Source organism: Brevundimonas sp. Br13 (assembly GCF_055391505.1).
Map to the genome: position 1 here is coordinate 1127501 of NZ_AP044008.1, position 110098 is coordinate 1237598.

109 protein-coding genes, 1 tRNA gene, 2 rRNA genes and 4 pseudogenes (2 of these 116 cut by a window edge) are annotated in these 110098 nt (G+C 68.1%); 65 read left to right on the plus strand and 51 right to left on the minus strand.

Annotated elements, in window-relative coordinates:
- From ACZ5M6_RS05565 to ACZ5M6_RS05605, 9 genes are all read left to right on the plus strand, one after another.
- A 23S ribosomal RNA gene (locus tag ACZ5M6_RS05565) occupies nt 1-2068 on the plus strand; it begins 718 nt to the left of the window's first position.
- Between the two features lie 87 nt (nt 2069-2155).
- Nucleotides 2156-2270, plus strand: a 5S ribosomal RNA gene (gene rrf / locus ACZ5M6_RS05570).
- A 69-nt stretch (nt 2271-2339) separates the two neighbouring features.
- Nucleotides 2340-2416 (plus strand) — tRNA-Met (locus ACZ5M6_RS05575).
- A gap of 939 nt (nt 2417-3355) precedes the next feature.
- Nucleotides 3356-4702, plus strand: coding sequence for an RHS repeat domain-containing protein (locus ACZ5M6_RS05580; protein ID WP_464159860.1), 1347 nt, complete (start codon nt 3356-3358; stop codon nt 4700-4702).
- Between the two features lie 53 nt (nt 4703-4755).
- Complete coding sequence (locus ACZ5M6_RS05585; protein ID WP_464159861.1) at nt 4756-5046, plus strand: hypothetical protein; 291 nt, start codon at nt 4756-4758, stop codon at nt 5044-5046.
- Between the two features lie 1012 nt (nt 5047-6058).
- A complete protein-coding gene (locus ACZ5M6_RS05590) occupies nt 6059-9631 on the plus strand; it encodes an RHS repeat domain-containing protein (protein ID WP_464159862.1) in 3573 nt (1190 codons plus the stop codon).
- Between the two features lie 371 nt (nt 9632-10002).
- Complete coding sequence (locus ACZ5M6_RS05595; protein WP_464159863.1) at nt 10003-10458, plus strand: hypothetical protein; 456 nt, start codon at nt 10003-10005, stop codon at nt 10456-10458.
- 1 nt (nt 10459) lies between these two features.
- Complete coding sequence (locus ACZ5M6_RS05600; protein WP_464159864.1) at nt 10460-11320, plus strand: hypothetical protein; 861 nt, start codon at nt 10460-10462, stop codon at nt 11318-11320.
- 744 nt (nt 11321-12064) lie between these two features.
- A complete protein-coding gene (locus ACZ5M6_RS05605) occupies nt 12065-12493 on the plus strand; it encodes an RHS repeat-associated core domain-containing protein (RefSeq protein ID WP_464159865.1) in 429 nt (142 codons plus the stop codon).
- A 317-nt stretch (nt 12494-12810) separates the two neighbouring features.
- Here ACZ5M6_RS05605 and ACZ5M6_RS05610 read toward each other — a convergent pair.
- A protein-coding gene (locus ACZ5M6_RS05610) for an IS3 family transposase (protein WP_464159735.1) occupies nt 12811-14000 on the minus strand; the annotation gives its coding sequence in 2 pieces (ribosomal slippage) (nt 12811-13742 and nt 13742-14000; 1191 coding nt in all).
- A gap of 658 nt (nt 14001-14658) precedes the next feature.
- Between ACZ5M6_RS05610 and ACZ5M6_RS05615 the strand changes: the two are divergent.
- Nucleotides 14659-15230 (plus strand): annotated as a pseudogene (locus ACZ5M6_RS05615) (integrase core domain-containing protein); the annotation flags it as partial.
- A 145-nt stretch (nt 15231-15375) separates the two neighbouring features.
- Here ACZ5M6_RS05615 and ACZ5M6_RS05620 read toward each other — a convergent pair.
- Nucleotides 15376-15615, minus strand: coding sequence for a hypothetical protein (locus tag ACZ5M6_RS05620; RefSeq protein ID WP_464159866.1), 240 nt, complete (start codon nt 15613-15615; stop codon nt 15376-15378).
- A 279-nt stretch (nt 15616-15894) separates the two neighbouring features.
- Here ACZ5M6_RS05620 and ACZ5M6_RS05625 point away from each other — a divergent pair, with 279 nt between their 5' ends.
- Nucleotides 15895-16209 carry an RHS repeat domain-containing protein gene (locus tag ACZ5M6_RS05625; protein ID WP_464159867.1) on the plus strand — a complete coding sequence of 105 codons (315 nt, stop codon included), beginning with the start codon at nt 15895-15897 and terminating at the stop codon, nt 16207-16209.
- A 12-nt stretch (nt 16210-16221) separates the two neighbouring features.
- A complete protein-coding gene (locus ACZ5M6_RS05630) occupies nt 16222-16554 on the plus strand; it encodes a hypothetical protein (RefSeq protein WP_348685111.1) in 333 nt (110 codons plus the stop codon).
- Nucleotides 16555-16906: 352 nt separating this feature from the next.
- On the opposite strand, the gene ACZ5M6_RS05635 is transcribed toward ACZ5M6_RS05630, so the two are convergent.
- Both ACZ5M6_RS05635 and ACZ5M6_RS05640 read right to left on the minus strand, forming a co-directional pair.
- Entirely contained in the window at nt 16907-17242 is a 336-nt protein-coding gene (locus ACZ5M6_RS05635; RefSeq protein WP_464159868.1) for an energy transducer TonB, read from the minus strand.
- 104 nt (nt 17243-17346) lie between these two features.
- Nucleotides 17347-18081, minus strand: coding sequence for a fatty acid desaturase (locus ACZ5M6_RS05640; protein ID WP_464159869.1), 735 nt, complete (start codon nt 18079-18081; stop codon nt 17347-17349).
- Nucleotides 18082-18161: 80 nt separating this feature from the next.
- Here ACZ5M6_RS05640 and crtY point away from each other — a divergent pair, with 80 nt between their 5' ends.
- The 3 genes from crtY to ACZ5M6_RS05655 are packed head-to-tail and all read left to right on the plus strand — an operon-like array spanning nt 18162 to nt 21750.
- Nucleotides 18162-19340 carry a lycopene beta-cyclase CrtY gene (crtY, locus tag ACZ5M6_RS05645; protein ID WP_464159870.1) on the plus strand — a complete coding sequence of 393 codons (1179 nt, stop codon included), beginning with the start codon at nt 18162-18164 and terminating at the stop codon, nt 19338-19340.
- Complete coding sequence (locus ACZ5M6_RS05650) at nt 19340-20821, plus strand: phytoene desaturase (protein WP_464159871.1); 1482 nt, start codon at nt 19340-19342, stop codon at nt 20819-20821. Before crtY ends, ACZ5M6_RS05650 begins: the two co-directional genes overlap by 1 nt.
- Entirely contained in the window at nt 20818-21750 is a 933-nt protein-coding gene (locus tag ACZ5M6_RS05655) for a phytoene/squalene synthase family protein (protein WP_464159872.1), read from the plus strand. The genes ACZ5M6_RS05650 and ACZ5M6_RS05655 overlap by 4 nt, the downstream gene beginning before the upstream one ends.
- 6 nt (nt 21751-21756) lie before the next feature.
- Here the strand turns inward: ACZ5M6_RS05655 and ACZ5M6_RS05660 are convergent, their stop codons facing one another.
- Genes ACZ5M6_RS05660 through ACZ5M6_RS05670 form a run of 3 tightly spaced genes read right to left on the minus strand, consistent with a single transcriptional unit; the run spans nt 21757 to nt 24624 of the window.
- A complete protein-coding gene (locus ACZ5M6_RS05660; RefSeq protein WP_464159873.1) occupies nt 21757-22824 on the minus strand; it encodes an ABC transporter permease in 1068 nt (355 codons plus the stop codon).
- Nucleotides 22821-23738 (minus strand): ABC transporter ATP-binding protein, encoded by a 918-nt coding sequence (locus ACZ5M6_RS05665; RefSeq protein WP_464159874.1) that lies wholly within the window; start codon nt 23736-23738, stop codon nt 22821-22823. The genes ACZ5M6_RS05660 and ACZ5M6_RS05665 overlap by 4 nt, the downstream gene beginning before the upstream one ends.
- The gene (locus tag ACZ5M6_RS05670) at nt 23728-24624 is read right to left on the minus strand and encodes a polyprenyl synthetase family protein (protein WP_054764842.1); all 897 of its coding nucleotides are present in this window, start codon (nt 24622-24624) and stop codon (nt 23728-23730) included. Before ACZ5M6_RS05670 ends, ACZ5M6_RS05665 begins: the two co-directional genes overlap by 11 nt.
- Before the next feature lie 139 nt (nt 24625-24763).
- Between ACZ5M6_RS05670 and fni the strand changes: the two genes are divergently transcribed.
- Nucleotides 24764-25816 carry a type 2 isopentenyl-diphosphate Delta-isomerase gene (fni, locus tag ACZ5M6_RS05675; protein ID WP_464159875.1) on the plus strand — a complete coding sequence of 351 codons (1053 nt, stop codon included), beginning with the start codon at nt 24764-24766 and terminating at the stop codon, nt 25814-25816.
- Here fni and ACZ5M6_RS05680 read toward each other — a convergent pair.
- Nucleotides 25783-26304 carry a sterol desaturase family protein gene (locus tag ACZ5M6_RS05680; protein ID WP_227976050.1) on the minus strand — a complete coding sequence of 174 codons (522 nt, stop codon included), beginning with the start codon at nt 26302-26304 and terminating at the stop codon, nt 25783-25785. The genes fni and ACZ5M6_RS05680 overlap by 34 nt on opposite strands.
- 38 nt (nt 26305-26342) lie before the next feature.
- Between ACZ5M6_RS05680 and ACZ5M6_RS05685 the strand changes: the two genes are divergently transcribed.
- Complete coding sequence (locus tag ACZ5M6_RS05685) at nt 26343-27116, plus strand: sterol desaturase family protein (RefSeq protein ID WP_464159876.1); 774 nt, start codon at nt 26343-26345, stop codon at nt 27114-27116.
- On the opposite strand, the gene ACZ5M6_RS05690 is transcribed toward ACZ5M6_RS05685, so the two are convergent.
- A complete protein-coding gene (locus ACZ5M6_RS05690; protein WP_054764846.1) occupies nt 27079-27432 on the minus strand; it encodes a response regulator in 354 nt (117 codons plus the stop codon). The genes ACZ5M6_RS05685 and ACZ5M6_RS05690 overlap by 38 nt on opposite strands.
- Nucleotides 27433-27477: 45 nt before the next feature.
- On the opposite strand from ACZ5M6_RS05690, the gene ACZ5M6_RS05695 reads away from it, so the two are divergent.
- From ACZ5M6_RS05695 to ACZ5M6_RS05705, 3 genes are read left to right on the plus strand one after another with little or no spacing between them, the layout of a single operon-like run.
- On the plus strand, nt 27478-29955 hold the full coding sequence (locus tag ACZ5M6_RS05695) for a CHASE3 domain-containing protein (protein ID WP_182714374.1): 2478 nt from the start codon (nt 27478-27480) through the stop codon (nt 29953-29955).
- Nucleotides 29952-30335 carry a response regulator gene (locus ACZ5M6_RS05700; RefSeq protein ID WP_054764848.1) on the plus strand — a complete coding sequence of 128 codons (384 nt, stop codon included), beginning with the start codon at nt 29952-29954 and terminating at the stop codon, nt 30333-30335. Before ACZ5M6_RS05695 ends, ACZ5M6_RS05700 begins: the two co-directional genes overlap by 4 nt.
- A 7-nt stretch (nt 30336-30342) precedes the next feature.
- A complete protein-coding gene (locus tag ACZ5M6_RS05705) occupies nt 30343-30627 on the plus strand; it encodes an Hpt domain-containing protein (protein ID WP_054764849.1) in 285 nt (94 codons plus the stop codon).
- 20 nt (nt 30628-30647) lie between these two features.
- Here ACZ5M6_RS05705 and ACZ5M6_RS05710 read toward each other — a convergent pair whose 3' ends face one another.
- Complete coding sequence (locus ACZ5M6_RS05710) at nt 30648-31400, minus strand: SDR family oxidoreductase (RefSeq protein WP_182714376.1); 753 nt, start codon at nt 31398-31400, stop codon at nt 30648-30650.
- 112 nt (nt 31401-31512) lie between these two features.
- On the opposite strand from ACZ5M6_RS05710, the gene ACZ5M6_RS05715 reads away from it, so the two are divergent.
- Nucleotides 31513-31914 (plus strand): winged helix-turn-helix transcriptional regulator, encoded by a 402-nt coding sequence (locus ACZ5M6_RS05715; RefSeq protein WP_224761268.1) that lies wholly within the window; start codon nt 31513-31515, stop codon nt 31912-31914.
- Between the two features lie 42 nt (nt 31915-31956).
- On the opposite strand, the gene ACZ5M6_RS05720 is transcribed toward ACZ5M6_RS05715, so the two are convergent.
- The 3 genes from ACZ5M6_RS05720 to ACZ5M6_RS05730 all read right to left on the minus strand — a co-directional run bounded on the left by ACZ5M6_RS05720 (nt 31957) and on the right by ACZ5M6_RS05730 (nt 33633).
- Nucleotides 31957-32130, minus strand: coding sequence for a hypothetical protein (locus ACZ5M6_RS05720; RefSeq protein WP_152949596.1), 174 nt, complete (start codon nt 32128-32130; stop codon nt 31957-31959).
- A gap of 61 nt (nt 32131-32191) precedes the next feature.
- Entirely contained in the window at nt 32192-33193 is a 1002-nt protein-coding gene (locus ACZ5M6_RS05725; RefSeq protein WP_054764852.1) for a GAF domain-containing protein, read from the minus strand.
- Between the two features lie 110 nt (nt 33194-33303).
- Nucleotides 33304-33633: a DUF1491 family protein gene (locus ACZ5M6_RS05730; RefSeq protein ID WP_183216754.1), complete on the minus strand. Its 330-nt coding sequence runs from the start codon at nt 33631-33633 to the stop codon at nt 33304-33306.
- Between the two features lie 55 nt (nt 33634-33688).
- On the opposite strand from ACZ5M6_RS05730, the gene ACZ5M6_RS05735 reads away from it, so the two are divergent.
- A complete protein-coding gene (locus ACZ5M6_RS05735; protein ID WP_464159877.1) occupies nt 33689-34594 on the plus strand; it encodes a hypothetical protein in 906 nt (301 codons plus the stop codon).
- A 13-nt stretch (nt 34595-34607) separates the two neighbouring features.
- On the opposite strand, the gene ACZ5M6_RS05740 is transcribed toward ACZ5M6_RS05735, so the two are convergent.
- On the minus strand, nt 34608-36320 hold the full coding sequence (locus ACZ5M6_RS05740; protein WP_464159878.1) for a sensor histidine kinase: 1713 nt from the start codon (nt 36318-36320) through the stop codon (nt 34608-34610).
- Between the two features lie 159 nt (nt 36321-36479).
- On the opposite strand from ACZ5M6_RS05740, the gene ACZ5M6_RS05745 reads away from it, so the two are divergent.
- From ACZ5M6_RS05745 to ACZ5M6_RS05755, 3 genes are all read left to right on the plus strand, one after another.
- The gene (locus ACZ5M6_RS05745; protein WP_464159879.1) at nt 36480-36917 is read left to right on the plus strand and encodes a SufE family protein; all 438 of its coding nucleotides are present in this window, start codon (nt 36480-36482) and stop codon (nt 36915-36917) included.
- A gap of 166 nt (nt 36918-37083) precedes the next feature.
- Nucleotides 37084-38037 (plus strand): glucosamine inositolphosphorylceramide transferase family protein, encoded by a 954-nt coding sequence (locus ACZ5M6_RS05750; RefSeq protein ID WP_464159880.1) that lies wholly within the window; start codon nt 37084-37086, stop codon nt 38035-38037.
- Nucleotides 38038-38039: 2 nt separating this feature from the next.
- Nucleotides 38040-39194, plus strand: coding sequence for a glycosyltransferase family 4 protein (locus ACZ5M6_RS05755; RefSeq protein WP_464159881.1), 1155 nt, complete (start codon nt 38040-38042; stop codon nt 39192-39194).
- A 13-nt stretch (nt 39195-39207) separates the two neighbouring features.
- Here the strand turns inward: ACZ5M6_RS05755 and ACZ5M6_RS05760 are convergent, their stop codons facing one another.
- Entirely contained in the window at nt 39208-39804 is a 597-nt protein-coding gene (locus tag ACZ5M6_RS05760; protein WP_082382613.1) for a methyltransferase domain-containing protein, read from the minus strand.
- Between the two features lie 76 nt (nt 39805-39880).
- The gene (locus ACZ5M6_RS05765) at nt 39881-41968 is read right to left on the minus strand and encodes a TonB-dependent siderophore receptor (RefSeq protein WP_464159882.1); all 2088 of its coding nucleotides are present in this window, start codon (nt 41966-41968) and stop codon (nt 39881-39883) included.
- 51 nt (nt 41969-42019) lie between these two features.
- Here ACZ5M6_RS05765 and ACZ5M6_RS05770 point away from each other — a divergent pair, with 51 nt between their 5' ends.
- Nucleotides 42020-43216, plus strand: coding sequence for an acetyltransferase domain-containing protein (locus ACZ5M6_RS05770; RefSeq protein ID WP_228186154.1), 1197 nt, complete (start codon nt 42020-42022; stop codon nt 43214-43216).
- Between the two features lie 2 nt (nt 43217-43218).
- On the opposite strand, the gene ACZ5M6_RS05775 is transcribed toward ACZ5M6_RS05770, so the two are convergent.
- Both ACZ5M6_RS05775 and ACZ5M6_RS05780 read right to left on the minus strand, forming a co-directional pair.
- Complete coding sequence (locus tag ACZ5M6_RS05775) at nt 43219-43941, minus strand: DUF6456 domain-containing protein (protein ID WP_464159883.1); 723 nt, start codon at nt 43939-43941, stop codon at nt 43219-43221.
- Nucleotides 43938-44294 carry a chromosomal replication initiator DnaA gene (locus ACZ5M6_RS05780; RefSeq protein ID WP_336970523.1) on the minus strand — a complete coding sequence of 119 codons (357 nt, stop codon included), beginning with the start codon at nt 44292-44294 and terminating at the stop codon, nt 43938-43940. Before ACZ5M6_RS05780 ends, ACZ5M6_RS05775 begins: the two co-directional genes overlap by 4 nt.
- A gap of 367 nt (nt 44295-44661) precedes the next feature.
- On the opposite strand from ACZ5M6_RS05780, the gene ctrA reads away from it, so the two are divergent.
- On the plus strand, nt 44662-45363 hold the full coding sequence (ctrA, locus tag ACZ5M6_RS05785; RefSeq protein ID WP_054764860.1) for a response regulator transcription factor CtrA: 702 nt from the start codon (nt 44662-44664) through the stop codon (nt 45361-45363).
- Between the two features lie 66 nt (nt 45364-45429).
- Here the strand turns inward: ctrA and ACZ5M6_RS05790 are convergent, their stop codons facing one another.
- The 5 genes from ACZ5M6_RS05790 to ACZ5M6_RS05810 all read right to left on the minus strand — a co-directional run bounded on the left by ACZ5M6_RS05790 (nt 45430) and on the right by ACZ5M6_RS05810 (nt 49789).
- Complete coding sequence (locus ACZ5M6_RS05790; RefSeq protein ID WP_464159884.1) at nt 45430-46806, minus strand: serine hydrolase; 1377 nt, start codon at nt 46804-46806, stop codon at nt 45430-45432.
- A 143-nt stretch (nt 46807-46949) separates the two neighbouring features.
- Nucleotides 46950-47333, minus strand: a complete 384-nt coding sequence (locus tag ACZ5M6_RS05795; RefSeq protein WP_007390098.1) for a helix-turn-helix domain-containing protein — start codon at nt 47331-47333, stop codon at nt 46950-46952.
- A gap of 17 nt (nt 47334-47350) precedes the next feature.
- Nucleotides 47351-47662, minus strand: a complete 312-nt coding sequence (locus ACZ5M6_RS05800; RefSeq protein ID WP_152949607.1) for a type II toxin-antitoxin system HigB family toxin — start codon at nt 47660-47662, stop codon at nt 47351-47353.
- A gap of 82 nt (nt 47663-47744) precedes the next feature.
- Nucleotides 47745-49091, minus strand: a complete 1347-nt coding sequence (locus tag ACZ5M6_RS05805) for an ATP-binding protein (RefSeq protein WP_464159885.1) — start codon at nt 49089-49091, stop codon at nt 47745-47747.
- Complete coding sequence (locus ACZ5M6_RS05810; protein WP_054764863.1) at nt 49079-49789, minus strand: response regulator; 711 nt, start codon at nt 49787-49789, stop codon at nt 49079-49081. Before ACZ5M6_RS05810 ends, ACZ5M6_RS05805 begins: the two co-directional genes overlap by 13 nt.
- A gap of 195 nt (nt 49790-49984) precedes the next feature.
- On the opposite strand from ACZ5M6_RS05810, the gene ACZ5M6_RS05815 reads away from it, so the two are divergent.
- Nucleotides 49985-50233 (plus strand): hypothetical protein, encoded by a 249-nt coding sequence (locus ACZ5M6_RS05815; RefSeq protein WP_183216767.1) that lies wholly within the window; start codon nt 49985-49987, stop codon nt 50231-50233.
- 55 nt (nt 50234-50288) lie between these two features.
- Here the strand turns inward: ACZ5M6_RS05815 and ACZ5M6_RS05820 are convergent, their stop codons facing one another.
- The 4 genes from ACZ5M6_RS05820 to ACZ5M6_RS05835 form a co-directional block, all read right to left on the minus strand.
- Nucleotides 50289-51326 (minus strand): endo-1,4-beta-xylanase, encoded by a 1038-nt coding sequence (locus tag ACZ5M6_RS05820; RefSeq protein ID WP_464159886.1) that lies wholly within the window; start codon nt 51324-51326, stop codon nt 50289-50291.
- A gap of 181 nt (nt 51327-51507) precedes the next feature.
- Complete coding sequence (locus ACZ5M6_RS05825; protein WP_054764866.1) at nt 51508-51918, minus strand: flagellar export protein FliJ; 411 nt, start codon at nt 51916-51918, stop codon at nt 51508-51510.
- Between the two features lie 4 nt (nt 51919-51922).
- Nucleotides 51923-53266, minus strand: coding sequence for a flagellar protein export ATPase FliI (fliI, locus tag ACZ5M6_RS05830; protein WP_464159887.1), 1344 nt, complete (start codon nt 53264-53266; stop codon nt 51923-51925).
- Between the two features lie 64 nt (nt 53267-53330).
- Nucleotides 53331-54233 carry a DMT family transporter gene (locus ACZ5M6_RS05835; protein ID WP_333896296.1) on the minus strand — a complete coding sequence of 301 codons (903 nt, stop codon included), beginning with the start codon at nt 54231-54233 and terminating at the stop codon, nt 53331-53333.
- A gap of 85 nt (nt 54234-54318) precedes the next feature.
- Here ACZ5M6_RS05835 and ACZ5M6_RS05840 point away from each other — a divergent pair, with 85 nt between their 5' ends.
- Nucleotides 54319-54798 (plus strand): Lrp/AsnC family transcriptional regulator, encoded by a 480-nt coding sequence (locus ACZ5M6_RS05840; RefSeq protein WP_182714391.1) that lies wholly within the window; start codon nt 54319-54321, stop codon nt 54796-54798.
- Here ACZ5M6_RS05840 and ACZ5M6_RS05845 read toward each other — a convergent pair.
- On the minus strand, nt 54795-56000 hold the full coding sequence (locus ACZ5M6_RS05845) for a carbohydrate porin (protein WP_464159888.1): 1206 nt from the start codon (nt 55998-56000) through the stop codon (nt 54795-54797). The two genes, ACZ5M6_RS05840 and ACZ5M6_RS05845, sit on opposite strands and share 4 nt — an antisense overlap.
- Before the next feature lie 153 nt (nt 56001-56153).
- Between ACZ5M6_RS05845 and ACZ5M6_RS05850 the strand changes: the two genes are divergently transcribed.
- Entirely contained in the window at nt 56154-58088 is a 1935-nt protein-coding gene (locus ACZ5M6_RS05850) for a methyl-accepting chemotaxis protein (protein WP_464159889.1), read from the plus strand.
- A gap of 6 nt (nt 58089-58094) precedes the next feature.
- Here ACZ5M6_RS05850 and ACZ5M6_RS05855 read toward each other — a convergent pair whose 3' ends face one another.
- The gene (locus ACZ5M6_RS05855; RefSeq protein WP_464159890.1) at nt 58095-59060 is read right to left on the minus strand and encodes an alpha/beta hydrolase family protein; all 966 of its coding nucleotides are present in this window, start codon (nt 59058-59060) and stop codon (nt 58095-58097) included.
- Nucleotides 59061-59221: 161 nt separating this feature from the next.
- On the opposite strand from ACZ5M6_RS05855, the gene ACZ5M6_RS05860 reads away from it, so the two are divergent.
- The 4 genes from ACZ5M6_RS05860 to ACZ5M6_RS05875 all read left to right on the plus strand — a co-directional run bounded on the left by ACZ5M6_RS05860 (nt 59222) and on the right by ACZ5M6_RS05875 (nt 62945).
- Entirely contained in the window at nt 59222-60037 is an 816-nt protein-coding gene (locus ACZ5M6_RS05860; protein ID WP_464159891.1) for a LytTR family DNA-binding domain-containing protein, read from the plus strand.
- Nucleotides 60038-60112: 75 nt separating this feature from the next.
- The gene (gene cysK / locus ACZ5M6_RS05865; protein WP_464159892.1) at nt 60113-61099 is read left to right on the plus strand and encodes a cysteine synthase A; all 987 of its coding nucleotides are present in this window, start codon (nt 60113-60115) and stop codon (nt 61097-61099) included.
- A gap of 47 nt (nt 61100-61146) precedes the next feature.
- Nucleotides 61147-62367 carry a DUF2336 domain-containing protein gene (locus ACZ5M6_RS05870; protein WP_464159893.1) on the plus strand — a complete coding sequence of 407 codons (1221 nt, stop codon included), beginning with the start codon at nt 61147-61149 and terminating at the stop codon, nt 62365-62367.
- A 149-nt stretch (nt 62368-62516) separates the two neighbouring features.
- Complete coding sequence (locus ACZ5M6_RS05875) at nt 62517-62945, plus strand: Ros/MucR family transcriptional regulator (RefSeq protein ID WP_054764874.1); 429 nt, start codon at nt 62517-62519, stop codon at nt 62943-62945.
- Nucleotides 62946-63056: 111 nt separating this feature from the next.
- On the opposite strand, the gene ACZ5M6_RS05880 is transcribed toward ACZ5M6_RS05875, so the two are convergent.
- The 7 genes from ACZ5M6_RS05880 to ACZ5M6_RS05910 form a co-directional block, all read right to left on the minus strand.
- Nucleotides 63057-64175, minus strand: coding sequence for a DUF2336 domain-containing protein (locus ACZ5M6_RS05880; protein ID WP_152949617.1), 1119 nt, complete (start codon nt 64173-64175; stop codon nt 63057-63059).
- Nucleotides 64172-65092, minus strand: a complete 921-nt coding sequence (locus tag ACZ5M6_RS05885) for a hypothetical protein (RefSeq protein WP_464159894.1) — start codon at nt 65090-65092, stop codon at nt 64172-64174. Before ACZ5M6_RS05885 ends, ACZ5M6_RS05880 begins: the two co-directional genes overlap by 4 nt.
- 35 nt (nt 65093-65127) lie before the next feature.
- Nucleotides 65128-65898, minus strand: a complete 771-nt coding sequence (locus ACZ5M6_RS05890) for an ABC transporter permease (protein WP_464159895.1) — start codon at nt 65896-65898, stop codon at nt 65128-65130.
- Entirely contained in the window at nt 65895-66665 is a 771-nt protein-coding gene (locus tag ACZ5M6_RS05895) for an ABC transporter ATP-binding protein (RefSeq protein ID WP_201464103.1), read from the minus strand. The genes ACZ5M6_RS05890 and ACZ5M6_RS05895 overlap by 4 nt, the downstream gene beginning before the upstream one ends.
- Complete coding sequence (locus tag ACZ5M6_RS05900; RefSeq protein WP_464159896.1) at nt 66658-67701, minus strand: ABC transporter substrate-binding protein; 1044 nt, start codon at nt 67699-67701, stop codon at nt 66658-66660. The genes ACZ5M6_RS05895 and ACZ5M6_RS05900 overlap by 8 nt, the downstream gene beginning before the upstream one ends.
- 629 nt (nt 67702-68330) lie before the next feature.
- Nucleotides 68331-69311, minus strand: a complete 981-nt coding sequence (locus ACZ5M6_RS05905; RefSeq protein ID WP_464159897.1) for a sensor histidine kinase — start codon at nt 69309-69311, stop codon at nt 68331-68333.
- A gap of 96 nt (nt 69312-69407) precedes the next feature.
- On the minus strand, nt 69408-70382 hold the full coding sequence (locus tag ACZ5M6_RS05910) for an alpha/beta hydrolase (protein WP_054766846.1): 975 nt from the start codon (nt 70380-70382) through the stop codon (nt 69408-69410).
- 90 nt (nt 70383-70472) lie between these two features.
- Between ACZ5M6_RS05910 and ACZ5M6_RS05915 the strand changes: the two genes are divergently transcribed.
- Nucleotides 70473-70655, plus strand: coding sequence for a hypothetical protein (locus ACZ5M6_RS05915; RefSeq protein ID WP_054764881.1), 183 nt, complete (start codon nt 70473-70475; stop codon nt 70653-70655).
- On the opposite strand, the gene ACZ5M6_RS05920 is transcribed toward ACZ5M6_RS05915, so the two are convergent.
- The 4 genes and pseudogenes from ACZ5M6_RS05920 to ACZ5M6_RS05935 form a co-directional block, all read right to left on the minus strand.
- Nucleotides 70652-71461 carry a hypothetical protein gene (locus ACZ5M6_RS05920; RefSeq protein WP_054764882.1) on the minus strand — a complete coding sequence of 270 codons (810 nt, stop codon included), beginning with the start codon at nt 71459-71461 and terminating at the stop codon, nt 70652-70654. The genes ACZ5M6_RS05915 and ACZ5M6_RS05920 overlap by 4 nt on opposite strands.
- Nucleotides 71458-71679 carry a hypothetical protein gene (locus ACZ5M6_RS05925; RefSeq protein ID WP_464159898.1) on the minus strand — a complete coding sequence of 74 codons (222 nt, stop codon included), beginning with the start codon at nt 71677-71679 and terminating at the stop codon, nt 71458-71460. The genes ACZ5M6_RS05920 and ACZ5M6_RS05925 overlap by 4 nt, the downstream gene beginning before the upstream one ends.
- Before the next feature lie 68 nt (nt 71680-71747).
- Nucleotides 71748-72692, minus strand: a pseudogene (locus ACZ5M6_RS05930) (ATP-binding cassette domain-containing protein); the annotation flags it as partial.
- Between the two features lie 117 nt (nt 72693-72809).
- Nucleotides 72810-73682 (minus strand): annotated as a pseudogene (locus ACZ5M6_RS05935) (ATP-binding cassette domain-containing protein); the annotation flags it as partial.
- A 150-nt stretch (nt 73683-73832) separates the two neighbouring features.
- Between ACZ5M6_RS05935 and ACZ5M6_RS05940 the strand changes: the two are divergent.
- From ACZ5M6_RS05940 to ACZ5M6_RS05955, 4 genes are all read left to right on the plus strand, one after another.
- A complete protein-coding gene (locus ACZ5M6_RS05940; protein ID WP_152949620.1) occupies nt 73833-74411 on the plus strand; it encodes a TetR/AcrR family transcriptional regulator in 579 nt (192 codons plus the stop codon).
- Nucleotides 74408-74746, plus strand: a complete 339-nt coding sequence (locus ACZ5M6_RS05945) for a DMT family transporter (RefSeq protein ID WP_054764885.1) — start codon at nt 74408-74410, stop codon at nt 74744-74746. Before ACZ5M6_RS05940 ends, ACZ5M6_RS05945 begins: the two co-directional genes overlap by 4 nt.
- A gap of 100 nt (nt 74747-74846) precedes the next feature.
- On the plus strand, nt 74847-75893 hold the full coding sequence (locus ACZ5M6_RS05950; protein ID WP_464159899.1) for a PDC sensor domain-containing protein: 1047 nt from the start codon (nt 74847-74849) through the stop codon (nt 75891-75893).
- 32 nt (nt 75894-75925) lie between these two features.
- The gene (locus ACZ5M6_RS05955; RefSeq protein ID WP_464159900.1) at nt 75926-76393 is read left to right on the plus strand and encodes a YcgN family cysteine cluster protein; all 468 of its coding nucleotides are present in this window, start codon (nt 75926-75928) and stop codon (nt 76391-76393) included.
- Nucleotides 76394-76439: 46 nt separating this feature from the next.
- Here ACZ5M6_RS05955 and ACZ5M6_RS05960 read toward each other — a convergent pair.
- The 3 genes and pseudogenes from ACZ5M6_RS05960 to ACZ5M6_RS05970 all read right to left on the minus strand — a co-directional run.
- Nucleotides 76440-76622 (minus strand): annotated as a pseudogene (locus ACZ5M6_RS05960) (hypothetical protein); the annotation flags it as partial.
- 100 nt (nt 76623-76722) lie between these two features.
- Nucleotides 76723-78978 (minus strand): TonB-dependent receptor, encoded by a 2256-nt coding sequence (locus ACZ5M6_RS05965; protein ID WP_464159901.1) that lies wholly within the window; start codon nt 78976-78978, stop codon nt 76723-76725.
- Between the two features lie 117 nt (nt 78979-79095).
- Nucleotides 79096-79497 carry an IS5 family transposase gene (locus ACZ5M6_RS05970; RefSeq protein ID WP_152949624.1) on the minus strand — a complete coding sequence of 134 codons (402 nt, stop codon included), beginning with the start codon at nt 79495-79497 and terminating at the stop codon, nt 79096-79098.
- 357 nt (nt 79498-79854) lie between these two features.
- Between ACZ5M6_RS05970 and ACZ5M6_RS05975 the strand changes: the two genes are divergently transcribed.
- Both ACZ5M6_RS05975 and ACZ5M6_RS05980 read left to right on the plus strand, forming a co-directional pair.
- Nucleotides 79855-80283 (plus strand): hypothetical protein, encoded by a 429-nt coding sequence (locus ACZ5M6_RS05975; RefSeq protein ID WP_464159902.1) that lies wholly within the window; start codon nt 79855-79857, stop codon nt 80281-80283.
- The gene (locus ACZ5M6_RS05980) at nt 80210-81424 is read left to right on the plus strand and encodes a DNA-packaging protein (protein WP_321208099.1); all 1215 of its coding nucleotides are present in this window, start codon (nt 80210-80212) and stop codon (nt 81422-81424) included. The genes ACZ5M6_RS05975 and ACZ5M6_RS05980 overlap by 74 nt, the downstream gene beginning before the upstream one ends.
- Before the next feature lie 106 nt (nt 81425-81530).
- Here the strand turns inward: ACZ5M6_RS05980 and ACZ5M6_RS05985 are convergent, their stop codons facing one another.
- Nucleotides 81531-81803, minus strand: a complete 273-nt coding sequence (locus ACZ5M6_RS05985; protein ID WP_182714585.1) for a type II toxin-antitoxin system Phd/YefM family antitoxin — start codon at nt 81801-81803, stop codon at nt 81531-81533.
- Between the two features lie 104 nt (nt 81804-81907).
- Between ACZ5M6_RS05985 and ACZ5M6_RS05990 the strand changes: the two genes are divergently transcribed.
- From ACZ5M6_RS05990 to ACZ5M6_RS06000, 3 genes are read left to right on the plus strand one after another with little or no spacing between them, the layout of a single operon-like run.
- Complete coding sequence (locus ACZ5M6_RS05990) at nt 81908-83062, plus strand: phage portal protein (protein WP_464160101.1); 1155 nt, start codon at nt 81908-81910, stop codon at nt 83060-83062.
- 49 nt (nt 83063-83111) lie between these two features.
- A complete protein-coding gene (locus ACZ5M6_RS05995; protein ID WP_464159903.1) occupies nt 83112-83351 on the plus strand; it encodes a hypothetical protein in 240 nt (79 codons plus the stop codon).
- Nucleotides 83352-83379: 28 nt separating this feature from the next.
- A complete protein-coding gene (locus ACZ5M6_RS06000) occupies nt 83380-83850 on the plus strand; it encodes an HK97 family phage prohead protease (protein ID WP_464160102.1) in 471 nt (156 codons plus the stop codon).
- A gap of 200 nt (nt 83851-84050) precedes the next feature.
- Here ACZ5M6_RS06000 and ACZ5M6_RS06005 read toward each other — a convergent pair whose 3' ends face one another.
- Nucleotides 84051-84428: a hypothetical protein gene (locus tag ACZ5M6_RS06005; RefSeq protein WP_054764894.1), complete on the minus strand. Its 378-nt coding sequence runs from the start codon at nt 84426-84428 to the stop codon at nt 84051-84053.
- 125 nt (nt 84429-84553) lie between these two features.
- On the opposite strand from ACZ5M6_RS06005, the gene ACZ5M6_RS06010 reads away from it, so the two are divergent.
- The 8 genes from ACZ5M6_RS06010 to ACZ5M6_RS06045 all read left to right on the plus strand — a co-directional run bounded on the left by ACZ5M6_RS06010 (nt 84554) and on the right by ACZ5M6_RS06045 (nt 88919).
- A complete protein-coding gene (locus ACZ5M6_RS06010) occupies nt 84554-85792 on the plus strand; it encodes a phage major capsid protein (RefSeq protein WP_464159904.1) in 1239 nt (412 codons plus the stop codon).
- A gap of 143 nt (nt 85793-85935) precedes the next feature.
- Complete coding sequence (locus ACZ5M6_RS06015; protein WP_464159905.1) at nt 85936-86199, plus strand: head-tail connector protein; 264 nt, start codon at nt 85936-85938, stop codon at nt 86197-86199.
- Nucleotides 86166-86492, plus strand: coding sequence for a phage head-tail adapter protein (locus tag ACZ5M6_RS06020; RefSeq protein WP_227976057.1), 327 nt, complete (start codon nt 86166-86168; stop codon nt 86490-86492). Before ACZ5M6_RS06015 ends, ACZ5M6_RS06020 begins: the two co-directional genes overlap by 34 nt.
- Nucleotides 86489-86899 (plus strand): DUF3168 domain-containing protein, encoded by a 411-nt coding sequence (locus tag ACZ5M6_RS06025; protein ID WP_464159906.1) that lies wholly within the window; start codon nt 86489-86491, stop codon nt 86897-86899. The genes ACZ5M6_RS06020 and ACZ5M6_RS06025 overlap by 4 nt, the downstream gene beginning before the upstream one ends.
- Nucleotides 86900-87013: 114 nt before the next feature.
- Nucleotides 87014-87424: a phage major tail protein, TP901-1 family gene (locus tag ACZ5M6_RS06030; protein WP_054764899.1), complete on the plus strand. Its 411-nt coding sequence runs from the start codon at nt 87014-87016 to the stop codon at nt 87422-87424.
- 487 nt (nt 87425-87911) lie between these two features.
- The gene (locus ACZ5M6_RS06035; RefSeq protein ID WP_054764900.1) at nt 87912-88202 is read left to right on the plus strand and encodes a GTA-gp10 family protein; all 291 of its coding nucleotides are present in this window, start codon (nt 87912-87914) and stop codon (nt 88200-88202) included.
- The gene (locus ACZ5M6_RS06040) at nt 88199-88384 is read left to right on the plus strand and encodes a phage tail assembly chaperone (protein ID WP_054764901.1); all 186 of its coding nucleotides are present in this window, start codon (nt 88199-88201) and stop codon (nt 88382-88384) included. The genes ACZ5M6_RS06035 and ACZ5M6_RS06040 overlap by 4 nt, the downstream gene beginning before the upstream one ends.
- Nucleotides 88374-88919, plus strand: a complete 546-nt coding sequence (locus tag ACZ5M6_RS06045; RefSeq protein WP_152949633.1) for a phage tail tape measure protein — start codon at nt 88374-88376, stop codon at nt 88917-88919. The genes ACZ5M6_RS06040 and ACZ5M6_RS06045 overlap by 11 nt, the downstream gene beginning before the upstream one ends.
- Before the next feature lie 95 nt (nt 88920-89014).
- Here the strand turns inward: ACZ5M6_RS06045 and ACZ5M6_RS06050 are convergent, their stop codons facing one another.
- Complete coding sequence (locus tag ACZ5M6_RS06050; protein WP_348685241.1) at nt 89015-89719, minus strand: DUF805 domain-containing protein; 705 nt, start codon at nt 89717-89719, stop codon at nt 89015-89017.
- Between the two features lie 97 nt (nt 89720-89816).
- Between ACZ5M6_RS06050 and ACZ5M6_RS06055 the strand changes: the two genes are divergently transcribed.
- The 8 genes from ACZ5M6_RS06055 to ACZ5M6_RS06090 all read left to right on the plus strand — a co-directional run bounded on the left by ACZ5M6_RS06055 (nt 89817) and on the right by ACZ5M6_RS06090 (nt 100016).
- Nucleotides 89817-90428: a phage distal tail protein, Rcc01695 family gene (locus tag ACZ5M6_RS06055; RefSeq protein WP_395942327.1), complete on the plus strand. Its 612-nt coding sequence runs from the start codon at nt 89817-89819 to the stop codon at nt 90426-90428.
- Nucleotides 90429-90537: 109 nt separating this feature from the next.
- Nucleotides 90538-91185: a baseplate hub domain-containing protein gene (locus ACZ5M6_RS06060; protein WP_464159907.1), complete on the plus strand. Its 648-nt coding sequence runs from the start codon at nt 90538-90540 to the stop codon at nt 91183-91185.
- On the plus strand, nt 91182-91622 hold the full coding sequence (locus tag ACZ5M6_RS06065; RefSeq protein ID WP_082382619.1) for an NlpC/P60 family protein: 441 nt from the start codon (nt 91182-91184) through the stop codon (nt 91620-91622). The genes ACZ5M6_RS06060 and ACZ5M6_RS06065 overlap by 4 nt, the downstream gene beginning before the upstream one ends.
- Entirely contained in the window at nt 91623-95411 is a 3789-nt protein-coding gene (locus ACZ5M6_RS06070; protein ID WP_464159908.1) for a baseplate multidomain protein megatron, read from the plus strand.
- Nucleotides 95412-95590: 179 nt separating this feature from the next.
- Nucleotides 95591-96511 (plus strand): DnaJ C-terminal domain-containing protein, encoded by a 921-nt coding sequence (locus tag ACZ5M6_RS06075; protein ID WP_464159909.1) that lies wholly within the window; start codon nt 95591-95593, stop codon nt 96509-96511.
- Between the two features lie 47 nt (nt 96512-96558).
- Complete coding sequence (locus ACZ5M6_RS06080) at nt 96559-97716, plus strand: phosphoserine transaminase (RefSeq protein ID WP_464159910.1); 1158 nt, start codon at nt 96559-96561, stop codon at nt 97714-97716.
- A gap of 133 nt (nt 97717-97849) precedes the next feature.
- Nucleotides 97850-99145 carry an adenylosuccinate synthase gene (locus tag ACZ5M6_RS06085; protein WP_464159911.1) on the plus strand — a complete coding sequence of 432 codons (1296 nt, stop codon included), beginning with the start codon at nt 97850-97852 and terminating at the stop codon, nt 99143-99145.
- Between the two features lie 61 nt (nt 99146-99206).
- Nucleotides 99207-100016 (plus strand): response regulator, encoded by an 810-nt coding sequence (locus tag ACZ5M6_RS06090; protein WP_191555237.1) that lies wholly within the window; start codon nt 99207-99209, stop codon nt 100014-100016.
- Between the two features lie 12 nt (nt 100017-100028).
- On the opposite strand, the gene rpoH is transcribed toward ACZ5M6_RS06090, so the two are convergent.
- Both rpoH and ACZ5M6_RS06100 read right to left on the minus strand, forming a co-directional pair.
- A complete protein-coding gene (gene rpoH / locus ACZ5M6_RS06095; RefSeq protein WP_082382620.1) occupies nt 100029-100916 on the minus strand; it encodes an RNA polymerase sigma factor RpoH in 888 nt (295 codons plus the stop codon).
- Between the two features lie 280 nt (nt 100917-101196).
- Nucleotides 101197-102207: an RluA family pseudouridine synthase gene (locus tag ACZ5M6_RS06100; protein ID WP_464159912.1), complete on the minus strand. Its 1011-nt coding sequence runs from the start codon at nt 102205-102207 to the stop codon at nt 101197-101199.
- Between the two features lie 101 nt (nt 102208-102308).
- Here ACZ5M6_RS06100 and ACZ5M6_RS06105 point away from each other — a divergent pair, with 101 nt between their 5' ends.
- The gene (locus ACZ5M6_RS06105; RefSeq protein ID WP_183216840.1) at nt 102309-102944 is read left to right on the plus strand and encodes a DUF2799 domain-containing protein; all 636 of its coding nucleotides are present in this window, start codon (nt 102309-102311) and stop codon (nt 102942-102944) included.
- Nucleotides 102945-102961: 17 nt separating this feature from the next.
- Here ACZ5M6_RS06105 and fba read toward each other — a convergent pair whose 3' ends face one another.
- The 3 genes from fba to gap form a co-directional block, all read right to left on the minus strand.
- A complete protein-coding gene (gene fba, locus ACZ5M6_RS06110) occupies nt 102962-104047 on the minus strand; it encodes a class II fructose-bisphosphate aldolase (RefSeq protein ID WP_054764913.1) in 1086 nt (361 codons plus the stop codon).
- A gap of 104 nt (nt 104048-104151) precedes the next feature.
- Nucleotides 104152-105348 carry a phosphoglycerate kinase gene (locus ACZ5M6_RS06115; RefSeq protein WP_333896825.1) on the minus strand — a complete coding sequence of 399 codons (1197 nt, stop codon included), beginning with the start codon at nt 105346-105348 and terminating at the stop codon, nt 104152-104154.
- Between the two features lie 177 nt (nt 105349-105525).
- Nucleotides 105526-106533, minus strand: coding sequence for a type I glyceraldehyde-3-phosphate dehydrogenase (gene gap, locus ACZ5M6_RS06120; RefSeq protein ID WP_054764915.1), 1008 nt, complete (start codon nt 106531-106533; stop codon nt 105526-105528).
- A gap of 252 nt (nt 106534-106785) precedes the next feature.
- Between gap and ACZ5M6_RS06125 the strand changes: the two genes are divergently transcribed.
- From ACZ5M6_RS06125 to ilvG, 4 genes are all read left to right on the plus strand, one after another.
- Entirely contained in the window at nt 106786-106938 is a 153-nt protein-coding gene (locus ACZ5M6_RS06125) for a hypothetical protein (RefSeq protein WP_464159913.1), read from the plus strand.
- 90 nt (nt 106939-107028) lie between these two features.
- Nucleotides 107029-108768 carry a dihydroxy-acid dehydratase gene (gene ilvD, locus ACZ5M6_RS06130; protein WP_464159914.1) on the plus strand — a complete coding sequence of 580 codons (1740 nt, stop codon included), beginning with the start codon at nt 107029-107031 and terminating at the stop codon, nt 108766-108768.
- A 6-nt stretch (nt 108769-108774) separates the two neighbouring features.
- Nucleotides 108775-109788, plus strand: a complete 1014-nt coding sequence (ilvC, locus tag ACZ5M6_RS06135; RefSeq protein WP_182714315.1) for a ketol-acid reductoisomerase — start codon at nt 108775-108777, stop codon at nt 109786-109788.
- Between the two features lie 18 nt (nt 109789-109806).
- A protein-coding gene (gene ilvG / locus ACZ5M6_RS06140; RefSeq protein ID WP_464159915.1) for an acetolactate synthase 2 catalytic subunit crosses the window boundary here: on the plus strand, nt 109807-110098 show its 5' portion. 1421 nt of this gene lie beyond the right edge of the window; 292 of the gene's 1713 nt are visible here — the first part of the coding sequence; the start codon lies at nt 109807-109809; the stop codon falls past the right edge of the window.

Sequence of the window (110098 nt, forward strand, 5' to 3'; positions counted from 1 at the left end):
GTGATCTATCCATGAGCAGGTTGAAGGTTGGGTAACACCAACTGGAGGACCGAACCGGTGAATGTTGAAAAATTCTCGGATGACTTGTGGATAGGGGTGAAAGGCCAATCAAACTTGGACATAGCTGGTTCTCCGCGAAATCTATTTAGGTAGAGCGTCCGACGAATTCCTTAGGGGGTAGAGCACTGGATGGTTGCGGGCTGCGCGAGCGGTACCAATACTAACCAAACTCCGAATACCTAAGAGAACTATCGGGCAGACACACGGCGGGTGCTAACGTCCGTCGTGAAAAGGGAAACAACCCTAACCATCATCTAAGGCCCCCAAGTACTGGCTAAGTGGGAAACGATGTGGGATTGCTTTGACAATCAGGAGGTTGGCTTAGAAGCAGCCATCCTTTAAAGAAAGCGTAACAGCTCACTGATCAAGCGATCCTGCGCGGAAAATGTAACGGGGCTCAAGCCAGTCGCCGAAGATATGGGTTTGCACTTTGTGCAAGCGGTAGCGGAGCGTTCCGTAAGCCGGTGAAGGTCAGGCGTGAGCCTGGCTGGAGGTATCGGAAGTGAGAATGCTGACATGAGTAACGATAAGAGTGTGAGAGACACTCTCGCCGAAAGACCAAGGGTTCCTGCGTAAAGCTAATCTGCGCAGGGTTAGTCGGCCCCTAAGGCGAGGCTGAAAAGCGTAGTCGATGGGAAGCAGGTAAATATTCCTGCACCAGCTGGAAGTGACGGATGGCATAACTCGTACCCACTTATTGGATTGTGTGTGCGGGGGCGTCGTCCCAGGAAATAACTCCAGCAGAGACCGTACCCGAAACCGACACAGGTGGTCAGGTAGAGCATACCAAGGCGTTTGAGAGAACTGTGCTGAAGGAACTCGGCAAATTGCACGCGTAACTTCGGAATAAGCGTGACTCACCCTGGGCAACCAGGACTGAGTGGCACAAGCCAGGGGGTAGCGACTGTTTAGCAAAAACACAGGGCTCTGCGAAGCAGCAATGCGACGTATAGGGTCTGACGCCTGCCCGGTGCCTGAAGGTTAAAGGGAGGAGTGAAAGCTCCGAACTGAAGCCCAGGTAAACGGCGGCCGTAACTATAACGGTCCTAAGGTAGCGAAATTCCTTGTCGGGTAAGTTCCGACCTGCACGAATGGCGTAACGACTTCCCCACTGTCTCCAGCACAGGCTCAGTGAAATTGAATTCCCCGTGAAGATGCGGGGTTCCCGCGGTCAGACGGAAAGACCCTATGAACCTTTACTATAGCTTCGCCTTGGCGTTAGCGACCGTATGTGTAGGATAGGTGGGAGACTATGAAACCGGGGCGCCAGCTCTGGTGGAGTCGTCCTTGAAATACCACCCTTACTGTCGTTGACGTCTAACCGAGGACCGTTATCCGGTCCCGGGACATGGCGTGGTGGGTAGTTTGACTGGGGCGGTCGCCTCCCAAAGTGTAACGGAGGCGCGCGATGGTGAGCTCAGAGCGGTCGGAAATCGCTCGTCGAGTGCAATGGCATAAGCTCGCCTGACTGCGAGACTGACAAGTCGAGCAGAGACGAAAGTCGGCCATAGTGATCCGGTGGTCCCGAGTGGAAGGGCCATCGCTCAACGGATAAAAGGTACTCTAGGGATAACAGGCTGATTTTGCCCAAGAGTCCATATCGACGGCAAAGTTTGGCACCTCGATGTCGGCTCATCACATCCTGGGGCTGGAGCAGGTCCCAAGGGTATGGCTGTTCGCCATTTAAAGTGGTACGTGAGCTGGGTTCAGAACGTCGTGAGACAGTTTGGTCCCTATCTGCCGTGGGTGTTCGAAGCTTGAGAGGATCTGTCCCTAGTACGAGAGGACCGGGATGGACATACCTCTGGTGTACCTGTCATGGCGCCAGCTGTGCAGCAGGGTAGCTAAGTATGGAATAGATAACCGCTGAAAGCATCTAAGCGGGAAACTAACCTCAAAACAAGGCTTCGCTGAGGATCGTGGAAGACTACCACGTTGATAGGCCAGGTGTGGAAGCGCGGCGACGCGTGAAGCTTACTGGTACTAATAATCCGATCGGTTTGATCGTTTCTCAGCAAAACTCATTCGATGATCATCAATCACCCGATGATCGTCACGACAATGTCTTCTCATCATCCGCTGTCCGCCTCGTTGACCTGGTGGCTATGTCGGAGGTTCCCCACCCGATCCCATTCCGAACTCGGTCGTTAAGCCCTCCAGAGCCAATGGTACTTCGTCTCAAGGCGCGGGAGAGTAGGTCGCCGCCGGGTCTACCAGGCGGACAGCCGATGATGAAAAATCCTTGTCGAACCCCTTCTTCCTCCACAAACCACCCCTGCCGCGGGATGGAGCAGCCCGGTAGCTCGTCAGGCTCATAACCTGAAGGTCGCAGGTTCAAATCCTGCTCCCGCACCCAATATCGTAGTATCATCGCCGTCCTGGCCTACCAGGGCGGCGATTTTGCCTTGAACCGTCAGCGAGAATCTCCCGCGTTCCGGCAGCGGCGTGACGACGACCGTCTCGATCAGCCGACGCACCAAATCCCGCGCCTCCATCACCGCTTCGCTGTCGCTGCGGTCCAGCACACGCTCCAGCGAGGCGACGACCGAGCGATAGTGATCGGCCATGCGAGGGTGCAGGGCGACCACAGGCGGCGAAGGCGCAGCGGACAGCCGGCCTTCCACTGCGGCTCCCACCTCGCCGGAAAGGGCTAGCATCGTCTCCTCAAACTGCGGAATTGGAGCCGCGGTGCGGATGATCTGATGCGGTTAAAGCGCTTCGAAGGTTAGTTCGTCATCGGGCTTGTCCAGCCAAGCCGCATCGCGATGGTAGAGGTGACCGGCGACGGCGCTTAGATGGAGGCCGCCGCGTCTTGCGATCGTGGCGAGGTACCAGAGGAGGTCGCCGAGCTCCTCGGCGACCTCCTCCGAATATGCGGCTGACGAGGCGTGGTCTCGCTGCTTCTTTTTCAGTGCGCTAGCGGAAGTGGTCGATCGCCAGCGGAATGTCGGCGGCCAGGGTCTCGCGCACCATGGCGAACCCCTGATTGAAGGTTCACCTCTCGTCGCGTGATTCTCACTGATCGGCGAGCTTTGTTATCCAAGGCTGTGACCATCTGTCTGCGTTCGCCAACTGACTTCGGCCTGTCCGAAAGCTGACGCTGTCAAAGACTGCGTAGAGTCACAACGCGAATTCGTAAGCGGTCGCCCTGTCTGGCGGTGGGGCCAGCAGTTCTGTTCAGTGCGTGGCTTTGCGGTTCCCCTCATCCCGCAACTTCTGCTCGTTCACCGGCGTCGTTTCCTGATTGCTAAGCTTCTCAATCTTCAGTAGGTGTTGATGCGTAGGGGGACGTTCAATGCGCTATGTGGCTCGGGGTGTCTTTGTCGCGTCCGCGATGGGGCTTTCGGCGGTCGTGCTCTGTCCGGCGGGCGCGCAGGCTCAGGTTTCGACGGCCTACACCTATGACGCCCTGGGCCGTCTGAAGACGGTGACCAATGCGGGCGGAGCGACGGTGACCTATGCGTATGACGCCGCCGGCAACAGAAGCCAGGTTGTAGTCGCGGGCGTTCAGACAGCGCCGTCCGCTTTCGATCTGGGCGCGCCGGTGACGGGGGCTGCGGCGGGCGCTTGGGTTCTCAGTGCGTCTCCGGTGCTGTCGGGGTTCACCGGGGCAGCGGCCATATCCGTGACCGGCGGCGAATACCGGATCGACGGCGGGTCCTGGCAGACGGCGGCGGCCACGGTCAGCGCCGGCCAGTCGGTTCAGGTGCGGGTGCAGGCGCCGACGACGGCCGGGGCCAGCCAGACGGCGACGCTGAACGTGGGAGGTGTCACGGCTGCCTTCCAGGTCACGACGGCAACTGCGGATACGACGCCTGACGCGATTTCACCGGCCGACCACAGTCTGACTGCCGATGTTGATGAGTCCTTCACGGCAGGGTCTTCATTCACGGTCTCTGGGATTACGGCGCCGATCACGCTGCGTTTTGGGTCTTCTCTCATCAGCACTTCGGGCAATGTGAGCTCGCGCCAAATGATCGTGGTGCGCACTACGGCCGCCGGCGTCAGGGAGGAGTGGTTCGTTGCGGCGCCCGCAGGCACATTGGATGTGACGGCGAACAATGGAGATCAGTTCACCATCAAGGGGTTTTTGGCCACGTCTTCCGGCAGGGCGTCGACCTCATGGCGTTGGACGGTGAGCAACCAGACTGCAGGCGGTGCTCAGCTGGGGACGGCGACGGTCACTCAAACTGTCGACAACGACAATAACTTCAATATGGCGGATACGACGCCTGACGCGATTTCACCGGCCGACCACAGTCTGACTGCCGATGTTGATGAGTCCTTCACGGCAGGGTCTTCATTCACGGTCTCTGGGATTACGGCGCCGATCACGCTGCGTTTTGGGTCTTCTCTCATCAGCACTTCGGGCAATGTGAGCTCGCGCCAAATGATCGTGGTGCGCACTACGGCCGCCGGCGTCAGGGAGGAGTGGTTCGTTGCGGCGCCCGCAGGCACATTGGATGTGACGGCGAACAATGGAGATCAGTTCACCATCAAGGGGTTTTTGGCCACGTCTTCCGGCAGGGCGTCGACCTCATGGCGTTGGACGGTGAGCAACCAGACTGCAGGCGGTGCTCAGCTGGGGACGGCGACGGTCACTCAAACTGTCGACAACGACAATAACTTCAAAGTTGATTAATTTGCAGTGCAAGCGTCACGCTGGCTCGAACCAATATTTCAGGGACTGCGATAGTGAACCGCGGTAAGCCTGTCACGGCGCGAGCATCGACTGAAGTCACCGTCAGCGGCGCCTCCGGTTCCTGGACGGCTGTGGTTGAACTGCAGAATCTCTCGGGGCGGACGCCTACCACCAGTGTCAGTGGAACGACGGCCTCTATACGGCTCACCTCGGCGCAAACGGAAACCACAAGCGGTCAGTTCCGCCTGAAGGTGGTCGATGCAAACAATACCGTCAGCTATTCGCCATGGGGCGAATTCACCTTGGAGATTCAAGGCGAAGGCGAACTCATTCTGAACCAATGAGCTCGATGATCCAACAAATGAGTACTAAGCAGGCGGACATCTCAACCAGGAAAACAGCCTGCCGGTCTAGATTTGTCGATGACATTCGTCGGCTTAGCTTTTTCCGATTTCAATGGATGGTTACGATCATAAGGTGGCGATCATCCGGAACCTTGACCATACAACAAGGCGGTAAGCTAGGCTTATCGAGGGTTGAGGATCTGCCACTCGCAGTGTGCCATGGACGGCTATCCCGCCATGCGTCGGGTCACGCAGAACGACAGCGGTCTCGTCATCTGGGACGTCAGGATAGCCGTCTGGCGCACCGGCGTCCGCCGACACGAATCTAGGGGGAAGATCGATGAAGAACACGCTCAAAGCCGCTCTGCTGGTCAGCAGCGCCCTGGTCGCGACGCCTGTCCTGGCGCAACAGCAGCCGACGCCGCCAGAGCATTACACCTTGGATCCACGAGGGGTGGATCTGGTGCAGGGAACGTTCAACTACGGCGTCGTTGACGTGGCCATTGGGCCGCGAGGACAGGGCGGCCTAGAGCACGGGCGTGTTTGGGTGAATGGGGGCTGGAGAGACACCCTGTCGGGCACGATTGCGGCTGGTGTATCGGGAACCTACATTGTGAGCCTCGGCGCGCAGTCGGAAGAATTTACGAAGTCCGGCTCTGATTTCATTCCCGCGTCTAACAACGGCGCAAGGCTGAGCCAAAATGGCTCCACATTTACCTACACAAGGAGTGACGGCGTCGTCGCAACCTATTCGACAAACTATAGTTCAAGCACATCGCCTTATAAGGCGAATAATGCCGTATTGTTGTCGGTCGCATATCCGAACGGAGAGAACGTGGAGTATCTCTGGAACGGCACGCCCTTTTGCCTCGGGTATCTCCGCGAGGATGAAAACGGAAACCCAGTAGGCTGCTTCGGTCTCACCCACGCGGTACGTTTGGAGGGCGTTCGAAACAATCGTGGGTACGCGATCGATTTCGTTTATGCATCGGACGCGCCGCCAATAGGCGCTATGGAGGCGTATGGACAGTGGTTGCGCCGGACAAGCGCGCGGGGGGTCAATCTGGCCATCGATCCCTGTACGACTTACCCGGGCGGGTGCGACGCCCTGACTCAGACTTGGCCGAGCGTCTCTTATCCAAACGCGAACGATTTTGGGGGGCGCATCACGACGGCAACCGACCAGTCGGGGCGAACCACCACCTACAGCTATGACAGTAATGCACGATTGAGCAGTGTGGTGTCGCCCGGCGCCGGCAATGTGGTCAGCGTCAGCTATGACACGTCCGGCAAGGTCAGTCAGGTCACCCAAGGCGGGGCGACCTGGACCTATGGCTTTGCGGACAGCGGATCGACGAGGACGACCAACGCCACGGGCCCACTGGGCCAGCAACTGACGGCGGTTTCGGACCTGACGATCGGTCGGGCGACCTCCGTGACCCAAAGAACTTCGCCCAGTTCGTCGGTGACCACCTCTTACAGCTACGACAGCCAGCGCCGTCTGCAGCGTGTGACCCAGCCGGAGGGGGACTATGCCGAACTGACCTATGACGGGCGCGGCAACGTCACCCAGACTCTTTACGTGCCCAAGGCGGGGTCGGGTCTGGGCAATCTGACCACGACGGCGACCTTCCCGGCGTCGTGTTCGAACCCGGTGACGTGCAACAAGCCGACTGCCACCACGGACACTCGAAACAATGTCACGAATTACGAGTGGAACGGAACGCACGGCGGACTGGAGAGCGTGACCCTGCCGGCGCCCACGCCGGGGGCGGTGCGGCCGCAGACGCGGATCGCCTATGCGGCCCAGACGGCCTACTTCAAGAATAGCAGCGGCGTGATCGTCGCCGCGCCGACCGCCGTCACCTTGCCTGTTTCCATCTCGCAGTGCGCGACCGGCGCCGCGCCGGCCTGCGTGGGGACGACGGACGAAGTGCGCCAGACGATCCAGTACGGGTCTTCGGGCGTGGCCAACAATCTGCTGCCCACCGTGGTGACGCAAGGCGATGGAGCGGGAGCCCTCACGGCCTCGACGTCGCTGACCTATACCGTCAACGGCGATGTGGCCTCGGCGGACGGGCCTTTGTCGGGATCGGACGACACGACCTATTACCGCTATGATGCGGCGCGTCAGAGGATCGGGGTTGTTGGACCGGATCCTGATGGGGCTTCAGGACCGCTGCTGCGCCGGGCGCAGCGGACGACCTATGATCCTCGCGGCTTGCCGACCTTGGTGGAGCAGGGCGTGGTCAACGGCTTGTCCGACGCGGACTGGAACGGTCTTAACGTGCTCGCCCGCACCAGCAACAGCTATGATCTGGACGGACGGCTTTTCACCCGCGAAACGCCGTCGAACGGCACGGCGCCCCTGACCCAGGTGGTTTTGAGCTATGACGCTGCCGGGCGACTGGATTGCCAGAAGACGGTGATGTCGCCCCAGTCTTCGATTTCTACGAACGCCTGCGCGATGGGACCGACGGGCGCCCATGGTCCGGATCGGATCACCAAATACGGCTATGACGCGGCGGGGCGTATGACCTCGACAGTGTCGGGCTATGGGTCGGGGACGGAGATCACCGAGAGCGCGACCTATACGGCCAACGGCAAGCCGCAGACGCTGACGGACGGGGCGGGCAATGTCTCGACCCTGGTCTATGACGGCTTCGACCGGCTGTCGCAGATGCGTTATCCGAACGCCTCGGGCGGCGGCTCCTCGACGACCGACTATGAAGAATACGGCTATGACGCCGGCTCGAACGTGATCAGCTACCGCAATCGGGGCGGGGAGGTGATCAGCGCCGGCTATGACGCCCTGAACCGTCAGGTGTCGATGGGCGGGTCGGCGATCGCGAATCGGACCGTGGCCTATGATCTGCTGAACCGGGTGACGGCGGTCAGCTACGCCGGCGGCGGGGCCGGCGCGACGCGGACCTGGGACGCCCTGGGCCGGATGACGTCCGAGACGCAGAACGGCGTGGGGACGGTGAGCTACGGCTATGACCTGGCCGGTCGTCGCACCGCGATGCAGTGGCCGGACGGTTTCTGGGTCGCCTATGACTACAACACCGCCGACGACCTGACCGCCGTCCGCGAGAACGGGGCGACCGACTGGGCCCTGGCGTCCTGGGCCTATGACAATCTGGGCCGGCCGATCGCCCAGAGCCGGGCGAACGGGGCGACCACGACCTGGGGCTATGATGCGGCGGGGCGTCTGTCGAGCCTGAGCCAGGACCTGGCGGGGACGGCGAAGGATCTGACGGTGAACCTGGGCTACAATCCGGCGGGCCAGATCGTCAGCCGGAGCCTGTCGAACAGCGCCTATGCCTATACGCCGGGGTCGGGGACGACGACCTACGCCAACAACGGCAAGAACCAGGTCACCGCCGTCAGCGGCAATGCCGTCAGCTATGATGGGCGTCAGAACATCACCGGCGTTCCGGGCCAGGGCGGCTATGGCTACAACGGCTCCAACGAACTGACCTCGGCGACGGTGGGCGGGACGACGACGGGCCTGTCCTATGATCCGGCCGGTCGGCTGTACCAGACCGGATCGACCCGCTTCCTCTATGACGGCGAGCAGGTGGTGGGGGAGTACGACACCTCGGGCGGCCTGCTGCGGCGCTACGTCCCCGGCCTGGGCCTGGACAGCATCGTCACGGCCTATGAGGGCTCAGGCTATGACCGGCGCTGGCTGCTGGCGGACGAACGGGGCTCGGTCGTCTCGATCACCGACGGCTCGGCCGGGGCCCTGGCGACCAACACCTATGACGAATACGGCGTGCCCGGTGCGGGCAACAGCGGCCGGTTCCAGTACACAGGCCAGATGTGGTTGCCGGAGGCGCAGCTCTACCACTACCGCGCCCGGGCCTATGCGCCCCAGCTGGGGCGGTTCATGCAGACCGATCCCATCGGGTATGGGGATGGGGCCAACCTCTATGCCTATGTGGGGGGCGATCCGGTGAATTTTACGGATCCGACGGGTCTGGACGAGCAATGTCGCGATGGCGGACCGGCCAATGGCTGCTTCGTGCCTGTGCCCGGTAGGAGATGCCCTGATAATGCGATATGCGATAGATACGCGATTGATGCCTTCGTAGACCGCTACAATTGGGTTGCCCTGTGGAGCGACAATATTTCGGGCCGCATGAGAGGAGAAGCTAGGGGAGAAATAGGCACGCTCTCTCTCCCGCAGCAGTGTGCGGGTGAAAGCAGATTAGCATACCGTGCGCGTATGGCCGGCTACTTAGGCGACGGGATGGCGGTGGGAGGGACGTTAACCGGCGCTGAGCCGGTGGCGGCTATCGGAGCTGCTATCAGCGTGGGAGCTGATGTTGTGAAGATAGGCGACGCTGTGTCTCGCGGAGACGGTATTACAGCGTTCGGCGATGTCGTTGGAATGGTAGCGGGGAGTATTCCAGGCGGCAAGTTTATGCGTAAGCTCGGTGCCCGTTTCGATTTTGGACGGCGGGCAAACGGGCAGTTCCGGCGCAACTGGCGAGGAAGGCAGGCTGCTCAGAACGAGGCAAGCAGTGCTATACAGTCATCAGCTGCTAGCAACGCTGTAAGCGCGGCAACTTGTGGGTGACACGTGCAAATATTATTTATAGTCTGTGTGCCATTATTTTTATTGATTTTAGACAGGATGGCAAAGAACAAATTTTCCTACCGAGGAGTTTCTGACCTTGATGTACATAATTCAAAGAGCAAGGGCCGATTTGTCTATTTTATTGTAAAAAACAACAAGTACGTGCGTTTTTTGGGTCTTTTTTTGGTTGGGGGCGGCATCATTATCGCAGCCCTGAGTTCGCCCGACGCGGAAATAGGAATCTTGCCAGCTGTTATTCTGGTAGCTGGAGGAGTCACATATGGCATTGGTGTTGCTTGGACGTACTTCTTTCTCAAGTAGCGTGGTCACGGCTAAGGGAACTTAGGGGCCGGGTGAGGCTGTCAAAGTAAGTGCTGAATTTCGGCTACAATCCGGCGGGCCAGATCGTCAGCCGGAGCCTGTCGAACAGCGCCTATGCCTATACGCCGGGGTCGGGGACGACGACCTACGCCAACAACGGCAAGAACCAGGTCACCGCCGTCAGCGGCAATGCCGTCAGCTATGACGGGCGTCAGAACATCACGGGCGTTCCGGGCCAGGGCGGCTATGGCTACAACGGCTCCAACGAACTGACCTCGGCGACGGTGGGCGGGACGACGACGGGCCTGTCCTATGATCCGGCCGGTCGGCTGTATCAGTCAGGGTCCACCCGCTTCCTCTATGACGGCGAGCAGGTGGTGGGGGAGTACAACACCTCGGGCGGCCTGCTGCGGCGCTACGTCCCCGGCCTGGGCCTGGACAGCATCGTCACGGCCGGCGCTTATGCGAAGTGTGTATGGCCGGTTTCCTATAATTTAGGTCGTTGACGTGAAAGAAGTCATAAAGCTCAGTATTCTTGAGGAGTATATGCCGCTGATTTTTCCAGAAATGAAACAAGATAGCAGTAGGTTTGCAAGACAGATATCTTTAGAACGTGGGGATCCAATTTTGGACAAAATTGCAAGAATGGATCGCCAAATTCATAATCGAACGGGGGCGAGGGTATTTTACGGATTTGATATAATACGAGAATATAGCAGTGATGAGCTAGGAAATGCGAGTTATTTTTATTTAAAAATAAAGCCGAGTAGCTACTTTGATCCGGTTGGGGAAGAGTGTGGCACGCACTACGAAGATCTTTTAGCTTGTAATGAATGCGGTGCTGGGGGGCAGCAGGTAGGCCCACTTTACTTGAAAACCAAGTTCATACCTAAACGAACGGATATTGCTGCCACCATCGCAGGGGAGATCGTCGTGTCAGGGCGATTGGCGAATCTTATGCAAAAACACGCCATAAGCGGCGTTGTATTGGCCCCTGTCTTTGAAATCGGCAGAGGCGGGGTGACCGAGACGGGTTGGTATCAGTGGCTTCCGTCTTCTCCATTCTTTGACATTGTAGCGCCGACGATGATCAGAGAATCTCTTTTTGATGAGGAAGTCACAAGTTGTCCCTGCGGAGACACGTTAGGGTCGAATTTGCTTTCGGAAATTTTCCTGATCAGGCCATTGCAAGGGGTGGCTGATGTAATGTGGTCCCGCCAGTACATTGGCCGACGCATAGGGTTTTTGAGGCCTCGTCAGGTTGCCGTTGTTGGTAAAAAGCTCATCAATTTGATGTCAACTCTTGAAGTTAAGGGTTTTGATGTTGAGGTTGCGCATGCGAAATCAAGTGATGGATTATGGTCATGATTAGCATTGCAGGGAAGGGGCCGGGGCGTGGTCTCATTATAAGAGAGATCGGGTAGGCCTGCCATTGCGTTGACAAGGAAGAATCAACGCATTGTTCAATTCTGTCCATGCGGATCTGACCGGGTTTGTGAACAGACGGGTGAACTGCGTGCTATAGGCGAAAAGCGATAGCGCCTCGGATATGGGATATATTCATTGCCGAATGGCTGGGATTTGGAAAACCCATGTGAACTTCTGCAGAGCTGCTGGGGTGGGCTGTCCGGACTTCAGGACGCTATTTCACGTGATGGTCGCCATGTGATCAGCGGAGAGAACGCTATCCACGCACGCGGCTTCTTCCTTGACCTGGCAGCTGTGCCGGAGACCTTCAACGGTTCCCGCTGATGGCTACTAGATTTGGGTGGCGGCGAGCGCCACGTCGAATGTGGAAGCGATGACACCGAAGACGATTACTTCGGCAAGCTCAAGACAGCGCGGAATGGGCACCGGGCCGCCCCTTCCCCTATGCTGTACGATACCAGCCCTTCATCGGAGAGAGGTGGATTCTGCTCTCTGACCAGGATGATGAGAGGATGCACCTTATCGCTCTTGATGACATGTTGCCATTACAACTCGCCAACGCCAAAGCTCTGATAAGAGGGCAGGCTCAGGATCCAATCGCCTTGGCCTGATCCTGGATCGTGTGAATGAAGGCGGCGCCGGCCGCCTTCAGGGCTTACCCGCTTTCTCTACGACGGCGAGCAGGTGGTGGGGGAGTACGACACCTCGGGCGGCCTGCTGCGGCGCTACGTCCCCGGCCTGGGCCTGGACAGCATCGTCACGGCCTATGAGGGCTCAGGCTATGACCGGCGCTGGCTGCTGGCGGACGAGCGGGGCTCGGTCGTCTCGATCACCGACGGCTCGGCCGGCGCCCTGGCGACCAACACCTATGACGAATACGGCGTGCCCGGTGCGGGCAACAGCGGCCGGTTCCAGTACACGGGCCAGATGTGGTTGCCGGAGGCGCAGCTCTACCACTACCGCGCCCGGGCCTATGCCCCCCAGCTGGGGCGGTTCATGCAGACCGATCCCATCGGGTATGGGGATGGGGCGAACCTATATGCCTATGTTGGGGAGGGGGGGCGACTAATAGGGTGGATCCATATGGTTTGGATCCTGACGATGTTGTGGTGATTTGTGATGCATCGTGCCGGTTACGGTTCGCTGAACGTCGGCGACAGATCGAGGAAGCGTTGGAACGACTGCGCAATGATGTGACGGAGCTTGGTGAGATCATTGTCGTAGGTCGTCGAAAGGCGGGCTCTCGTAGAGCTTCCCTCATCCCGTCTCGCGCCTACCAGAAGTGTTTTGGTGCAGCAGTTGGGGGGGCGGAACAATGTGGGGCAATATAGCTGCGTCAGCGTCGGTAGCGCTCTGGGTGCTCCTATCAGCGACAAAGGTAGGTCCGGGGTAGGAGGCGGAGGCCCAGCGGTTGACGTGACCCCCGTTTCTCATCCAGCCATAACGAGAGTCCTGGGTTGATCTGAGCTGGGGTTGGCGTGGTTGGCAAGAGGCCGGTCTGCGCAGCCATCAACCCGCGCAGCAGGCCGGCCGATGTGTCCGGTGAGCGCCTTTGCGTAGGCCTCGGGCGTCAGCCATCCCAGCTTCGAGTGCGGCCGGGTTTCATTGTAGTCGCGCCGCCAGGTTTCGAGCACGAGCCGGGCGTGCGGGAGGGACCGGAACAGCGTCTCGTTCAGCAGCTCGTCGCGCAGACGACCGTTGAAGCTCTCATTGAAGCCGTTCTGCTGCGGCTTGCCCGGCGCGATGTAGTGCCAGCCCACCCCCGTCTCGTCGGCCCAGGATAGGATCGCGTTCGAGGTCAGCTCGGTGCCGTTGTCGCTGACGATCGTCTCGGGACGACCCCGACGGACGATGATGGCATCCAGCTCGCGCACGACCCGCCGGCCCGACAGCGAGGTGTCGGCCACGAGCGCCAGGCACTCGCGGGTGCAGTTGTCGATCACCGTCAGGATGCGGAAGCGCCGCCCGTCAGTCATCTGGTCGGAGACGAAGTCCAACGACCAGCGCTGGTTGGCGACCAGCGGCTCATCCAGCGGCCGACGGGTGCCCATGGCGCGCTTGCGCCCGCCGCGCCGTCGGACCGTCAGCTTCTCCTCGCGATAGAGCCGCTGAACCCGCTTCCTGTTCACCACATGACCCTCGCGCCGGAGCATAACGTGCAGCCGGCGATAGCCGAACCGACGTCGCTCCTGGGCCAGGGTCCTCAGTCGATCTCGTAAAGCGCCATCGTCAGGGCGCGTCGCCCGATAGCGCACGCTGGTCCGATCCACGCCCAGCACCCGGCACGCCCGCCGCTCGCTCATCTCGTGGACCGACCGCAGGTGCGCCACAGCCTCTCGATGCGCAGCGGGCGTCACCACTTTTTTCCCAGCAGATCCTTCAGCGCGACGTTGTCCAGCATCGCGTCCGCCAGCATCCGCTTCAGCTTGGCGTTCTCGTCCTCCAGCGCCTTCAGACGCCGGGCCTCCGACACGTCCATGCCGCCGAACTTGGCCTTCCACTTGTAGAAGGTCGGCGAGCTTAGCCCGTGTGTCCTGCAAAGGTCCGCCACCGGAACACCGGCCTCCTGCTCGCGCAGGATCCCGATGATCTGCTCTTCCGTGAACCGTGATCGCTTCATTCCGTCCGTCCTTTCGAGGGGCGGATTCTAGCTATTCCTGGAGGAGCTTCAGGGGGTCACGTCACGGTCGACAAACCACAATGCTATCACGGTTCTTCGGAGGGCGGCGTGGTGCTCAAGAACGGGTCAGCGATTTTAGCGCTGGAGCGGCGAATAGAGTATCGCCCGGAAATACTTGGCCGCGTAACGCCGGTGCCGCGAACGGCCGTATCGCAAGCGCAGCGACGGCTCCAGCTTCGGGGGCGGGCGTCATATTCTCGAGCCAGCCGATAATCACTGCTGCACAAAATTGCGAGGCGACCGTTGGTAGATAGAAAAAATTGCGACGTGATCGAGGAGATATATGATCACCTCTCAGGAGACGAATATTCCGAGTCAGGAGATCATGGAGGTATTAGAATTTACCATGAGCTTGGAATTTCAGGTGTCGATTATATAGATTTTCTCGATTTGTTTCGCATAAAGTATTCTGTTGATATTTCCGGTTTAGATGCAAGACTTTTGTCTCCATCAGAAAGTCCATTCTCGAACATGTTTCGGAGAAAATATATGGAATTGACGATATCAGATTTCGCCAAATTGGCGGAATGTGGTTCTTGGAAGGGAAGTGTTTTAAGGAAGTTTGCTAGATATAAATAGAATGGCGTTTTATAGTTGCCTTCAGCTGCGCAACAAGACGCCGAAGCGGAAAGTCAAGGCCAAGCTGAGGGAAGACAGGCAGGCTGCGACACGAGCCAACACATATGGGCGATGGACTTCCTGCACGACCAGTTGTTCGACGGGCGCAAGATCCGCATCCTGGCGGTCATCGATCTGTTCAGTCGGTTCTCTCCGGCCCTGGATCCGCGCTTCTCGTAACGGGCCACGGACGTCGTTGGGACGCTGGATCAGGCAGCCGCGGTAACCGGCTATCTCCGAACGATCCGGGTCGACAACGGGCCCGAGTTCGTCTCGCGTGACCTGGATCTATGGGCGTTCCAGCATGGCGTCACCCTGGACTTCAGCCGGCTTGACAAGCCGACGGACAACGCATTCGCCGAGTCCTTCAACGGCAAGGTCCGGGCCGACTGCCTGAACACGGCCTGGTTCCTCTCCCTCGACGACGCCCGCCGAAAATGCGAGACTTGGCGTAGAGACTACAACGAAGAACGACCCCACAGCGCGATCGGCGACAAGTGTCCGATTGAGCTCATGAACGGCGCCGGGCCACATGGCCCGCCCGGCGCCTAAACACCGAGAGGTTCCGGCGACGCCCGGTCCAACATCGGGGTCAAGGTCAAATCATCAAAGGACTCTCGTTATCACTGGATGAGAAACGGGGGGCACGCCACATACAATCTCATTTCGAGTGGAACCAACTACAGACCTCATGGGACTAGGCCATAATGATTATAAGATTTTCTAGAAGGTCGATCTGGGCCGTATTTTCTTTTTCTTTGTTGGCTTCGACTGTTCCGTTCTTGATTGCGCCTGATTTTGTCGTAACAGATGTTTTTGAAATCAGCCCGTCGTCGGTGCCCGCAAAAATTTGGCCTGCTGCTGCCGTATCTTCTCCAATAATAGTCTTTTTAAGCTTGCGATTGCTCTGGCGATTTTTTGCCAAAAAAGGTGTCACGTTTCGTGTTGTTGAGCATTAGTCGGGGTTAAATATAAATACGTCTATATATGCCAGGCGAGTCTGTTTAGAGCGTGATGGGCGAATATTGAGAGGGGATATGGAGAACGGAAAGGTGAGAAGGCACTCATCTTATTTGATTGATAAGAATGATTGTGACGCCGCATTGCGTTGACTTAGATTCAATTTCCAGCGGCGTCAGCGACAAGGATGTTGACGGAACTGACACGTTGAGGCGAATTGACCTGCAGCGGTCAGATGGTCAAAGGAGCAGGGGGAATGAAGCCTCGAGATGGCAAGTACCTCAACCGGCTTGCGGGTTTTGCGACCGCAACTGCGGCATTGCTTCTCGTTTCGCCGTCGACGTCCTTCCCCCAGACTGCCGAACGTTTTGATTACGACGCCTTGGGCAGGCTGATCCGAGTGGAAACACCGACCTCCACAACCGTGTACAACTATGATGCGGCCGGAAACCGCACCGTCGTCAGCGTCACTAGGTCAAGCACGTCCTCGAACCCAAAGCGTCCGGTCGTGGTCGTGCCGTCGGGATCAGGCTTTATAGTCATTCCGCTCAACGCGAACACGCAAACCTGATGAGGCTCTGAGATGCCACGCCTTCTGTTCGTCCTAGTTGCTTCTCTTGCGCTGACGCCTCTGCCCGGGCAGGCGAGCGAGTCGGCCCTCGGCAAGCCCTACGGCCTGCTGATTCACGACCAAGGCGGCGCCTTCTTCTATCATGACGGCCCCAGAACCAACCGACCGTCATGCGCGACCCAGGACCGTTGGGTCATCAACGTCACGACGCCGGCCGGCCAAGCGATGTACGCCGCAGTGCTCACGGCGGTCGCAAGCGGGAGAAAGATTGCGGTGCACGGCAGCGGCGCCTGCTCGTTCTGGGGCGATACCGAAAGCGTGACTTCTCTCCAGGTGTTCGACTGAACCGGTCTGAACTGTGTTCGGGCGCGGGTGCTTTAGCGTGCTTGGAGCGCTTACGGGCGTAGCTGCAGATGGGGCGGATGGCGGTGTGCCCGTCAGCGGCCGAGCCCTATCGTGCTGAACCGAAGAGTCGCAGCCCAGAAATCCTGCCGCCGTGTAGACTCCGTGCCCTGATCAGCCTTTGTGTCTCATGATCAGGCGGGAACATCGATCACGCCGATCTTACGACCGTGGCCAGTACGTGCTCCCGCACCCAAGTTTTAAACCGTTAGATCAACGATCTAGCGGGTTTTTGCTGTCTGAACCTACAGGCCCGCGCCGCCCCAGCCCGGACCCCCACGATCAGCGTCGGCGCTCAAGGGGTGAACTGGATCGTGTGTTCGAAAGGCCGGTCGACGGGGCGGCCGCCGTCGCGCGAGGGGGGCGTCGCGGTTCCGTTCATCAGGGCCACAGCCGCCTCGCCGAATCCATAGCCCGGCCGGCTCTCCGACAGCACCACGCAATCCGAAACCCGGCCGTCGGCACGCCCAATGCATCGCAGTCGAACCCTGACGTCGTCCAAGACGGGCGCAGAGGATTGGGCCGCCGCCTTGATCCCGCCGGACGTCTTGGGCTGCGCCTTGGCCAGATCGGCGGCGGGCGCCGGCGTCGAACTGAGGGCGGCAAGAGCGAACAGCAGGGCGAGGGGCATGGGCGAGTTCCTTCTCACCTATAAGGCCCTGAACGCGGCCGTGTTCCCTTCGTCGATACAAAGGTCGCCGAACAGGTCTTGGCGGCCCGCGCCGCAGCCTTGGATCAAGACTCGCCGCGCCACAGACGCCACCAGGGCCGCCAGGGGGTGAGGTGGTGTTCGTGGTGGCGGCCGAAGTGGAAACAGGTGAGCAGGGAGAGCAGGGGGCCGTAGCCGCTGCTGCGGGCGTGGTGGGCGTCGGCGAAGGGCTGGTCGGTATGGCGGTGCGGCAGCCAGGTGCCGAAGGTGAAGAGCTGAAGCGCTGAAAGCAAAGCCGGCGCCGCCCAGAAGGCCAGGAGATTGGCCGGCCGTGCGCCCAGACCGAAGAGGGCGATCAGGACCAGGCCGGTCAGGACCGCCATTTCGCGCCAACCGAAATAGGTGCGAAAGAAGTTCAGGAACCAGGGAAGGAAGGCGCGGGGCGCCGGGGCGTGAAAGTCCGGGTCGTCGGCCGTGCCGGGCGCGGCGTGGTGGGCGTGGTGCGCCGTCTTCAGCCGATCGAAGCGGAAGCCCGCATAGAGCCCCAGGGTCAGCCGGCCGACTGCGGCGTTCAGCCGCGGCCGTCCCGGCGCCAGGGAGCCGTGCATGGCGTCATGGGCGACGATGAAAAGGCCGACCGACAACCAGGTCTGGACCGCCACGATCGCCGGGGCGATCACCAGGGTCAACGGCCCCCATCGGTGAAAATAGACGCCGTAGACATGCAGAACCGCCCATCCCGCCACGATCATTCCCGCCAGGGTCAGACCGATCCAGGTCTGGCGCGGGACGATGCGTGGCTCGGCGACGGCGGCGGTCATGGACTTCAATCTAGCCTATGCCGGCGTCGGAGGCATCCAGGCGGCTTGCCCGTCACGTCCGCCCGTGCCACCTGTCGCGGATGCAGGCCGCCGCCCCCGACAGTTCCGCGCCGGACCTTTTGCTGCTGGGGGGCGGTCTGGCCAACGGCCTTCTGGCCCTGCGCCTGTCCCAGGTCCGGCCCGAACTGGACGTGCGGATCGTGGAGGCGGCCGACCGGCTGGGCGGGGTTCACACCTGGTCCTTCTTCGAACCCGATCTGACGCCGAGGCAGCGGGCGTGGATCGCGCCGCTGATCGCCCATAGCTGGCCCGGCTATTCCGTGCGGTTTCCGGCGTTCGAACGGCGTCTGGCGACCGGATATTCCAGCGTGACGGCGGCGCGGTTCGCCCAAGCCGTGGACCGCGCCCTGCCGGGACGGATCCTGACGGGCGTCTCGGTGGCATCGGCCGGGCCGACCGAGGCGGTTCTGGCCGACGGTCGGCGGCTGACGGCCCGGGCGGTGATCGACGGGCGCGGCCCGACCGCCGCGCCGGACCTTGCCCTGGGGTTTCAGAAATTCGTCGGCCTGGAGGTGCGGCTGACCGCGCCCCACGGGCTGAAGGAACCGATCGTCATGGACGCCTGCGTCGATCAGGCGGGGGGCTATCGTTTCCTCTATGTCCTGCCGTTCGACGACCGGACCCTGCTGATCGAGGACACCCGCTACACCGACGGCGACGACCTGGATCACGACCTGTTCCGAACGGGCGTCAGGGACTACGCCGCGCAGCGGGGCTGGGTCATAGAGACGGTTCTGCGCGAGGAGGAGGGGGTGCTGCCGGTCGCCCTGGACGGCGACATCGCCGCCCATCTGAAGCGGCTGGGGCCGACGGCGCTGAGCGGCCTGCGCGCCGGTCTGTTTCATCCGACTACCGGCTATTCCCTGCCGGACGCGGTGCGGCTGGCGGATCATCTGGCGGAGCGTATCGAAGCGGCGCCGGACGGCCCGGCCCTGGCCCAGGTCATCCGTCGCCATGCGCGCGACGTATGGGCGCAAAGAGGCTTTTATCGGCTGCTGAACCGCATGCTGTTTCGGGCCGCGCGGCCGGATCAGAGGTACAGGGTGCTGGAGCGGTTTTACCGCCTGCCCCAGCCGCTGATCGAACGCTTCTATGCGGGGGAGACGACCTTGGGCGACAAGGCGCGGATCCTCAGCGGCAAACCCCCGGTGCCGATCGGCGCCGCCCTGACCTGTCTGGTCGAAAGAGGACGTGCGTAATGCGAGCAGCAGTGATCGGGTCGGGGTTCGGGGGGCTGTCGCTGGCCATCCGCCTGCAGACGGCGGGGATTCAGACCACGGTCTTCGAGGCGCGCGACCTGCCGGGCGGCCGGGCCTATGTCTATAAGGACAAGGGTTACACCTTCGACGCCGGTCCGACCGTCATCACCGATCCTTCGGCGCTGGAGGAGCTGTTCGAGGGCGCGGGGCGCAAGCTGTCGGACTATGTCGAACTGCTGCCGGTGGCGCCCTTCTATCGGCTGTGCTGGGAAGACGGCGACGTCTTCGACTACGTCAACGACCAGGACGAGCTGGACCGCCAGATCGTCGCCCGCAACCCGGCGGACAAGGAGGGGTATCGCAAATTCCTGGCCTATTCCCAGGACCTGCTGAAGGAAGGCTATCTGAAGCTGGGCGCCGTGCCCTTTCTGGACTTCGCCAGCATGGTCAAGGCGGCGCCGGAGTTGATGCGGCTCCAGGCCTGGCGGTCGGTCTATGACAAGGTCGCCGGCTATATTCAGGACGAGCATCTGCGCCAGGCCTTCAGCTTCCACTCCCTGCTGGTGGGCGGAAACCCCTTCGCGACCTCCTCCATCTACGCCCTGATCCATGCGCTGGAGCGGCGCTGGGGCGTCTGGTTCCCGCGCGGCGGCACCGGCGCCCTGATCCACGCCATGGTGCGCCTGTTTCAGGACCTGGGCGGCGAGATCCGGCTGAACAGTCCGGTCGAGCGGATCACCCTGGCGAACGGGCGCGCCGACGGAGTGGTGGTCGGCGGCCAGACCCTGGCCTTCGACATGGTGGCCTCCAACGCCGACGTGGTCCACACCTATCAACGCCTGCTGGGCCAGGAGCCGCGCGGCCGCAAGGAGGGGGCGCGTCTGGCCGCCAAGCGGCATTCCATGTCGCTGTTCGTCATCTATTTCGGCCTGAAGCGGGTCCACCCGGAGGTGCGCCACCACACGGTGCTGTTCGGCCCCCGCTACCGCGAGCTGATCGGCGAAATCTTCAAGGGGCCGGACCTGCCGGAGGACTTTTCCCTCTATCTGCACGCCCCGACCCGCACCGATCCGTCCCTGGCGCCCGAGGGATGCGACGCCTTCTATGTGCTGGCGCCGGTGCCGCACCTGGCCTCGGCCGACATCGACTGGGCGGTCGAGGGGCCGCGCTATCGCGACCGGGTCCTGGCCTATCTGGAGCAGCACTACATTCCCGGCCTGACCGCCGATCTGGACACCTGCCGCATCTTCACGCCCGTGGATTTCCGCGACCAGCTGAACGCCCACCAGGGCTCGGCCTTCTCGCTGGAGCCGATCCTGACCCAGAGCGCCTATTTCCGCGTCCATAATCGCGACGACCAGATCCCCAACCTCTATTTCGTCGGCGCCGGCACCCATCCGGGCGCGGGAGTGCCGGGGGTGGTGGGCTCGGCCAAGGCCACCGCCGGCCTGATGATCGAAGACGCGGGGCGGACCGCATGAGCGACGCCGTCCTGGACCACAGCCGCCAGTCGATGGAGCAGGGCTCCAAGAGCTTTGCCGCCGCCGCCCGGCTGTTTCCGGCGGCCATCCGGGACGACGCCTGGATGTTCTACGCCTGGTGCCGCCATTGCGACGACGAGATCGACGGCCAGGTTCTGGGCCATGGGGCGGTCGGCATCGACCCGGTCCTGGCGGGGCGCAAACTGGTCGAACTGCGTGAACGCACGGCCGCCGCCCTGGCCGGAGAGCCGCAGACGGACCCGGTCTTCACCGCCTTTCAGCGCGTCGCCGCCCGCCACGCCATTCCGGCAGAGGAGGCGATGGACCTGTTGCAGGGGTTCGAGATGGACGTGGAGGGCCGCCGCTACGACACCCTGGAGGACACGCTGGACTACGCCTATCACGTCGCCGGCGTGGTCGGGGTGATGATGGCCCGGATCATGGGGGTTCAGGACGCGCCGACCCTGCGCCGCGCCCAGGACCTGGGCCTGGCCTTTCAGCTGACCAACATCGCCCGAGACGTGGTGGAGGACGCCAAGGGCGGGCGGGTCTATCTGCCCGGCCAGTGGCTGGACGAGGCGGGCGTGCCGCGCGATCAGGTCGATCAGCCCCGGCATCGTCAGGCCGTCGCCCATACGGCCCAGCGGCTGGTGGCGGCGGCGGAGCCCTATTACGCCTCGGCGCGCTGGGGCTTGCGCGATCTCAATCCGCGCTCGGCCTGGGCCGTCGCCACGGCGCGGGGCGTCTATCGCGCCATCGGCCGCCACGTCTCGCGCTCGGGCGCCACGGCCTGGGACGGCCGGACCTCGGTCGACAAGGCGGGCAAGCTGGCCCTGGTGGGGCGCGGGGCCCTGATCACCCTGTGGTGCAAGACCCTGGACGCCTGGCGCGAACCGCCGCCGCGCCCGGCCCTGTGGACCCATATCTGACGACGCTCAGCGCCCGGCGCGTCTCTGCTCCATCATCACGGCCAGGGCGAGCCCGGCCAGACCCACGCCGCCCAGGGCGACCCAGCCGGTCAGGACCCCGGCGCTGAATTCGCCGCGCCAGATCAGGGCCTGATAGGTTTCGACGGCCCAGGCGTGGGGGGTGATCCAGCCCAGGGCGCGGAAGGCTTCGGGCATCAGGAAGCGCGGCGCCATCGACCCGCCCAGGGCCGCCAGCAGCAGGGCGACGAAGGTGGTCAGGGGCTGGGCCTGTTCGCGCGACCGGCAGGCCGCCGTCAGGGCCAGGGCCACCCCCGCCGCGCACAGGGCGACCAGGGCGGCGGTCAGGAGCGCCGCCGCCGCCTGCCAAAACGCAAGATCCGGCAGCCGAGGCCAGGCCGCCAGGAAAACGGCCGCCGACTGCATCAGGCCGACCGTCGTCAGCCAGATCGCCCGCCCCGCCAGTATGGGCGCCGTCCCGCCCCGCGCCAGGGCCAGCCGCGCCTGCAGGCCCGAGCGCCGCTCGTCCAACCCGCCCATGGCGCCGTGCATGGCGGCGAAGAAGACGAACATCACGCTGACCGCCCCGGCGTAATAGGCGGCCTGGACGTCGCCCTGCGGCCCGACCTGGCGGATCGAAACCGCGCGCGACGGGGGCGCGGGCCGACCGGCCAGGGCCGCCGCCGCCGGGACCAGCCGCGCCTGAAGCGCCGCCGCCGCCACGTCTCGGCCCGCGGCCGACACCACCGTCACCTGGGGCGCGCCTGCCTCGTCGCGGGCGATCAGAACGCCGGCGTCGGCGCGGCCGTCGATCACGGCCCGCTCCACCGCCTGGGCGTCGTCCAGACGGCGAAGGCGCGGCCCCAGATCCTGCGACAGGGCCTCGCCGACGGCGGCCGTGGCCGGGGTGCGCGCCGCATCGTGCAGGGCCACGCTGGCGTCGATGTCGCCACGCGCCCCCGCGCCGAAGACGGCGGCGAACAGCAGATAGACCAGGGGCGGCAAAACCAGGGTCAGGGCCATGCCCGACCGGTCCCGCCAGAAGCCGCGCGCCCAGGCGCCCGCCACCGCCATCATGACAAGGCGTCCGACAGATGGGCGACCAGGTCGTCCAGGCCGGGACGACGCACGGCCACCTCGCCCCCCTCGGCGTCCGCCTCGGGCGAAACCCTCTGGGCCGCGCCCAGGGCGTCCTCGCACAGCAGCCGCCATTCCAGCCCGTCCTTGGAGGGCGCCAGACCCGACTGGGCGAACCGGCTCGCGGCCAGGCGCGAGGCGGGCCGCGGCAGTTTGACGACCAGCAGCCGCGCCAGGCCGAAGGCCTGACGCAGCAGGGCCTTGGGCGGTCCTTCCGCCAGCAGCCGGCCCTGGGCCAGGACGCCGATCCGATCGGCCGTCTCGGAGACGAAGGCCTCGTCGTGGCTGATCAGCAGACAGCCCGCGCCCGCCTTGACCGTCTCGCGCAGGGCGGACGACAGGACGACGCGGGCGGCGGCGTCCACCCCTTCGGTCGGTTCGTCGGCGATCAGCAGGCGCGGGCGCCCGACCAGGGCGGCGCTGAGGTTGGCGCGCCGACGCCATCCGCCCGACAGGGAATGAACCGGCTGATCCGCCCTGGGGCCGCATCCGGTCAGGGCCAGGGCCCGCTCCACAGCCGCAGGGCGGTCGGGACGCGGAACCCCGCACAGGGCCGCGACCGTCGCGACGTTCTCGCGCGGCGTCAGGGCGGGAAAGAGGGCGCAGTCCTGAGGCGCCAGGCCGATGCGCCCGCGTTTCGGCGCGCCCTCGCCGGCCGTCGCCCGTCCGCACCGGACGGGGATCAGGCCGCAGGCCACCCGCGCCGCCGTGGACTTGCCCGCCCCGTTCGGACCCAGCAGGGCGTAAACCTCTCCGGCCGCGACAGTCAGGTTGAAATCGCGCAGCACCGGCCCTTCGCCGTAGCCCGCCTCGACGTCCTTCAGAACCAGCGCCGGCGCGACGCTAGCGTCCAAGTTCGGCCTGCCGGAAGAGATGAAGGACATAGGTCGTCAGGGGGCTGTCGTGCCCGACCGCCTCGGCCGCCCGGGCCAGGGACTGGCGCACCCCGGCGCGGACCCGGCCTTCGCCCCACAGGTCCACGAAGGTGGTCACGCCCTGATCCTGACCCACGTCCTTGCCCAGGGCCTCGCTCGTCGAACAGGCGTCCATCAGGTCGTCGCAAAGCTGGAAGGCGAAGCCGACCGCCTCGCCGAAGGCGGCGAGACGCGCCAGGTCGTCCGCATCGCCGCCGCCCATCCGGCCGCCGCCCCGCGCGGCCGCGACGAACAGGGCGCCGGTCTTCAGATCGTTGATCCGACGCAGGGCGACCACGTCGCGCTGAACGGGATCGTCGCGCAGATCGCGCATCTGGCCCTCGGCCAGGCCGTCGAAGCCGATCGCCTGCGTCAAATCGTCCAGGGCGCCCAGCCGCGCCTCCGACGGCGCCCGGCTTTGCAGAATCAGCCGGGTCGATTGGTTCAAAAGGGCCACGGCCGCCAGCACGGCCGCATCCTCGCCGTGGCGGCGGTGCAGGGTCGGCTGACCGCGCCGCAAGGCCGCATCATCCATACAGGGCAGGTCGTCCAGAACCAGGGAGGCGGCATGGGCCATTTCGACCGCGCAACCGAAATCCAGGGCGTCCTCGGCCCGCCCGCCGACGTGCGCGGCGGCCAACATGGCCACGACCGGCCTGACCCGCTTGCCCGGTCCCAGCAGGGCCTCGCGCGCGGCGAGGGCTAAAAGACCGTCCGATGAGGGCGCCGTCTCGGCCAGCCGGTCCTGCACCAGGCCACGCAGATTCTCGGGCGACTGAGGTTCGGGGTCCGACACGGGCTGGGGCCTTAAGCCGACGATCGCCATACGGGTCTCCTGATGTCCTTCGACAGTCGCGTTGCGACCCTGGGCTGACGCATTATGATCACATACGGCATCACGACTGCGTCGGATGCAACCCGCCAGAGCATGATCGTTTCGGAGGGAACCGCTAGGAGCGTTTGCGATGCCCACCCCCGACGACGCCCTGATCCGACGCAAGGACGAACACATCGACCACGTGCGGGCCGGACGGGGTCTCAGCGGCGCGTCCTCGGGACTGGAGGCGGTGCGTTTCGTCCATGACGCCTTGCCGGACCTGGCCCTGGACCAGATCGACCTGTCCGCCCGTTTCCTGGGGCGGCGGCTGAACCTGCCCTTCCTGATCAGTTCGATGACCGGCGGCCCGTCGCGGGCCGAGGCCATCAATGCGCGGCTGGCCGAGGCGGCCCAGGCCCTGGGCGTGGCCCTGGCGGTCGGCTCCCAGCGCGTCGCCCTGGAGACGGCCGGCGGGTCCGGCGGCTCGGGCTTGGGGCCGGATCTGCGCCGCCTGGCGCCCGACGCCCTGATCCTGGCCAATCTGGGCGCGGTGCAGTTCGCCCTGGGCTATGGGGTGGACGAGGCGCGCCGGGCCATGGAGATGATCGGCGCCGACGCCCTGATCCTGCATCTGAATCCGCTTCAGGAAGGCGTCCAGCCCGAGGGCGACCGCGACTGGCGCGGCGTGGCCCAGGGGATCGAGCGGATCGCCGCCGCCTTTCCGGGCCAGGTGGTGGTCAAGGAGACCGGCGCCGGCCTGTCGGCCGCCGTCGCCCGGCGCCTGGCCGACATGGGCGTCGCGGCCCTGGACGTGGCGGGGGCGGGCGGCACCAACTGGGGCCTGATCGAAGGGGCGCGGGCCACCGGCGGGCGGGCCGAGGCCTTGGCCGCCCCCTTCGCCGACTGGGGGGTGCCGACGGCCCGCAGCCTCCGCGACTGCGCCCAGGCCGCCCCGGACCTGAGGCTGATCGGCTCGGGCGGGATCAAGGACGGTCTGGATGCGGCCCGCGCCGTCCGTCTGGGGGCCGATCTGGTCGGCCAGGCCGCCGGGGTGCTGGAGGCGGCCCTGACCTCGACCCAGGCGGTGGTCGATCATTTCGAGCTGATGGCGGCCCAGCTGCGGCTCGCCTGTTTCTGCACGGGCTCCGCCGATCTGGCGGCCCTCGCTCAGGCGCCGCTGCTGGAAGAGCCCCGCTTCTGAGCCAGTTCGGCCTTCAGCGCCCGCGCCGACCGCACCCATAGAAAGCCGAAGGAGACGCAGCCTTCGCGCGTGCGCACGGCGTGATGCAGACGGTGCGCCTGGATGCGCCGCGTCCAGAAGCCGGACCGCCCCGAAAAGCCCGTCGGGAACCGCCGGTGCACCAGGCCGTCGTGGAAGAAGAAATAGACCATCCCATAGGCCGTGATCCCCAGCCCGACCGGCAGGGCCCAGGGCCACAGGTGCAGACCCACGGCCACCATGACGATGGCCGGGGCGGCGAAGACCACGGCGAACAGGTCGTTCTTCTCCAGGGGGTGATCGTGCGGCTCATGATGGCTGCGGTGCCAGGACCACAGGAAGCCGTGCATCACATAGCGGTGCATGATCCAGGCGAACGCCTCCATGCCCAAAAAGGCGGTCAGGAACAGCGCGATCCACGTCAGCCAGGCCATGGCCCCAGCATAGGCGGTTTGATCCGCCTTCGCCACGACTTGACCGCCGCGGGGATTTGACCGTCTGTGCCCCCATGTTGAGGGACCTGCTCATCACCACCCTGGCGCTGAGCCTGATCATCGGCCTGCGCTATCTGCTGGTCGGCGCGGCGGCCCATGGGCTGCTGTGGGCCGGGGCGGGCCGGGGACGGGCGCTGAACCTGCGGCCGCCGGCGATCAAGCGCATCCGCGCCGAGATCGTCGCCTCCCTGATCGCCTGCCCCATCTACGCCCTGCCGGCGGCCCTGGTGCTGGAGCTGTGGAAACGGGGCGGGACGGCGATCTACAGCGATCCCGACGCCTGGCCCCTGTGGTGGCTGCCGGTCAGTCTGATCGTCTATCTGCTGGCGCACGACGCCTTCTACTACTGGGTGCACAGGGCCCTGCATCACCCGCGCGTCTTCGGCTGGGCCCATGCCGAACACCACCGGTCGCGCGACCCCAGCGCCTTCGCCTCCTTCGCCTTCGACCCGGCCGAGGCTGCGGCCACCGCCTGGTTCCTGCCCGCCCTGGCCCTGATCGTGCCGATCCACTGGGGCGTGGCCCTGACCCTGCTGACGCTGATGTCGCTGACGGCCGTCCTGAACCATGCGGGGCGCGAGGTCTGGCCCGCCGCCTGGCTGGAGCGGGCGCCGCTTCGCTGGCTGATCACCGCCACCCACCACGACGCCCACCACAAGCGGTTCAACGGAAACTACGGCCTCTATTTCCAGTTCTGGGACCGCTGGGCCGGGACTGAGGTTTCGGCCGCCCCCTCGCGACCATCCCCGGTCATCCCTCCAGAGCGGCCCTCAGCGCCTCTTCGGTGATCGGCTTGGTCAGGGCGGCGTGGGCGCCCAGGCCGGTCGCCATCTGCAGTATGGACGACGAGGCCAGACGTCCCCCGCCGCTCATGGCGATGACCCGCAGGGAGTCCCTCAAATGCCGGGTGTCCATGATGAAGTTCAGCCCGTCGCGGTCCGGCATCAGAATGTCCACCAGCACGGCGTCGGGCGACCAGTCCTCGACGATCCGCAACCCTTCGTTGACCGTTGCTGCGGTCAGGACTTGGCAACCCAGCCGTTTCAGCATCTCCTCCAGATGAAGCAGAACCAGCGAATCGTCCTCGATCACGCAGACTTTCACGCCCAACCTCCAGATGCGATCAGGGGGAACTAACGGATGAATCCCATGTTGCGTCAACTCGGAAGACGGCGTTTCCGACTGGCCATCGCCTTGGCGGGCGCGGTCGTGACCCTGCTTCTGGCGGCCACTGGGGTGACGCTGCAACGAGAATTCTCCAGCGCGGACGCTCTGCGCGATGCGGTCGAGCAATCCTATGACACCCGGCTGCAGATTCAGTCCGTCTTCTCATTGGTTCAGGACGCTGAGACCGGCCAACGCGGCTATATCATCACCGGGGACGAGACCTTCCTTGAGCCTTATGATCGCGCCCTCGACCGGCTGGACGCTCAGATGAACAAGCTTGCGGGTCTTTCGGCTAAGGACCCGCCACAGGCCGAGAACCAGCGTCTTCTGTCGGAACGGGTCCGGCAGAAGCGGCTGGAGATGCAGCGGACCATCGCGCTGCGCGAATCCGGCCAGGCGTCCGCCGCCATCAGCCTCGTGATCAGCGGGCGAGGCAAGCTGACAATGGATGATATCCGCCAGATCGTGGATCGGATGACGCAGCGTGAGGCCGACCTGCTGTCGGCTCTGTCGGCCGACGCGCGCGAACGGACCCGGCATACCGAATTCCTGGTGGCCCTGATGTTCAAGGTTCTGGTCTTGACCGCCTTGGGGACCGCCTTCCTGGTCTGGCGCTATCTGGCCACCCGCAGCGCCCTGCTGGAGCGGCTGGAGGCCGCCGCCGCCCGCCACAGCGCCACCCTGGACAGCGCCTTCGACGCCATCGTGACCCTGAACCCCAGCGGCAGCATCGAGACGCTGAATCCGGCGGCGGAACGGCTGTTCGGCTGGTCGGCGCCGGAGGTCGAGCGCCGCGACGTCGGCCTTCTGGTCGATGATCTGGCCGAAAACGGAGAGGGCGCCTTTCTGGACCGGCTGGACGCCAGCCACGGCGATCTGGAGCAGGGGCTTCTGCTCGAACTGACCGGCAAGCGCCGGGACGGGACGCGCTTCCCGGTCGACGTCGCTCTTGCGGCCATGGACCTGCCGACGGGCCGCCATGTGGTGGCGGTGATCCGCGACGCCACCGAACGCCGCCGCATCGCCGAGATGAAGGACGCCTTCGTCTCGACCGTCAGCCACGAACTGCGCACCCCCCTGACCTCCATCGCCGGCTCCCTGGGCCTGGTCGCGGCCGGGGCGGGCGGACGCTTGCCGGAAAAGGCGGCCCGACTGATCGACATCGCCCACGCCAACAGCCGCCGTCTGGTGCGGCTGATCAACGACATCCTGGATGTGGAGAAGCTGGAGGCCGGGCAGCTGAAGATGACCCTGGCCCCGCTGGACCTGCGCGACGTCGCCGCCCGAGCGGTCGAGGGGATCCAGGGCTACGCCGATCAGCTGGGCGTGGGCGTCAGCCTGAACGACGGCCCGCCGGCGCCGGTGCGGGGCGACGGCGATCGGCTGATCCAGGTGGCGACCAATCTTCTGTCAAACGCGGTCAAGTTCTCGCCGTCCGGCGGCGAGGTCCGGGTGACGGTCAATCCCGAGACCCGGATCGCCCGGCTCAGCGTATCCGACCGCGGCCCCGGCATAGCCGACGAGTTCCGCTCGCGCATCTTCGGCAAGTTCGCCCAGGCGGATTCGACCGATGCGCGTGAAAAGGGCGGCACGGGCCTGGGCCTGGCCATCGCCAAGGAGATCGCCGAACGCCACGGCGGGCGGCTGTGGTTCGAATCCGCCGAGGGCGAGGGGGCGACCTTCCATCTGGACCTGCCGCTGGACCAGGCCGATGCGGCGCATGACGAGGAGGCGGTGCGGCTGCTGATCTGTGAAGACGATCCGGACGCCGCGCGCATCCTGGTCGAGATGCTGTCCTATGAAGGGTTCAAGGCCGATGTGGCCGACACGGCGCGCGAGGCGCTGACCCTGGCCCGCCGCGCGCCCTACGCCGCCGCCCTCATCGACCTTCAACTGCCCGACGCCGACGGGGTCAGCCTGATCCGGCAGCTGAAGGCCGATGAGGCGACGCGCGCCATGCCGGTGGTGGTCGTCTCCGGCGACGTGGCCCGGGGCCGGGTGCGCGGCCGCTCGCTGGAGGTGGCCGACTGGGTCGAAAAGCCGGTCGATCAGGACCGGCTGCGCCAGGCCGTCCGCGCCCTGTTCAGCGCCGACGACAAGCCGGTGGTTCTGCACGTCGACGACGACCGCGACATTCTGGAGGTGACGCGCCAGGCCCTGGATACGGTCGAGGTCGTGCCGGTCGAGAGCCTGGCCGCGGCGCGCGAGGCCCTGGCGCGGCGGCGACCGGACCTGGTGATTCTGGACCTGGGCCTGCCCGACGGCAACGGCCTGGACCTCTTGCCGCTGTTGACCGAGGAGGACGGCCGCACCATTCCCGTCATCATCTATTCGGCTCAGGACATGGACAGAGAGGCCGCCCCGGCCGTTCAGGCGGTCCTGATCAAGTCCCGCATGTCCCTGACCCAGCTGGCGCGGACCGTGCGCCGCCTGGCCCCCCGCGCCCGAGGTGTTGCATGACCGCTCTCCACATCCTGCACGTCGAGGATGACAAGGACATTCGCGACGTGACCGCCTTCGCCCTGACGCTGGACCCCCAGGTTACGGTGACCTCGGTGGCCTCGGGCGAGGCGGCCCTGGCCGCGCTGGACGGCGGGCTTCGTCCCGACGTCGTCCTGATGGATGTGATGATGCCCGTTCTGGACGGTCCCGCCGCCCTGGCGCGCATCCGCGAACGGGCGGGACATGAGACGACGCCGGTCATCTTCATGACCGCCCGGGCTCAGTCGAGCGAGATCAGCCGTTATCGCGCCCTGGGCGCCCTGGACGTCATCGTCAAACCCTTCGACCCCATGACCCTGGTGGAGGAGATTCGGACGATTCTGGCCCAGGCCGGGTGAGGGGGCCGTGACGGCGGACATGGCCGATCTGCGGACCCGGTTCCTAGACCGGTGCGTCGGCGATCTGGCGCGGATCGACCGTCACGTCGCGCTGGGCGCCTGGGACGCCGATGAATTGCGCCGCCTGGTCCACAGCCTCGCCGGCGCCGGCGCCGTCTTCGGCTTCCCAGCGATCAGCGAAGCGGCCGGCGACTGCGACGACGCCTTCGCCCAGGACCGCACGCCCGACCCCGCCCTGATCGAAACCTTGGCCCAGGCCATCCGCGACGCCCTGGCGCGGCGGCCGGGCTGAGCCGCCGCCGCGGCTGGGGTTCACCCCGCTCCGTTCAGGGCCTCGAACACGGCCTGATAGCCGTCAGCCTCGGCGAAGCGCAGCGGCTTGACCCGTTCGACCAGGATTTCGCCGCGCGGCGTTTCGCCCCGTTCGATCAGGTCCATCACCTCGGCGGTATAGTCGGCCAGGGGCATGGAGGCGGGGTTCTGGGCATGGCCGGGCATCAGGTCGGTGGCCACGCCGGGCGGCGCCAGCTCCAGCACTTCCACCGCCGTGTCGCGCAGCTGATGGCGCAGGGACTGGGTCCAGGAGTGGAGGGCCGCCTTGGTGGCGTTATAGGTCGGGGTGGCCGTCAGGGGGATGAAGGCCAGGCCGGAGGTGACGGTCATGACCGTGGCCCGGGGCTGGGCCGTCAGATGGGGCAGGAGGGCCGCCGTCAGCCGGATCGGTCCCAGGAGGTTGGTGGCGATGGTCGCCTCCACCGTCGCCAGGTCGAACGGTTCGGCCTTCAAATCCTCGGTCTTCATGATCCCGGCGTTCAATATGACCGCGTTCAGGGCGGGGTGGTCCTTGACCACCTGTTCGCCGAAGGCGGCGACGGCTGTGGGATCGGCGACGTCCAGCGTCGCCCAGGCCATGCCGGGATTGGCGGCGGCGGCGTCTTTCAGCACGTCCGCGCGGCGACCCGTGATGACGATCTGATTGCCGCGCGCATGCAGGGCCTCGGCCAGGGCGCGGCCGATGCCCGTGCCGCCGCCGGTGATCAGTATGGTGTTTCCGCTGATGTTCATGGGGCTCTCCTTCAGGGGATGCGTCAGTGCGGAAACTCAGTTATGACGGTCGCTCTCCACTGGAAAGTAGGCACCGAAACCCGCCATACTTACCCGCAGGAAAGAAATGGACATGACGGCCTATCCGCCCGCAAGAATTTCGCATCCTGAAACCGGCGAGGTCGCCGATCCGCGCGTCGAGGCCCTGGTCAATGAGGTGATCGGGCGTGTGGCGGACAAATGGACCATGCTGATCCTGGAGGTCCTGGCCGAACACGGCGAGACCCGGTTCACTCGCGTGGGCGAACTGGTGGGCGGCATCAGCCAGAAGATGCTGACCCAGACCCTGCGCCAGATGGAGCGCGACGGCCTGGTGGTGCGCACGGTCCATCCGGTCATCCCGCCCAAGGTCGAATACCGCCTGACCGACCTGGGCTTCACCCTGGCCGAGGCCTTCTGCGGCGTCTGGACCTGGGCCGAGGCCAATATCGACCGCATCGAAGCCGCGCGGGCGGCCTTCGACGCGAGGAAGTGAAGAGGGGCCGATCCGCCCGATGACGTCGCCGTCTGGGCCGGATCAGGCGGCGGCGTAATCGCGGAAGTCGGGCTGCACCGCTTTGACCCTGAGTTCGGCCAGCTCCTCCAGCCGCTTTTCATCGGCAGGCTCGACCTTCTGTCCGGCGACCTCCGCATAGGTCACCTTTGCGGACAGGATGCGATATTCCCGCTCGAGCGTTTCGTCGTCTTGCACTTTCGCCTCCTAGAGAGGGGCATGGGATCAGGTCTGACAATGGCCGATCCCAGCCCAATTTTCAATCGGCCGCTGCGGGTTTGCCGCGGGTGCGGCCGGGCGGCGCAGGGGCGTTCAGCCCGGCGAGCAGGGCCGCGATCCGAGCGATGTCGCGGACGACATCCACGTTCTGGAGCCCTGGACCGCTGCGATCAAACACGCCCGGCCGATTGCTTGTGGCCGTCACCACGCCCCAGACCTCGTTGTTGTGCCGGATCAGGATCGGGATGGACGCAACCGACCTGTAAAGTTCCTCACGCCGGGGATCGCGGTCCGGGACGGGATATTCGGAGAGGATGTAGTCTTGGGCCGTGTCGGGCAGGATGACCTCGCCGTCTGGATTGGCCTCGGCCTTGTGCCAGGCGGCGCCGGTGAAACCCTTGCCCTTTCGCCAACTGCGCCCCCCGGTCCGGGCAAGCTCGGGATCGGTCCACTCCGCCGCGATGCGCACCATCTGATCGCCTTCGCGTCGGAAGATGGAGACGGTGAAGACGTCGGCGGCCTTATAGTCGACGGCGCTGCGGATGGAGGTGATGGATCGCCTCAGCAGGGTCGCGGCGGTCGCCTTCTTCGCCGCCTCGTCCGAGGACAGAAGCCCGGCCTCGACGGCCTGCAGCATCTGTTCGATGGCTTGCAGCCGTTTCCGCCGTCGCTCGTCCAGGGCGGTGGCGCCGTCCTCGACCTTCCGACGGTCCGCCGCAATCTCCCGGCCCAGCTTGATCGCCTGCTCGGCCGCGTCCTCCGTCGATTTGAACTGGGCGCCGATCTCGATCTTCTTGAAATCCATGGCGCCTACCAGCGCCGCGCTGACGAAGGCCAGAATGACACCGGCGATCAGGGCGACCAGACCGGGCGTGCCGGTCGGATCCAGTCGCGACAGGGCCACGATCAAGGCGCCCAGGGCGCCGAGGCCGATCAGCCAAGGCCGATACCGCTCAAGATGCAGCACCCGGTCAGAATATTTGGTCAGGACGTCGCGGGCGTCGCCGCGAAGCTGCGTTTCAAACTTGTCGAAATCGTCCATCCGCATCCTCCCCGGCCGCGCCTGCACGCCATGGATCACCCTAGCCGGAAACAGGATGGGAGACGACTTTAAAGGGGGCTGGGAACAGGTCTCGGTTGCGCTTCCGCCCCCTACCCTTGCACCTTCTCCGTCAGGAAATGCCGGCCCTGGCGGTCTTCGATTTCGACGATCCACAGGTCGGGGTCGTATTGGCGCTGGCGGGCGATATAGGCGTCCAGTTCGGCCTCGCTGTCCGAGGTCACGGGCTGGATCCACAGCCGCTCGCCGTCGGGGCCGAAGGCTTCGGCATAGAGGCGGGCCGTGCGGGTCGAGGTGTCATAGGCCTTGACGATCACGGCGCCGGCGCGGGGGTCGCCCTTGTTCACCACGACGGCGTGGGCGCCTTCGATCTCGGCGCGGCGGATCAGGGCGCCGACCCACAGGTCGCTGGACAGAAGCAATTCGCTAACCCTGTAAGGAAACCAGACTCAAAGGCCCGGCCGCTAGGCTCGGCCCATGATCTTACGGCCTTATCCCCGGCGAACCCAAGTCCCTATCGGCGCGGCCCTGATCGGCGCGGCCGTGGTCGGGGCGGTGATCGCGGGCGATCCGGTCGCGGCCCAGGCCGCGTCTGGGGCGGCTTCGGGGGCGGCCGACCGCTTCTATGAGCGCAGCTTCGTCCTGGCCGCCAATGAGCGGTGCGGCCTGTTTCAGCCCCAGTTGACGGCGGCCCTGAACGCCTCGACCTGGCAGGCGCGGGGCGCGGCCCTGCGGGCCGGCGCCGATCCGCGTCAACTGTCCGAAACCGCCGCCCGCGCCCGCGCCCGGGCGGCCGCCGCCGCCTGCGATTCCGCCGACATGAAGACGGTCAGCGGTCGGGTGAAGACCGCCTTCGCCGGCTGGTCGCGCACGGCGCGAATGAACTTTCCCGGCGACCGGGCGGGCTGGAGCGCCGACCGCGCCGCCTACAGCCGGCCGACCTGGCGGCTGATGCAGGGAACCGCCGTCGGCGCCTCGCCGGTGCGGTTCGGCCTGGTCGGGGCGATGGATCGGGCGGATCAATTGACGGCGGTGGTCTCCTGGCAGGGGCGGTCGCGACCGACCGGGGTGCGGCTGGTCATGCGCGACACGACGGTGGCGCCCCGACCCTGGCTGGCGCGCGAACTACCGCCTGCGGCCCAGCGCCGGGTCTTCTGGGCCTCGGGCGTGACGACGGCCGATCCCGGCCTGCTGGTCCAGGGACGCACGGCGGGTCAGGCCTGGCGCTTCCCCCTGGCGGCGGCCGACGCCCTGTCCGGCCTGGATCCGCGAGAGGTCTTTACGGTGGAGTTCGTCTTCCGCGACGGCAGCGTGGCGCGCACGGTCTTCGAGGCGGGCGACTTCGCCGCCGGCCGCGCCTTCCTGGCCATGGGCCAAACCTAGGATCTGGATCGTCTCACGCCTCGACGGCGGCGCCCGGCGTTTCGTCGGCTTCGATGGCGGGCGACAGGGTTGCGACCGGCAGGCGCACCATGGCCGCCACGCCCTCGCCCAGGGTGCTGTCGATCGTCAGCCGACCGCCGTGCAGTTCCGCCAGGGACCTTACCAGCGACAGGCCGAGCCCCGTCCCTTGCGCCTTCTGATCGGCGCCGCCGGCCTGTTCGAACGGGCGGCCCAGCCTTTGCAGATCCTCGGGCGCGATCCCCACGCCGGTGTCGGACACCACCAGCTCCAGATAGGGGCCGATCCCGTCCAGCGTCAGGGTCACGGACCCGCCCGCCGGGGTGAATTTCACCGCATTGGACAACAGGTTCAGCGCCATCTGCTTCAGGGCGCGGGCGTCGGCCTCGACCTCCAGCGGATGGGGCGGCAGGACGGGGGCCAGATGCACCCCTTTTTCGTCGGCCTGGGGCCGGATCAGGGCCACGGCGGCCGAAACGGGATCGCGGGCGTCGAACAGGTCCAGGGCCAGTTCGTACCGCTCGGCCTCGATCTTGGACAGGTCCAGAACGTCGTTGATCAGGTCCAGCAGATGGCCGCCCGCCTGATGGATGGACTCGGCGTAGTCGGCGTATCGGTCGGGCAGGGGGCCGAACAGGCGCTGGCGCATGATGTCGGCGAAGCCGATCACGGCGTTCAGCGGGGTGCGCAGCTCATGGCTCATATTGGCCAGGAAGCGAGTCTTGCCCGCGCTCTGGGCCTCAGCCTCGACCCGGGCGCTTTCCAGCCCCAGCTCGCGGGCGAACTGGGCCGTGCCGTCGAAGGCCTGGGCGATCAGGCGCGGCGCCCCCGCCACCGCCCCCGTCTCGCCGTCGTACCGGCGCAGGATCAGCACCACCCGGCGGTCCAGGGCGATCCGGGGGCTGAACATCACCTCGGCCGGCTGGCCCTGGGCGGCGCGTTGCAGGGCGCCGGCGACGCCGGGGCGGTCGGGGGCGTGGACGGCGGCGATCAGCCCCTGGTCCATCAGGGCCGGGACCGAGACGGACGGCGGGGGCGCGCCCCAGGCGGCCAGGGCGCGGCCGGTCGGCTCCAGCAGCAGGGTCAGGCCCGGCTGGGCGTTCAGCACGGCCTGGACCAGGGCGCCGTCCTGTTCGGCGCGGGTCAGACGGGCCATGCGGCGGTGGCTCGACAGACGGGCCGCCCCGGCCAGGGCCAGAACCGCCAACAGGCCCGACGCCGCCGCCAGGACCGGCGGCTGGGCGGTCGATCCGATCAGCAGGGTCGAGATCAGGCCCGAGATCAGCGGCAGGGCCAGGCCCGCCGTGCCCAGCCGGATCAGCCGGTCTTCGCCGATCCTGGGATCGTCAAGCACCAGCCCGGCCGCCAGGGGCAGCAGCAGAAGCCCCGGCGTCGCCCCGGTGGCCCCGCCGGTCAGGCCCGCCGCCGCCACGGTCGCCAGAAGCCAGCCGCCCATCAGGCTGAACCTCAGACCCGCCGTGTCGCGCACCATCAGGGCCACGCCCGCCACGCCCGGCGCGGCCGTCAGCAGCAGGGCCGCCAGGACCGTGGGCTCCAGCCGGGCGAAGCTCTGGGCCGCCAGGGCCGTCAGGGCGACCGCCGCCGCCCACCCCGCGTGCCACAGGGCGGCCGGCGCCGCCGACGGCTGAGCCGCCGACTCCGCTGCGGTCGGGACCGCCAGCCCGGGTTGTGGAGGGTGATTATGCAAGCGCCGTCGCCATTATGGGTCGTCCCCAGACTAAACGGCGCGCCGAGTCGGCGCGAGGCCCCTCCCGTGTCAGGCGATCTGCAACCGCGCGTTCACCATGAATTTCGGGGGACAAACCGGCCGGTTGTCGTTAACGGCCGGGCGGCCTATCTGGCGGCCATGACCGATCGCACGCCGCCCGCCGACAGCCTGGACCAGACCCTGGCCGACCTCGCCGAGGATTTCGACCTCTTGGGCGACTGGGAGCAGCGGATCGAATACGTCATCGAACTGGGCAAGGGGCTGGCGCCCCTGGACGCGGCCGATCGGGTGGAGGCCAACAAGGTGCCGGGCTGCGCCGCCCAGGTCTGGCTGGCGGTTCATCCGGCCGAGGGGCGGCTGTGGTTCGACGCCGACAGCGACAGCGCCCTGTCCAAGGGCAATATCGCCCTTCTGCTGAAACTCTATTCGGGCCGGACCCCGGCCGAGATCCTGGCCTTCGACGCCAAGGCCGCCCTGGACCGGCTGGGCCTGCCCTCGGCCCTGACCCGCCAGCGCGCCAACGGCCTGAACAGCATGGTCGGCCGCATCCGCGAGGCGGCCCTGGAGACGGCCTGACGCTTGCTAAGGTCATAATGCGCCACGCTTTTAGAGTAATGTCGCTTAGTTGACACAAGCGCGGCTTAACGGCGTCATGGGCCGGCTTGCAATCAAGTCCGCCCGGCTGGTCGGTCACCCTCTTCCCCATCGGCCGTCGCGCGTCGGGCCAGGATTTCAGTTCCGAATGTTCGACATCTGGCGGTCCGGATATCTGAGGCGTCCCCTGACCGAGGTCATGGAACGGCCCCCTCGCCCCGACGAGATCGTCTGGCTGCCCGACCGCGGCCCCCACGCCTTTTACGCCGACCCCTTCGGCCTGGAACGCGACGGGGTTCTGACGGTCTTTGTCGAGGCCTTCGACTATCGGGTCCGGCGGGGCGACATCCACTACTGCCAATATGAAGCCGACGACCGGCTGGTGGGGCAGGGGGTGGCCTTGGCCGAGCCCTGGCACCTGTCCTATCCGACCCTGATCGAGGACGGGGGCGAGCTCTATATGCTGCCCGAAGCCTATAAGAGCGGCGGCCTGATCCTTTATCGCTGCCGGCGTTTTCCCGACGACTGGGAGGCGGTGGCGCGGCTGGGCGCGTCGCCGGCCATTGATGCGACGGTGGTGCGCCACGACGGCCGATGGTGGATGTTCCACGCCCTGCCGGGACCGGACGACCGGGCCATGCGCGAACTGCATCTGGCCTGGGCCGAGCGGCTGACCGGGCCCTGGACGCCTCACGCCGGTCGCCCGGTGATGAGCGGCTTTCAGACCTCGCGGCCGGGCGGCTCGGCCTTCGTCCATGACGGCGCCCTGCATCTGCCGGTCCAGGACTGCGCCCCCGCCTATGGGGCGGCGGTCAACCTCTTGCGGATCGACGTCCTGACGCCCCAGAACTTCGCCGCCACGGTGGTGCGGCGGTTCGAACCGGGCGATCTGGCGGCGGGCTTTTCCGACGGGCTGCACACCCTGTCGGGCGCGGGCGGCGTCAGTTTCCTCGACCTCAAGTCGGTGCGCCGCGACCGCGCCGAGCCCTGGCTGAAGACGCAGTACAAGCTGCGCCGCGCCCTGGGGCTGAACGGTTCGCGCCGGACCGGCGTGGACGTCTATCCGGCCCTCTTTTCTCCGCCCTCCGCGTCTCAGAGTTGACCATGCGTGTCGCCGTCGTCCTGCCGCGCGGTTGCGGCTTCCGCCCCGACCGGGCCAATTCGATGGAGACGGTGGTGCGGACCCTGGCGGCCCACGCCCGGTCCCAGTCGGCCGTGACCCTGATCTGCGACGCGGACCAGGCGACCGCCCCCGATCCCCGGCTTCTGACGGTGCCTCCCGGCCTGGGCGGGCGGGCGCGAAACCGGCGGATCAAGGCCCTGTTGGAGACCCTCCAGCCGGATGTGGTCGAATATCACCAGCAGCTGAAGTCGGCCTCGGACCTGGCCGCCGAGGGGCCGCCGGCGACCTATGTCCTTTACCGCCACACCCGGATCAAGCCGCCCCGCCATCCGCTGGACGCCTGGCGCTACGGACGTCGGCTGGCGCGGTTCGACCGGCTGGTCTTCGTCAGCGAGGCGGCGGGGCAGGAGTTCGCGGCCGACTATCCGGCCCTGGCCGACCGGGTCAGCGTGGTCTGCAATCCGATCGACGTCGGGGCCTGGCGCGCCGACCCGGCCGACAAGGAGAAGCTGATCCTCTTCTGCGGCCGGGCCATGGCGGACAAGGGGCTGGACCTGTTCTGCATCGCCCTGGCCCGAGCCCTGGACGCCCATCCCGACTGGCGCGGGGCCCTGATCCTGGGCGACTGGGAGCGGCACCAGGCCTGGGCCGACCCCTATCTGGGCCTGCTGGACCGGTTCGGCGACCGGGTCGAAATCCTGAAGTCGGCCCCGCTGGAGGCGGTGCGGGCGGTCACGCGGCGGGCGGCGATCGCGGCGACCCCGTCGCGGGTGCGCGAGGCCCTGGGCCTGACCGCTCTGGAGGCCCACGCCGCCGGCTGCGCCCTGGTCTCCTCCGGTCGCGGGGGGCTGCGCGAAGCCAGCGGCGACCACGCCCTCTATGTCGAGGTGGACGGACCCGACCCCCTCGCCGCCGCCCTGGAGCGGCTGATCACGGACCCGGAGACACGGCTGGCCCTGGCCCGGTCCGGCCAAACCTTCGTGGCCGAGGTCCACGCCCCCGAGGCGCGGGCGGCCCAGCTGGATCGGCTGCGCGAAGCCTGGACCGAACAGGCGCGCCGACGGCGGGCGGAGGCGCCGCCGCGCCCGCGCTTCAGCCTGCCGCGTCTGGGCCTGCCGCCGCTCGGCCGGGCTTGAGGGGAGGGGCCGCTCAGCCCTTTCGGATCAGACTGTCATAGACGTGGGTGACCGCCTCGAAGGTCACGCGGGGCGGCCGATCGCCCAGGGGCGCCGGTTCGAACGCCTGGTCGATCAGGCCCGCCCCCAGCGGATCCTCGACCTTGTCGGTGTTCCATCCCAGCAGCAGCCGCCCGCCGGGCCGCAGCACCGCCGCCAGGGCCGCCAGGGCCTGACGCTGCTGTTCGGGATGATCCACGCCGTAGCCCAGCACCCCGTTGCACACCACCGTATCGAAGGTCAGGTCGGCGAACAGGGCGTCGGCCTGACAGACGTCTCCGGTCCGGTGACGGCCCGCCCGGCCCCAGCGGGCGGCGCCGGGGTCGATGTCGGTGGTCCAGACCTCGCCCCCGCCCGCCTCCAGGGCGGCGTAGTCGTCCAGCGTATATTCACGGCACCCGACCCACAGGATGCGCCCGCCCAGGGCCGACAGGGCGGGCACGTAGCTTTCGGCCATCACCCGCCGGTCGGGCAGGGTCCGGATCCGCCGCGCCTTGGCTGAGCGCCTTGCGCCGCCCTGGACGTCGCCTTTGGCGCCCAGCCATGCTCTGATCCGCCGCCCAAGGCCCATCTCGGTCTCCCCATCCCTGTCCGGTGTTATCGGACCGCCGCTCGCGCGCCAACCGTTCGATGCGGCAAGGCGCAGGTCAAAGGGCGATCCGCAGCGAGGCCCGCACGCTGCGCGGCGCGCCGGGGAAGATCCACAGGGCGCTGTAGGAGCTGGCGGCGTAGCGTTCGTCGAGCAGATTATCGACCTCGACCCGCGCCGTGACCTGGGGCGTCAGGCCATAGTCCACCGCCGCCTTGGCCTTCCAATAGGCCGGCAGTTCGGGCGCGCCGAGCGCAAGGCCGCCGGCCCGGTCGCCGACATAGGCGGCGCCCGCCGTCATCGACCAGTCCGTGCCGTGCGGGGTGGGGAAACGGCCGACCACGAACAGGGAGCCCGAATGTTCGGGCACGTTCAGCACCCGGTCGGTGGGGAAGGCGTCGTCGTCGGCCTTGGCGTCGGTCCAGCCGTAGTTGGCCACCACCTGCCACGCCTCGCCCAGCCGGACCGACCCGTCCAGCTCGATTCCCCGCGAGGTCAGCTTGCCGACCGGCGCTAGATAGTTGGGGTCGACGGGATCGGTGGTCAGTATGTTCGCCTTTTCGATATCGAACAGGGTGGCCGCCAGGTCGATCCCCTGCCAGGCGCCGGACAGGCCGATCTCATAGCCCTTGCCCTCTTCCGGGGCGAAGCCGGACCCGGTCCGCCCCGTGCCCGAGTTCAGCACGAAGGACCGGCCATAGCTGGCGTGGGCGGTCAGGCCGTCGGTCAGGCGATAACGGGCGGCGAACCGGTAATCGAGCGGGCTGTCCTTGGTCTCGCCCACGGCGCCGGTGCGGTTGTTGCGGATGGTCTGGCTGTAGTCGTCCCAGCGAAGGCCCGCGACCAGGCTGAGGCGGTCGTTCACCTCCCACAGGTCCTGGGCGTACAGGGTGACGACGTCCCGCGTCTCCAGATTGTCGGTGAAGGGCAGGGGCGTCGGCGGGACGACCGACCCATAGACGGGGTTGAAGACCGAGATCGGATAGGGATTGGCCGCCGTCGGATTGATGCGCAGCCACTTCTCGCCATAGGTCAGCCGATAGGCTTTCACGCCGAGGCCCAGGGTGTGGACGCCCAGGCCGGTCTGGACCTCCCCGTTCAGCTCCAGCCGCGCCGACAGGTCCTCGACCGAGAAGTCCCGGCCCCGGCGCTGGCGCCACAGCGCATCGCCGACCAGGCGGGACTGGTCGCTGGACAGGCCCTTCAGCGAGCCGCCCCGCCAGGCGACCCCTCCGTTCAGGCTCCAGCCGTCGTTGAGGCGGTATTCGCCGGTGATCTGGTGCCGCGCGTTGCGGAACCGGGTCCGGCCGTCGCCGGGCTCGCCGTAGTAGTTGGATTCCGGCAGGGCCAGGGCGTCGCCGTCGATCGCGGGCATGCCCCGGTCGAACAGGGTCGAAAAGACGGTGAGCTCGCCCACATAGGTCAGGCGCAGATCCTTATTGGGCCGCCAGGTCAGGGAGGGGGCGACCGCCGTCCGGTCCAGGCCGACATGGTCGCGCCAACCGTTGCTGGTCTCGCCGGCCAGGACCAGCCGCCCAGCCAGGGTCTCGGAGATCGGGCCGGTCACGTCCAACTCCCCCCGCCTCAGGCCGAAGGAGCCGACCGTGCCGGTGAAGACGGCGTCGGGTGTGAAACGCGGGGTCTTGGAGACGATGTTGATCCGGCCGGCTGGGTCGATGTCCCCGAACAGGGCGCCGGCCGGCCCCTTCAGCACCTCGATCCGCTCGGCCGTGGCCGGGTCGCGCGGCGGCGCCATGCCCCGGTTCGCCAGGAAGCCGTCCACATAATATTCCGCCCCGCCGTCGGGCGTGCCCAGGAAGCCGCGGATGGCGAAATTGTCCATCACCCCGCCGCGATTGTTCTGCTGGCTGATCCCGCTGACCAGCTCCAGGGCGTCGGACAGGCGGGTGGCGCCCACGGCGCGCAGCAGGTCGCTTTCGATGGAACGGCTGGACGGCGACATCCGCTCCGTGATCGCCCCGACGCCCAGCGTATGGTCGTGCGGCGAACCCCGGCGGCCCAGGACCACGATCTCGCCCAGGGCGTGGGGCTCGGCCTGAGCCGCATCAACGGGGACCAGGACTGGGGTCGCGGCGGTTGCGGCGGCAATAAGACACAGGCCGGCGCAGCTCGAAAGGAGGGGCAAGGACGAACTCCGTTGAAACGTTATACTGTAGCGGCTATCCGTTCGCGCCTCATGCTGTCAACCGCCGCCCTTCCCGTTTCCGCCCTCGCCGTTCCGGCCGTCCGCCCGGCCGCGCGCATTCGTTCGATCGACGCCCTGCGCGGTCTGGTCATCCTGCTGATGCTGGTCGATCACACGCGCGAGTTCTTCTATTTCCACGCTCAGGTCCCGGACCCGATGAATGTCGAGGCGACCGATCCGGCCCTGTTCTTCACCCGTCTGTCGGCCCATCTGTGCGCCCCGATCTTCGTCGCTTTGACGGGCCTGGGCGCCTGGCTCTACGGAAACAAGACAGCCGAGGTCAGCGGAGGGTCCGCCGCCGGGGCGGCCTCGGCCTTTCTGCTGAAGCGGGGCCTGTTCCTGGTGGTGCTGGAGCTGACCCTGGTCAACTTCGCCTGGGGCTTCTCCCTGACGCCGCCGATCCTCTATCTCCAGGTGATCTGGGTCATCGGGCTGTCGATGATCGCCCTGGCGGGCCTGGCTCATCTACCGCGCCCCTGGCTGATCGCCGTCGGCCTGGTCCTGGCCCTGGGCCACAATCTCTTGGACCCGATCGCCTTCGCCGAAGGTCCGGCCCATGTGCTGTGGGCCGTGCTGCACGACCGCAGCCTGATGGACCTGCCCTGGGGCGGACAGGTTCGCACCTCCTATCCCCTGCTGCCGTGGATCGGGGTGGCGGCCCTGGGCTATGCGATCGGGCCGTGGTTCGTCGGGCCCCAGGGGGCGCGGCTGCGGCGTCTGGTCGTCACCGGCCTGGGCGCCCTGGCCCTGTTCGCCCTGCTCAGGTCTATCAATCTGTACGGCGACCCGACGCCCTGGAGCGTGCAGGACACGCCGCTGCGGACGGCGATGAGCGTGCTGAACGTCACCAAATATCCGCCCTCGGCCGACTTTCTGCTGCTGACCCTGGGCTTGGGGGCCCTGATCCTGGCGGGACTGGAGCGGGCCTCGGACCGTCTGATCGGTCTGTTGGCGGTCTTCGGGGGGGCGCCGCTGTTCTTCTATCTGATCCACCTCTACGGCCTGCATCTGCTGAATCTGGCGGCCCTGGCCCTGTTCGGTCCCAATCAAGGCCAAGGCTTCAGCGTGCCGGGCGTCGCCGCCCTGTGGGCCCTGGCCGCCGTGGTCGCCGTCCCCTGCTGGTTCGCCTGCCGCTGGTTCGCCCGGATCAAGCGGGCCAGCGACCGGCCCTGGATGAAATACCTCTGACCTCAGCCGATCCCGTAGTGGTCGGCCAGGGCGGCCAGCGCCTGTTTCAGCACCGTCTTGCCCTGGCGGCGGCGCAGGCCCAGGCCGGTCTCGGCCAGTTTCAGACTGTCGCCGTGGATGCAGATCCGCGTCAGCATCGGCCTCAGGCGCGGACCCACGGCCGACAGGGCCGCCTCCACCCGTCGTCCGGCCGACAGGGCGCGGTCGCCGGGTTCGACCCGCATCGTTCCGCCCGACCCGGCGCGGGGCAGGGCGTCCCAGCCCATGGTCAGGGCCGGGCCGGCGCCGGACTGTTCGACCTCCCGCCTCAGCCGTTCGCCGGCGGCGACCTCGGCGGGGCTCAGCCAGGGTCGGCCCGCCGCATCCTTGCGCCGCGCCAGCCAGGCGATCGGGCTTTCGCCCAGATTGGCGGCGTGGCGGACCATCCGCCCGTCCGCCCCGATCAACTCCCGCTCGCCCGCGATGAAGCCGGGGCGGCCGGGCGGCGGGTTTTCGGCCTTGCGGGGGGCCGCCTCCCCCCCGGCGCGCACGGTCCATCCGCCCTGCGGCCGCCGCCTCAGTCCCGGCCGTTCGATCAGGGCGCGGAACTCCGGCTCGCTCAGGGTCAGGCTGATCCGTCCCCGCCGGTCCGGCCCCAGACGCAGCGCATAGACCCCCTGTTCGGCGCCCAGCCAGGCGCCGGGCCGGGCCAGAAGACAGCGCGCCCGCTCCACCGTCCGGCTCATTGCACGGCCTCCCAGCGGGGCGCGCTGTAGATCGTGGTCAGACAGGCCTCCAACTGCGACAGCAGTTCGTCCACGGCCCGGCGGTCGCGCTCGTCCTCCACCCAGCGGCAGGCCGCCCCCACCGTGCTGCGGTTGACCCCGAAGACGTGGCCGACCCGCTCCAGCGTCCAGCCGAAGGCGATGTGGGCCAGATACATGGCCAGCCAGCGCGACCGGGCGTTGAGCGGATCGATCCGCCGACCGGCCGTCATCCGGTCCGGGCTGGCCCCGGTCCGCGCCGCCACCAGATGCAGGGCCAGCCCCGCCTTGCACCGGTCCGCCTCCCGAACCGGCGCCCTGTATGCCTCAACCATGCCTCACTCCCGTTCACGAACCTCGACGCCCCATCCTAGGCGGGCGCGGCGTCACGATAGGAATATCGTCCTACTCCGCGTCAGAATCGGACGTGGCGCCGGATCGGACTTGAGGTTGCGTCAGGGCGGATCCGCGTTCCGACCGGCTCTGCGCGGGGAGCCGCAGGCTGAGTCCGGTCCGCATCATGGTTAATTATTTTCGAATCATTGACTCGGGACTCTCGACGCCGATTCGCAAATCAGCTTAGGAACGACTCATAGCTCGCCGTTAACCCTTCTTAAGGTTTTCGGGTCTTAACCTGCGAACAAGGTTACCCGGTCGTGCGCCAGGGTGATTACCGCAAAGCTTTTGCCTGGAGGGGCACGAATGCGCGTCCTGTTGATTGAAGACGATCACGCCACCGCCCAGAGCATCGAGCTGATGCTGAAGTCGGAAGGCTTCAATGTCTATACGACCGACCTGGGCGAAGAAGGCATCGATCTGGGCAAGATCTATGACTACGACCTCATTCTGCTTGACCTGAACCTGCCGGACATGAGCGGCCTTGAGGTGCTGCGTCAGCTGCGCGTCGGCAAGATCAACACCCCGGTCATGATCCTGTCGGGCACGCATGAGATCGAAACCAAGGTCAAGACCTTCGGCGGCGGCGCCGACGACTATCTGACCAAGCCCTTCCACAAGGACGAGCTGATCGCGCGCACCCACGCCGTGGTCCGTCGCTCCAAGGGCCACGCCCAGGCCATCATCCACACCGGCGAGATCGCCGTGAACCTGGACGCCAAGACGGTGGAGGTGAACGGTCACCGCGTCCACCTGACCGGCAAGGAATATCAGATGCTGGAGCTGCTCTCGCTCCGCAAGGGCACGACCCTGACCAAGGAAATGTTCCTGAACCACCTGTACGGCGGCATGGACGAGCCCGAGCTGAAGATCATCGACGTCTTCATCTGCAAGCTGCGCAAGAAGCTGGCCACCGCCGCCGACGGCAAACACTATATCGAAACCGTCTGGGGCCGCGGCTACGTCCTGCGCGACCCGGCCGAGGCCGGAAACAGCGTCGCCGCCTGAACGGCCGCTCCGTGCTGATCCTGAAAACGCCCGCCGGTCCCTCCGGCGGGCGTTTTCTATTTGCGCCTACTGCCGCTTCGCCGGCATGTCGCGGCCGCCCTGGTGCAGGACCAGGTCGTCGACCCGGCCTTCGGCGTCGCGGGTGAAGGTGATCTGGGCGTCCACCTCGGTCAGGAAGAAGGCGTCGTCCCCTTGCGCCTTCAGCTCGAAGGCGGGCTGGCCGGTGGCCTGGACCTTCAGCCCGCCCTCTGCGGCGGTGATCGTCAGGGCGAAGGTCGGCGACAGGGAATAGACCCCGACATAGGCGGCCAGGGCCTCGGCCGGCAGGGTCACGACGCGGCGTTCCGAGGCCAGGGTCACGGTCCCGCCGCGCGCCAGGGTCATCAGGTCCGGCCCCAGCTTGTCGGGCGCCTGGCCGTTCAGATTGGCCAGGACGATGACGGCGATCCGGTCGTCCGGCGCATAGGCCATATAGGTGTTGAACCCCTCGATCGCCCCATTGTGCCAGACCAGCTTCCGGTCCGGCGTCGCGGCCAAACCCAGGGCGTAGCCGTTCCTGACCGGGGTGGTCAGGGCGGCCAGGGACTGGGGCTTCAGGACCCGGCCCCCGAACAGGGCCTGTTCCCATTTCAAGAGGTCGTGGGTGGTCGAGTACAGGGCGCCCGCGCCCAGGGGGATGCTCATGTCCACATAGTCGGCGTTGACTACGCCGGACGCCTCCTTCGTATAGCCCGAGGCGCGTCGAGGCAGGATGCGGTCGTGCCGGTCATAGCCGCTGTCGGCCATGCCGAGCGGGGTGAACAGCGCCTGTTGAATGAAGTCGGCGTAGGTCTGACCGCTGGCCGCTTCGATCACCGCGCTCAGCAGGATATAGCCCGAGTTGGAATAGGCGAAGCCTTCGCCCGGCGCGAAGTCCAGGGGCCGCCCGCTGAACCGGGCGATCAGCTGGGCCGTCGTGGCCGGCCGGGTCTTCAGCGCCTCATAGTCGGCAAAGGTGGTGAAGTTGGGCAGGCCGGCGGTGTGGCTCAAAAGCCGGCGCGGGGTGACGGCGTCCCAGGCGGCCGGGGCGTCGGGCAGCCAGGTCTTGATCGGGGCGTCCAGATCGACCTTGCCCTGTTCGCTCAACAGCAGGACGGCGACGGCCGTGAACTGTTTGCTCAGCGAGCCCAGGCGGAATTTGACGTCGCCGTCATTGGGGACGCCCCATTCTCGGTTCGCCAGACCATAGCCCCGGTCCAGCAGGATCTCCCCGTCGCGCGCGACCAGGACGGCGCCGGAAAAGGCGTCGGCCTCGCTGGAGGCCCGGACGATCTGGTCCATTCGGGCCACGTCCGGCGCCCGATCCTGGGCTTCGAGGGGGCCCGCCGCCAGGACGGGGGCCAGAGCCAGGGCCAGGACGGAGGCCGCGAGACGGCCGCGACGAAGGCGAAGGAAAAGGGGCACGGGCGTCTCCTGAAAAGGGCTTTAAGCCTTTAGAGGCTGCGAACCGGGCGTTCGGATGCAGCTGGGCGATCTGGTGGTGAGCAGGACCGATGTCGCTTCTAGTTGTGTTCCTGGCGTGGAGGACATGGGTGCCCTTGACCGTGTTAGGCGGCTAAGTCGCCGACAAGCGATCCGGCCGGAATCCGCCAAGCCCGGCTGATCTTTCGGATTTGATCGAGGTTGATCTCCCGCTTGCCGTTCAGCAGCTCGGAGGCGCGCGCCTTGGAGCCGAGGATCTCGGTCAGATCTGACTGCGTATAGTTGTTCGCCTGCATGACGAACTTCAGCACATCGACCGGCTCGGCCCGTGGGATTGGATAGTGCCGGCGCTCATAGTCCTCGATCAGCAGGACCAGGGCGTCGTAATGGGCGGCCGCCTCGGAGCCTTCAGCAGGTTCGTTCTCGAAATAGGGCCGCACCGCCTTCAGCGCCGCTTGGTATTCGGCCTCGTCAGCCAGGGTGCGGATCGTGCTCATGTCCATCGTCATCTTCGCTCTCTCCAATCCTATAGTTTCGCCACATCGATCTTGTCGTATTCGGCGTGAGTCCCGACGAAGAGGATGAAAATCCTCTTGGCCCGAAACCCCACCAGACCGACGATCCGGTATTTGTTGCCGCCCACGTCGAAGACGATCTTGCCGTCCACCACATAGTCGGCGCTGCTGAAGGTGGCCTTCAGCTCTGCGAAGTTGCTCCAGTCGGCGTCCGAGGCGGCGGTGTGCCACTCGATCATCGCCGCCTTCGCCGTGTCCTGGGGCTTGCCCTTCGGCTGGGCCTCCCAGAACTTCACCAGGGCTGATTTCGCGATCACGTTCATGGATTCGTATCGCATGTTTCCAATCTGGAAACAAGGAGAAGTTTCCAATATGGGAACTCAAGGGTTGGCCGACACCTGTCGATCAGCCCTGTTTTTCGTCCGGCGCGAAGGTCACCGTCGCCTCCATCCCCCCGTCCGCCGCATTGGCCAGGGTCAGGCGGCCGCCGGCGATCTCGGCCATGCGGCGGGCGATGGTCAGGCCCAGGCCCGAGCCGCCGCTGTCGCGCGACCGCGACGGGTCCAGCCGGTAGAAGGGCTCGAACAGGGCCTCCAGCCGGTCTTCGGGGACGCCCGGCCCGTGGTCGCGCACGATCAGCCGCACCGTCCCTGCCTGCGCTTCGCCCCTGACCGCCGCATCGCCGCCGTGGCGCACGGCGTTGTCGATCAGATTGGTCAGGCACCGCCTCAGAGCCAGGGGCCGGGTCGGCCGCACCGCCCCGCAGCCCTTAACGAAGACGACCGGCTGTCCCGCCTCGGCCGCATCCTCGCACAGGGCCGACAGCAGGGCGTCCAGATCGACCGGGACGACCGGCTCGATCCGGGTCTCCAGCCGCGCCAGGTCCAGCCCCTCGCGGACCAGATGCTGCATGGCCGCCAGATCCGCAATCAGCTGGGCGCGCAGGGTCTCGTCCGCCACCTTTTCGACCCGCAGCCTCAGCCGGGTCAGGGGCGTCTGAAGATCGTGGGCCACGGCGGCCAGGACGCGGGCCCGTTCGGCGATCAGGGCCTGAAGCCGGGTCTGCATGGCGTTCAGCGCCATGGCCGCCTGGCGCACCTCGCGCGTCCCCTCCACCGCCAGGGGCGGGCCGTCCAGGTCCCGGCCCAGGGCCTCGGCCCCGGCCGACAGCCGCGCCAGGGGCGCCGCCGCCCGGCGTGAGGCCAGCCAGGCCGTCGCCGCCACCGTCGCCAGGCCGACAGCCAGCAACAGTGCGCTGTCGCGCCCCAGGCTCCAGGGCCGCGGGGCGGGCGGCAGGCTGACCGCCACAGGGGCCACGGCCGTTCCGTCCTGGGGATCGAGGGTCAGGATGCGACAGCGAAGGGCCGCGTCCGCCTGGGCGCCGCAGGCGGCCTTGGCCGCCTCATAGGCCCGCACCTTGACCCCGGTCACGCCGCGTCGGGCCAGGGCCTGGGCCACCGCCTGGGTCAGGGCGGGGTCGGGCGGCCCGCGCCGCTGTCCCTCGGCCGGGGTCAGGGCCACGGCCACGGCGGCGGCCGGATCGTCGTCGGCCTGGGCCAGGTCGCCGATCCGCTCGGCCGTGGTGAAGTCATGGGCCTGTTTCAGCCAGTGATGACGGCCCAGCTGAAGCGCCAGAAAGGTCACCGCCGCCGCCGCCAGGGCGCCCACCAGCACCAGGGCGAACAGCCGGACCGTGGATCCGTCAACGGCGCCGCCCAGCCCCCGCCTCACGCCCCGGCCTAGGCGCGCCACGTCACCGGCCCCGACAACATATAGCCCAGGCTGCGCACCGTGCGGATCAGGACCGGGTTCTTGGCGTCGTCGCCCAGCTTCTGACGCAGGCGGCTGACCCTCAGATCGACCGCCCGGTCGTCGGCGTCGGCGACGGTGGACAGGGCGCGGATGCGCTCGCGCGACAGGGGCCGCCCGCCGTTTCGGACCAGGGCGTGCAGCAGGTCGAAATCGGCCCCGGACAAGGGCGCCACCCGCCCGTCCGGCGCCGTCAGGCTGCGGGCGGCGACGTCCAGGGACCAGCCGGCGAACTGGGCGCAGCGCCCCTGGACCGGCTCGGCCTCCGGGCGGGCGCGGCGCAGGACGGTGCGGATGCGGGCCACCAGCTCGCGCGGCTCGAACGGCTTGGCCATATAGTCGTCGGCCCCCATCTCCAGCCCCACGATCCGGTCGATCGGATCGCCCCGCGCCGTCAGCATGATGACCGGGGTCCGCGACGTCGCCCGGATGGCGCGGCACAGGCTTAGGCCGTCCTCGTCCGGCAGATTGAGGTCCAGCACCACCAGATCGACCGGCCCGGCCTCCAGCGCCGCCTTGGCCGCCCGGCCGTCGGCCGCCTTTAAGGTGCGAAAGCCGTGCTGCTCCAGATGATCGGCCAGAAGGGTGCGGATATCGCGGTCGTCGTCGACGACCAGAAGCACGGGCGGGGCGGCGGTCATGGGGCGGGTTCAGCGTGGCGGGTCGGTCGTCTCTGTCCGCCCGGCTGATGGCGAAAAGGCGGCCGACACAGTCGGACACAAATCTCCGCCCCGCCGACACGGGCCGACACCGAACCGCCCATCGCCCGCCGGAGCCGGCGTCGAGAAACGGGTCGTCCGAAACGAACGGACGTTCTCAACACAGAGAGACTTCAGATGAAATCCTTCCGCACCTCCGCCGTCCTGGGCGCCCTGGCCGTCGTCGCCCTGAGCAGCGGCGCCGCCTTCGCCGGAACCGTCCCCGCCTCGGCCCCCGCTTCGGCCGCCGCCGCTGGCCGCGCCCCGGCCGCGACCGCCTCGACCGCCCATTCGACGACCTCGGCCGCCCGTCCGCAGCGCCCGGCCCGCCACAGCCGTCATCAGCGCGCCGAGACCCCGGCTCAAACGGCCAAGAAGAAGTCCTGAGACCCTGATCCGACTTCGGGCGGTCTCCCGGCCGACCGCCCGAAGCCGGTCTTTTTCAGTCCGTGAACCCCTGGGCCAAGGCCGCCGCCATCGGCCCCGGTCGTCCCGCGCCGTCGAAGGGCAGGGGCCGGTCGCGCCCGTCGTCCTTGTCGCCCTGACGATACCAGCTGTCGGTGTCGCGCAGACCCCAGACGGTGAAGGCGAACCTCTGGGCCGCCGGCAGAGCTGTAAAGGCCTCCGCCAACTCCCGCACCCGCGCCGTCTGCAAGGTCGTGCGCTGACCCGCGCCGCGCAGGTCCAGCCGGTTCTCGGTCCGCAAGGTGCAGTCCAGCTCCGACACATGGATCGGCAGGCCGAACTGGGCCGCCTCGCGCATGAAGGCGCTGATCGCCCCCTCGGGGATGTCGATCCAAAGATGCGACTGCAGCCCCAGCCCCTGAAGCGGACACCCCGCCTTCAACAGCCGCTCGACCAGTTTCAGGAACTGGACGCCCTTGGCCGGCACGCTTTCCTGATTGTATTCGTTGAGGAACAGCACCGCGTCCGGATCGGCCGCCCGCGCCTGTTCGAAGGCGCGCAGAATATAGCCGTCGTGGCCGTATCGGGCGCTCCAGTGGCAGTCGCGCGGGCCCGAGCCGTCGTCCAGAATCGGCTCATTGACCACGTCCCAGCTGCGGACCTTGCCGCGATACCGGCCGGCCACGGCGGCGACATAGCCGTCGAAGGCCCGGTCGAAGGCCGCGCCGGACAGGCCCGCAAAGGCCTCGGCCCCTTGCGAATACCAGATCAGGGTGTGGCCGTGCAGGGCCATGCCGTTGCGGGCAGCGAAGGCGGCGATCCGGTCCGACCGGTCGAACCGGGGCCGGTCCAGCCCGTCGGCCAGGACATATTCCATCTTCATCTCCCACTCGGGCGTGAGTTGAGAGACCTGGGCGCGGGCCAGGGCGACCCAGTCGGGGTCGTCGATCTGCATCGCCTTGATCGCCGTGCCGAACGGGGCGGGGGCGACGGACTTCAGCGCGGGAAGGTTCGGCGGCGTCGGTTCGGCCGAGGTGCGGTCGCAGGCGGCCAGGGCCAGCGACGAGGCGATCACGGCGCGGCGAGAGAGACCAAACCCTCTCCCGCTTGCGGGAGAGGTGGCCCGGCGTTCGCGAAGCGAACCAGGATCGGAGAGGGAAGTGCTGCTCAACAGAAGACTTCCCCCATCGTCAGCCGTCTCGCTCCGCTCGACGAGCTGACACTTCCCCCGCAAGCGGGGGAAGGTCTGAGAGTCCTCAGACCGCACGCTTCCGCAGGCCCAGCTCGTCGAAGGCGGCGGTTTCGCGCTTGGCGATGGCGATCAGCTTGTTCAGCCGGGTGGTTTCGGCGACGTGTTCGAACTTCTTCAGCTCTTCGAAGGCGCCCGTCAGGGCGTCGCGGGCCCCGGCCTCTTCGGCGTCGATGACGCTCAGATCGCTTTCGGCGGCGGCGCGGCGGGCCTTCCAGCCGTTCAGATAGGCGGCCAGCATCATATTGGCGTCGGCGTCCAGGCGCGCGCGCTCGCGCTCCACCTCGACCTCGGCGTCCAGAACCGCCAGCCGCATCTCGGCCGTGGCCCGGCGCGCGCTGACCTCGGCCAGGCGCTTCTGGAGGGTTTCGACCTCATAGTTGGAGATGCGGATCAGGGATTGGGCCCAAGCGGTCATTTCGTCACTCTCTGATCATGCCTTGGTTCAGAATAGTCTCCAGCCGGGTAAAGGAATCGGAAAGACGGGTGACGTCGTCCTTGTCCTGGCTCAGAAACTCTTCCAGCGCGGGGTTCAGGGCGATGGCCCGGTCCACGATCGGGTCTGCGCCGGTGCGATAGGCGCCGATCTTGATCAGCTCCTCCATATTGCCATAGGCCGACAGACACTGGCGGGCGCGCTTGTTCAGCTCGCGCTCGGGCGGGGTCTGGCAGGCGGGCATGGTCCGGCTGACCGACTTCAGCACGTCGATGGCGGGGAAACGTCCACGCTCGGCGATCTTGCGGTCCATCACGATATGGCCGTCCAGAATGCCTCGAACCGCGTCGGCTATGGGCTCATCATGGTCGCCCCCGTCCACCAGGACGGTGAACAGGGCGGTGATGGGGGCTGCGGTCGTGCCGTCGGGCCGGATCGGCCCCGGCCCGGCCCGCTCCAAGAGCTTGGGCAGTTCGGTGAAGACGGTGGGGGTATAGCCCTTGGTCGTCGGCGGCTCGCCCGCCGCCAGGCCGATCTCGCGCTGGGCCATGGCGAAACGGGTGACGCTGTCCATCAGGCACAGGACCTCCAGGTCCTGGTCGCGCAGATATTCGGCGATGGCCATGGTCATATAGGCCGACTGGCGGCGTTTCAGGGCCGGCTCGTCACTGGTGGCGACCACGACGACGGCGCGTCTCAGCCCCTCTTCGCCCAGGGTCTCTTCAACGAACTCGCGCACTTCGCGGCCCCGTTCGCCGATCAGGCCGACCACGACCGCGTCGCAGCTGGCCTGTTTGGCCAGCATGGACAAAAGCACCGACTTGCCCACGCCGGAACCCGCGAAGATGCCCAGCCGCTGGCCCCGGCAGGTGGTGGTGAAGACGTCCATGGCCCGTACCCCCAGGTCCAGCCGCTCGCCCACCCGGCCGCGCGAATGGGCCGGGGGCGGGGGCGTGCGCAGGGGATAGGGCGCCGGTCCCTGGGGCAGGGGGCCCAGGCCGTCGATCGGATTGCCGAAGGCGTCGATGATCCGGCCCAGCCAGGCGGTGGTCGGGCGCACGCTGGCCGCCTGATCGACGATGCGGATCTCGGCGCCGGGCGCCACCCCCTCGACCGGGCCGAACGGCATCAACAGGGCCTTGGCGTCGCGGAACCCCACCACCTCGGCCGGCAGGGGCTCCAGCCCGCGCCGCCCGATCTCGGCCCGCGCCCCGACCGCCAGCCGCGACAGCCCGCCTCGCGACTCGATCAGCAGGCCCGACACCCCCGCGACCTTGCCGGTGACGACCAGGGGGTCGATCGCTTCGACGGCGGCGACGAGATTATGCAAGACGAACCCCAGAAACAGGCGTTAACCGTTTGCGCCATCATGGTTAACGGGGGGTGAAGGGGGGCTAAACCGGATCTCCTGCGACCGGCGTCTCCCGCGTCGTCGCAATGGCCCCGACCGAGGCGATGACGATGGCGGCGATGGCGATCCATTGCTGGCCGGTCAGATGTTCGTGCAGGACGATCAGCCCGGCCAGGGCGCCGATGGCGGGTTCGGCGCTGAGCACCACGCCGAAGGTGCGTTTGGGAATGCCGCGCAGGGCCACCATCTCCAGCGAATAGGGCAGGGCGCTGGAGAAGATCGCCACGGCCAGGCCGGCGACGACGATGGCCGGGTTGAACAGGGCCGCCCCGGCGTGGGCGAGGCCGAAGGGGACGACGACCATCGCCGCCACGCTCATGCCCAGGGCCACCGACTGGCCCGGATGCAGATGGGTCAGCCGCTTGCCGAAGATGATGTACAGCGCCCAGCACAGGCCGGCGAAGGCGGCCAGGGCCACGCCGACCGGGTCCAGCGATCCCGCCCCGCCCTTCAGCGGCAGCAGCAGGCCCAGGCCCAGCACCGCAAAGCCGACGCAGACGAAATGGATCGGCCGGCGCGAATGGATCAGGGCCAGGCTGAGCGGCCCGATGAATTCGATGGCGATGGCCACGCCCAGCGGAATGGTGCGCAGCGCCATGTAGAAGCTCAGATTCATGGCCCCCAGGACGGCGCCGTACAGGACGACGGCCTTCAGATCGGCCCGGGTCAGGGCGAACCGCCAGGGCCGGAACACCAGAACCAGCAGCAGGGCCGAGATCCCGACGCGATAGGCGGTGGCCCCCTGCGCCCCGATCAGCGGAAACAGGCTCTTGGCGAAGGATGTGCCCCCCGCCAGGATCATCATCCCCGCGAACAGGGCGGCGTAGGGGATCAGCCGCGCGATCAGCGGGGACTGCAGGCTCGGGCTCAGGCTGGGCGCGGTCATGGGACGAGAGATAGCCCAAAGCCGCTTGCGTATCTCGCCGATTTCCGGCCTCCTTGCGCCGAAAAGCGGCGTTAAAGAGCATGATATGACGGATTTCGTCACCCTGGACGAGTTTGACCGGCGGCTGCTGGCGCGGGCGCGGCGCGACAATCAGGAGCCGGCGCGGGTCACGGCCCAGGCGGTGGGCCTGTCGGAATCGGCGGTGCTGCGGCGGATGCGGCGCCTCCGGGCCGAAGGGGTCATCGTCGCCGACGTCGCCCTGGTCGATCCGGCCCGGATCAAGCCGCGCATCGTCCTGCATGTGCTGGTCGAGATGAACACTCAGGACCGCAAGGTCATGACCGCCTTCCAGCAGGCCATGAGGGCCAGTCCCGAGGTCCAGGGCGCCTGGGACGTGACGGGCGAGACCGACTATCTGCTGACCGTGGCCGTCCCGACCATGGCCGATTACGAAGCCTTCGGCATCCGCGAACTGGTCCCGGAAAAGGGGGTCCGCAGCTATCGCAGCATGATCGTGATCCGCGAGGTGGTCGGCTTCGACCCCGCCCGCGCCGTGGTGGATTAATAGAGGGCGGTCGTGACCCGCAGCGCGACCACCACCACCGTGTCGGCGTCGCGCAGACCCCCGGCGTAGCGGATCAGCTGGACGTCCGGCTGGAGGGTGAAACGGCCGATCCGGTCGGCGTAGGTCAGCTCCAGCCCCTCTTCGTAATGGGCGGGGTCGTCGCCGGCGTCGGCGATGTTGGCGCGGCCCTTGTCGGACAGCCAGCCCTGATGGACGCCGAAGGAGACCTGGCTGTCGGGGCGGCCCGCCCAGACCTGGCTGACCAGGACGCCGGCCTGCCAGCCGCCTTCGAAATCGGTGGTGTCCCCGTCCGAGGCGCCGATCCGGCCGAACAGATCGACCTGGGGCCCGTCCGGGTTCGCCGTCCCATAGACCCGCCCCTCGGCCAGGGCGTAGGCGCCGCGCGCCAGGCTCTGGGCCGGTTCGCCCTCGGGCGTCAGGTCGCGGATGTCGTCCTGATGCTGGTCATAGCGCCAGACGCCGACGGCGTAGCGGCCCGCCCCGTTGACGCGGCCCCCGACCTCGACGATCCCCAGGACGCCGTGATCCAGGGTGGTGGCCACCCCGCCCCGGTCGCCGATGGTGCGGGCGTCCGCGTTGATCACGGCGGCTTGGGCGTAAAAGGTCTCGACGTTCCCGATCCGCAGCCGCGCGGCCAGGGAGGTGGAGGGGAAGATGGCCGGGCCGTTCGGACCGGTGGAGGCCAGTTCCGAGCCGATGCCGAACGGCGGCGCCAGCAGCAGGTCCGAGGCCTCGGTGGCGTAGAATTCGCTGTTCAGGTCATACAGGCCGCCCAGCAGGCTTCCCCAGCCCAGGTCCTGTTCGATCCAGGCTTCGTACAGTCGTGCGCCCTGGGCGGAGACCTCGATATTGTCGACCCCTTGCAGGGTTCCGGCCAGGGCGTTGGGTTCGCCCCCGCCGTTGTAAAGGCCCGACAGATGCAGCCGCGCGCCGCGCCAGCCCCAGGCCCGTTCCAGATCCCCGTCCAGGCTGACGCTCAGATTGTCCAGATAGCGGCCCGCCCGCGCGGCCCCGCCCAAGACGACTCCCGTGACGTCGGCGGCGTACTCGGCCGCGAAGGCCCAGGTCGGTTCGATCTCCGTCTCGGCCTGGGCCAGGGCGAAGGTCGGCGCCGCGACGGCGGCCAGACCGGCCAGGGCCGCCAGACGGCGGAGAAGGGAGCGGGGCTTAGCATTCTGCATGGCCGGAAGTCCGTGATGTTGAACCTCCAGCCTAGCTTCGGAAGGTGAACACGGACCTTCGCATTACATTGGGGGCAAGCCGTATCGGACCGGCAACGGCGCGTTAACCCAAACTCCCGTAACCCCGTTCGGAATTGTGTGGGAGCGCGCGCGATGAACTGGACGATCGGCAAGAAGGTGACGGCGACCGGGATCGCGGTCCTGGTCCTCTCCGTCGGCACCGCCGGCCTGGGGTTGAAGATGAACGCCGACCTGGGCGACGCCCTGGACCGGGCGACGGTCTCGGCCTCGATCCTGCGCAACCATATGCAGGCCGACATGATGCACGACGCCCTGCGCTCCGACGTCTTCGGGGCGCTGCTGTCGTCGGACCCGGCCAACGGCGTCGATCCCGCCGAGATGAAGGCCGGGTTGAAGGAGCACCGCGAGACGTTCGAGGCCGCCGTCGCCGAAAACACGCAGCTGGCCACCGATCCCGAGCTGAAGGCCGCTCTTCTGGAGGTGGAGGCGCCGCTTCGCACCTATGTCCAGGCTGCGGGCCAGATGGTCGATCTGGCTGAAGCCGATCCCGCCGCCGCCCAGCGGCGCATGGGCGAGTTCCAGGAACAGTTCGGCGTGCTGGAAACCGCCATGGGCGCCGCCGCCGAGAAGATCGAGGCCGAGGCCCAGTCCGACGCCGCCGCCGCCGAGGCGACGGCCGCCGTCAGCCGCATCGTCATGATCGCGGCCGTCATCGCCGCCATGCTGATCAGCGCCGGCCTGATCCTGGCGGGGGTGCGCGGCATGGTGGCGCCGATCCGCCGCCTGACCGACGATCTGCGCGCCCTGGCCCAGGGCCGGACCGAGGTCAAGCTGGGCGAGGCCGCCCGCAAGGACGAGATCGGCGACATCGCCCGCGCCGTGGTCGACATCCAGGCCCTGATCGCCGCCCGCGTCCGGGCCGAGGCCGATCAGGCCGAACAACTGCGGCTGAAGGACGAAGAGGGCCGCCGCGCAGACGAGGCGATGCGCGAGGCGACCGCCCGCGAACAGGCCGCCATCGTCGCCGGCCTGGGCCATGGGCTGGAGGCCCTGGCGCGCGCCGACCTGACCTATCGCATCGTCGATCCCTTCCCGGCCGCCTATGAACGGCTGCGCACCGACTTCAACGGGGCGGTGGACGGGCTGCAACAGGCCATCGCCACCATCGCCGCCAATACGGGCGCCATCAATGCGGGCGCCGCCGAAATCGCCAAGGCCGCCGACGACCTGTCGCGCCGCACCGAACAGCAGGCCGCCAGCCTGGAGGAGACCGCCGCCGCCCTGGATCAGGTGACGGCTACGGTTCGCGCCACCGCCGCGGGCGCAGTCGAGGCCGCCGGCGCCGTCCAGGCCGCCCGCAACGACGCCGACAAGAGCGGTTCGGTGGTGCGCGACGCCGTCGCCGCCATGGGCGAGATCGAACGCTCGTCCAGCCAGATCAGCCAGATCATCGGCGTCATCGACGAGATCGCCTTCCAGACCAATCTCCTGGCCCTGAATGCCGGCGTCGAGGCGGCCCGTGCGGGCGAAAGCGGCCGCGGCTTCGCCGTGGTGGCCTCCGAAGTGCGCGCCCTGGCCGAACGTTCGGCCGACGCCGCCAAGGAGATCAAGGGGCTGATCACCCAGTCGACCGTCCAGGTCGGCTCGGGCGTCAAACTGGTGACCGAGACCGGCGCGGCCCTGGACCGGATCGTGGCCCATGTGGCCCAGATCGAGGGGCTGGTGACCGAGATCTCCGCCTCGGCCGCCGAACAGGCCACCGGCCTGGCCGAGGTCAATACGGCCGTCAATCAGATGGACCAGATGACCCAGCAGAACGCCGCCATGGTCGAACAGTCCACCGCCGCCAGCCACGCCCTGTCCCAGGAAGCCGACGGCCTGCACGCCGCCGTCGCCCGCTTCAAGGTCGGCGCCGCCGCGCCTCGCGTTTCCACCCCGGCGCCCGTCGCGGTCACCCCCCCGCCGTCCCCCTCGGCCGCCGTCACGGCCTTGAAGAGCGTCGGCCGCGGCGGCGCCGCCCCCGCCCCCTCCGCCGCCCCGGACGAGGACGGCTGGGAGGCGTTCTGAGGCGACTCAGCGCCCGCCGCCCGGCGCCGTCAGGGTGCGGCGGAAGAAGGCGATCAGGTCGCGGTTGAAGGTCTGCTGGAAGGCGGCGCGGTCGAAGCCGGGAGTGGGGGCGCAGATGGCCGGCGCCAGTTCGGCCAGGCGCGCCGAACAGGGCGGCAAGAAGTCGAAATGGCCGGCGCCGGGGATCGACCGGTATTCCGGCGGACGGGGCAGGGCGTCGCGCACCGGTTCGGCGTAGAAGGGGCTGGGCAGGACCCGGTCGTTTTCGCCCCGCCACAGCTGGACCGGCTGGGCGACCCCCGACAGGCCCTGGCGGGTGAAGGCGAAGCCCAGGGCGGGGGCGGCGGCGGCCACGGCCTTGATCCGTCGGTCATGCACCCAGGTCTGATCCGTCTTCGGCGCGCCACGGGCGGCGATCAGGCCGCAGTCGTAGAAGGCCGGGTGGGCGCGGCAGTGGTCGCCGATCCGGCCCAGGTCGGGCTCGCCGCCCGCTGCGGTCAGGACGGCGAAGCCGCCTGCGGAAAAGCCGAAGGCGCCGATGCGGTCGGCGTCGATCGCCGTCCGGCCGGTCCAGTCGCTCAGCAGATAGTCGATCAGGACGCGAAGCTGGCGCGGGCGCTGGGCCACGTCGGTCGCCCGGCTCTGGTCGCGCCAGTTGTCGCCCGTATGGGTCAGGGCGGCGACGACGAAGCCCGCCTGGGCCAGGGCGCGGGCCGTCGCCTCATGGCTGCGGAAATCGCCGCCGTTGCCGTGGGAAATGACGATCAGGGGGCGTCGGGCGCCGCCGTCTGCGCCGGGCGTCCAGACCCCCGCCTCGATCACCGGGCCGGCGCCGTCCGGGATCTCCAGACGGGCGAAGGCGACGGCGGCCTCGGACGGGGGTGCGGCGGGCGTCGGGGGCTGAGGGACCGGGGGCGTCGGCTGGACCTGAAGGGTCAGGGCGGCGGTCAGAAGGGCGGCGGTCAGGAGCATGTCGGAGCCTCGTTTGCGGCGGTTGCGGTCCGCCTTCTGGCCGGGGCGGGGGTGGTCCGCATCCGGCTTTGCGCCAATGGGCGAACGGGTTCGCCGCCGGGCGAACGGGCGCAGGCGGTCGGCCGATTCCGCAAAGGCCGTTCCGGGGTTAGAACAGACGGATGAAGATCGGGGATTCGCGAACGGACGTCTGGCGGGCGGCGCGGCTGGGGCTGGGCGTCGCCACGGCCCTGGGCGTGCTGCTGGGCCTGATCGGCCCGTTCGGCTCCTATATGAACGGACCGGCGACGGTGCGGATCGTCTATTGGACCGCCAGCCTGTGGGCGGGCTGGCTTCTGTTCGGCCTGGCCCTGCCCCTGATCGCGCGCTGGGCGTTCAGGCGAGGTCTTTCGCCCTGGCTGTGGGCGCCGCTGGCGGTCGCCGGCCTGGCGGCGCCGATGACCCTGATCAGCCGGGGACTGGCGCGCCTCGTTTGGGGCCGCACCTTCGAGGTCGGGCTGTTGGAATGGTATGGGCAAAGCCTGATCGTCGGGGCCGTGGCGACGGGCGCGATCCTGTGGCTGCTGGCCCGGCGGCCGATCCGAGACCAGGACGTCCGGCGGGAGTCCGGCCCGGCGCCCGCCTCGGCCGATCCCCGCGACCGCCTGCCCGCCCGCCTGGGGCGCGAGGTTCTGTGCCTGCAGATGGAGGACCATTATGTCCGCCTCCACACCCCGCTGGGTTCGGAACTGGTGCTGATGTCCCTGTCCCAGGCCATGGCCGGCCTGGCGGATCTGGACGGGCGTCAGACCCACCGCTCCTGGTGGGTGGCGACGGCCGCCGTGGTCGGGGTGGTGGAGGACGGCCGCAATCTGGTCCTGAAGCTGAAGGGCGGGCTGACGGCCCCGGTCTCACGCGCCCGCGTCGCCCCCTTGCGGGCCGAGGGCTGGCTGGCGGCGCCGGAACTGAGCGCGGGCAAGAGAAATCATCGCCTCTGACCCCTTGCGGATCGGACGCGCCGTCTATCTGTTACGCATCCTGAACGACCCGTCCCCTACCCCGGAGCCCGCCCCATGTCCGACTTCCACTATGATGCGTCCCGTCACGTGAAGAAGGGCCGGGGCAAGGTCTATGACACCATCGTCGACACCATCGGCGACACCCCCCTGGTGCGGCTGCCGCGCCTGTCGGCCAAGCTGGCGCCGGTCGAAGGGGCGACGGTCCTGGCCAAGCTGGAGTTCTTCAACCCGATCGCGTCTGTGAAGGACCGGATCGGCGTGGCCATGGTCGAGGCGCTGGAGGCGGCGGGCAAGATCACGCCCGAGACCGTCCTGATCGAACCGACCAGCGGCAACACCGGCATCGCCCTGGCCTTCGTCGCCGCCGCCAAGGGGCTGAAGCTGATCCTGTGCATGCCCGAGAGCATGTCGATCGAACGGCGCAAGATGCTGGCCCTGCTGGGCGCCCAGCTGGAGCTGACCCCGGCTGAAAAGGGGATGAAGGGCGCCATCGCCCGGGCCGAGGAGCTGCTGGCCTCCACGCCCGGCGCCGTCAGCCCGTCCCAGTTCGAAAACCTGGCCAATCCCGCCATCCACCGCGCCACCACGGCCGAGGAGATCTGGAACGACACCGACGGGGCGGTGGATGTGGTGGTCGCCGGCGTCGGCACCGGCGGCACCATTTCGGGCGTGGGCCAGGCCCTGAAGGCCAAGAAGCCCTCGATCCGCATGATCGCGGTCGAGCCCGAGGCCTCGCCCGTCCTGTCCGGCGGCGCGCCGGGCCCGCACAAGATCCAGGGCATCGGCGCCGGCTTCGTCCCGGCCATCTATGATCCGTCGGTGGTGGACGGGGTGGAGCAGGTGTCGAACGACGAGGCCTTCGACATGGCCCGCAAGGCGGCCCGGCTGGAGGGAATTCCGGTCGGCATCAGCTCGGGCGCGGCCCTGGTCGCCGCCTTCCGTCTGGCGGCCCGGCCCGAGAGCGCGGGCCAGACCATCGTGGTGGTCATCCCCTCCTTCGCCGAACGCTATCTGTCGACCGCCCTGTTCGAAGGCCTGTGAGGATCGGCGATACTTCGGCTTAACCCGCCAGGTTTTAGGGTGGCGCCATGAGCCAGCCGCCAACCTTGATCGAGGAAGAGGAGGCCGGGCCGCCGCCGTTGAGGGCGCGCCGGGCCCTGCTGAAACGGCTGGCCGACGTGGTCTCCCTGCCCGCCAGCCGGATCAACGCCTTCGAACGGTCGGTGGTCGGGGACCTGCTGGTCGACATGCTGCGCCTCGCCTCGCCGGAGGAGCGTCGCCGGGTGGCGGGGCGGCTGGCCGCCCTGGCCGAACTGCCCGACGCCCTGGCCCGGCTGCTGCTGCGCGACGAGATCGAGATCGCCCAGGTGCTGATCGAACAGTGCGCCGCCCTCAGCGACGCCGACCTCGTCGCCTGCGCCCGCGACGCGGGTTCCGAGCACCGGCGCGTCATGGCCGCGCGGCGCGGCCTGTCGGAGATCGTCTGCGAGACCCTGGTCGGTTTCGGCGAGCCGGAGGTGATCGAGACCTTGCTGCGCAACTCGACCGCCCGCCTGTCCCAGGCCGGGATCGAGACGGTGGTGGCCCTCAGCCGGACCCACCCGGGCCTGTGCGGCGGCCTGCTGAAACGGCCGGAGCTGCGGCCGTCGGGGGCCTATGTGATGTTCTGGTGGTGCGGCGCCGATGATCGGCGCACCATCCTCCAGCGCTTCGGCGTCTCGCGCGACGTCATGCAGGAGGTCGCTGAGGACGTCTTTCCCATGGCGGCGAGCGAGGGCTGGGCCGATCCGGTCGCGCGCAAGGCCCTGCAGTTCATCGAACGGCGCCAGCGCAACCGCGCCGCTATCGAAAAGAGCCCCTTCGACAGTCTGGAACAGGCGGTCGCCACGGCCGCCCGCGACGGCCTGTCGCGCGAGATCGCCAGTGAAATCGCCTATCTGTCCGGGATCAAACCCCTGACGGGGGCCAAGATCCTGGGCGACACGGGGGGGGAACCCCTGGCCATATTGTGTAAGGCGACCGGTCTGTCCAAGACCGACGTCCACAACTTGTGGAGATCCATGCGTCGCCCCGAGGTTCAGCCTGACGGCTCGGTTCATCCCGACTGGGAGAGGGTTCAGATCACCTATGACCTGCTGGCGGTTGATCGGGCCCAGACGGTATTGCGTTACTGGAACTGGTCGCTGTCATCGGCCCTTACGCCGGCTCTGTTGCAGGCTATTCGCGCCGGGGATGATGAACAGGTGGATGAATATTCAGCCCCGGAACGAGCGGCGATGCTGGCCTTGGCCGAAGACTTCGGCCGCTGATCCCTGTCAGCTTTCCGCGAAGCTTTTCCGCCGAAAATCGGCGTTTCCTTCTGCGATTGCTTTTGCCGACCAATAACTCTATGAGACTGGTGTGAAAACGCGGCTGGCGTTTCAGTCGAGTTGAATAGAATCAGAAAGCGACGCAAGGCATGGAAGAAAAGCCCGAACTGCTCGAGATGACCGCCGACATCGTATCGGCCTATGTCGGCAACAACACCGTCACGGCTGAGGCCCTTCCGGCGTTGATCGCTAATATTCACGCCGCCTTGTCGGGTGTTTCGAGCGGTCCGGTCGAGGCCGAGCCGGAACCCAAGGAACCGGCGGTGCCGATTCGCAAGTCGATCAACCCCGATTTCCTGATCTGCCTGGAAGACGGCCGCAAGTTCAAGTCGCTGAAGCGCCATCTGCGCACCAAATACGACATGAGCCCGGAAGAATACCGCGCCAAGTGGAACCTGCCGAAGGATTATCCCATGGTCGCGCCGAACTACGCCAAGGCGCGTTCCGAACTGGCCAAGCAGATGGGCCTGGGCCAGGGCGGCCGTAAGCCGGCCCGCGCGCCGCGCGCCAAGAAGTAAGCCCGGACTGATTGGTATAGAACGCCCGCCTCCTTCCAGAGGCGGGCGTTTTTGTTTGGACGAGGCGCATCTCTCCCTCCCGGCAGGGAAAGGGAGAGCGACCTGTCGGAATCAGGCCGCCTGGGCGACGCGGCGCATGCGCCAGAAGCGCAGGGTGCGCCCGGCGGCCTCCGTGGTCAGTTCGCCGTACATCCGGCCATAGGCGGCGGCCTTGCCCATCGGGTTGGAATCCGCGCCCAGCAGCGACACCGCATAGGTCAGGAAGATGGCCCGGTCGATGTCGGCCGCCTTGCAGACCACGGCCAGGGCGTCCAGGTCGCGGCGATCGACGATGCCGCGCGCGGTGTGGAAGTCGATGTCGGCCAGGCGCGACAGGGCGACCAGGAAAGGGGTCCGGCCCTTGGACCGCAGGAAACGGATCAGCACCTGGGGCGTCAGCTGGCCGGCTGCATGCAGTTCTTCGACATAGGCCTGGCTCTCGGCGTAGTCGGGGGGCAGGGCGCCGTCGCTGGTGGCGACGCGGGTGCGCCCGGCCGCCAGGGCCGCCTCCAGCAGGGCCGGGTCCAGGCTGGCGTTCTGCTCCAGGATCTGGTGGCGCAGCCGGGCCTCCACGACGAAATACATTTCGTTCAGCAGGTCGATCGGCAGGCCCTTGCGCTCGACTGCGGGGGCGTGAAGCGCCGGATTGACCTTGGCCCGCTCGACCGCCGTCTCGGAGGCGGCGCGCGACAGCCGGGCGCCGTCGTTGCGCAACAGGGCGCCCAGGGTGTGGTCGTCGCCGCGCGCCACGATGATTTCGGACACCGCCTCGGGCACCTCGACCCGGCCGGATACGGCCCGCAGATGGTCCTGGCCGTGTTTGGAGACCACGCCGATCAGATCGGCGTCGGTCAGGACGGTGGAGCCGCGCAGCACCGGCTCGGCCACCTCGATCGCATCATGGGCCAGCCGTTTGATCAGGCTGTGGGGCGCATCGGGCGCGACGGCGAACCGCGCGGCCAGCTCGGCCCGAACCGCGACCTCCATGTCTTCGCACAGGGTTTCCAGCACGGCGCCGTAGAGGTCGGTCTCGGCCGCGCTGTGCTCGACGTCGCCGAAGAACTGGTCGGTCAGTTCGCGCAGCAGCAGGCGGCGCTTCTCGCTGGACGCCTCTTCCGCAAGGGCGATCAGCTGGGGCAGGCGCGAGGCCTTGATCGCCTCGGCGTCTTCGGGGGGCAGGGCTTCGCTCATGAGCGTTCGTCCACGGCGTCGGACCCGCCCGCCGACGGCGGGGCGGCTCGCACCGAGCCGTCGCGATTGCGGATCAAGGCCGGCGGGCCGTCGGGCTGAGCCAGGTCCGCCGAGGACGGCGTCTGGCTCATCTCGACCGGCAGGGCGTCCAGATAGACCGGTTGCGCCTGGGGGATGGGGTCGGGACGATGACCCGCCTGGCGATGGACGGAATAGAAGCGGGCCCCCTGGGGAGCGGCCGAGGGGACAGAGGCGAGCGGCGACGCCTCGGCCTGAACGGCGGCCGTCTGAACCGGCGGCGTCGCGGCCGGGGCGGCGGCGGCCATGCTCGCCTGCGTCAGGCGGAAGATCGGGGCGTCGCGGCGAGGCGCCATGGGATCGCCCGGGGCGTCGGCCTGGGGCGTTGGTTGGGGCGCCGGTTGGGGCGCGTTCTGGGGGGCCGGCGCGGTCCGGTCCGCAGCGGCCTGGACGACTGGGGCCTGGACGACTGGGGCCCGGACGATTGGGGCTTGAACAGGTTCCGGCTGCGCAGAAGCGACCTGAACGGGAGCGGGCTGGGGCGTCGTCGCCTCATAGGGGCGGGGCTGCGACACCGGCTGGGACGCGACGGCGGGCGAGAGCCAGTCGCTGGCAGGCGTCAGGCCCCGCCGGGCAGCGACGACCGTGGAGGCTGGGGCGTCCAGCCGGGCCAGGGGAAGCGCGGCAAGAGTCGCGCGCGGAGCGGTCGTCTGAGCGGACGAGGCGCGGGCGTCGGGGCCGCGGGCGACCGGCGGCTTGCCGGGCCAGGACAGATAGCGCAGCCCCTCGGAGGTCGTGGCGACCTGGGCCGCAGCCGCGCCCGCGCCCATAAGGGCCGCGAACAGGACGCTGGACAGGAGCAGGACAGGGCGCAAGAGACGGCCTCGGGCGAATGACATCGGGCAAGCCTAGGCGGCCATCGCTTAATCCGCCGCTAACGGCGGACCCGGATTCGCGCCGTCACGATTCGCTCGACCAATCCCACGGCCGCGTTCAGCGCCAGGCCCAGCAGGGTCAGGCACAGAACCCCGGCCAGCATTTCGGCGGTTCTCAGCCGGTTTCCCGCCTCCAGCAGCCGCCAAGCCAAGCCTTGCGTCGCGCCCGAGCCCGAGACGAACTCGGCCACCACGGCGCCGATGACAGCGAGGCCCGCCGCGACCCGCAAACCTTCCAGCGCAAAGGGCAGGGCCGAGGGCAGGCGCAGCCGCCACAGCCGCTGCAGGGGCGTGGCGCCATAGAGGTCGAACAGCCGCTCCAGATCCGGATCGGCCGACTTCAGCCCCGTCAGGACGCCCGAGAACAGGGGAAAGAAGGCGACCAGGGCGGCCAGGGCGACCACCGCCCGGTCGGCGTGGTCCAGCCCGGCCCAGATCAGGACCAGGGGGGCGACCGCCACCACCGGCGTGACCTGAAGCGCCACCGCCAGGGGCCGCACCGCCCGCTCGGCCGAGGCGTGAAGCGACACCGCCAGGGCCAGGCCGCCCCCGACCAGGCCCGCGACGATCAGGGCCTGGACCGCCATGACGAAGGTGATCCAGGCGGAGGCGGCCAGACGCGGCCCCGCCTCGATCAGGGCGGCGGCCACGGCGCTGGGCGGCGGCAGGAAATAGGGCGGCAGGTCCAGAAGACGGCAGGCCCCCTCCCAGGCCGCCAGCAGGACGACGCCCAGCAGCAGGGGCGGGATCAGCTCGGCCGACCGCCTCACGCCGCAGTCTCCGCCGTCTGAGACGTCATCGCCGCCTCCAGGGCCTCGGCCGTCGTCTCCACGGCCTGACGATAGGCGGGATCGGCGCGCCAGCGGGCCGGGCGCGGCGGGGCGCCCGGCGTGGGCAGATCGGCGACGGGCCGGCCGGTCGCCGCCTCCAGCACCACGATCCGCTGCGCCAGATAGACGGCCTCCTCGACGTCATGGGTGACGAAGACGACGGCGGGGCGGGGGTCGGCCGCAGCCCACAGGGCGTGCAGATCCTCGATCAGACGGCGGCGGGTGACGCTGTCCAGGGCGGCGAAGGGCTCGTCCAGCAGCAGAAGCTCGGGCCCCGTCACCAGGGCGCGGGCCAGGGCGACGCGCATGGCCATGCCGCCCGACAGTTCCGACGGCCGGGCGTCCAGCCGGTCGCCCAGACCGACGGCGCCCAGGGCGGCGGCCGCCCGTCCGCGCGCCTCAGCGCGGGGTCGTCCCGCCAGCTCCAGCGGCAGGGCGACATTGGCCTGGGCGTCGGCCCAGGGCGTCAGGGTCGGACTCTGGAAGACGAAGCCGGTGCGGCCCGGTCCGACGGCGCGCGTGACGGTTCCGGCGCTGGGCGACTGGAGCCCGGCCAGCAGGCGCAAGGTCGTGGACTTGCCCGCGCCCGAGGCGCCGACCAGGGCGACGATCTCGCCCCGCGCCACGGTCAGGTCCAGCGGCCCCAGCGGCGCGCGCCCGGCCAGATCGACCGTCGCCCCGTGCAGGGCGGCGATGGGCTCAGCCACGGCCCGGCAGATAGTTGTCGGTGAAGGCCTCGCGCCAGTTCAGGCCGGGATCGAAGACGCCCGCCTGGCTGGTCACGTCGAAGAAGGCCTGCCAGCGCTCCGCCGTCATGGCGCCGAGGCCGTAGAGGGCCGCGTCGCCGCCGTCGACGATGGCGTTGTCGCGCAGCTTCTGCCGGGCCTGGTCCAGAATGGCCTGGGTCATCTCCGGATTGTCCCGGCGGATCAGGGCGTCGCCCGGCGCCGGGTCGCCCCGCAGATAGTCGCGCCACCCTTCCGCCGAGGCGGCGATGAAGCTGCGCAGGGCCGTGGCGTTGTCTCGCGCAAAGGCGTTGGGGGCCAGGACCATGGCGGCGTAGGAGGGATAGCCCTCGTCGGCCAGCAGGAAGACCTTGGGCTCGAAACCCGCCTCCTGTTCGATGGTGTAGGGTTCGCTGGTCAGATAGCCCTGCTGCACCGCCCGCTCGTCGGCCAGGAAAGGCGCCAGGTTGAAGGTGTATTTGCGGACCTGATCGTCGGTGAAGCCGTATTTGGCCTTCAGCCAGACCCAGAAGGCGTTGATCGAGGCGTCGGCCAGGAGGAAGGGCCGGCCCTTCAGATCGGCAATGGTCTCAAGCGCCGGATCGGGGTGGGCGATCAGGACCTGGGGGTCCTTCTGGAAGAAGGCGGCGACGGCCTTAACGGGCGCGCCGGCCGCGACCAGATTCATCGGGATGAAGCTGTTGGACCCCATGCCCAGTTCGACGGCGCCGGAGGCCAGCAGCTGGGGCACGTTCACGCCCGGTCCGCCCTGGACGATCTGGACGTTCAGCCCGCGCTTCTCATAGGCGCCGGTCGCCAGGGCCTGATAGAAGCCGCCCTGTTCGGCCTGGGCGCGCCAGTCGGTGGCGAAGCGCAGCCGCACCCGGCCCTGTTCGTCCACCGGCGCCTCGGACCGGCCGCAGCCCCTCAGTCCCAGGGCCGCCCCCGCGACCACGGCCGCCCCGCCCGCGAGCAGGGCGCGGCGACGGCTCAGCAGGCGATTCCCACGCTGGATCATGGCCCTGCTTTACGAGGGGAAGGCGGCCTTGGGAAGGCGGGGGAGCGATGAAGCCGTATCCGACGGCGGCGACCGCGCAGCGTCCCAATTGAGCGAGGGGACGAAGCGTGCGGGGGAGCCCGTGTGCTTCGTCCCCTCGCCAAGTCCGGGTTGGACTTGGCCGGGTGGGTTCGGACCTCGGCCTGGGCGTCGTCGGGGCGGGAGCCCGCGAAGACGGTCGGCTGTATCCTGTCGCGCTCCTGGTCTCAGGCGTCCCGCGGATTGCGTCCGCGTCGTCCGTCGCTCCCGATCCGGTTCTCCCTGCGTCCGCCGGTCCTGAAGACCGTCGAAGGCCGGAAGCCTGGATCCCGCCTGACGTCCGTTACGATCCTGAAGATCGCCCGTTACGCCGGGTCGGAGAGCCGGGCCGGTCCGCTTGAAGCCGGGGTCTCCCCCGTTTTCCGCGCCGCCGTGTCCCTCGGCCTGTTGACGTTCTCGCGAAAGCCGGTATGAGGCAAGCGCCCGAACTCGCCCCCATGTGCATGACCGGCCCGGCGGCGGTGGACAAGCCTGTGAACATCGGTGGACGGATCAAATTCGCTTTTGCGGATCAGGGCTTTGCGCTGTCCACAGAAACGGCGGCCGGTCGATCAGTGATCGGCGGGACGCGGATAGGTCAGGCGGCACAGGGCGCCGGGCGCGCCGTCGACCAGACTGAACCGACCGCGCAGCTGTTCGGCCAGGCCCAGAACGATCCGCAGGCCCAGGCTGCGGCTCTGGCCGGGGTCGAAGGCGGGCGGCGGGCCGGCGCCGTCGTCGCGCACCTCCAGCCGGCGTTCGCCGTCCACCTCGTAGAGACGGATGTCAATCCGGCCGGGGCGGCCGGGGAAGGCGTGCTCCAGGGCGTTGTTGACGCATTCCAGCAGGATCAGGGCGACCGGCGTCGCCTCTTCCGCCGTCAGGGCGTGGCAGGCGCGCTCGACCTCGATCGTCACATCCATGCGGCCCGTGGCCTCCAGGGCGTCGGCGACGAGGCGGCGGGCCAGGTCGTCGAAGGGGGCGGCGGCGCCGTCGGCGTCCAGCAGGCTGCGCTGCACCTTGGCGATCAGGGCCGTGCGGGCCGCAGCCTCCGACAGGACGCGCCGGGCCGTCTCGTCCCGGGTCATGCCCGCCTCCAGCCGCAGCAGGCTGGAGACCACCTGGATGTTGTTGGACACCCGGTGCTGGACCTCCTTCAGCAACAGGTCGCGGCTCTCGGCCAGGGCGGCGTTGCGCGCCACCTCGCGCTTCAGACTGTCGGTCGCCGCATTCATGCCGACGATGAAGAAGATGTCGACCGCCACCACGAAGACGTAGAAGGCCAGGGCCAGGCCGGTCGCTGCGCTCCAGTCGAACCCCGGCGCCCCGATCCAGAACCACCAGGCGCTGAGGCCCGACAGGACGGCGGTCAGAACCGCCGGCCCCAGTCCGCAGAAATAGGCGATCACCACCACGGCCGGGAAGAAGGTCAGATAGGGGAAGCCCGGCGGGAACCAGTCGGCCAGGGCCATGCGCACACCCAGCGCGGTCAGCCAGGCGCAGACCGCCAGGCCGTAGCCATAGAGGGGACGGCGAAACAGGACCGGGTTCAAAGCCTCACTTCTCCCCGATTCCCGCGTCCGGATCGCGCGGTGGTGACGCTTCGTGAGGTAAGGGAAATCCCTCAGTCCCACAATCGGGAATTTTCCTTATGACTTCAGGCGCCTGTTGAGCCAGTGACGGACGGCCGCCCGCGCCCCGCGCGCGGCTGGGCCGCCGAAATGCAGGAAGCCGTGCGGCGCCTCGGGGACGCGGATCAGATCGGCCTCGGCCGCCTCGCCCCAGCGCGTCGCCATCAGCAGACTGTCTTCGAACAGGGGGTCGTATTCGCCCGCCAGGAACAGGGCCGGCGGCAGGCCGGTCAGGTCGGCGTAGAGGGGCGAGACGTCGGGCCGACGCAAGGCTTCCTCGTCCCGATCGGGCGCCAGCCGCGCCAGATCCGCCTGCATGGTCGGTCCGTTGAACAGCAGGGTCTCGGGCCCGGCCGAGCGGACGCCCTCGGTTCCCGACAGGTCGAAGACCCCATAGGTGAAGACGCAGCCTTTGACCTTGTCGATCAGGCCCTGGTCGCGCAGGGCGACGGCGGTCAGGGCCGCCAGATGGCCGCCGGCGGATTCCCCGGTCAGAAAGACGGTCGCGGCGCCCAGATCGTCGACATGGGTCACGGTCCAGTGGGCGGCGGCCAGGCAGTCGGCGATGGCGGCGTCGATATAGACGCCGCGCCGTTCGGACAGCAGGCGGTAATCGACCGAGACGACACAGAAGCCGTGGCGCGCCAGATGGGCGTTCAGCCGGTCGTTCAGCCCGGCGCTGCCCAGAACCCAGCCGCCGCCGTGAATGTCCAGCACCACGGCGCGGGGCGGACCTTCGGGCCGCAGGATGCGCAAGGGAACGGGCGTCTCGCCGTCGGTCTGGCGGATTTCGACGGTGACGCCGCGCTTGCGCAGGCGGGGAACGGTGACGGCCCCGGCGGCCGCGTCCAACCACAGGGACAGGCGCTGGCCCGCCTCGATCCGCCAGGGGTCGGTCCGCAGACGCGGGGCGCGGGCCAGGACGGCGTTGATCCGCCGCACCGCCGCCTGCTGGGCCGGGGGAAAGTCGACGACATGGGTGGAAAGGGTCATGAGGCTGGAGTGGGTAAGGGCGGCTTTGGTTTCAAGGGCGGAGGTTCGGAAGGTCTCGTCAGCTGAAAGAAACCCGGCTAACGTCCGCCCATGAAGAAGCTCACCCCCTTCGGCGTCCTGCTGATCTTCGGCCTGATCGGCCTGCTCACCGACAAGTTCGGCCTGTGGTTCGCCTTCGGCCTGGTCGCCTTCATCGTGGTCGGGGTGATGCAGAACCGGGGCCAGGGCAAGACGCCGCCCCAGGATCAGGACGGCGGACCTGCGCAGGGCTAGACGACCGTTCCGTCCGCCGGACGAGGACTGGGCTTGCGCTGAAAGACGACCTGAAGCGCCACATTCTTGATCTGCGACCGTTCGATCAGCAGCAGGGGAATGGGCGCCGCGCGGGCCATCACCCTGTGACTGAGGCTGGTCTTTGTGGGCTCCAGCCGGAAGGCTTGGCAGTTCTTCAGGGTCAGGGCGACGATCTGCTTGTCGGTGTCGAGAGACAGGCTGGCGACCTCGCCCTCATAGCCGACCCAGCCGTTCTCGGTCTCCATGTCGGTCACCACATAGGCGGCCAGATGCTTGTCGTAGGCGGCTTCGGGACTGAGCTGAACCAGGGTCGAAGCCCAGCCGCCGTACAGAAATCGGAACAGGGGGACCGCAGGCTGGGGCGGCTCAAGCCGAGCCCGAGCGATGCTGGTCCGCTCCGCGCCGCCGATCGCCCATCGCATGACCAGATAGGCGCCGATCGAAAGGACCAGGAGGACGAACAGCAGCGACCAGACCTCAAGGCCGAGGAAGGGGTCGGTCTTGGGCGGCGCGGCCAGGAAATAGGCGTAAGGATTGGGGTTCCACGGCGGACGCAAGGCCGGAAGGGAGTAGGCGACGCCGTCCCCCAGGACGAAGACGAAGGCCGCCGCCGCATGGGCCGTCAGGGCGCCGAAGATGACGATGGACAGGGCGGTGAAGGAGTTGGGGGCAGGTGGGGCAGGCGCCACCACCTTGCCGCCGCCCGAGGTGTAGAGGGCGGCGAACACCGCCAGACCTGGAGCCAGGATGAACAGCGCCCAGGCGACCCCGAGCGTGACGGTCAAACGGCGCGCGCCGGGGTCTTGGCCTGCGTCTTGGCCTGAGCCTGGGCGGGCGCCTCGGCCTGAGCGGTGGTCGCGACAGAGGGCGGCGCGGGCAGGATGACGACGCCGTCGTCGCGACGCTCGCCCTTGGCGATGGCGGCCGACCAGCTGCCGTACTGTTCGACGATCCTGCGACCGGCGCGCAGGGTCTCTTCAGAAGCGATCTGCATCGTCGACATGGAGTCTCCTTCAGGGCTTCACCCTAGCATGAGATTGGGTTTGGCGCATCCGATTCAAGCGGCGCCCCTCACCCAGCCAGGGCCGCCTTCTTCTCTTCCAGCTCCAGCCATTCCATCTCGGCGGATTCCAGCTCGGCGCGGGCCTTTTCGGCGGCCTTCATGGCGGCGTCGAAGGCCTTGGGGTCGCGGGCGTAGAGGTCGGGGTCCGACAGGGCGGCGTCGTGGCGGGCTATGGTCGCGGGCAGGGTTTCGATCAGCTTTTCCAGCTCTTCCAGACGGCGGGCGTCCTTGTAGGAGAGTTTGGCGGTCTTCTTTTGAGGGGCGGGCGACACGGTCTCCTCGGCCGCCCCCGTCCGGCCGCTTCGCGGCCTGCCCTCCCCCGAGGGGGAGGGAGAATTCTGTAGGAAGCCCGGATTCTGGCGGATGAAGTCGGTCCAGCCGCCGGGGGTTTCGACGATTTCGCCGCGGCCGTTCAGGGCCAGGGTGGAGGTCGCCAGCCGGTCGATGAAGTCGCGGTCGTGGGAGACCAGGATCAGGGTGCCGTCATAGCCCTCCAGCAGCTCTTCGAGCTTGTCGAGCGTGTCCATGTCCAGGTCGTTGGTCGGTTCGTCGAGGACCAGCAGATTGGCGGGCTTGGCCAGGGCGCGAGCCAGGAGCAGGCGATTGCGTTCGCCGCCCGACAGGGTCGAGATCGGCTGACGCAGCTGGGCCTCGGAGAAGAGGAACTCCTTGGCGTAGGCGGCGACGTGTTTGGACACGCCACGCACCAGGATGGAGTCCCCCCCGCCGGGCGTCAGGGCGTCCCACAGGGTCATGTCGGACTTCAGCCCCTCGCGCGACTGATCCAGATAGACGGGCTCCAGATTGGCGCCCAGGCGGACCGTGCCTTCGTCAGGGGGCAGTTCGCCCAGCAAGGTCTTGACCAGGGTGGTCTTGCCCGCGCCGTTGGGGCCGACGATGCCCAGGCGGTCCCCGCGCATGATGCGGGTGGTCAGGTTTTTGAACAGGGTGCGGCGGGCAGGAAGTGGCGAGTGGCGAGTGGCGAGTGGCGAGAGCGACGGGTCCTGCTCGGCGGTCGGGGCGGCGGAGCCATCGCTCGCCACGCGCGACTCGCCACTCGCCACTGTGTCAAACCCCTTCGACACCCCCTTGATCTCGGCGACCAGCTTGCCCGAGGTCGCGCCGGAATCGACGCCCAGGGACAGTTCGCGCGGGACGTCCTTCATCTTCTCGGCCCGTTCGGCGCGCATGGCCTGGAGGGCGCGGGCGCGGCCCTCGTTGCGGCTGCGGCGGGCGGTGATGGAGCGGTAGAAGGTCTCGGTCTCGCGCTCGATCGTCTTGGTCAGGCGCCGCAGGGATTCCGCCTCCTCCTCCAGCGTCTTGGCGGCCCAGTCGTCGAACTCGACGAAGCCCTTGTTCAGGGTGCGGACCCGGCGGCCCTCCAGCCAGTGAACGGTGTCGGTGACGCGGTTCAGGAAGGCGCGGTCGTGGCTGACGACCAGAAGGGCGAACCGGGCCGAGATCAGCTCGGTCTCCAGAAGCTCGATGGCGAGGATGTCGAGGTGGTTGGTCGGCTCGTCCAGCAGGAGCAGATCGGGCTCCTCGGCGAAGGCCTTGGCGAGCGCCGCCCGGCGGGTTTCGCCGCCCGACAGCCCTTGGGTGGACTTGGCCGGGTCCAGGCCGAAGGTGGTCAGCCAGGCCTCGGCGGTCCAGGGCTCGGCCTCGCCGGACGAGGCGTAGTCCAGCAAGGTTTCGCCGGTGATGATCGGCTCCTGCGGCACATAGGCGAAACGGGTGGCGGACTGGACCGAGCGGTCGCCGCTGTCGGGCTCGATCAGCCCCATGACCACCTTCATCAGGGTGGACTTGCCCGCCCCGTTGCGGCCCACCAGGGCGGCGCGGCTGCGGGGTTCGACCGCCAGATCGACGCCGTCGAACAGGGGGCGGGGGCCGTCCTGAAGGCGGACGTCCTTGAGCGCGACGAGAGGGGGTCTGGCGGCCATCTGACTTTCGATCCTCCCTGGGGAGGCTGTACGGGCGGGGAAGGGGCGGGAAGGGCGTTGATCTAAGGGCTGGAGGGCCGAGACGCCACCGGAAAGATCGTCCATCGGCGCCCAGCTTGACAGTTACCGTCCGGCCGGTATGTAGCGTTTATGGACACCCCCTCCCGCCGCCGCGCGCCCGATCAGACCCGCGCCGAAATCATCGACAAGGCCCTGGAGGTCGCCGCCGAACTGGGGGCGACGGGCTTTACTCTGGATGCGGTGGCGGCGCGCACCCGCGTCAGCAAGGGCGCCCTGCTGCACCACTTTCCCAGCAAGACCGCCCTGTTGGAGGGGATGATCGATCATCTGGGGGCCATGCATGTGGAGAGCGTCCTGGCCGAGGCGGCGCGCGATCCGGAGCCCTACGGCCGCAACGCCCGCGCCTATCTGAGGGTGACGGTCAATGAGCCGGTGACCTTGCAGGACGTCAGCATCGGGCGGGTGGTCCTGGCCGCCTTCGCCCTCGATCCCAGCCTGGTGCTGCGCTGGAAGGCCTGGATGGAGCGGATCAAGACAGACGATCCCGATGATCCCGTCGGCGCCGACGACGCCCTTATGCTGCGGCTGATCGCCGACGGCCTGTGGATGTCGGACCTGTTCGGCCTGCATCAGGTCTCGGACGAGCAGCGCAAGGCCCTGCTGTCCCTGCTGACGCCGGGCCATACGATCACGGCCAACGAGCCGTGAGCCCCGTCACCTGGGCCGCCCTCCTGGCCGCCATCGCCTGCGAAGTGGCGGGCACCAGCCTGCTTCAGGCCTCGCAGCAGTTCACCCGGCCCTGGCCGACGGCCGGAACGGCGGTCTGCTACGGCCTGGCCTTCTATCTGCTGTCGGTGGCCCTGAAGCAGATGCCGGTGGGGATCGCCTATGCGATCTGGAGCGGCCTGGGGGTGGTGGCGATCTCGGTGATCGGGGCCGTGGCCTTTCGCCAGAGGCTGGACGCGCCCGCGATGCTCGGCTTGGCCCTGATCGTCGGCGGGGTGGTGGTGATCCAGCTGTTTTCAAAGAGCATGGCTCACTGAGCCGTGGTTATCTGGCGTTAAGTTTTATCGTCCTAGCCTTCGCGCTTGCCTCGGTTCGCCCGCCTCCCCTTGTGGCGCGCCGGGCGGGACGGGGGTCTCCATGAGTGAAGCGGACGCGGGCGTCAGGCCTGAGCGTATTCTCGAGCTGTCTGAGCGGCTGAACGCCGTGGCGGGCGAGAAGATCGGCGAGATCGCCTCGGTCAATCGGGCCTCCAAGATGCTGGTGGTCAACGCCCAGGTGGTGGCCGCCCGCAGCGGCGAGGCCGGGCGCAGCTTCATGGTGGTGGCCGAGGAGTTCAAGCGCATCTCGGGCCAGATCGACGACATCGCCGGCGCCCTGGAGCAGCAGGTGCGGGGCGACCTGAGCGAGCTGTCGGCCATCGGCGGGGCGATCCTGGGCCAGCTGCGGGGCCAGAGGCTGGCGGACCTGGCGCTGAACGCCATCGAGATCATCGACCGGAACCTTTATGAGCGGACCTGCGACGTGCGCTGGTGGGCGACCGACAGCGCGGTGGTGGATTGCGTCGCCCAGCCGGACGCGGCCAAGGCGGACCACGCCGGCCGCCGGCTGAAGGTCATTCTGGACGCCTACACCGTCTATCTGGACCTTTGGATCTGCGACAGGGCCGGGACGATCGTCGCCAACGGTCGGCCGGACCGCTATCCGGTCAGGGGTCAGTCGGCGCGGGAGATGGCCTGGTTCCGCGACGCCCTGGCGACCAAGTCGGGCGACGATTTCGCCGTGGCGGACGTCGCCCGGCTGGAGGCGCTGAACGGGGCGCCGACGGCGACCTACGCCACCGCCATCCGCCAGGGCGGCCTGGCGAACGGGGCGGTGATCGGGGTTCTGGGCGTCCATTTCGACTGGCAGGCCCAGGCCCAGACGGTGGTGGACGGGGTGCGGCTGACGCCCGACGAAAAGGCCCGGACCCGGGTGCTGCTGCTGGACCAGACGCACCGGGTGCTGGCGGCCTCGGACGGGGTCGGGGTGCTGAGCGAGACGGTCAAGCTGGATGTCGCGGGCGGCGCCATGGGCAGTTACGCCAAGGGGGGGCGCACCGTCGGCTACGCCCGCACGCCGGGCTATGAGACCTATCAGGGTCTGGGGTGGTATGGATGCCTGGTCCAGGACGCGGCCGCCATCTGATGGCCGCATCCGTCGATTAGGCGCCCCGTCCGATGATCCCCGCTTCGCCCCGACCCTATTGGGAAACCAAGACCTTGGCCGAGATGACCCCGGCCGAGTGGGAGGGGCTGTGCGACGGCTGCGGCCTGTGCTGCGTCATCCGGTTCGAGGACGAGGACACGGGCGAGGTGATCCCGACGCGGGTCCACTGCAAGCTGTTCGATCCGAACGCCTGCGCCTGTTCGGACTATGCGAACCGCAAGGCTCATGTGCCGGACTGCATCAAGCTGACGCCGCACAATATCGAGGCGCTGGAGTGGATGCCCCTGTCCTGCGCCTATCGCCGGCTGCACGAGGGGCGGCCGCTGGCGGTCTGGCATCCGCTGGTCTCGGGCGATCCCGAGACGGTGCATACGGCCGGGGTCTCGGTCCGGGGGCAGACGATCTCGGAACTGGCCCTGGCCGAGCCGGAAGACGCCCTGGACTTCGAGGCGCCCGAATGGATGGTCGAGCGGGGGTGACGGTGGCGACGCCTCTGGCTTCCAGGTCGGCCAGGATGAAGTCGGCGTCGTAGCCCTTGTCGGCGAGCAGGACGCAAGGGTCGGGACCGGGTTGGTCCATCACCGGCGCATAGCCCTTCACATCCGAGACCTGACCGCCGCTCAGACAAACCGCGACAGGGAGGCACTGAGTGGCCGCCGATCCCGCCTCGGTCCCGTCTCGATCACGAACGGCTCGAAGAAGGCCCATTCCTCGTCCGTCATCAAACCCCGAACCAACGCCGCTCTCCGCAAAGAACAGCCTTGAATCAGCAATCAGAGAATCTGGGAATCCACTTTGTCCGCACCGCCTAGTTTCCGTAGTCGAAGCGATCCTCCAGGCTACCGGTGCGCCTCCCGAAGGCGTAGGACAGGGAGAGCGTGAAGCGTCTGGCGTCGTAGCGGCGGTCGATGTCCTGATCGAAGGTTTCGCCGCGCACCCTCTCTCGTCTTGGGGCGCTGTCGAAGAGGTCTGACACCGTGGCCGTGAGAAATAGGCTGTCGGCAAGTTTTCGTCGGTAGCCGAGGTTGACGACACTGAACGCCTCGCGTCGTCTTTGCTGGCTCAGATCTTCACCGAGCTGAACGGCGTTTATCTGAACGAAATCGTGGTCGGTGATCTTCCAGTTGACGTTGGCTTGAGACGAGGGCGTCCAAGCGCTGCGGCGGTAAGAGCCTGCCCCCTCCGCGCCGCTGACCTCATTCCAAGCAAACCGGCCGGTCAACTTGTAGGTGATCGTCGATCCGACCGAGCCGCTCGCCACAAGCTCTAGGCCGGCTGTTCGAAACTCGCCGATGTTGGCGCGCCGGTCGAGGATCGCACCGTCGGGCCGCAAAGTGCTGAGCGTGCCGATCCGGTTCGACGTGGAACGATAGTAGCCGGTGGCTAAATAGTTGCGTCCTGAAGCTTCATGTTCAAGCTCCAGTTCATAGGCGCTGGTCTTTTCGGGCTTCAGATCACGTCGGCCGCTGAAATAGGACAAGGGGCCAGAATATTTAACGGTCTCGTCGAGATCATTCGCTCTTAGACGATCGACTCGTCTCGTAAAGCTGCCGCCGATGATCCAATCCTGAGCGACCGTGTAGCGAACATGGCCCGTCGGATAAATCTCGAAATCACGTGTGCGCTGAGCGTTCCCGCCTTGTCGCGTCACCCAGTCGGCGACTTCCAGCCGAACGCCCGGTAGAACCTCCAGTTCGCCAAGTCGAGTTTTGTAGGTTGTATAGAGGGCGGCGACGCTGCGATCGTAGCGAAACGGATTGTCTCTTGCGCCACTGGCGGCTCCAGGCGCCTGACCCTCGGCGTAGCCTACGTCGGCCTCCTGCCGCTCCAGATCGGACCCGACGATCAGTTCCCCGCCCGGCCTGGCCTCGATCTTGTATTCCGCCTTAAACGTCACCGTTTGCAGCTCGAGCGAACGAAGGGCGGCCTGTCGCCGGTTCCTGGCAGGCTCGTCCCAATAGTCGATGACGTCGTCCTGGACTTCGTCCTCGGTCTGACGAGACACGCGCAGGCGAGCCAAAGCATAGCTGTCCGTCCCCGAAAGCGTACGCTTCAGCATCAAGCCGCCGGAGACCAAGTCGGCGTCGCTGCGCCCATGGCTGGTGCTCTCAAAGGCCGGTTCGGCGCCGCTCGTCCGGGCGGACGAGTCGAAGACCGCGCGGCGGTCCTGGCGCTGGTCCAGGCCGAAATAGTCCAGATCGAGCGTGAGCTTGCTCTTGGGGTCAAGCTGCCATCCCACGGTCGATGACGCATTGCTTTCCGTCTTGCGAAGCTGCGTCCGGCTCTCAAGACGGTCTTGATCGATCGCGTCGGCGGGCTGGATGAAGCGCCGGGTCGTAGTGTCGTCGATCACAAGGGGAATTCGTCTGGCGCCGGCGGACCCATTGAACGACAGCGGTCCATGATTGGCCGAGTGGCTGACGCTGAAGTTCCCTGCGCTGCGACTGCCGCCGCCGACAGTGATATTGGTCGTCGGCTGCGACTGTCCGTCCTTCCGGGAAATCAGATTGATGATTCCCGCCTGACCCTCCGGGCTGAACGCCGCCGAAGGATTGGTCATGACCTCGACCCGGCTGAACTGCGCGGCACGTAGCTGTTGAACCCCCGCCGCCTGATTGGCTCCGTTGACCTGAGGCGCAGGCTCCCCGTCAATCAGAATCGTGACCCCCGACGCCCCCCGCAATTTGACGGAGCCGTCGGGATCGACGCTGACGGAAGGCACGCCGCTCAGGACGTCGGCGAGCGAACCGGATTGATACTGAAGATCGTTCTTTATGTCGTAGCTGCGACGATCGACCGAGCCCCTGACCCGCGCATTGCCCACCACTGTCACGGTCTCGACCTCGGTCGGGCCTTGGCTCTGCGGTCCCGCCGGCGGGCTGCCAGGGGCCGCCTGAGTGGCAGCCAAGACAGAGGAGGCCGGCGCAGACAGCGCAACGACCGATGCGCCTATCCGCGCCGCCGCTGAAAGATCGATCCACCTTGGATGGCGGCAGGGCGTCTCGAACCCCGTCGCGCGGTTGCGGATTCTTTGAAAATGACGGCGCGTACGATGGAACGTCAAGCCTGCCCCCCTGACGATAATCTCTCGTCAAACAACCTAGACGCAACACGCCTTGCGAACGAATTAGCGTTTGTTAATTCTAAATTCTATTCTAGGCGGTGTGGAAAAGTGTCTGATTCATAGGCGGATTGAAGCGACGAGGACGAAGCCGAGGAAGCTGTCTGCGGTCTTGTCGTATCGAGTGGCCAGTCTGCGGTTGTGTTTCAGCTTCGAGAAGCATCGCTCGACGTGGTTCCTCAGGCCATAGATATGGCCGTCGATGACGGGCTGGACCTTGCGGTTCCGCCTGGCGGGGATGACGGTGGCGACGTCTCTGGCTTCCAGGTCGGCCAGGATGAAGTCGGCGTCGTAGCCCTTGTCGGCGAGCAGGACGCAAGGGTCGGGACCGGGTTGGTCAATCACCGGCGCATAGCCCTTCACATCCGAGGCCTGACCGCCGCTCAGACAAACCGCGACGGGGAGGCCCTGAGCGTTGCAGCGGAGATGGATCTCAGTCGAGACAGGTCGTCTCCAGAGCATCAAAGCATCAGGGGTTCCGTACTCTGCGGCTTGCCTCCAGCAGTTGAAACGGCACCTATAGCCCCCAGATTGGGCGCGTCCCCGCTCTGTTCAGGCATCGGGCTTTGAGACCACTCCGCTTGACGGCGTGGCGGGCTTCAGGAGGCGATGACAAGCTGCTGAAGCCGTCGAATTCCGGGGCGCATCCTTATGGGTGCGCCCTTTGTCATTTTTGGGCCTACCGCGCTTGGAGCCGTTGTCGGATGCATGGCTTCAAGCCGTAGGGCGACGCTGCTTGAAATCCCGTTCTTCCAAACCATTACGCCTTTCCAAGCGCGAACTTCCGGCCTGGGGACGCTGGTGCGCTAGGGTTTGGGCATGACGGGAAAAAGCGAAGAGAGCGAGGCGGGCGGCGACTGGCTGGCGCCGCTGTTCGAGCAGTTGAAGGGGGCGGTTCAGCGCGCCGCCGCCGTACTGGCCAAGGACGATCCCGAGGAAAAGGCGGATGCGGAGACGCTGGCGCGGCGCGCCGGCGTGGTGGCGCGCGCCGCCCTGGCGGTCGATGCGATCCGCCGCCGCATGGAGGCTGAGCGCAGGGCCGAAAAAGACAGCGAAGAGGACGAAATGGGTGGGCGAACCGACAGACCCGAGGAGGACGCGCGGCTGCGACGCCGGCTCACCCTCCATTCCGAGCGTTTGGACCGCATTCTGGAGACGAAAGGCGCCCGACCAAATGGACGCGCGCGAACTGAGGCGGATGGTGCGGGCGACGGGGCTGCATCCTCACCAATGCCCGCCCCTGGATGAGCCCTGGCGGACCTGGCTGCTGCTGGGCGGGCGCGGGTCGGGCAAGACCTTCGCCGGGGCGGTGTGGATGGATGTGGCGGCGCGGTTCAGGCCCGGCGCGGTCATCGCCCTGGTCGGTCCGGCCCTGCACGACGTGCGCGAGGTGATGGTCGAGGGGGAGGCGGGCATCAAGGCTCTGGCCGAGCCGGGCGACCGGCCCCGCTGGGAGGCCGGACGGCGAAGGCTGGTGTGGGCCAACGGCTCGACCGCCTACGCCTTTTCCGCCGAGGACCCGGACAGTCTGCGCGGACCCCAGTTCCACGCCGCCTGGGCCGATGAGTTCTGCACCTGGCGCAAGCCCGAGGCGGTGCTGTCGAACCTGAGGTTCGGCCTGCGGCTGGGGCCCGATCCCCGGCTGGCGGTGACGACCACGCCCCGGCCCATTCCGGCCCTGCGGCGGCTGATGGCCGAGGCGGGGACGGTGACGGACCGGGCGGCGACGGCGGACAACGCAGAGAACCTGTCGCCGGGCTATGTCGACCATCTGACCGACCTTTACGGCGGGACGCGGCTGGCGGCCCAGGAGCTGGAGGGACAGGTGGTGGAGGGCGAGGGCGCCCTGTTCCGCATCGCGGATCTGAAACAGGCGCGGGGAAGCCGGCCGGCCGAGCTGGACCGGGTGATCGTGGCGGTCGATCCGCCCGCCAGCGCCCACGGCGACGCCTGCGGCATAGTGGTGGTGGGACGGCGCGAACGGCGGGCCTTCGTCCTGGCCGACCGGACGGTGCGGGGCCTGTCGCCCGGCGGCTGGGCCGCCGCCGTCTGTCGCGCCGCGCGGGATTTCGACGCCCAGGAGGTGGCGGCCGAGGCCAATCAGGGCGGGGAGATGGTGCGAAGCGTCCTGGGCCAGGCGGACTGTCCGGCCCCGGTCGCCCTGGTCCACGCCCGCCGCTCCAAGGCCGCCCGGGCCGAGCCGGTGGCCCTGTTGTACGAACAGGGGCGGGTCGTCCACTGTGGCGACTTTCCCGCCCTGGAGGAGGAGATGCTGGCCCTGGGCTGCGAGGGCGGACCCAGCCCCGACCGGGCCGACGCCCTGGTCTGGGGCGTGTCGCGGCTGATGCTGGAGCCGCAGGGCGAGGGGCCGTGGATCAGAAGACTATGACGCCGGAGGTTTGGGGATATTGGGCTGCGGCCCGCGCCAGGGCGGTGTCGGCGCTGATCAAGGGAACGCCCAGGAGCAGGGCCTGAGTGTCGAGCAGGACCGCCATTCAGCGGTAGAAATGATCTTCGTCTTCCGAACGGGCGAGACGCTCCATCTCGGGGTCCGGCTGAAGGAAGAGAGTCGCTTCTTCATCCGTCAGCGGACCGAGGTGGGCCAGGGCGCCAAATCGGAACCGAGGCTGTTCGACGACCCCTGCGGCGCGGATGACGGCGACGGCGTGGCCGTCGCGGGACAGGACGATTTCCTCGCCCTGTTCGGCCTGGGCGGCGAGTTCGGCCAGGGTGGCCTGAGACCGGGCGATGTCGACGTGGATCGTCATAGGCCGAGACTAGCACGGGCGGGGCGGAGGCGAAACGGCGGCGCCGAGCGCCGGCCGCCGCCTCCGCTGCGGCGAGACATTTTCAGGAGAGTGCGATGGGTGGGATGCGGTGGCCGTTCGGCCGGGGCGGGCGTGCGCCCGATCCGGGCGCGCCGGAGGCGAAGACCAGTCGGACGGCGGTGCTGCTGTCGGGCGTCGGGCGGGCGCGGTGGACGGGCAATGACTACGCCGGCCTGGCGCGCGAAGGCTATCAGAAGAACGCCGTGGCCTATCGCTGCATCCGCATGATTGCGGAGGCGGCGGCCTCGGCGCCCTTTGCGGTCTTTGTGGACGGGGTGCGCGACGAGACCCATCCGCTGGCGCGGCTGATCCGCCGGCCCAATCCCGAACAGTCGGGGGCGGAGCTGATGGAGGCGGTTTACGGATCGCTTCAGGTCTCGGGCAACGCCTGGATCGAGGCGGTGGGGGACGCGGTTCCCGAGGAGCTGTGGGCGCTGCGGTCGGACCGGGTCAAGGTGGTGCCCGGCCGGTCGGGCTGGCCCGAGGCGTGGGATTATTCCGTAGACGGACGGTCGATCCGGATCGGGCGGGCGGCCGACGGCTGGGCGCCGGTGATGCAACTGAAACTGTGGCATCCGCTGGACGACTGGTACGGCCTGTCGCCGCTGGAGGCGGCGGCGCAGGGGGTGGATGCGCACAATGCGGCCGGGGCCTGGAACAAGGCCCTGCTGGACAATGGGGCGCGGCCGTCCGGCGCCCTGATCTATGGGGCCAAGGGCGGCGAGCGGCTGACCGACGGCCAGTTCGAAGCGCTGAAGGCCCAACTGTCCAGCGCCTACGCCGGGGTGGAGAACGCCGGGCGGCCGATCCTGCTGGAGGGGGGAATGGACTGGAAGCCCCTGAGCCTGACCCCCGCCGAGATGGACTTCACCGCCGGGCGACATGCGGCGGCGCGCGAGATCGCCCTGGCCTTCGGGGTTCCGCCGCAGCTGCTGGGGATACCGGGGGACGCCACCTATTCCAACTATCGCGAGGCCAACACCGCCTTCTGGCGACAGACGGTCATACCCCTGGCGCGCAAGGCGGCGGGCGCGATGACCGGCTGGCTGGGCGGACGGTTCCCCGGCTGCGAGGTGCGGGCCGATCTGGAGGCCGTGCCGGCCTTGCAGCCCGAACGCGACGCCCTGTGGGCGCGGCTGGAGGCGGCCAGCTTCCTGACGGACGCGGAGCGGCGACGAATGGCGGGGGTGGAGGGATGAGGAAGGCGTGGCGAGTGTCGAGTGGCGAGTGGCGAGGGAGAAGTGACGCATGAGCGACGACTCTCAGGTCCGGCGCGTGCCGACCGCCCTGGTGATCGCGGTCGTGGTGCAGACCATCGGCGGCTTGGTCTGGGCGGGCGGGGCGGCGGCGCGGATCGCGACCCTGGAGCAGAGGGTCGGGGAACAGAGGCTGGTGGCCGAACGGCTGGCGCGGCTGGAGACGCAAGGCGAGGCGACGGCGGCGGCTGTCGAGCGGATCGAACGGCGGCTGGAGGGGGCGGGTGAGTGACGAGCAGCGCGTGGCCGGTGGCGAGGCGATTGGGCGAAAGCAGGCGCGACCTCGCTCGCCACTCGCCACTCGTCACGCGCCACTCCAAATCCAGGGCTACGCCTCCCTGTGGGGCGTGGCGGATCTGAACGGGGACGTGGTCCAGGCGGGGGCGTTCGCCGACAGTCTGGCCAAGACGGGCGCCGAAGGGGTGCGGATGCTGAACCAGCACGACGGCCGGGCGCCGGTCGGGGTCTGGGACGAGGTGCGCGAGGACGAGCGCGGCCTGTTCGTGCGCGGCCGGATCGAAGACTGGTCGCCCGAGGCCCGCTTCGCCGCCGCCCTGAGCCGGGCGGGGGCGATGGACGGCCTGTCGATCGGATACCGCACGGCGCGGGCGCGGCGTCAGGGACGTTTGAGGGTGCTGAGCGGGGTTGAGCTGTGGGAGGTGTCGCTGGTGACGTTTCCCATGTTGCCGGGGGCGCGGTTTAGCGTCGTAGGTGTGACGGGGCCGGGCTGATCGTGAATGATCATACTCTAAGACCGTCATCCTCGGGCTTGACCCGAGGATCGAGCGATCCGCCGCTTGAGCAAAGACGCGGGCGCAGAGCCTGGCCAGGGGCCGATCCTCGGGTCAAGCCCGAGGATGACGGGTCTGGCTGAGCGGTCTGGGCCGTGGGCGGATCGCGCCAGATGACCGCGATCCCGATTCTAGCGGCTTCAGCTTTTGGGCGTGGCGGCTTCGATATTGGCCTGGAGGGCCTGCATTTCGGCGGTGATCGCTTCCATTTCCGCCGTGCATTCGTCGGAGGAGATGGTGGCGGCGCGCGGGGACGCCTTGCCCTTTTCATAGGCCGCCAGGAGGAACTCGGAGGCCGCCTTCTTTTCCGGATCGGTCTCATTGGCCAGGGCGGCGCGGACCTCTTGCGCGACGTCGGGCGGGAACTGGCGTTCGCACGTGCCCAGGGTTTCGAACATGCGCGTCATGCCGGCGAAGACCTGATTGACCTGTTTCGCCTGTTCGGGCGGCAGGCCGGAGGTGTCGGGCGGCGTCTGAAGCGCCAGGGCGCCGGCGAAGGCGAGAACGAGACTGAACATGGGTGAAGCTCCTCCGTCACGCGGAGTAGCACGATTTTCGAGGGACGGCTGCCGTCCATCACAGGTTTCGGGCCACGCCCGGATCACGCGGCGCCGAAGACGGGCGCCTTCACACCGGAGACATCATGAAAGAGACCAAACAGGCTTCGGGCCATCCCGAGGCGCACGGCGCCGTGCGCGAGATGATGGCGGCGTTCGAGGCGTTCAAAGGGGCGAACGACGCCCGGCTGGGCGAGATCGAGAAGAAGGCGGCGGCCGATGTGCTGCTGGAGGAGAAGGTCGCCCGGATCGACCAGGCGGTGGCGGCGGCCCAGGCGCGGCTGGACCGGGTGATGAGCCAGAACCGGCGTCCGGCGATCGGCGGCGAGGCGGTGGAGCCTGCGTCGGCGCCCGAGGCGAAGGCGGCGTGGGACGGCTATCTGAAGACGGGCCACTCGCCTCAACCGGCCGGCGCCCTGGAGGTCAAGGCCGGGCTGTCTGCGGGGGCGACCTCGGGCGGCTATGTCGTGCCCTATGAGACCGAGCGGGCCATCGAGCGGCGGCTGATGGCGGCCTCGCCGATGCGCGAGATCGCGACGGTCAGGACGGTGGCGGCGGGGGTGTTCCGAAAGCCGGTGTCGACGGCGGGCGTGGCCTGCGGCTGGGTGGCGGAGACGGCGGCGCGGCCCGAGACGGACCCGGCGACCCTGGCCCTGTTGGAGTTCCCGTCGGCCGATCTCTACGCCAATCCGGCGGCGACCCAGGCCCTGCTGGACGACGCCATGGTCGATCTGGACGAATGGCTGGCGGCCGAGGTCGAGGACGCCTTCGCCGCCCAAGAAACCCAGGCCTTCGTGGCCGGCGACGGGGTGAACAAGCCGAAGGGCTTTCTGGCCTATCCGACGGCGGCGGACGCGGATCAGGTCTGGGGCCAGATCGGTTATGTGGCTTCCGGCGCGGCGGGCGGTTTTGCGCCGACCAGTCCGACCGACCGGCTGATCGACCTGATCTATGCGCCCAAGGCCCAGTATAGGCCGAACGGCCGGTTCGTGATGAACCGGAAGACGGTCTCGGCCGTGCGCAAGTTCAAGGACGCCGACGGCAACTACATTTGGCAGCCGGCGACGCGGCTGGGCGAGACGGCGAGCCTGCTGGGCTATCCGGTCACTGAGATCGAGACCATGCCGGATGTGGCGGCCAACAGTCTGTCGATCGCCTTCGGGGACTTTCAGCGGGGCTATCTGATCGTGGACCGGGCGGGGGTGCGGGTGCTGCGCGACCCCTATTCGGCCAAGCCCTATGTGCTGTTCTACACGACCAAGCGCGTCGGCGGCGGGGTGCAGAACTTCGACGCGATCAAGGTGATGCGGTTCGCGGCGACGTAGTCGCGGAGTGACGAGTGGTCAGTGGCGAGTGGCGAGTGGTCGCTCGCCGCTGACGTATGAAACGGCGTTTGGGCTGAGTAGGGGTGGCGGTCTCGCCGCTCGCCACTCGTCACTCGCCACTTCCGAGCAAGGCGAGGAGAGACATGGCGCAACCGGTGACGCCGGCGGAGGCGAAGCTGTTTTTGAGGGTCGAGCATGAGGCCGAGGACGGCCTGATCCAGACCCTGATTGAGGCGGCCCAGGCGCGGGTGGAGGCGGAGGTGGGGCTGAGCCTGACCTCGACCGCGCCGGCGGGGCTGAGGCTGGCGATCCTGATGCTGGTGCTGCGGGCCTACGAGCGGGGCGAGGCGGCGGCGGATCTGTCGATCGACGAATGGACCGCCCCCTATCGCACGGTGCGGCTGTGAGGGTTCTGGCGAGCCTGTTCCGGCCGGTGGAGGCCGAGACCCCCTATGGCGGGCGCAGCGTGGGTTTCGAACCCGTCGGCTCGGCCTGGCTGACCTGCGGGACGCGGCGGCGGATCGAACGGGGCGAGGGCGATCAGAGGCGCACGGTCGAGCGGCTGAGCGCCGAGGCGCGGGCCGACGCGCGGCTGGCGGTCGGGCGGGTGCTGCGGTTCGGCGGGGCCGACTGGGACGTCGTGGGCCTTGATCCTCTGCGACCGGGGCGGCTGCGGCTGGAGCTGGAGCGGGTGCGATGAAGGATCATGAGAGCGCCCTGCAAAAGGCGGTGGTCGCGGCCCTGAAGGCGGATGCGGCGGTGTCGGCCCTGACCGGGGGGCGGGTGTTCGACCAGCCGCCGGAGGGGGCGGCCTGCCCCTATCTGGCGCTGGGCCGATGCGAGAGCCGTCCGCTGGCGGCGGACGGGGGCGGGGTGGAGCAGAGGCTGACCCTGACCGGGGTGTCGCGCTTCCTCGGCGCGGAAGAGGCCAAGGCGATGGCGGCGGCGGTGCGGGCCTGTCTGCACGAGGCGGCGCTGGAGGCGGACGGGGTGCGGACCGCGACCCTGAGGGCGACCTTCGCCGACGTGTTCGGGGCGAGCGACGGGCGGCGGACCTATGCGGTGGTGCGGCTGAGGGCGGTGACCGAGGAAGTGGCGAGTGGTTAGTGGCGAGTGGCGAGTTGGGTCGGGAAGGCGGAAGCAGCGTGGGGAGCCGTTGCGACGACCTTCCTCGCCACTCGTCACTCGCCACACGCCGCTCAGGAGCAAAGCGAGGACAAGATGACCGCACAGGCGGGCAAGGACATGCTGCTGAAGATCGAGGGGGCGCCGGGCGTCTTCACGACGGTGGCGGGGTTGAGGGCGCGGACGATTTCGCTGAACGCGCGCACGGTGGACGCCACCGACGGCGACAGCGCCGGACGGTGGCGCGAGCTGCTGGCCGGGGCCGGGGTCAAGTCGGCGGCGGTGTCCGGGCAGGGGATCTTCCGCGATGCGGCCTCGGACGCCCTGGTGCGGGAAGCCTTCTTCGATCAGGCGGCGAAGCGGTGGCGGCTGGTGGTGCCGGACTTCGGCGTGCTGGAGGGGCCGTTCCTGGTGGCGGCGCTGGAATACGCCGGAACCCATGAGGGGGAGGCGACCTTCGCCCTGAGCCTGGCCAGCGCGGGGGCGGTCGGGTTTTCGGCGGCGTGAGGGGGGGGGAGTGCTAGTGTGAGTGCTAGTGCTAGTGAGCAGGCTTCGCCGGTGAGCGGAGAACGGCGGGGCGGCTGAGTAGACGCTCGCTAGGTTCAATCGACATTCAGCTTACTGCGGTCAGGCCGCTCTTCCCGCGTCAGAGGGCCTTGATGCGGCGACCGGGTTCATCACAGCGATCACGGCGGATTCACAGCGGTCACGACGCCATCGGAACGCGCCGTGTTCGCCGTGACCTCGTCGTGCCCGTTGTGATGAACCCACCCTCAATCGGCGTTACGCCGCCAGACGTTTTCCCTTCCGCTGACGCGGGAAGGAAGACCGACACCCAATCGAATAGAGTCTTCAACGCCCGAGGCGCCTCTCTAGGGTTGGCGGCTGCGCGCAGGACGGCAGGACGGCGGCAGGCCCAATGTCGATTGGCCCTAGCACTCGTACTCGCACTAGCACTGGCCCCGGCGTTTTTCACTTGAGATTGGAAGCGACGATGAACCAGGCGCGGGGCGAGGCGGCGGTGATGCTGGGCGGGGTGCGGCGCAGGGTCTGTCTGACCCTGGGGGCCCTGGCCGAGATCGAGACCGGGTTGGGCGTCGAGGGTCTGGCGGCGGCGGCCGAGCGGATGAAGACCCTGTCGGCGCGGGATCTGATGGTGGTCCTGGCGGCGGTGCTGCGCGGCGGGGGCGAGGCCCGGCCGGAGGTCGAGGCGGTCGATCCGCGCGAGGCGGCGCGGGCCGTGGCGGCGGCCTTTGAGGCGTCCTCCGGTCAAGCCGGAAGATGACGGGCGCGACGCCCTGGGGCGAGATGATGCGGGCGGCGATGCGGATGGGGATTGCGCCCGAGGCCTTCTGGCGGCTGTCGCTGAAGGAATGGCGGATGCTGACCGAGGCGCCGCGCGGGACGGCGCCGATGGGCCGGGCGGGCTTGGCGAAACTGATGGAGGACTGGCCCGATGACGGATGAGTTCGGACGGGACGGGATCGACGACCTGCCGCTGAAGGCGGCCGAGGCGGGGGCGGCGCTGGAGGCGCTGAAGGGGCCGGCTGAGGAGGCGGCGAACGCCATAGAGGCGGCCTTCGGCCGGGCGGGCGAAAGCCTGACCCGGTCGTTGGCGCGGGCGGCGGCGGACGGAGAGGTGTCCCTGTCGGAACTGGCCCAGGCGGTGCTGAAGGCGGTGAATGCGGCGGCCGGGTCCGGCGGATCGGGAAGCGGTCTGAGCGCGGCGATCCAGGCGGCGGCGTCCAGTTTCGGCGGGGCCAATTTCGGCGGGGCTAGGGCCGACGGCGGGCCGGTGCTGGGGGGCGGCGCCTATCTGGTCGGAGAACGGGGGCCGGAGGTGTTTCGCCCGAGCGTCGGCGGCGACATCGGGCCGACGACGGGCGGTGCTGTGACCGTCCATGTGGCGGTGGACGGCGGGGCCGAGGCCCTGCTGCGATCCGAGGCCCAGATCGCCCAGATGCTGGCGCGGGCGGTCAGCCTGGGGGCGCGGGGGAGATAGGGTTTTGAGTAGCGAGCGGCGAGGGGCGAGTGACGAGCGGCGATGCGGATGCGGCCTGTCTCGCCACCGACCACTCGCCACTCGTCACTGTCTTGCTATTCGCCCTTGGGGTTGGGGCCGAAGCGGTTGTCGCCCTTGTCGCCCTCGACCAGGCCGATCCACAGCAGGAAGGCCAAGGGGACCAGGGCCGCCAGCACGAAGGCGCCGACGCCCGGGCCCATCATGGCGAAGAAGGCGGCGGGATTGTCCTCGTAATAGTCGGGGCCCATGCCGCCGGCGATGGCGGCGCCCATGACCATGACGAAGCCGATGGTCATGAAGACGATCGCGGCGCCCCAGGGAATGGCGGCCAGCCAGCCGGTCTTGCCCATGTCGTGCAGGCGTTTCACCGTGATGGCCAGGTTCGGCCAGATCAGGGCGAGAGAGATCAGGCCGCCGATGATCGGCAGCCAGCCGGCGACGACGCCGACGCCCAGCAGGATCAGCCAGCCGATCCAGAAATGGCTGCGGCGGATGCGGCCCTCGAAGGACAGGAACAGTTTCTGCCAGTCGAAACCGGCGACGGTGGTGTCGGTCGAACTGGCGTAGCCGCCGGCGACGCCGACGGTGGAGGGGCCGCCCGCCAGGATCAGGATCTGGGTCGCCTCGCCATCCTCGGGCACGAAATCGACGCGGACGCCGGGGGCGGGGACGGCGGGGGACTGCAGGCCGGCGGCGCTGAAGCCGTAGCGGACGCCGTCGTCGCCGCTGATCAGGCCGGCGCCGGCCGTGGTGTCATAGCTGAGGATTTCGCCGCGCAAGTCTTCGCTCCCGTCTCGAGACGGCCCCCTCGGCCGTCGTTAGCCGAGCATGGACGAGCGGCGCCGTTCGGACAAGTGAAACAGGGGACAGGTTCGAATGAGCTTTCATGAGGTGCGCCTGCCCGCGCGGCTGGCGTTCGGCTCGACCGGCGGGGTGGAGCGGCGGACGGAGATCGCGACCCTGGCGTCCGGGTTCGAGCGGCGGTCCACGCCCTGGGCGCTGGGGCGCAGGCGCTATCTGATCGGGGCGAACCTGAGATCGCTGGACGACATGGCCGCCCTGATCGCCTTCTTCGAGGCGCGGCGGGGGCGGCTGTACGGGTTCCGGTTCAAGGACTTCGCCGATTTCAAATCGTGCGCGCCCAGCGGGACGGTTTCGGCCGGGGATCAGGTTCTGGGCCTGGGCGACGGGGCGCGGACCGTGTTTCCGCTGATCAAGACCTACGGCGACGTCGAACGGCCGATCCGGAAGCCGGTCGAAGGGTCGGTCAGGGTGGCGGTCGGGGGCGTGGAGACCCAGGGCCTTTCCGTCGATTGGACGACGGGGGTCGTGACCCTGGCGTCCGCGCCGGCGGCGGGGGTGACGGTGACGGCGGGCTTTCAATTCGACACGCCGGTGCGGTTCGACACCGACCGGATCGAGACGACCCTGGAGAGTTTTGAGGCCGGGCGGATGGCGGCGGTCCCGCTGATCGAGGTGCGGGTCTGAAGAGAGTGGCGAGTGGTCAGTGGCGAGTGGCGAGGCGGTTCGGGATGCGGGAGCGCCGAGACTTACTCGCCACTCCCCACTCGCCACCGACCACTGAGCGAAGGCGAAGATGAGACACATACCGGACGATCTGGCCGCCCGCATCGAAAGCGGGGCGGCGCGGCTTTGCCATGTCTGGCTGATGCGGCGCGTCGACGGGACGCGGGCGGGCTTCACCGACCATGACCGGGATCTGACGCTGGACGGGGTGGTCTGTCGGGCGGCGAGCGGCTGGACCGTCGGGGCGGCCGAGAGCGGGGTCGGGCTGGCGGCGGGGACGGCCTCGGCCTCGGGCGTGCTGGACGACACCTCGATCCGCGAGGCCGATGTGGCGCAGGGCCGGCTGGACGGAGCGGCGGTGGAGCTGTGGCGCCTGGACTGGTCCGAGCCGGACTTGAGGGTGCGGCTGTGGGCGGGGACGATCACGCGGCTGAGGCGGCAGGACGGGGCCTTCGTCGCCGATCTGGAAGGGCCGTTGGCGAAGCTGGAGCGGGTGGTCGGGCGGACCTATGGCCGGCTGTGCGACGCGCGGCTGGGGGACGAGCGGTGCGGCGTGGCGGCGGTCGCCGGCCGGACCTGCGACAAGCGGTGGGGGACCTGCGTCAGGACGTTTGGGAATGGCGTGAATTTTCGGGGCTTTCCGGACGTGCCGGGGGATGACTTCCTGACGGCCTGGCCGGCGCAGGGCGGCCGCCATGACGGCGGGAGCCGGCGGTGAGGGGCGAGGCGATCGCCGCCGCCGCCCGGGCCTGGCTGGGGACGCCGTATCGGCATCAGGCCAGTGTGAAGGGCGTGGGGGCGGACTGTCTGGGTCTGGTGCGCGGGCTGTGGCGCGAGGTGGCGGGGGCGGAGCCGGAAGGCGTTCCGCCCTATTCGCCGGACTGGGCCGAGGCGGGCGGGCGCGAGCTGTTGCGGGAGGCGCTGGAGCGGTGGCTGATGCCGGTTTCGGTCGAGGCCATGCGGGCAGGGGATGTGCTGCTGTTTTGCATGTCGCCGGGCGTGGCGGCCAAACACTGCGCCGTGCTGAGCGCGGTCGAGGGGCCGGAGCCGAAGATGATCCACGCCTATTGGGGACGGGCGGTGGTGGAGAGCTGGATGGGGGTCTGGTGGCGGCGGCGGCTGGTCGCGGCGTTTCGATTTCCCGAGGAGGCGTAGATGGCGCAAGTCGTACTGAGCGCGGTGGGGCAGTCGGTCGGCGGGCCGGTCGGTCGGGTGATCGGGGCGACGATCGGGCGGGTGATCGACGATCGCGTGATCGGCTCCCTGTCGCCGGCGCGACAGCTGGGGCCGAGGCTGGACGGGCTGAAGATCCAGGGGACGGCCGAGGGGGCGCCGATGGCCTGCGTCTTCGGCCGGGCGCGGGTGGCGGGACAGGTGATCTGGGCGGCGCGGTTCCTGGAAGGCAAGGTTAAGGGACGGGCGGGCAAGGGCGGGCCCAGGACGGTCGACTACGCCTATTCGCTGAGTTTCGCCGTGGCCCTGTGCGAAGGCGAGATCGACGGGATCGGCCGGGTTTGGGCGGACGGGCGGCTGATGGAGCTGAACGGCGTGGCGATGCGGGTGCATCGCGGCGGGGAGGACCAGAGGCCGGACCCGCTGATCGAGGCGGTGGAGCAGGATGCGCCGGCCTATCGCGGGACGGCCTATGTGGTGTTCGAAGATTTGCCGCTGGGGCCGTTCGGGGACCGGGTTCCGCAGCTGAGCTTCGAGGTGTTCCGGCGGCCGCGCGGGGCGGGGCCGCGGCTGGAGGACCGGCTGGAGGGGGTATGTCTGATCCCCGGCGCGGGGGAGTTCGCCCTGGCGACCGAGGCGGTGGTGCGGCGCGAGGGGCTGACGCGGACGACGGCGGAGAACGTCCATAACGGCGAGGGGCGGGCCGACCTGATCGTGTCGCTGGATCAGCTTCAAGCCCAGCTGCCGAATCTGAAACGGGTCAGTCTGGTGGTCGGCTGGTTCGGCGACGATCTGAGGGCCGGTCACTGTCGGGTGCGGCCGGGGGTGGAGCGGCGCGACAAGCCGACCGAGCCGATGATCTGGTCGGTGGCGGGGGTGGCGCGGCATGAGGCCTATGAGGTCAGCCGAGCCCCCTCCGTCGGCTCTGCCGACACCTCCCCCAGCGGGGGAGGATCTGCGCCGGCCTATGGCGGGACGCCGTCGGATGAGAGCGTGCGCCAGGCGATCCGAGAGTTGAAGAGCCGGGGGCTGGAGGTGACGCTGTATCCCTTCGTCTTCATGGACTGTCCCGGCTATCCGTGGCGAGGGCGGGTGGCCGGGACGGACGGGGCGGGGGCGGCCGCCGAGATCGCGGCCCTGTTCGGCGGGCCGGAGGATTGGGGCCTGCGGCGGATGGCGCTGCACTACGCCCGGATCGCGGCCGAGGAGGGGGCGGTCGGCCTCTTGATCGGCTCGGAGATGCGGGGCGTGACCTGGACACGGGATGCGGCGGGCGGTTTCCCGGCGGTCGATCAGTTGCGGACCCTGGCGGCCGAGTGCCGGGCGGTGGTCGGGCCGGGGATCAAACTGTCCTACGCCGCCGATTGGAGCGAATATTTCGGACGGCAGGCGGGCGGGGAGGTGCGGTTTCACCTGGACCCCCTGTGGGCCGATCCGAACATCGACCATGTGTCGATCGACTGGTACCCGCCCCTGACCGACTGGCGTGACGGGCGCGGGGGCGTGGATGCGGCCCGGTTCGCCGGGGCGGCGGACCCGGCCTGTCTGGCGGCCGGCGTCGCGGGCGGCGAGGGGTTCGACTGGTATTACGCCGGCGCGGCCGACCGGGCGGCCCAGGTGCGGACGCCGATCGTCGACGGGGCGCACGGAGAGGACTGGCTGTTCCGGCCCAAGGATCTGAAGGGCTGGTGGTCGAACCTGCACTACGAGCGGCCGGGCGGGGTGCGGGCGACTACGCCGACGGCCTGGCGGCCGGGGATGAAGCCGGTGCGGCTGACCGAGTTCGGCTGTGCGGCGGTGGACCGGGGCGGCAATGCGCCCAACCTGTTTCAGGACCCCAAGAGCGGCGAGAGCGCCCTGCCGCCCTTTTCCACCGGGGCGCGCGACGATGCGGTGCAGCGGGCGGCGCTGGAGGCGGTGCTGGGCCATTTCGCCCGGCCGGAGAACAATCCGGTTTCGGCCGTCTATGGCCGGCCGATGCTGGAGGGGGCGGACGCCTGGTGCTGGGACGCGCGGCCCTATCCGGCCTTTCCGGCGCGGGCGGAGGTCTGGGCCGACGCCGGAGCGTGGCGGGCCGGACACTGGCTGAACGGGCGGCTGGCGGGCGACGGCGCCGATCTGGTCGCCGCCGTTCTGGCGCGCGGCGGCCTGGCGACGGATGAATGGTTCATCGAGGGGGTGGAGGGGGCGGCCGGCGGCTATGTGATCGACCGACCGATGCGGACGCGCGACGCCCTGGAGCCGCTGCTGGCCGTCTTCGACGCCGTGGCGGCCGAGCGGGACGGGCGGGTCGCCGTCCTGGGGCGGACGGCGAGCAGGACGGTGTTGAGCCGCGACGGCCTGGCCCTGCCCAAGGCGGGCGGGGCCGAGACGGCGACGCGACGGCTGGAGGCCCGGCCCGGCGCGGCGCGGGTGCGTTTCATCGATGAGACTGCGGACTATCAGACGGGGGCGGTGACTGCGCGGGCCGAGGGTGGGCCGGCCGAGGCCGGGCGGGCCGCGACCGGCGGCGGCGTCGATCTGGACCTGCCCCTGGTCTGCGGCGACGGCCTGGCGCGGGCTGTGGCGGAGCGGGCGCTGGAGGCGGAGCGGGCCGAGACGGTCGTCCTGACCCTGGGGCCGCTGGAGGCCCTGGCGGCCGAGCCCGGGGACGTGGTGCGGCTGGAGGGACGCGACGGCGACTGGCGGGTGGCGCGCGTCGCGGCCGAGGAGACGCCGGCGACCACTCTGGAGCCGGTCGGCGCGCGAAGACTCTATGAGGATCAGGGGGGAGGAAGGGGCGGCGAGGGTCCGGCGACGACAGGGGCGCCCTTTCTGGCCCTGCTGGATCTGCCGCCGCTGATAGGGAGCGAGGACGATGCGCGGCCGGTCGTGGCGGCGGCGGTGGAGCCGTGGCGGCCGATGCGGCTGCACGCCGGGCCGTCGGCCGGCGCCTTGACCGCGCGCGCCGATCTGGACGCGCCGACGCCCGTGGGAGTGCTGGTCGAGCCCTTGCGGCCGGGGGCGCCCGGGCGCTGGGACACGGTCAACACCCTGGTGGTGCGGGTCGAGGGGGCGGCGCCGCAGAGCGCGGCGGAGACGGCGGTGCTGGGCGGCGCCAACACACTGGCGATCCAGACGGCGGGGGGATGGGAGGTGGCGCAATACCGATCCGCGACCCTGATCGCCCCGGACGTCTGGCGGCTGACCGGCCTTTTGCGCGGCCAGCAGGGGACGGAGGCGGAGATGCAGGCGGGGGCCGCAACCGGGGCGGCGGCGGTGTTCCTGGAGCCGCGCCCGGCGCGGGCGGAGATCGGGCGCGCCGAACGGGGCCTGCCCCTGGTCTGTCGCGCCGGACCGGCGGGGGCGGCGCCGGGCGGGGCGGGGTTCCGCCAGGCAGGCTTCACCCTGCGGGGGCTTTACGACCGGCCGTGGTCGCCGGCGGGGTTGACGGTGCGGGTCTCGGCCGAGGGACGGCGGATCAGTTGGACGCCGCGCGTGCGGCTGTACGGCGACGGCTGGGACGGCGAGCCGACGCCGGTCGATCCGATGCGTTTTCGTCTCCGGGTGACGAACGGGGGCGCGGTGGTGCGGACGATGGAGGTCGATGGGGCGACGGCCCTTTACGCCGCAGCGGACGCGGCGGCGGACTTTCCGGACGGGGCGCCGCCGACGGCGCGGATCGCCGTGGCCCAGTGGGGGGAGGGGTTCGGCTGGGGCGCCGAGGCGGAAATCGGCTTAGAGCCTGATGGTTTCGGACGGAACCGCGCGGCGGTTCCGACAGAAGCGTGAATCAGGCTCTCGCTCTAATCTGGAGCCTGATTCACCGTTTCAGCGGAACCGCGAAGCGGTTCCTCCTCAACGGATCAGGCTCTGGCCTGAGCAAATATCCGGGTCCGGCCCTTTGCGGGGGCGGGGGCATGGCTTAACTGACGGCCTCTCAGGTGTTTTCAGTTGGAGCGGCAACGGACGTGGCAGGCGACCCCTATAAGGAACTGGGCGTTTCAAAGGGCGCGAGCGCGGACGAGATCAAGAAGGCGTTCCGCAAACTGGCCAAGGAACTGCACCCCGACAAGAACCCCGGCGACGCCAAGACCGAGGAACGGTTCAAACGGGTGACGGCGGCCTTCGACCTGTTGGGCGATCCGGAAAAGCGGGCCAAGTATGACGCGGGCCAGTTGGACGCCGACGGCAATGAACAGTATCGCGGCTTTGGCGGCGGCGGACGGCCGGGCGGCAATCCCTTCGGCCAAGGCGGCTTTTCCGGCGGCGGCGGACCGGGCGGTCGGGCCGACTTCGAAGGCATCGACCTGGACGATCTGTTCGGCATGTTCGGGGGCGCGGGCCGCCAGCGGGGTCCGCGCGACTTCACCGCGCGCGGCCAGGACGTGCGCGCCAGCCTGAACATCAGCCTGGAGGACGCCATTTCGGGAGCGACCCGGCGAATCCAGTTCTCCGACGGTCGAACCCTGGACGTGACCATTCCCAAGGGCGCGTCGGACGGACAGACCATCCGCCTGCGCGGCCAGGGGGCGCCGGGGCGGGGCGCCGAGAACGGCGACGCCCTGATCGAGCTGAAGATCGAGCCGCACCCGATCTATAAGCGCGACGGGGCGGACCTGACGATGGACCTGCCGGTCTCGGTGCCCGATGCGGTTCTGGGGGCCAAGGTGCGGGCGCCGACGCCGGAAGGGGAGGTGCAGGTGACGATCGCGCCGGGCTCCAACTCGGGCAAGCTGTTGCGGCTGAAGGGACGGGGCGCCTTCGCCCTGGGACGGCGCGGCGATCTGTTGGCTCGTATCGTCGTGACCCTGCCCGAGACGCCGGATGCGGCCCTGATCAAGTTCGCCGAAGACTGGCGGGCCAAGCGGCCCTATACGCCGGGGCGTTGAGCGGCGTTTGGGCCGGGTGACGCGCGGTCGCGCAAGGGGAAGAGACCATGATCGCAAAGCCTGATGTCAAACCGGCGCGGCCGTGGTTCTCGGCCGGACCGACGGCGAAACGGCCGGGCTACAGCCTGGGCGGCCTGCCGCAGGATCTGTTGGGCCGGGGCATCCGCGCGCCCGAGGTGGTGGAGCGGTTCGCCCATGGGCTGAGGCTGACGCGGGCGGTGCTGGAAGTCCCCGAAAGCCATGTGCTGCTCTATACGCCGGGATCGGACACCGGGGCGGTCGAGGCGGCCCTGTGGGGCATGCTGGGGCAGCGGCCGGTGCAGGTGGTCGCCTTCGAGAATTTCGGCCTGACCTGGCTGGCGGACGTGCGCGATCATCTGGGGTTGGAGCCCGAGGCCCTGACGGCGCCCTGGGGCGAGCTGCCGGACCTGAGCCGGGCCGACTGGTCCAAGGACGTGGTCTTCCCCTGGAACGGCACGACCTCGGGCGTGCGCGTGCCGGACGCCGACTGGATCGCGGACGATCGCGAGGGGCTGGCGATCTGCGACGCCACCTCGGCCGCCTTCGCCATGCCCTTGCCGTTCGACAAGCTGGATGTGGTGACCTTCAGCTTCCAGAAGGCGCTGGGCGGCGAGGCGGGGATCGGGGTGATGGTTTTGTCGCCGCGGGCGGTGGCGCGGCTGGATTCCTATCGGCCCGAACGACCCGTCCCGAAACTGCTGCGCCTGACCGACGGCAAGGGGTTCGATCGCGCCCTGGCCGACGGGGTGGCGATCAACACCTTCTCTATTTTGACCATCGAGGACTGGATCGACGCCCTGGAATGGGCGCAAGGGATCGGGGGCTTGAGCGAACTGGTCCGGCGCACCGGCGCCAACTTCGCCGCCCTGGCTGACTGGGTGGAGCGGACCGACTGGATCGCCTTCCTGCCCGAGAGGCCCGAAATCCGCTCGACCACCTCAGTCTGTCTGAAGTTCCTCGATCCGTGCGTGACCGGCCTGGACGAGGCGGGGCAGAAGGCCTTCGTCAAACGGTTCAAGGCCCTGCTGGAAGGCGAGGCCGCCGTGTTCGATATGGAGCCCCACAGGAACGCGCCGCCGGGCCTGAGGCTGTGGTGCGGCTGCACCGTCGAGACGGCCGATGTGGTGGCGGCGACGCCGTGGCTGGAATGGGCGTTCGCGACGGCGTTGGGGGAACTGTCGTAAAATACGACGGATCGGGACGACACCGGACGATTCCCCCGCTATAGGCTGCGCCCGCATTCAGACCGTCGCAATGCTGCGGCGCCTGCTGGTTTTGATGCGTTCTCCGACGAGGACGCGAGGCGGAGTACGGACTTTGGCGAACGTGGCGGTGGTCGGCGCCCAGTGGGGCGACGAGGGCAAGGGCAAGATCGTGGACTGGCTGTCCAACCGCGCCGACATGGTGGTGCGGTTCCAGGGCGGGCACAATGCGGGTCATACGCTGGTCGTGGACGGCAAGGTCTATAAGCTGGCCCTGCTGCCCTCGGGCGTCGTCCAGGGCAAGCCGTCGATCATCGGCAACGGGGTGGTGGTCGATCCCTGGCACCTGGTCGGCGAGATCGAGAAGATCGCCGCGCAGGGCGTGAACATCAGCCCCGACATCCTGACCATCGCCGACAACGCCTGTCTGATCCTGCCCATCCATCCGGCCTTGGACGTGGCGCGCGAGGCGGCGGCCAGCGCGCCCGGCGCCAAGATCGGCACGACCGGACGCGGCATCGGCCCGGCCTATGAGGACAAGGTCGGCCGCCGCGCCATTCGGGTGTGCGACCTGGCCAATGCGGACGACCTGAAGGTCAAGATCGACCGGCTGCGCTCGCACCACGATCCCCTTCGCGCCGGTCTGGGCCTGGAGCCGATCGATCCGGAGGCGCTGTTGGCCCAACTGCTGGAGATCGCGCCCAAGATCCTGCCCTATGTGAAGCCGGCTTGGTGGGTGCTGGACCAGGCGCAGAAGGCGGGCAAGCGGGTGCTGTTCGAAGGGGCCCAAGGCGCCTTTCTGGACGTGGATCACGGCACCTATCCCTATGTGACCAGCTCCAACACGGTGGCGGGGCAGGCGGCGGCGGGGTCGGGCATCGGGCCTCGGGGCGTCGGCTATGTGCTGGGCATCGTCAAGGCCTATACGACCCGCGTGGGCGAAGGGCCCTTCGCCTGCGAACTGGACGACGCGGTCGGCCAGCATTTGGCGACGGTCGGACGCGAGGTCGGGGTCAACACCGGGCGGGCGCGGCGCTGCGGCTGGTTCGACGCGGTGCTGGTGCGCCAGTCGGTGGCGATCAACGGCATCGACGGCATCGCCCTGACCAAGCTGGACGTGCTGGACGGATTGAAGACGCTGAAAATCTGCGTCGGCTATCGGGTCAACGGCGAGGTGCTGGATTATCTGCCCAGCAGTCTGAAGGACCAGGCGGCGGCGGAGCCGGTGTTCGAGGAGCTGGAAGGCTGGAGCGAGAGCACCGGCGGGGTCCGCAGCTTCAAGGACATCAACGCCAACGCCATCAAATATGTGCGGCGGATCGAGGAGCTGATCGGGGCGCCGGTGGCCCTGCTGTCGACCAGCCCCGAGCGGGACGACACCATATTGATGCGTGATCCCTTCCAAGGCTGAGCAATTCAGCGAGTCTTAACGGCGGTCAGATAGGGTCGAGGAGTCAAACGGAGCCGACCCCTTGTTCACTGCGGACGCAAAGACCCTGAGCCGCATCGAGCCCACGGTGCGGCGCGTCGCCATCATCGAACCCAACGCCGCCTCTGCGCGTCTGATGTCGGACCTGATCAAGGGGTTGGGCGCGCGCGAAATCTATGTGGAGAGCGACGAGGAGCGGGCGGTGGAGCTGCTGCGCGACGTCGAGCCCGGCGTGGTCTTCACCGAATACGCCGGCCCGACCCTGAGCGGGGAGCGGCTGGCGCGGCGGGTGCGGCGCTCCTCCATGGTCTGTCGCATGGCGCCGATCATCATGGTCACGAACGAGGCGACGGCGGCGGCCATCAAGGGGGCGCGCGACGCGGGCGTTCACGAGTTTCTGAGAAAACCCTATACGACCGGCGATCTGTTCAAACGGGTGGAGAACGTCGCCCTGAAGCCCCGCCCCTGGATCGAGGCGGTCGGCTATGTCGGGCCGGATCGTCGGCGCTTCAACTCGGGCGAATACGCCGGAGCGCCCAAGCGCCGCACCGATGCGTCGGCCAAGGGCGGGCTGGACATAAAGGATCAGGCGATGCGGATCCTCGTTGCGGCCATGGCCCAGTTCGACCAGGACCCGGCCCAGGCCACCCGCGCCATCCGCCAGCAGGCGCAGACGCTGAAGGCGGTGGCGATCAAGAGCGGCGACGCCCGGTTGGCGATCGCGGCGGGCGGGCTGGAGGCATTCATGGACGGCGGCGGCGTGACCAAGGCCGGTCTGGCCCAGCCGGTCGGGGCCATACTGGCCCTGACCCAGACGCCGGCGTCGAACGCGCCGGTCGCCCGGGCGTCCTGATACCCGAGGAAATCAGGCGTCGACCAGATTGCGCTCTTCGGCGGCGGCGCGCATGGCCTTCTGCAGCTTTTCGAAGGCGCGGACCTCGATCTGACGCACCCGCTCGCGCGAGACGCCGTAATGGCCGGCGAGTTCCTCCAGGGTGACGGGGTCGTCCTTGAGGCGGCGCTCTGTGAGGATGTGTTTTTCCCGATCCGTCAGCTCCTCCATGGCCTCCTGAAGCAGGCTCATGCGGATGCCCTTTTCCTCGTCGTCGGCCAGCTGGGTCTCCTGGGAGACGGCGGTGTCGTCGGCCAGCCAGTCTTGCCATTCGCTCTCGCCGTCGGCGCGCAGCGGGGCGTTCAGCGAGGCGTCGCCGCCGAGGCGACGGTTCATGTCGGTGACTTCCTGTTCCGACACGCCCAGCTTGGTGGCGATGGCCGACAGGTGTTCGGGGCGCAGATCGCCTTCCTCGAAGGCCGAGATCTGGCTCTTGGCCTTGCGCAGGTTGAAGAACAGCTTCTTCTGCGCCGCTGTGGTCCCCATCTTCACCAGGGACCAGCTGCGCAGGATGTATTCCTGGATCGAGGCCCTGATCCACCACATGGCGTAGGTCGCCAGCCGGAAGCCCTTGTCCGGATCGAACTTCTTGACGGCCTGCATCAGGCCGACGTTGCCCTCGGAGATCACCTCGCCGATCGGCAGGCCGTAGCCGCGATAGCCCATGGCGATCTTGGCGACCAGGCGCAGGTGGGAGGTGACGAGACGGTGGGCGGCCTCGGGGTCCTGATGCTCGGACCAGCGCTTGGCGAGCATGAACTCCTCGTCCTTGGTCAGCATCGGAAACTTGCGGATTTCCGTTAGATAACGCGACAGGCCCTGTTCAGGCGACATCACCGCGAGCGTGCTATTGGCAGCCATATGGTCCCTCCGACCGTCTAGAACGAGCGGGCGCTTCGCCGTCGGCCACGGCATGTGCGCCGACGCCTCACCCCTCAACCGGTAAAGTAGCGATGGGTTGCCGCCATTTTTAGGGGCGGATCGTCACACGAAAGCGTGACCGTGACCCCGGCGCCACCCACGCCGACCGGCTCAATATAGAACTTAGTCAGTTGCTATTCAAGACGCGCCTCCGGCGGCAGGGGGTCGGCGAGGGCCAGGTCGTGCCCGGCCGGTCTCTCGCGGCGATCGGGGGCCGGCCCTACAGCGCCGACAGCAGGCGTTCCAGCGCCGCCATGTCGGCGGGCGGATCGGTTTCGAAACGCAGGGGCGCGCCGGTGATCGGATGGACGAAGCCCAGGACGGCGGCATGCAGGGCCTGGCGCGTCAGTCCGACCTCGGCGAGGGCGGCGCGGACCGGGGGGGCGGGGCTGCCGGAGCCATAGACCGGATCGCCCAGGATGGGCGCGCCCTTGGACGACAGATGAACCCGGATCTGGTGTGTGCGGCCGGTTTGCAGGGTGCAGGCGACACGCGCCGCCAGGGGCGCGCCGCCGGCGCGGGCCGGTTCGCCGAAGGTCCGCTGGACCCGATAGTCGGTGATCGCCTCGCGCCCGCCCGTCTTCAGCACGGCCATCTTCTTGCGGTCGGCGGTCGAGCGGCCGATGCGCGTCTCGATCCGGCCCTGGAGCGGGGTCGGCGCGCCGCGGGTCAGGGCGATATAGGTGCGTTCGATGTCGTGGGTCGCGAACAGGGCCGACAGGCCCTGGTGGGCGCGGTCGCTCTTGGCCGCGACCATGACGCCCGAGGTGTCCTTGTCCAGCCGGTGGACGATGCCCGGTCGGGCGACGCCCCCGATGCCGGACAGGCTGTCGCCGCAACGGGCCAGCAGCGCATTGACCAGGGTGCCGTCGGGCGTGCCCGGCGCCGGATGGGCGGCCATTCCGGCGGGTTTGTCGATGACGATCAGGTCCGCATCCTCATAGAGGACCGCAAGCGGCAGGGCCTGGGGCTGGGGCGCGGCGGGGGCGACGGGCGGCAGATCGACCCGGTAGAGGCCCGGCTGGGCCTTGGCCGAGCCGCCGGTCAGGACGACCCCGTCACGGCGCACCGCCCCCTCGGCCAGCAGGGCCTGGAGACGCGCCCGCGACAGGTCGGGAAAGGCCTGGGCCAGGGCCTTGTCCAGGCGGACGCCGGATACGTCGATCCGGGCCTCCAGGGTCTCGGCGGCCGGGGCCGGGTCTTCGTCGTCGATCAGTTCGGGGTCGGACACCCTCTATCCGTAAAGCATCGGAAGATCGGCTTCCAGCGAGGGCGCTTGCGTCGGGCCTGATCTGACGTGAATAGTGGCGCTTGGGGGCGTGGGGAACCGTGATGAAGACCTTGATGATCGCGAGCGGCGTCGCCGCCGCCGCCGTTCTGCTGGGCAGTTGCTCGACCATGAGCCAGGAAGAGTGTCTGGCCGGCGCCTGGGGCGACAAGGGTTACGCCGATGGGGCGGCGGGCTATCCGATGAGCCGGCTGGACGACCATGCCCAGGCCTGCGCCAAATATCAGGTCGCGCCCGATCCGGCGACCTACAGCCGAGCACGCGAAGACGGGCTGCGCGGCTATTGCACCTTCCAGCGCGGCTGGATCGAGGGGCGGGCGGGCAACACCTATTACGGCGTCTGTCGGCCCGAGGAGGAGGCGGCCTTCCTCCCGGCCTATAACGACGGGCGGCGACTGCATGAGGCGGCAGCGGCGGTGGAGGCGGCCGAGAGCGCGCTGAGAAGCGCCGAGGCGCGGATCGACGACCGCGAGGACAAGCTGGACGCCAAACAGCGCGAACTGCGTCAGGACGGCTTGACCGACGAGGAGAAGGAGCGGATCCGCAACCGAATCGAAGAGGTGCGGGGCGAAATCCGCGACGCTCGCCGCAACGCCCGCGACGCCAGGGACGAGCTGGACCGGGCGCGCTGGCAAGAGGACCGGGTGCGGTTCGAACTGAGCGGCCGCTACCCGGTCTGATCAGGGAGGGGCGGTCGTCAGGCCGCCTTGACCGCCGCATTGCGGAAGGACGGGTCAAGCTCGCCCGAGGCGTAGCGTTTGGCCATGTGGGCGGTGGACAAGGGGCGGATGCGCGAGGCCTGGCCCTCGCAGCCGAACTGCTGATAGCGCTCCTTGCAGAGCTTCTTCATCGCCTCCTTGGCGGGCTTCAGATAGGCGCGCGGGTCGAACTCGCCCGGCTTTTCGGCCAGGACCTTGCGGATGGCGCCGGTGATGGCCATCCGGTTGTCGGTGTCGATGTTCACCTTGCGCACCCCGTGGCGGATGCCGCGCTGAATCTCTTCGATCGGCACGCCCCAGGTCTGGGGCATTTCGCCGCCGTACTGGTTGATGATGTCCTGAAGCTCCTGCGGCACGGAGGACGAGCCGTGCATGACCAGGTGGGTGTTGGGCAGGCGGCGGTGGATCTCTTCGATGACGTTCATCGCCAGGATGTCGCCGTCCGGCTTCTTGGTGAACTTATAGGCGCCGTGGCTGGTGCCCATAGCGATGGCCAGGGCATCGACCTTGGTGGCGGCGACGAATTCGACGGCCTGATCCGGGTCGGTCAGGAGCTGGGAATGGTCCAGCTTGCCCTCGAAGCCATGGCCGTCCTCGGCCTCGCCCATGCCGGTCTCCAGCGAGCCCAGCACGCCCAGTTCGCCCTCGACCGAGACGCCGCAGGCGTGGGCCATTTCGGTGACGCGGCGCGTGACCTCGACATTGTATTCATAGGAGGCGGGGGTCTTGGCGTCCTCTTCCAGCGAGCCGTCCATCATCACCGAGGTGAAGCCGTACTGGATGGCGGTGGCGCAGGTCGCCGGGCCGTTGCCGTGGTCCTGGTGCATGCAGACCGGGATGTCGGGATAGAGTTCCGCCAGGGCGTCGATCAGCTTGGCAAGGACGATGTCGTTGGCGTAGTTCCGGGCGCCGCGCGAGGCCTGAATGATCACGGGCGCATTGACCTCATGGGCCGCCTCCATGATCGCGAGGCCCTGCTCCATGTTGTTGATATTGTAGGCGGGGAGGCCGTAACCGTTCTCCGCCGCGTGGTCGAGCAGCTGTCGCAGCGTGATGCGCGCCATGATGAAGTCTCCTGAGCCGAAAGTCTTTTTTGATTGGGCGCGAGACTAGCGGGCGGCGCGCTCAAAGTCACGCCGTGTTACAGTTGTTTCCGCTGCGTCAGGGTTCAGGCGCGCAGGGCCTCGACCCCCGGCAGGGGCTTGCCCTCCATCCATTCCAGGAAGGCGCCGCCGGCGGTGGAGACGAAGGTCATGTCGTCCGACACCCCCGCGTGATTCAGGGCCGAGACCGTGTCGCCGCCGCCGCCGACGGCGGTCAGGACGCTGGCCTTGGCCAGGGCCGCCGCATGACGGGCGACCGTCACGGTGGCGGCGTCGAAGGGCGGCACCTCGAACACGCCCAGAGGGCCGTTCCAGATCAGGGTCTTGGAGGCCGTCAGGGCCTCCAGCAGACGCGCGACCGTGGCCGGGCCGGCGTCCAGGATCTTGTCGTCGGCCGACAGGGCGGCGCCGGCGGCGACCGGGCGAGCGGCGGCGCCCGGCTTGACCTCGGTCGCCACCACGAAATCGACCGGCAGCAGCAGTTTGCAGCCCCGCGCCTCGGCCTCGGCCATGATTTCGCGGGCCGTGTCGGCCATGTCGCGCTCGGCCAGGGAGCCGCCGATGTCGATGCCCTGGGCGTACAGGAAGGTGTTGGCCATGCCGCCGCCGATGGCCAGGCGGTCCAGCTTGCCGACCAGGTTTTTCAAGAGGTCCAGCTTGGTCGAGACCTTGGCGCCGCCGACGATGCCGATGACGGGCTTTTGCGGATTGCCGAGCGCCGCGTCCAGGGCGTCCAGTTCGCGGCGCATGGATTCGCCGGCGTAGGCGGGCAGGTGGTGGGCGATCCCTTCGGTCGAGGCGTGGGCGCGGTGCGCCGCCGAGAAGGCGTCGTTGACATAGAGATCGCCCAGATCCGCCAGCTTCCGGGCGAAGACCGGATCATTGGCCTCTTCCGCCGCATGGAAGCGGACGTTCTCCAACAGGACCACGCCGCCGGCGTCCAGGTCGCGGATGGCGTCCACGGCGTCCGGGCCGATGCAGTCGTCGGCGAAGCGGACGGGGGCGCCGAGCAGGGTCTCCAGATCATCTACGACCGGCTTCAGGCTCATCGACGGGACGCGCTGGCCCTTGGGACGGTCGAAGTGAGCCAGAAGCGCGACCTTGGCGCCGGCGTCGCGCAGACGCTGGATCGTCGGCAGGGCGACCCGCAGACGGGTGTCGTCCGTGACCTTGCCGCCCTCCATAGGGACGTTGAAGTCCACGCGGACCAGGGCCGTCTTGCCGGCGAGATCCTTGGCGTCGTCGAGGGTGCGGAAGGTCATGGCTTCGATCTCTCATGATCCTTCTCCCACGGGGAGAAGGTGGCTCGCGGAGCGAGACGGATGAGGGACAGCCGGTGGGCCAATTCGCACACCTTGCCCCTCACCCTTTCGCGCCAGAACGGCGGCTGCGCCGCCGTGCGCTCAAGCCCTCTCCCGCTGGGAGAGGGAGGCGGGGGTTTAAAGGAACTTCGCCATCACCAGGGCGGTGTCGCTCATGCGGGTCGCGAAGCCCCATTCGTTGTCGTACCAGCTCAGCACGCGGGCCAGCTTGCCGTCGACCACCTGGGTCTGGGGCAGGGCGGCGGTGGAGGAGGCGGCGATGTGGTTCAGGTCGCTGGAGACCAGCGGGTCGGTCGTCGTGAAAAGGACGCCCTTCATCGGGCCGTCGGCGGCGGCCTGAAGCGCGGCGTTGATCTCTTCCACCGTCACCTCGCGACCGGCGACGACCTTCAGGTCGACGACCGAGACGTTCGGGGTCGGGACACGGATCGACGAGCCGTCCAGCTTGCCCTTCAGTTCCGGCAGGACGAGGCCCAGGGCCTTGGCGGCGCCGGTCGAGGTCGGGATCATCGACAGGGCGGCGGCGCGGGCGCGGTACAGATCCTTGTGCATCGTATCCAGCGTCGGCTGGTCGCCGGTGTAGGAGTGGATGGTGGTCATATAGCCGCGCTCGATGCCGAACAGGTCGTTCAGCACCTTGGCGACCGGAGCCAGGGCGTTGGTGGTGCACGAGCCGTTGGACACCACGATGTCGTCGGCGGTCAGGGTCTCGTGGTTGACCTTGAAGACGATGGTCTTGTCGGCGCCGTCCGCCGGGGCCGAGACCAGGACGCGCTTGGCGCCGGCCTTCAGGTGGGCGCTGGCCTTGTCCTTCGACGTGAAGATGCCGGTGCACTCCAGCGCGATGTCCACCTTCAGCTCGGCGTGCGGCAGGTTGGCCGGATCACGTTCGGCCGTGACCTTGATCTTGCCCGTGCCCACGTCGATCCAGTCCTCGCCCGAGGTCACCGTGCCGGGGAAGCGGCCGTGGACCGAATCATAGCGGAACAGGTGGGCGTTGGTCTCGACCGGGCCCAGATCGTTGATCGCCACCACCTCGATGTCCGTGCGGCCGTGCTCGATGATCGAGCGAAGGACGAGACGGCCGATGCGGCCGAAACCATTGATGGCGACGCGAACGGTCATGGGGGGCTCCTCTGAACGATTATGTTGTTGGGGGTCTCAATGGAACTGTCGCGGCCCGGTTTCAACCCCGCGCGGGGCCTGCGGCCCTAACAAGCGGTTAGGAACCGTTACGGTCGGCGGAGAGACTTGCGGACGCAAGGTAAGAAACACCCCCATGGCGGTCGCGGCCGGGCTTTTGCGCAAAATTTTTGCGACAGGGGTTGTGCGGCTCCGGCCCATATGGTTTCTTGGCGTCAGAACAGGGAGCCGCCCGTGGCTGTGATGACGCGCGAGATGATGAAGGGACGCACCGCGAAGGCGGTGGCGGCCGTTCGCGCGCCGATCGGCCTGGAAGGCCCCGTAACCCTTATTATCCTCGTACTCCTCGGCCTGCTTACGCAAGCGGCGTGGATGCCTGCGACCTGACCTAGACACACTCAGGATCGCCTCGCACCACCCCGCTCCCGAAAGGAAGCGGGGTTTTTCGTGCTTGGCGGTTCGAAACGAACCGGACCGATGACGCAAGATTCTACCTCAGAGCCCAGAAAGCCCAACGCGCGCAGCGCGGCGGTGACGGCCGGTCCGAACCGGGCCGCCGCCCGCTCCTATCTGCGCGCCGCCGGGATGCAGGACGCCGACTTCGACAAGCCGATGATCGGCATCGTCAACACCTGGTCGACGGTCACCCCGTGCAACATGCACCTGGACCGGCTGGCCAAGGACGTGCGGGCCGGGATCATCGCGGCCGGCGGCTATCCGGTCGATTTCAACACCATCGTCGTGACCGACGGCATTTCGATGGGCACGGCGGGCATGAAGGCCTCGCTGATCAGCCGCGAGGTCGTCGCCGACTCGATTGAACTGGCGATCGAGGGGCACCAGCTGGACGGCGTGGTCTGCATCGTCGGCTGCGACAAGACCATTCCGGCGGCGGCCATGGCCCTGGCGCGGATGGATATCCCCGGCCTGGTCTATTACGGCGGCACCATCATGCCGGGCGTGATCGGCTCGAAGGAGGTCTCGGTCCAGGAGGTGTTCGAGGCCATCGGCGCCCATTCGGCCGGCGCCCTGGACGACGAAGGGCTGAAGGCGGTCGAACAGGCCGTCTGCCCCGGCGCCGGCGCCTGCGGCGGCCAGTTCACGGCCAACACCATGGCCATGGCCCTGTCGGTCATGGGCATCAGCCCCATGGGCGCCAATGACGTGCCGGCGGTCGATCCCGGCAAGGCGGCCGAGGGCGAGCGTTGCGGCCGTCTGATCGTCGAACGGGTCTTCGCCGGCGACACGGCCCGCAAATACATCACCCGCGCCAGCCTGAAGAACGCCGCCGTCGCCGTCTCGGCCTCGGGCGGATCGACCAACGCCGTCATGCACCTGACGGCCATCGCGGCCGAGGCCGGGATCGAGTTCGGGGTCGAGGACTGTCACCAAGCCTGTGTCGAGGCGCCGGTGATCTGCGATCTGAAGCCTGGCGGCCGTTTCCTGGCCTCGCACCTGTTCGCCGCCGGCGGCACCCGTCTGGTTACGCAACGTATGGCTGAGGCCGGCAAGATCGTGAACACGCCCACCGTCAGCGGCCGCAGCCTGTTCGCCGAGGCGGCCGAGGCCGAGGAGACGCCGGGCCAGGTCGTCGTGACGACCTTCGACGCCCCCGTGATGGACCGCGGCAGCTTCGCCGTCATCTATGGCGACGTCGCCCCTGAGGGCGCGGTCATCAAGCTGACGGGCCACAAGGTGGACAAGTTCGAAGGCCCCGCCTGCGTCTTCGACAGCGAGGAGGACGCCTTCCACGCGGTTCAGGACGGCTCGGTCGGCGAGGGCGAAGTCATCATCATCCGTTACGAAGGCCCCAAGGGCGGCCCGGGCATGCGCGAAATGCTGCAGGTCACCGCCGCCCTGAAGGGGCGCAAGATCGACAATGTCGCCCTGCTGACCGACGGCCGCTTCTCGGGCGCCAGCTACGGTTTCGTCGCCGGCCATATCTCGCCGGAAGCCGCCGTCGGCGGCCCGATCGCCCTCATTCGCGATGGTGACCGCATCACCATCGACGTCACCAACCGCCGGATCGACGTGAACGTTGACCTGGCGACGCGCCGGGCGGGCTTCACGCCCCACGTGGTCCGCCCGGCGCGAGGCGTCTTCGCCAAATACCGCGCCTCGGTGGCCTCGGCCGCCCAGGGCGCCGTCACCATCCCCAACCCGCCGCCGGCGCAAATCCCGGCCTCTCACAAATCCGCTGCTGCTCAGGACGCCTGAATTCTCATGGCCATCACCATCTACACCAACGAAGACATCAAGCCGGGCGCGATCGCCGGGCAGCGCATCGCCATCATCGGCTATGGCTCGCAGGGTCGGGCGCACGCCCAGAACCTGAAGGACAGCGGCCATGACGTGGTCGCCGGCGTCCGTCACGGCGGCACGGGCTGGAAACACGCCACCGCCGACGGCGTCCCGACCGCCGAGCCGGCCGAAGCGGTCAAGGGCGCCGACATCATCGCCATCCTGACCCCCGACATGGTTCAGGATCAGGTCTATCGCGACATCATCGAGCCGAACGCCAAACAGGGCTCCGCCCTGCTGTTCGCCCACGGCTTCTCGATCATCTACGGCCGCATCACCCCGCGCGAAGACATGGACGTCATCCTGGTCGCGCCCAAGGGGCCGGGCGATCTGGTCCGTCGCGAGTTCCAGCGCGGGCGCGGCGTGCCCAGCCTGTTCGCGGTCGAGAAGGACGCGACCGGCAAGGCCCGCGACCGGGCCATGGGCTACGCCAAGGGCAACGGCGGCGCGACCGGCGGCCTGCTGGAAACCACCTTCCGCGAAGAGACCGAAACCGACCTGTTCGGCGAACAGGCCGTCCTGTGCGGCGGCGCCAAGGAACTGGTGATGCAGGGCTTCAACACCCTGGTCGAGGCCGGCTACCAGCCCGAGATCGCCTATTTCGAATGCCTGCACGAGCTGAAGCTGATCGTGGACCTGTTCTACGAAGGCGGCATCTCCAAGATGCACCACTTCATCTCGGAAACCGCCAAATACGGCGCCGTCGCCAGCGGCCCGCGCGTCGTCAACGAAGAGACCAAGGCCCGGATGAAGACCATTCTGGACGAGATCCAGGACGGAACCTTCGCGCGCAACTGGATCGCCGAGAACGAGGCCGGCAAGCCCCAGTACGAGGCCTGGCTGAAGGCGGACCGCGAGAGCCAGATCGAACAGGTCGGCGCCCGTCTGCGCGAGCGGATGGCCTGGCTGAACACGCCCAAATCTGAAGCGGCCTGAGCCCGAGCGAAAGACCGGATGACCCTGATGACCGCCGCCGCCTTCAAATCCTCAGCCGAGGCCGCCCCCCAATCGGGGGCGCGCCTGCTGGTCTCCACCCTGGAGCGGCTGGGCGTGGAGGTGGTGTTCGGTTATCCGGGCGGCGCCATCATGCCGGTCTATGACGCCCTGGCCGGGTCTAAGCTGAAACATATTCTGGTCCGGCACGAACAGGCCGCCGCCTTCGCCGCCGACGCCTATGCGCGCAAGAGCGGCAGGGTCGGGGTCTGTCTGGCCACCTCGGGACCGGGGGCGACCAATCTGATCACCG

What these genes read in the sequence shown, in the direction of transcription:
- ACZ5M6_RS05635 (WP_464159868.1), bottom strand. Translation starts at nt 17,242, where the DNA reads ATGCCCCTCGCCCTGCTGTTCGCTCTTGCCGCCCTCAGTTCGACGCCG.
- ACZ5M6_RS05950 (WP_464159899.1), top strand. Translation starts at nt 74,847, where the DNA reads ATGAGTGAAGCGGACGCGGGCGTCAGGCCTGAGCGTATTCTCGAGCTG.
- ACZ5M6_RS05995 (WP_464159903.1), top strand. Translation starts at nt 83,112, where the DNA reads ATGAGCGACGACTCTCAGGTCCGGCGCGTGCCGACCGCCCTGGTGATC.
- ACZ5M6_RS05885 (WP_464159894.1), bottom strand. Translation starts at nt 65,092, where the DNA reads ATGTCATTCGCCCGAGGCCGTCTCTTGCGCCCTGTCCTGCTCCTGTCC.
- ACZ5M6_RS06105 (WP_183216840.1), top strand. Translation starts at nt 102,309, where the DNA reads ATGAAGACCTTGATGATCGCGAGCGGCGTCGCCGCCGCCGCCGTTCTG.
- ACZ5M6_RS05940 (WP_152949620.1), top strand. Translation starts at nt 73,833, where the DNA reads ATGGACACCCCCTCCCGCCGCCGCGCGCCCGATCAGACCCGCGCCGAA.
- ACZ5M6_RS05750 (WP_464159880.1), top strand. Translation starts at nt 37,084, where the DNA reads ATGTTCGACATCTGGCGGTCCGGATATCTGAGGCGTCCCCTGACCGAG.
- ACZ5M6_RS05845 (WP_464159888.1), bottom strand. Translation starts at nt 56,000, where the DNA reads ATGCAGAATGCTAAGCCCCGCTCCCTTCTCCGCCGTCTGGCGGCCCTG.
- ACZ5M6_RS05625 (WP_464159867.1), top strand. Translation starts at nt 15,895, where the DNA reads ATGAAGCCTCGAGATGGCAAGTACCTCAACCGGCTTGCGGGTTTTGCG.
- ACZ5M6_RS06030 (WP_054764899.1), top strand. Translation starts at nt 87,014, where the DNA reads ATGACCGCACAGGCGGGCAAGGACATGCTGCTGAAGATCGAGGGGGCG.
- ACZ5M6_RS05915 (WP_054764881.1), top strand. Translation starts at nt 70,473, where the DNA reads ATGAAGAAGCTCACCCCCTTCGGCGTCCTGCTGATCTTCGGCCTGATC.
- ACZ5M6_RS06070 (WP_464159908.1), top strand. Translation starts at nt 91,623, where the DNA reads ATGGCGCAAGTCGTACTGAGCGCGGTGGGGCAGTCGGTCGGCGGGCCG.
- ACZ5M6_RS05640 (WP_464159869.1), bottom strand. Translation starts at nt 18,081, where the DNA reads ATGACCGCCGCCGTCGCCGAGCCACGCATCGTCCCGCGCCAGACCTGG.
- ACZ5M6_RS05685 (WP_464159876.1), top strand. Translation starts at nt 26,343, where the DNA reads ATGTTGAGGGACCTGCTCATCACCACCCTGGCGCTGAGCCTGATCATC.
- ACZ5M6_RS05735 (WP_464159877.1), top strand. Translation starts at nt 33,689, where the DNA reads ATGATCTTACGGCCTTATCCCCGGCGAACCCAAGTCCCTATCGGCGCG.
- ACZ5M6_RS05650 (WP_464159871.1), top strand. Translation starts at nt 19,340, where the DNA reads ATGCGAGCAGCAGTGATCGGGTCGGGGTTCGGGGGGCTGTCGCTGGCC.
- gap (WP_054764915.1), bottom strand. Translation starts at nt 106,533, where the DNA reads ATGACCGTTCGCGTCGCCATCAATGGTTTCGGCCGCATCGGCCGTCTC.
- ilvC (WP_182714315.1), top strand. Translation starts at nt 108,775, where the DNA reads ATGGCCATCACCATCTACACCAACGAAGACATCAAGCCGGGCGCGATC.
- ACZ5M6_RS05770 (WP_228186154.1), top strand. Translation starts at nt 42,020, where the DNA reads ATGCTGTCAACCGCCGCCCTTCCCGTTTCCGCCCTCGCCGTTCCGGCC.
- ACZ5M6_RS05810 (WP_054764863.1), bottom strand. Translation starts at nt 49,789, where the DNA reads ATGACCGCCGCCCCGCCCGTGCTTCTGGTCGTCGACGACGACCGCGAT.
- ACZ5M6_RS05875 (WP_054764874.1), top strand. Translation starts at nt 62,517, where the DNA reads ATGGAAGAAAAGCCCGAACTGCTCGAGATGACCGCCGACATCGTATCG.
- ACZ5M6_RS05900 (WP_464159896.1), bottom strand. Translation starts at nt 67,701, where the DNA reads ATGATCCAGCGTGGGAATCGCCTGCTGAGCCGTCGCCGCGCCCTGCTC.
- ACZ5M6_RS05715 (WP_224761268.1), top strand. Translation starts at nt 31,513, where the DNA reads ATGACGGCCTATCCGCCCGCAAGAATTTCGCATCCTGAAACCGGCGAG.
- ACZ5M6_RS06035 (WP_054764900.1), top strand. Translation starts at nt 87,912, where the DNA reads ATGAACCAGGCGCGGGGCGAGGCGGCGGTGATGCTGGGCGGGGTGCGG.
- ACZ5M6_RS05855 (WP_464159890.1), bottom strand. Translation starts at nt 59,060, where the DNA reads ATGCTCCTGACCGCCGCCCTTCTGACCGCCGCCCTGACCCTTCAGGTC.
- ACZ5M6_RS06010 (WP_464159904.1), top strand. Translation starts at nt 84,554, where the DNA reads ATGAAAGAGACCAAACAGGCTTCGGGCCATCCCGAGGCGCACGGCGCC.
- ACZ5M6_RS05985 (WP_182714585.1), bottom strand. Translation starts at nt 81,803, where the DNA reads ATGACGATCCACGTCGACATCGCCCGGTCTCAGGCCACCCTGGCCGAA.
- ACZ5M6_RS05580 (WP_464159860.1), top strand. Translation starts at nt 3,356, where the DNA reads ATGCGCTATGTGGCTCGGGGTGTCTTTGTCGCGTCCGCGATGGGGCTT.
- ACZ5M6_RS05850 (WP_464159889.1), top strand. Translation starts at nt 56,154, where the DNA reads ATGAACTGGACGATCGGCAAGAAGGTGACGGCGACCGGGATCGCGGTC.
- ACZ5M6_RS06020 (WP_227976057.1), top strand. Translation starts at nt 86,166, where the DNA reads ATGGACCGCCCCCTATCGCACGGTGCGGCTGTGAGGGTTCTGGCGAGC.
- ACZ5M6_RS05695 (WP_182714374.1), top strand. Translation starts at nt 27,478, where the DNA reads ATGTTGCGTCAACTCGGAAGACGGCGTTTCCGACTGGCCATCGCCTTG.
- ACZ5M6_RS05660 (WP_464159873.1), bottom strand. Translation starts at nt 22,824, where the DNA reads ATGATGGCGGTGGCGGGCGCCTGGGCGCGCGGCTTCTGGCGGGACCGG.
- ACZ5M6_RS05860 (WP_464159891.1), top strand. Translation starts at nt 59,222, where the DNA reads ATGAAGATCGGGGATTCGCGAACGGACGTCTGGCGGGCGGCGCGGCTG.
- ACZ5M6_RS06060 (WP_464159907.1), top strand. Translation starts at nt 90,538, where the DNA reads ATGAGACACATACCGGACGATCTGGCCGCCCGCATCGAAAGCGGGGCG.
- ACZ5M6_RS05870 (WP_464159893.1), top strand. Translation starts at nt 61,147, where the DNA reads ATGAGCCAGCCGCCAACCTTGATCGAGGAAGAGGAGGCCGGGCCGCCG.
- ACZ5M6_RS06045 (WP_152949633.1), top strand. Translation starts at nt 88,374, where the DNA reads ATGACGGATGAGTTCGGACGGGACGGGATCGACGACCTGCCGCTGAAG.
- ACZ5M6_RS06005 (WP_054764894.1), bottom strand. Translation starts at nt 84,428, where the DNA reads ATGTTCAGTCTCGTTCTCGCCTTCGCCGGCGCCCTGGCGCTTCAGACG.
- ACZ5M6_RS05910 (WP_054766846.1), bottom strand. Translation starts at nt 70,382, where the DNA reads ATGACCCTTTCCACCCATGTCGTCGACTTTCCCCCGGCCCAGCAGGCG.
- ACZ5M6_RS05630 (WP_348685111.1), top strand. Translation starts at nt 16,222, where the DNA reads ATGCCACGCCTTCTGTTCGTCCTAGTTGCTTCTCTTGCGCTGACGCCT.
- ACZ5M6_RS05925 (WP_464159898.1), bottom strand. Translation starts at nt 71,679, where the DNA reads ATGTCGACGATGCAGATCGCTTCTGAAGAGACCCTGCGCGCCGGTCGC.
- rpoH (WP_082382620.1), bottom strand. Translation starts at nt 100,916, where the DNA reads ATGGCTGCCAATAGCACGCTCGCGGTGATGTCGCCTGAACAGGGCCTG.
- ACZ5M6_RS05955 (WP_464159900.1), top strand. Translation starts at nt 75,926, where the DNA reads ATGATCCCCGCTTCGCCCCGACCCTATTGGGAAACCAAGACCTTGGCC.
- ACZ5M6_RS05880 (WP_152949617.1), bottom strand. Translation starts at nt 64,175, where the DNA reads ATGAGCGAAGCCCTGCCCCCCGAAGACGCCGAGGCGATCAAGGCCTCG.
- ACZ5M6_RS05975 (WP_464159902.1), top strand. Translation starts at nt 79,855, where the DNA reads ATGACGGGAAAAAGCGAAGAGAGCGAGGCGGGCGGCGACTGGCTGGCG.
- ACZ5M6_RS05590 (WP_464159862.1), top strand. Translation starts at nt 6,059, where the DNA reads ATGGAGGCGTATGGACAGTGGTTGCGCCGGACAAGCGCGCGGGGGGTC.
- ilvD (WP_464159914.1), top strand. Translation starts at nt 107,029, where the DNA reads ATGACGCAAGATTCTACCTCAGAGCCCAGAAAGCCCAACGCGCGCAGC.
- ACZ5M6_RS05800 (WP_152949607.1), bottom strand. Translation starts at nt 47,662, where the DNA reads ATGAACGTGATCGCGAAATCAGCCCTGGTGAAGTTCTGGGAGGCCCAG.
- cysK (WP_464159892.1), top strand. Translation starts at nt 60,113, where the DNA reads ATGTCCGACTTCCACTATGATGCGTCCCGTCACGTGAAGAAGGGCCGG.
- ACZ5M6_RS05755 (WP_464159881.1), top strand. Translation starts at nt 38,040, where the DNA reads ATGCGTGTCGCCGTCGTCCTGCCGCGCGGTTGCGGCTTCCGCCCCGAC.
- fba (WP_054764913.1), bottom strand. Translation starts at nt 104,047, where the DNA reads ATGGCGCGCATCACGCTGCGACAGCTGCTCGACCACGCGGCGGAGAAC.
- ACZ5M6_RS05670 (WP_054764842.1), bottom strand. Translation starts at nt 24,624, where the DNA reads ATGGCGATCGTCGGCTTAAGGCCCCAGCCCGTGTCGGACCCCGAACCT.
- ACZ5M6_RS05795 (WP_007390098.1), bottom strand. Translation starts at nt 47,333, where the DNA reads ATGACGATGGACATGAGCACGATCCGCACCCTGGCTGACGAGGCCGAA.
- ACZ5M6_RS06015 (WP_464159905.1), top strand. Translation starts at nt 85,936, where the DNA reads ATGGCGCAACCGGTGACGCCGGCGGAGGCGAAGCTGTTTTTGAGGGTC.
- ACZ5M6_RS05780 (WP_336970523.1), bottom strand. Translation starts at nt 44,294, where the DNA reads ATGGTTGAGGCATACAGGGCGCCGGTTCGGGAGGCGGACCGGTGCAAG.
- ACZ5M6_RS05980 (WP_321208099.1), top strand. Translation starts at nt 80,210, where the DNA reads ATGGACGCGCGCGAACTGAGGCGGATGGTGCGGGCGACGGGGCTGCAT.
- ACZ5M6_RS05990 (WP_464160101.1), top strand. Translation starts at nt 81,908, where the DNA reads ATGCGGTGGCCGTTCGGCCGGGGCGGGCGTGCGCCCGATCCGGGCGCG.
- ACZ5M6_RS06080 (WP_464159910.1), top strand. Translation starts at nt 96,559, where the DNA reads ATGATCGCAAAGCCTGATGTCAAACCGGCGCGGCCGTGGTTCTCGGCC.
- ACZ5M6_RS05725 (WP_054764852.1), bottom strand. Translation starts at nt 33,193, where the DNA reads ATGGACGATTTCGACAAGTTTGAAACGCAGCTTCGCGGCGACGCCCGC.
- ACZ5M6_RS05825 (WP_054764866.1), bottom strand. Translation starts at nt 51,918, where the DNA reads ATGACCGCTTGGGCCCAATCCCTGATCCGCATCTCCAACTATGAGGTC.
- ACZ5M6_RS06115 (WP_333896825.1), bottom strand. Translation starts at nt 105,348, where the DNA reads ATGACCTTCCGCACCCTCGACGACGCCAAGGATCTCGCCGGCAAGACG.
- ACZ5M6_RS05760 (WP_082382613.1), bottom strand. Translation starts at nt 39,804, where the DNA reads ATGGGCCTTGGGCGGCGGATCAGAGCATGGCTGGGCGCCAAAGGCGAC.
- ACZ5M6_RS05655 (WP_464159872.1), top strand. Translation starts at nt 20,818, where the DNA reads ATGAGCGACGCCGTCCTGGACCACAGCCGCCAGTCGATGGAGCAGGGC.
- ACZ5M6_RS05700 (WP_054764848.1), top strand. Translation starts at nt 29,952, where the DNA reads ATGACCGCTCTCCACATCCTGCACGTCGAGGATGACAAGGACATTCGC.
- ACZ5M6_RS05970 (WP_152949624.1), bottom strand. Translation starts at nt 79,497, where the DNA reads ATGCTCTGGAGACGACCTGTCTCGACTGAGATCCATCTCCGCTGCAAC.
- ctrA (WP_054764860.1), top strand. Translation starts at nt 44,662, where the DNA reads ATGCGCGTCCTGTTGATTGAAGACGATCACGCCACCGCCCAGAGCATC.
- ACZ5M6_RS05745 (WP_464159879.1), top strand. Translation starts at nt 36,480, where the DNA reads ATGACCGATCGCACGCCGCCCGCCGACAGCCTGGACCAGACCCTGGCC.
- ACZ5M6_RS05815 (WP_183216767.1), top strand. Translation starts at nt 49,985, where the DNA reads ATGAAATCCTTCCGCACCTCCGCCGTCCTGGGCGCCCTGGCCGTCGTC.
- ACZ5M6_RS05840 (WP_182714391.1), top strand. Translation starts at nt 54,319, where the DNA reads ATGACGGATTTCGTCACCCTGGACGAGTTTGACCGGCGGCTGCTGGCG.
- ACZ5M6_RS06040 (WP_054764901.1), top strand. Translation starts at nt 88,199, where the DNA reads ATGACGGGCGCGACGCCCTGGGGCGAGATGATGCGGGCGGCGATGCGG.
- ACZ5M6_RS05835 (WP_333896296.1), bottom strand. Translation starts at nt 54,233, where the DNA reads ATGACCGCGCCCAGCCTGAGCCCGAGCCTGCAGTCCCCGCTGATCGCG.
- fni (WP_464159875.1), top strand. Translation starts at nt 24,764, where the DNA reads ATGCCCACCCCCGACGACGCCCTGATCCGACGCAAGGACGAACACATC.
- crtY (WP_464159870.1), top strand. Translation starts at nt 18,162, where the DNA reads ATGCAGGCCGCCGCCCCCGACAGTTCCGCGCCGGACCTTTTGCTGCTG.
- ACZ5M6_RS06055 (WP_395942327.1), top strand. Translation starts at nt 89,817, where the DNA reads ATGAGCTTTCATGAGGTGCGCCTGCCCGCGCGGCTGGCGTTCGGCTCG.
- ACZ5M6_RS05775 (WP_464159883.1), bottom strand. Translation starts at nt 43,941, where the DNA reads ATGAGCCGGACGGTGGAGCGGGCGCGCTGTCTTCTGGCCCGGCCCGGC.
- ACZ5M6_RS06025 (WP_464159906.1), top strand. Translation starts at nt 86,489, where the DNA reads ATGAAGGATCATGAGAGCGCCCTGCAAAAGGCGGTGGTCGCGGCCCTG.
- ACZ5M6_RS05710 (WP_182714376.1), bottom strand. Translation starts at nt 31,400, where the DNA reads ATGAACATCAGCGGAAACACCATACTGATCACCGGCGGCGGCACGGGC.